At 60.8% G+C, this 112,745-nt stretch carries 119 protein-coding genes, 4 tRNA genes and 1 riboswitch (2 of these 124 only partly in view); of the genes, 36 read left to right on the top strand and 87 right to left on the bottom strand.

Going from position 1 to position 112,745, the window contains the following annotated elements; genetic code table 11:
* Positions 1-419 carry the 5' end (the start) of a porin gene (locus ACWHRL_RS01140; protein WP_447894891.1) on the bottom strand. It extends 583 nt beyond the left edge of the window, so 419 of the gene's 1,002 nt are visible here — the first part of the coding sequence; it begins with the start codon at positions 417-419; the stop codon falls past the left edge of the window.
* Positions 420-762: 343 nt separating this feature from the next.
* Between ACWHRL_RS01140 and ACWHRL_RS01135 the strand changes: the two genes are divergently transcribed.
* From ACWHRL_RS01135 to ACWHRL_RS01125, 3 genes are all read left to right on the top strand, one after another.
* A complete protein-coding gene (locus ACWHRL_RS01135) occupies positions 763-1,926 on the top strand; it encodes a glycosyltransferase family 4 protein (protein WP_447527465.1) in 1,164 nt (387 codons plus the stop codon).
* Positions 1,889-2,428, top strand: a complete 540-nt coding sequence (locus ACWHRL_RS01130) for a phosphatase PAP2 family protein (RefSeq protein ID WP_447527464.1) — start codon at positions 1,889-1,891, stop codon at positions 2,426-2,428. The genes ACWHRL_RS01135 and ACWHRL_RS01130 overlap by 38 nt, the downstream gene beginning before the upstream one ends.
* Before the next feature lie 109 nt (positions 2,429-2,537).
* Complete coding sequence (locus ACWHRL_RS01125) at positions 2,538-3,998, top strand: sodium/glutamate symporter (protein ID WP_447894890.1); 1,461 nt, start codon at positions 2,538-2,540, stop codon at positions 3,996-3,998.
* 134 nt (positions 3,999-4,132) lie between these two features.
* Here the strand turns inward: ACWHRL_RS01125 and ACWHRL_RS01120 are convergent, their stop codons facing one another.
* Entirely contained in the window at positions 4,133-4,264 is a 132-nt protein-coding gene (locus ACWHRL_RS01120) for a hypothetical protein (RefSeq protein WP_447527462.1), read from the bottom strand.
* 747 nt (positions 4,265-5,011) lie between these two features.
* Between ACWHRL_RS01120 and ACWHRL_RS01115 the strand changes: the two genes are divergently transcribed.
* Positions 5,012-5,143, top strand: coding sequence for an entericidin A/B family lipoprotein (locus ACWHRL_RS01115; protein ID WP_447527461.1), 132 nt, complete (start codon positions 5,012-5,014; stop codon positions 5,141-5,143).
* Positions 5,144-5,145: 2 nt separating this feature from the next.
* Positions 5,146-5,661: a YqiA/YcfP family alpha/beta fold hydrolase gene (locus ACWHRL_RS01110; RefSeq protein WP_447894889.1), complete on the top strand. Its 516-nt coding sequence runs from the start codon at positions 5,146-5,148 to the stop codon at positions 5,659-5,661.
* A gap of 23 nt (positions 5,662-5,684) precedes the next feature.
* Here ACWHRL_RS01110 and glnG read toward each other — a convergent pair whose 3' ends face one another.
* The 5 genes from glnG to ACWHRL_RS01085 form a co-directional block, all read right to left on the bottom strand.
* Positions 5,685-7,115, bottom strand: coding sequence for a nitrogen regulation protein NR(I) (glnG, locus tag ACWHRL_RS01105; RefSeq protein WP_447894888.1), 1,431 nt, complete (start codon positions 7,113-7,115; stop codon positions 5,685-5,687).
* A complete protein-coding gene (gene glnL, locus ACWHRL_RS01100) occupies positions 7,112-8,170 on the bottom strand; it encodes a nitrogen regulation protein NR(II) (protein ID WP_447894887.1) in 1,059 nt (352 codons plus the stop codon). The genes glnG and glnL overlap by 4 nt, the downstream gene beginning before the upstream one ends.
* 214 nt (positions 8,171-8,384) lie before the next feature.
* Entirely contained in the window at positions 8,385-8,969 is a 585-nt protein-coding gene (locus tag ACWHRL_RS01095) for a DUF4124 domain-containing protein (RefSeq protein WP_447894886.1), read from the bottom strand.
* Between the two features lie 26 nt (positions 8,970-8,995).
* Positions 8,996-10,402, bottom strand: coding sequence for a glutamate--ammonia ligase (glnA, locus tag ACWHRL_RS01090; protein WP_447894885.1), 1,407 nt, complete (start codon positions 10,400-10,402; stop codon positions 8,996-8,998).
* A 457-nt stretch (positions 10,403-10,859) separates the two neighbouring features.
* Positions 10,860-11,888 (bottom strand): acyltransferase family protein, encoded by a 1,029-nt coding sequence (locus ACWHRL_RS01085; protein ID WP_447894884.1) that lies wholly within the window; start codon positions 11,886-11,888, stop codon positions 10,860-10,862.
* A gap of 150 nt (positions 11,889-12,038) precedes the next feature.
* Between ACWHRL_RS01085 and ACWHRL_RS01080 the strand changes: the two genes are divergently transcribed.
* From ACWHRL_RS01080 to ACWHRL_RS01040, 9 genes are all read left to right on the top strand, one after another.
* On the top strand, positions 12,039-12,932 hold the full coding sequence (locus ACWHRL_RS01080; RefSeq protein WP_447894883.1) for an alpha/beta hydrolase: 894 nt from the start codon (positions 12,039-12,041) through the stop codon (positions 12,930-12,932).
* 62 nt (positions 12,933-12,994) lie between these two features.
* Positions 12,995-13,297, top strand: coding sequence for a hypothetical protein (locus tag ACWHRL_RS01075; RefSeq protein ID WP_447894882.1), 303 nt, complete (start codon positions 12,995-12,997; stop codon positions 13,295-13,297).
* 265 nt (positions 13,298-13,562) lie between these two features.
* The gene (locus tag ACWHRL_RS01070) at positions 13,563-14,216 is read left to right on the top strand and encodes a hypothetical protein (protein ID WP_447527447.1); all 654 of its coding nucleotides are present in this window, start codon (positions 13,563-13,565) and stop codon (positions 14,214-14,216) included.
* A 92-nt stretch (positions 14,217-14,308) separates the two neighbouring features.
* A complete protein-coding gene (locus ACWHRL_RS01065) occupies positions 14,309-16,021 on the top strand; it encodes an HD domain-containing phosphohydrolase (RefSeq protein WP_447894881.1) in 1,713 nt (570 codons plus the stop codon).
* 199 nt (positions 16,022-16,220) lie between these two features.
* Positions 16,221-16,370: a hypothetical protein gene (locus ACWHRL_RS01060; protein WP_447527445.1), complete on the top strand. Its 150-nt coding sequence runs from the start codon at positions 16,221-16,223 to the stop codon at positions 16,368-16,370.
* Positions 16,367-17,101, top strand: coding sequence for a metal ABC transporter ATP-binding protein (locus ACWHRL_RS01055; RefSeq protein ID WP_447894880.1), 735 nt, complete (start codon positions 16,367-16,369; stop codon positions 17,099-17,101). Before ACWHRL_RS01060 ends, ACWHRL_RS01055 begins: the two co-directional genes overlap by 4 nt.
* On the top strand, positions 17,085-17,987 hold the full coding sequence (locus tag ACWHRL_RS01050) for a metal ABC transporter permease (RefSeq protein ID WP_447894879.1): 903 nt from the start codon (positions 17,085-17,087) through the stop codon (positions 17,985-17,987). Before ACWHRL_RS01055 ends, ACWHRL_RS01050 begins: the two co-directional genes overlap by 17 nt.
* A 10-nt stretch (positions 17,988-17,997) precedes the next feature.
* Positions 17,998-19,098 carry a metal ABC transporter solute-binding protein, Zn/Mn family gene (locus ACWHRL_RS01045; protein ID WP_447894878.1) on the top strand — a complete coding sequence of 367 codons (1,101 nt, stop codon included), beginning with the start codon at positions 17,998-18,000 and terminating at the stop codon, positions 19,096-19,098.
* 166 nt (positions 19,099-19,264) lie between these two features.
* Positions 19,265-19,930 carry a cupin domain-containing protein gene (locus ACWHRL_RS01040; protein ID WP_447894877.1) on the top strand — a complete coding sequence of 222 codons (666 nt, stop codon included), beginning with the start codon at positions 19,265-19,267 and terminating at the stop codon, positions 19,928-19,930.
* Positions 19,931-19,934: 4 nt separating this feature from the next.
* Here the strand turns inward: ACWHRL_RS01040 and ACWHRL_RS01035 are convergent, their stop codons facing one another.
* Positions 19,935-20,303, bottom strand: coding sequence for a DUF6164 family protein (locus ACWHRL_RS01035; RefSeq protein WP_447894876.1), 369 nt, complete (start codon positions 20,301-20,303; stop codon positions 19,935-19,937).
* A 1-nt stretch (position 20,304) separates the two neighbouring features.
* Complete coding sequence (gene gloA, locus ACWHRL_RS01030) at positions 20,305-20,838, bottom strand: lactoylglutathione lyase (protein ID WP_447894875.1); 534 nt, start codon at positions 20,836-20,838, stop codon at positions 20,305-20,307.
* Positions 20,839-21,002: 164 nt separating this feature from the next.
* Between gloA and ACWHRL_RS01025 the strand changes: the two genes are divergently transcribed.
* The 4 genes from ACWHRL_RS01025 (at position 21,003) to ACWHRL_RS01010 (ending at position 23,170) form a co-directional block, all read left to right on the top strand.
* Positions 21,003-21,377: a DUF2237 family protein gene (locus ACWHRL_RS01025; RefSeq protein WP_447527438.1), complete on the top strand. Its 375-nt coding sequence runs from the start codon at positions 21,003-21,005 to the stop codon at positions 21,375-21,377.
* A gap of 44 nt (positions 21,378-21,421) precedes the next feature.
* Positions 21,422-21,514, top strand: a riboswitch (TPP riboswitch).
* A gap of 22 nt (positions 21,515-21,536) precedes the next feature.
* Positions 21,537-22,367, top strand: a complete 831-nt coding sequence (gene thiM / locus ACWHRL_RS01020; protein ID WP_447894874.1) for a hydroxyethylthiazole kinase — start codon at positions 21,537-21,539, stop codon at positions 22,365-22,367.
* Entirely contained in the window at positions 22,364-22,975 is a 612-nt protein-coding gene (thiE, locus tag ACWHRL_RS01015; RefSeq protein WP_447894873.1) for a thiamine phosphate synthase, read from the top strand. The genes thiM and thiE overlap by 4 nt, the downstream gene beginning before the upstream one ends.
* A gap of 45 nt (positions 22,976-23,020) precedes the next feature.
* A complete protein-coding gene (locus tag ACWHRL_RS01010; RefSeq protein WP_447894872.1) occupies positions 23,021-23,170 on the top strand; it encodes a hypothetical protein in 150 nt (49 codons plus the stop codon).
* A gap of 71 nt (positions 23,171-23,241) precedes the next feature.
* Here the strand turns inward: ACWHRL_RS01010 and ACWHRL_RS01005 are convergent, their stop codons facing one another.
* The 47 genes from ACWHRL_RS01005 to ACWHRL_RS00775 all read right to left on the bottom strand — a co-directional run bounded on the left by ACWHRL_RS01005 (position 23,242) and on the right by ACWHRL_RS00775 (position 58,170).
* Positions 23,242-24,570, bottom strand: coding sequence for a D-alanyl-D-alanine carboxypeptidase (locus tag ACWHRL_RS01005; protein WP_447896138.1), 1,329 nt, complete (start codon positions 24,568-24,570; stop codon positions 23,242-23,244).
* Positions 24,571-24,814: 244 nt separating this feature from the next.
* Positions 24,815-25,201 (bottom strand): 50S ribosomal protein L17, encoded by a 387-nt coding sequence (gene rplQ, locus ACWHRL_RS01000; RefSeq protein WP_447527434.1) that lies wholly within the window; start codon positions 25,199-25,201, stop codon positions 24,815-24,817.
* Positions 25,202-25,240: 39 nt separating this feature from the next.
* A complete protein-coding gene (locus tag ACWHRL_RS00995; RefSeq protein WP_252105880.1) occupies positions 25,241-26,236 on the bottom strand; it encodes a DNA-directed RNA polymerase subunit alpha in 996 nt (331 codons plus the stop codon).
* A gap of 123 nt (positions 26,237-26,359) precedes the next feature.
* Positions 26,360-26,980: a 30S ribosomal protein S4 gene (rpsD, locus tag ACWHRL_RS00990; protein WP_447894871.1), complete on the bottom strand. Its 621-nt coding sequence runs from the start codon at positions 26,978-26,980 to the stop codon at positions 26,360-26,362.
* Positions 26,981-26,992: 12 nt separating this feature from the next.
* Positions 26,993-27,379 (bottom strand): 30S ribosomal protein S11, encoded by a 387-nt coding sequence (gene rpsK, locus ACWHRL_RS00985; RefSeq protein ID WP_009099028.1) that lies wholly within the window; start codon positions 27,377-27,379, stop codon positions 26,993-26,995.
* A 56-nt stretch (positions 27,380-27,435) separates the two neighbouring features.
* Positions 27,436-27,792, bottom strand: coding sequence for a 30S ribosomal protein S13 (rpsM, locus tag ACWHRL_RS00980; RefSeq protein ID WP_447527432.1), 357 nt, complete (start codon positions 27,790-27,792; stop codon positions 27,436-27,438).
* Positions 27,793-27,914: 122 nt separating this feature from the next.
* Positions 27,915-28,028: a 50S ribosomal protein L36 gene (gene rpmJ / locus ACWHRL_RS00975; protein WP_031384759.1), complete on the bottom strand. Its 114-nt coding sequence runs from the start codon at positions 28,026-28,028 to the stop codon at positions 27,915-27,917.
* 94 nt (positions 28,029-28,122) lie between these two features.
* On the bottom strand, positions 28,123-29,454 hold the full coding sequence (secY, locus tag ACWHRL_RS00970; RefSeq protein ID WP_447527431.1) for a preprotein translocase subunit SecY: 1,332 nt from the start codon (positions 29,452-29,454) through the stop codon (positions 28,123-28,125).
* Positions 29,455-29,889, bottom strand: a complete 435-nt coding sequence (gene rplO, locus ACWHRL_RS00965) for a 50S ribosomal protein L15 (protein ID WP_447527430.1) — start codon at positions 29,887-29,889, stop codon at positions 29,455-29,457. It lies immediately after the preceding gene.
* Positions 29,890-29,892: 3 nt separating this feature from the next.
* Positions 29,893-30,075, bottom strand: coding sequence for a 50S ribosomal protein L30 (rpmD, locus tag ACWHRL_RS00960; protein ID WP_252105875.1), 183 nt, complete (start codon positions 30,073-30,075; stop codon positions 29,893-29,895).
* A 5-nt stretch (positions 30,076-30,080) separates the two neighbouring features.
* Complete coding sequence (rpsE, locus tag ACWHRL_RS00955) at positions 30,081-30,581, bottom strand: 30S ribosomal protein S5 (RefSeq protein WP_447527429.1); 501 nt, start codon at positions 30,579-30,581, stop codon at positions 30,081-30,083.
* A gap of 11 nt (positions 30,582-30,592) precedes the next feature.
* Positions 30,593-30,943 (bottom strand): 50S ribosomal protein L18, encoded by a 351-nt coding sequence (rplR, locus tag ACWHRL_RS00950; RefSeq protein WP_447527428.1) that lies wholly within the window; start codon positions 30,941-30,943, stop codon positions 30,593-30,595.
* Positions 30,944-30,952: 9 nt separating this feature from the next.
* Positions 30,953-31,483, bottom strand: coding sequence for a 50S ribosomal protein L6 (gene rplF, locus ACWHRL_RS00945; protein ID WP_447527427.1), 531 nt, complete (start codon positions 31,481-31,483; stop codon positions 30,953-30,955).
* Between the two features lie 9 nt (positions 31,484-31,492).
* The gene (gene rpsH / locus ACWHRL_RS00940) at positions 31,493-31,885 is read right to left on the bottom strand and encodes a 30S ribosomal protein S8 (RefSeq protein ID WP_447527426.1); all 393 of its coding nucleotides are present in this window, start codon (positions 31,883-31,885) and stop codon (positions 31,493-31,495) included.
* 32 nt (positions 31,886-31,917) lie between these two features.
* Positions 31,918-32,223, bottom strand: a complete 306-nt coding sequence (rpsN, locus tag ACWHRL_RS00935; RefSeq protein ID WP_447527425.1) for a 30S ribosomal protein S14 — start codon at positions 32,221-32,223, stop codon at positions 31,918-31,920.
* A gap of 10 nt (positions 32,224-32,233) precedes the next feature.
* A complete protein-coding gene (gene rplE / locus ACWHRL_RS00930; protein ID WP_447527424.1) occupies positions 32,234-32,773 on the bottom strand; it encodes a 50S ribosomal protein L5 in 540 nt (179 codons plus the stop codon).
* An 18-nt stretch (positions 32,774-32,791) separates the two neighbouring features.
* The gene (gene rplX, locus ACWHRL_RS00925) at positions 32,792-33,106 is read right to left on the bottom strand and encodes a 50S ribosomal protein L24 (protein WP_447527423.1); all 315 of its coding nucleotides are present in this window, start codon (positions 33,104-33,106) and stop codon (positions 32,792-32,794) included.
* Between the two features lie 14 nt (positions 33,107-33,120).
* Complete coding sequence (rplN, locus tag ACWHRL_RS00920) at positions 33,121-33,492, bottom strand: 50S ribosomal protein L14 (protein ID WP_252105868.1); 372 nt, start codon at positions 33,490-33,492, stop codon at positions 33,121-33,123.
* Between the two features lie 49 nt (positions 33,493-33,541).
* Positions 33,542-33,802, bottom strand: a complete 261-nt coding sequence (rpsQ, locus tag ACWHRL_RS00915; protein ID WP_027337515.1) for a 30S ribosomal protein S17 — start codon at positions 33,800-33,802, stop codon at positions 33,542-33,544.
* Between the two features lies 1 nt (position 33,803).
* Positions 33,804-33,995, bottom strand: coding sequence for a 50S ribosomal protein L29 (rpmC, locus tag ACWHRL_RS00910; RefSeq protein WP_007111999.1), 192 nt, complete (start codon positions 33,993-33,995; stop codon positions 33,804-33,806).
* Positions 33,995-34,408 (bottom strand): 50S ribosomal protein L16, encoded by a 414-nt coding sequence (gene rplP / locus ACWHRL_RS00905; protein ID WP_252105866.1) that lies wholly within the window; start codon positions 34,406-34,408, stop codon positions 33,995-33,997. Before rplP ends, rpmC begins: the two co-directional genes overlap by 1 nt.
* Positions 34,409-34,423: 15 nt before the next feature.
* Complete coding sequence (rpsC, locus tag ACWHRL_RS00900) at positions 34,424-35,128, bottom strand: 30S ribosomal protein S3 (RefSeq protein ID WP_252105865.1); 705 nt, start codon at positions 35,126-35,128, stop codon at positions 34,424-34,426.
* A gap of 11 nt (positions 35,129-35,139) precedes the next feature.
* Positions 35,140-35,472: a 50S ribosomal protein L22 gene (gene rplV, locus ACWHRL_RS00895; protein WP_009723900.1), complete on the bottom strand. Its 333-nt coding sequence runs from the start codon at positions 35,470-35,472 to the stop codon at positions 35,140-35,142.
* Positions 35,473-35,490: 18 nt separating this feature from the next.
* Positions 35,491-35,766: a 30S ribosomal protein S19 gene (gene rpsS / locus ACWHRL_RS00890; protein WP_072824351.1), complete on the bottom strand. Its 276-nt coding sequence runs from the start codon at positions 35,764-35,766 to the stop codon at positions 35,491-35,493.
* Between the two features lie 33 nt (positions 35,767-35,799).
* Entirely contained in the window at positions 35,800-36,630 is an 831-nt protein-coding gene (gene rplB, locus ACWHRL_RS00885; RefSeq protein WP_447527422.1) for a 50S ribosomal protein L2, read from the bottom strand.
* 17 nt (positions 36,631-36,647) lie between these two features.
* Positions 36,648-36,944, bottom strand: coding sequence for a 50S ribosomal protein L23 (gene rplW, locus ACWHRL_RS00880; RefSeq protein ID WP_447527421.1), 297 nt, complete (start codon positions 36,942-36,944; stop codon positions 36,648-36,650).
* The gene (gene rplD, locus ACWHRL_RS00875) at positions 36,941-37,546 is read right to left on the bottom strand and encodes a 50S ribosomal protein L4 (protein ID WP_447527420.1); all 606 of its coding nucleotides are present in this window, start codon (positions 37,544-37,546) and stop codon (positions 36,941-36,943) included. The genes rplW and rplD overlap by 4 nt, the downstream gene beginning before the upstream one ends.
* Positions 37,547-37,561: 15 nt before the next feature.
* A complete protein-coding gene (gene rplC, locus ACWHRL_RS00870) occupies positions 37,562-38,200 on the bottom strand; it encodes a 50S ribosomal protein L3 (RefSeq protein ID WP_447527419.1) in 639 nt (212 codons plus the stop codon).
* 147 nt (positions 38,201-38,347) lie between these two features.
* On the bottom strand, positions 38,348-38,659 hold the full coding sequence (gene rpsJ, locus ACWHRL_RS00865; RefSeq protein ID WP_009098983.1) for a 30S ribosomal protein S10: 312 nt from the start codon (positions 38,657-38,659) through the stop codon (positions 38,348-38,350).
* 158 nt (positions 38,660-38,817) lie between these two features.
* Positions 38,818-40,011, bottom strand: coding sequence for an elongation factor Tu (gene tuf, locus ACWHRL_RS00860; RefSeq protein ID WP_447527418.1), 1,194 nt, complete (start codon positions 40,009-40,011; stop codon positions 38,818-38,820).
* A gap of 29 nt (positions 40,012-40,040) precedes the next feature.
* Complete coding sequence (fusA, locus tag ACWHRL_RS00855; protein ID WP_447527417.1) at positions 40,041-42,164, bottom strand: elongation factor G; 2,124 nt, start codon at positions 42,162-42,164, stop codon at positions 40,041-40,043.
* Between the two features lie 160 nt (positions 42,165-42,324).
* The gene (gene rpsG / locus ACWHRL_RS00850) at positions 42,325-42,795 is read right to left on the bottom strand and encodes a 30S ribosomal protein S7 (RefSeq protein WP_447527416.1); all 471 of its coding nucleotides are present in this window, start codon (positions 42,793-42,795) and stop codon (positions 42,325-42,327) included.
* Positions 42,796-42,911: 116 nt separating this feature from the next.
* Complete coding sequence (gene rpsL / locus ACWHRL_RS00845; RefSeq protein ID WP_447527415.1) at positions 42,912-43,286, bottom strand: 30S ribosomal protein S12; 375 nt, start codon at positions 43,284-43,286, stop codon at positions 42,912-42,914.
* Between the two features lie 201 nt (positions 43,287-43,487).
* On the bottom strand, positions 43,488-47,702 hold the full coding sequence (gene rpoC / locus ACWHRL_RS00840) for a DNA-directed RNA polymerase subunit beta' (RefSeq protein WP_447894870.1): 4,215 nt from the start codon (positions 47,700-47,702) through the stop codon (positions 43,488-43,490).
* Positions 47,703-47,712: 10 nt separating this feature from the next.
* Positions 47,713-51,789, bottom strand: coding sequence for a DNA-directed RNA polymerase subunit beta (gene rpoB, locus ACWHRL_RS00835; RefSeq protein ID WP_447894869.1), 4,077 nt, complete (start codon positions 51,787-51,789; stop codon positions 47,713-47,715).
* Positions 51,790-52,119: 330 nt separating this feature from the next.
* Entirely contained in the window at positions 52,120-52,491 is a 372-nt protein-coding gene (gene rplL, locus ACWHRL_RS00830) for a 50S ribosomal protein L7/L12 (RefSeq protein ID WP_447527412.1), read from the bottom strand.
* A gap of 99 nt (positions 52,492-52,590) precedes the next feature.
* The gene (gene rplJ, locus ACWHRL_RS00825; RefSeq protein WP_447527411.1) at positions 52,591-53,094 is read right to left on the bottom strand and encodes a 50S ribosomal protein L10; all 504 of its coding nucleotides are present in this window, start codon (positions 53,092-53,094) and stop codon (positions 52,591-52,593) included.
* A 322-nt stretch (positions 53,095-53,416) separates the two neighbouring features.
* A complete protein-coding gene (gene rplA, locus ACWHRL_RS00820; protein ID WP_447527410.1) occupies positions 53,417-54,109 on the bottom strand; it encodes a 50S ribosomal protein L1 in 693 nt (230 codons plus the stop codon).
* Between the two features lie 2 nt (positions 54,110-54,111).
* A complete protein-coding gene (rplK, locus tag ACWHRL_RS00815) occupies positions 54,112-54,543 on the bottom strand; it encodes a 50S ribosomal protein L11 (RefSeq protein ID WP_447527409.1) in 432 nt (143 codons plus the stop codon).
* A 103-nt stretch (positions 54,544-54,646) separates the two neighbouring features.
* A complete protein-coding gene (gene nusG, locus ACWHRL_RS00810) occupies positions 54,647-55,180 on the bottom strand; it encodes a transcription termination/antitermination protein NusG (RefSeq protein ID WP_447527408.1) in 534 nt (177 codons plus the stop codon).
* 8 nt (positions 55,181-55,188) lie between these two features.
* Positions 55,189-55,572, bottom strand: a complete 384-nt coding sequence (gene secE, locus ACWHRL_RS00805) for a preprotein translocase subunit SecE (protein WP_447527407.1) — start codon at positions 55,570-55,572, stop codon at positions 55,189-55,191.
* Between the two features lie 73 nt (positions 55,573-55,645).
* Positions 55,646-55,721: transfer RNA gene (locus ACWHRL_RS00800), tRNA-Trp, on the bottom strand.
* A 148-nt stretch (positions 55,722-55,869) separates the two neighbouring features.
* Positions 55,870-55,944: transfer RNA gene (locus tag ACWHRL_RS00795), tRNA-Thr, on the bottom strand.
* Positions 55,945-55,966: 22 nt separating this feature from the next.
* A tRNA-Gly gene (locus ACWHRL_RS00790) sits at positions 55,967-56,040 on the bottom strand.
* A gap of 94 nt (positions 56,041-56,134) precedes the next feature.
* A tRNA-Tyr gene (locus ACWHRL_RS00785) sits at positions 56,135-56,218 on the bottom strand.
* Between the two features lie 132 nt (positions 56,219-56,350).
* Positions 56,351-57,190 (bottom strand): type III pantothenate kinase, encoded by an 840-nt coding sequence (locus ACWHRL_RS00780; RefSeq protein ID WP_447527406.1) that lies wholly within the window; start codon positions 57,188-57,190, stop codon positions 56,351-56,353.
* Positions 57,187-58,170 (bottom strand): biotin--[acetyl-CoA-carboxylase] ligase, encoded by a 984-nt coding sequence (locus ACWHRL_RS00775; RefSeq protein WP_447894868.1) that lies wholly within the window; start codon positions 58,168-58,170, stop codon positions 57,187-57,189. Before ACWHRL_RS00775 ends, ACWHRL_RS00780 begins: the two co-directional genes overlap by 4 nt.
* A gap of 163 nt (positions 58,171-58,333) precedes the next feature.
* On the opposite strand from ACWHRL_RS00775, the gene typA reads away from it, so the two are divergent.
* From typA to ACWHRL_RS00735, 8 genes are all read left to right on the top strand, one after another.
* The gene (gene typA / locus ACWHRL_RS00770; RefSeq protein ID WP_447527404.1) at positions 58,334-60,160 is read left to right on the top strand and encodes a translational GTPase TypA; all 1,827 of its coding nucleotides are present in this window, start codon (positions 58,334-58,336) and stop codon (positions 60,158-60,160) included.
* 309 nt (positions 60,161-60,469) lie between these two features.
* Complete coding sequence (locus tag ACWHRL_RS00765) at positions 60,470-61,240, top strand: ABC transporter ATP-binding protein (RefSeq protein WP_447527403.1); 771 nt, start codon at positions 60,470-60,472, stop codon at positions 61,238-61,240.
* A 47-nt stretch (positions 61,241-61,287) separates the two neighbouring features.
* Positions 61,288-62,025 carry an ABC transporter ATP-binding protein gene (locus ACWHRL_RS00760; protein ID WP_447894867.1) on the top strand — a complete coding sequence of 246 codons (738 nt, stop codon included), beginning with the start codon at positions 61,288-61,290 and terminating at the stop codon, positions 62,023-62,025.
* A gap of 16 nt (positions 62,026-62,041) precedes the next feature.
* A complete protein-coding gene (locus tag ACWHRL_RS00755; protein WP_447894866.1) occupies positions 62,042-63,046 on the top strand; it encodes a branched-chain amino acid ABC transporter permease in 1,005 nt (334 codons plus the stop codon).
* Entirely contained in the window at positions 63,046-64,356 is a 1,311-nt protein-coding gene (locus ACWHRL_RS00750) for a branched-chain amino acid ABC transporter permease (RefSeq protein ID WP_447527400.1), read from the top strand. The genes ACWHRL_RS00755 and ACWHRL_RS00750 overlap by 1 nt, the downstream gene beginning before the upstream one ends.
* A 161-nt stretch (positions 64,357-64,517) precedes the next feature.
* Complete coding sequence (locus ACWHRL_RS00745; RefSeq protein ID WP_447894865.1) at positions 64,518-65,381, top strand: heme/hemin ABC transporter substrate-binding protein; 864 nt, start codon at positions 64,518-64,520, stop codon at positions 65,379-65,381.
* Entirely contained in the window at positions 65,378-66,403 is a 1,026-nt protein-coding gene (locus ACWHRL_RS00740) for a FecCD family ABC transporter permease (protein WP_447894863.1), read from the top strand. Before ACWHRL_RS00745 ends, ACWHRL_RS00740 begins: the two co-directional genes overlap by 4 nt.
* Positions 66,403-67,161: an ATP-binding cassette domain-containing protein gene (locus tag ACWHRL_RS00735; protein ID WP_447894862.1), complete on the top strand. Its 759-nt coding sequence runs from the start codon at positions 66,403-66,405 to the stop codon at positions 67,159-67,161. The genes ACWHRL_RS00740 and ACWHRL_RS00735 overlap by 1 nt, the downstream gene beginning before the upstream one ends.
* 45 nt (positions 67,162-67,206) lie before the next feature.
* Here the strand turns inward: ACWHRL_RS00735 and ACWHRL_RS00730 are convergent, their stop codons facing one another.
* The 3 genes from ACWHRL_RS00730 to ACWHRL_RS00720 form a co-directional block, all read right to left on the bottom strand.
* A complete protein-coding gene (locus ACWHRL_RS00730; RefSeq protein WP_447894861.1) occupies positions 67,207-68,415 on the bottom strand; it encodes an ABC transporter substrate-binding protein in 1,209 nt (402 codons plus the stop codon).
* Positions 68,416-68,538: 123 nt separating this feature from the next.
* The gene (locus ACWHRL_RS00725) at positions 68,539-70,092 is read right to left on the bottom strand and encodes a phospholipase D family protein (protein WP_447527395.1); all 1,554 of its coding nucleotides are present in this window, start codon (positions 70,090-70,092) and stop codon (positions 68,539-68,541) included.
* Positions 70,085-70,336, bottom strand: coding sequence for a hypothetical protein (locus ACWHRL_RS00720; RefSeq protein ID WP_447527394.1), 252 nt, complete (start codon positions 70,334-70,336; stop codon positions 70,085-70,087). Before ACWHRL_RS00720 ends, ACWHRL_RS00725 begins: the two co-directional genes overlap by 8 nt.
* A 66-nt stretch (positions 70,337-70,402) precedes the next feature.
* Here ACWHRL_RS00720 and ACWHRL_RS00715 point away from each other — a divergent pair, with 66 nt between their 5' ends.
* Together ACWHRL_RS00715 and rapA are read left to right on the top strand one after the other, a co-directional pair.
* Positions 70,403-71,206, top strand: coding sequence for a prolipoprotein diacylglyceryl transferase family protein (locus tag ACWHRL_RS00715; protein WP_447894860.1), 804 nt, complete (start codon positions 70,403-70,405; stop codon positions 71,204-71,206).
* A gap of 106 nt (positions 71,207-71,312) precedes the next feature.
* On the top strand, positions 71,313-74,252 hold the full coding sequence (gene rapA / locus ACWHRL_RS00710; RefSeq protein WP_447894859.1) for an RNA polymerase-associated protein RapA: 2,940 nt from the start codon (positions 71,313-71,315) through the stop codon (positions 74,250-74,252).
* On the opposite strand, the gene ACWHRL_RS00705 is transcribed toward rapA, so the two are convergent.
* Positions 74,249-75,163 (bottom strand): TIGR01777 family oxidoreductase, encoded by a 915-nt coding sequence (locus tag ACWHRL_RS00705; RefSeq protein ID WP_447894858.1) that lies wholly within the window; start codon positions 75,161-75,163, stop codon positions 74,249-74,251. The two genes, rapA and ACWHRL_RS00705, sit on opposite strands and share 4 nt — an antisense overlap.
* Before the next feature lie 114 nt (positions 75,164-75,277).
* Between ACWHRL_RS00705 and ACWHRL_RS00700 the strand changes: the two genes are divergently transcribed.
* The 5 genes from ACWHRL_RS00700 to fabB all read left to right on the top strand — a co-directional run bounded on the left by ACWHRL_RS00700 (position 75,278) and on the right by fabB (position 80,876).
* Positions 75,278-76,363 (top strand): NAD(P)/FAD-dependent oxidoreductase, encoded by a 1,086-nt coding sequence (locus tag ACWHRL_RS00700; protein ID WP_447894857.1) that lies wholly within the window; start codon positions 75,278-75,280, stop codon positions 76,361-76,363.
* 173 nt (positions 76,364-76,536) lie between these two features.
* A complete protein-coding gene (locus ACWHRL_RS00695) occupies positions 76,537-77,457 on the top strand; it encodes a MerR family transcriptional regulator (RefSeq protein ID WP_447527389.1) in 921 nt (306 codons plus the stop codon).
* A 77-nt stretch (positions 77,458-77,534) separates the two neighbouring features.
* Positions 77,535-78,941 (top strand): deoxyribodipyrimidine photo-lyase, encoded by a 1,407-nt coding sequence (gene phrB, locus ACWHRL_RS00690; protein WP_447894856.1) that lies wholly within the window; start codon positions 77,535-77,537, stop codon positions 78,939-78,941.
* Positions 78,942-79,130: 189 nt separating this feature from the next.
* Complete coding sequence (gene fabA, locus ACWHRL_RS00685; RefSeq protein WP_447527387.1) at positions 79,131-79,646, top strand: 3-hydroxyacyl-[acyl-carrier-protein] dehydratase FabA; 516 nt, start codon at positions 79,131-79,133, stop codon at positions 79,644-79,646.
* A 12-nt stretch (positions 79,647-79,658) separates the two neighbouring features.
* Entirely contained in the window at positions 79,659-80,876 is a 1,218-nt protein-coding gene (gene fabB / locus ACWHRL_RS00680; protein WP_447527386.1) for a beta-ketoacyl-ACP synthase I, read from the top strand.
* 64 nt (positions 80,877-80,940) lie between these two features.
* On the opposite strand, the gene ACWHRL_RS00675 is transcribed toward fabB, so the two are convergent.
* From ACWHRL_RS00675 to ACWHRL_RS00660, 4 genes are all read right to left on the bottom strand, one after another.
* Positions 80,941-81,705 (bottom strand): lysophospholipid acyltransferase family protein, encoded by a 765-nt coding sequence (locus ACWHRL_RS00675; protein ID WP_447527385.1) that lies wholly within the window; start codon positions 81,703-81,705, stop codon positions 80,941-80,943.
* Complete coding sequence (locus ACWHRL_RS00670; protein ID WP_447894855.1) at positions 81,702-82,589, bottom strand: sugar nucleotide-binding protein; 888 nt, start codon at positions 82,587-82,589, stop codon at positions 81,702-81,704. Before ACWHRL_RS00670 ends, ACWHRL_RS00675 begins: the two co-directional genes overlap by 4 nt.
* Positions 82,590-82,644: 55 nt before the next feature.
* The gene (ssb, locus tag ACWHRL_RS00665) at positions 82,645-83,271 is read right to left on the bottom strand and encodes a single-stranded DNA-binding protein (RefSeq protein WP_447894854.1); all 627 of its coding nucleotides are present in this window, start codon (positions 83,269-83,271) and stop codon (positions 82,645-82,647) included.
* 156 nt (positions 83,272-83,427) lie between these two features.
* Entirely contained in the window at positions 83,428-84,807 is a 1,380-nt protein-coding gene (locus ACWHRL_RS00660; RefSeq protein ID WP_447527382.1) for an MFS transporter, read from the bottom strand.
* Positions 84,808-84,978: 171 nt separating this feature from the next.
* Here ACWHRL_RS00660 and uvrA point away from each other — a divergent pair, with 171 nt between their 5' ends.
* The 3 genes from uvrA to ACWHRL_RS00645 all read left to right on the top strand — a co-directional run bounded on the left by uvrA (position 84,979) and on the right by ACWHRL_RS00645 (position 89,257).
* A complete protein-coding gene (gene uvrA / locus ACWHRL_RS00655; RefSeq protein ID WP_447894853.1) occupies positions 84,979-87,807 on the top strand; it encodes an excinuclease ABC subunit UvrA in 2,829 nt (942 codons plus the stop codon).
* A 114-nt stretch (positions 87,808-87,921) separates the two neighbouring features.
* A complete protein-coding gene (locus ACWHRL_RS00650; protein ID WP_447894852.1) occupies positions 87,922-88,665 on the top strand; it encodes a Crp/Fnr family transcriptional regulator in 744 nt (247 codons plus the stop codon).
* A gap of 46 nt (positions 88,666-88,711) precedes the next feature.
* The gene (locus tag ACWHRL_RS00645) at positions 88,712-89,257 is read left to right on the top strand and encodes a hypothetical protein (RefSeq protein ID WP_447894851.1); all 546 of its coding nucleotides are present in this window, start codon (positions 88,712-88,714) and stop codon (positions 89,255-89,257) included.
* Here ACWHRL_RS00645 and ACWHRL_RS00640 read toward each other — a convergent pair.
* The 23 genes from ACWHRL_RS00640 to ACWHRL_RS00530 all read right to left on the bottom strand — a co-directional run.
* Complete coding sequence (locus ACWHRL_RS00640; RefSeq protein ID WP_447894850.1) at positions 89,254-89,922, bottom strand: OmpA/MotB family protein; 669 nt, start codon at positions 89,920-89,922, stop codon at positions 89,254-89,256. The genes ACWHRL_RS00645 and ACWHRL_RS00640 overlap by 4 nt on opposite strands.
* A gap of 4 nt (positions 89,923-89,926) precedes the next feature.
* The gene (locus ACWHRL_RS00635; RefSeq protein WP_447527377.1) at positions 89,927-90,742 is read right to left on the bottom strand and encodes a motility protein A; all 816 of its coding nucleotides are present in this window, start codon (positions 90,740-90,742) and stop codon (positions 89,927-89,929) included.
* A gap of 40 nt (positions 90,743-90,782) precedes the next feature.
* Entirely contained in the window at positions 90,783-91,481 is a 699-nt protein-coding gene (locus ACWHRL_RS00630) for an RNA polymerase sigma factor FliA (protein ID WP_447527376.1), read from the bottom strand.
* A 26-nt stretch (positions 91,482-91,507) separates the two neighbouring features.
* The gene (locus tag ACWHRL_RS00625; protein WP_447894849.1) at positions 91,508-91,930 is read right to left on the bottom strand and encodes a flagellar protein FlhE; all 423 of its coding nucleotides are present in this window, start codon (positions 91,928-91,930) and stop codon (positions 91,508-91,510) included.
* 6 nt (positions 91,931-91,936) lie between these two features.
* Entirely contained in the window at positions 91,937-92,458 is a 522-nt protein-coding gene (locus ACWHRL_RS00620) for a hypothetical protein (protein ID WP_447894848.1), read from the bottom strand.
* A complete protein-coding gene (gene flhF, locus ACWHRL_RS00615) occupies positions 92,455-94,647 on the bottom strand; it encodes a flagellar biosynthesis protein FlhF (RefSeq protein ID WP_447894847.1) in 2,193 nt (730 codons plus the stop codon). The genes ACWHRL_RS00620 and flhF overlap by 4 nt, the downstream gene beginning before the upstream one ends.
* A gap of 58 nt (positions 94,648-94,705) precedes the next feature.
* Positions 94,706-96,784 (bottom strand): flagellar biosynthesis protein FlhA, encoded by a 2,079-nt coding sequence (gene flhA, locus ACWHRL_RS00610; RefSeq protein WP_447527372.1) that lies wholly within the window; start codon positions 96,782-96,784, stop codon positions 94,706-94,708.
* Positions 96,781-97,947, bottom strand: coding sequence for a flagellar biosynthesis protein FlhB (gene flhB / locus ACWHRL_RS00605; protein ID WP_447894846.1), 1,167 nt, complete (start codon positions 97,945-97,947; stop codon positions 96,781-96,783). The genes flhA and flhB overlap by 4 nt, the downstream gene beginning before the upstream one ends.
* Before the next feature lie 115 nt (positions 97,948-98,062).
* Positions 98,063-98,758 (bottom strand): protein phosphatase CheZ, encoded by a 696-nt coding sequence (gene cheZ / locus ACWHRL_RS00600; protein WP_447527370.1) that lies wholly within the window; start codon positions 98,756-98,758, stop codon positions 98,063-98,065.
* A gap of 39 nt (positions 98,759-98,797) precedes the next feature.
* On the bottom strand, positions 98,798-99,187 hold the full coding sequence (gene cheY / locus ACWHRL_RS00595) for a chemotaxis response regulator CheY (RefSeq protein WP_074397932.1): 390 nt from the start codon (positions 99,185-99,187) through the stop codon (positions 98,798-98,800).
* Positions 99,188-99,245: 58 nt separating this feature from the next.
* Positions 99,246-100,958 carry a methyl-accepting chemotaxis protein gene (locus ACWHRL_RS00590; protein ID WP_447894845.1) on the bottom strand — a complete coding sequence of 571 codons (1,713 nt, stop codon included), beginning with the start codon at positions 100,956-100,958 and terminating at the stop codon, positions 99,246-99,248.
* A gap of 22 nt (positions 100,959-100,980) precedes the next feature.
* Entirely contained in the window at positions 100,981-102,039 is a 1,059-nt protein-coding gene (locus ACWHRL_RS00585) for a protein-glutamate methylesterase/protein-glutamine glutaminase (RefSeq protein WP_447527368.1), read from the bottom strand.
* Positions 102,040-102,096: 57 nt separating this feature from the next.
* Entirely contained in the window at positions 102,097-102,966 is an 870-nt protein-coding gene (locus tag ACWHRL_RS00580) for a CheR family methyltransferase (RefSeq protein WP_447527367.1), read from the bottom strand.
* Positions 102,963-105,155, bottom strand: coding sequence for a methyl-accepting chemotaxis protein (locus tag ACWHRL_RS00575; protein WP_447894844.1), 2,193 nt, complete (start codon positions 105,153-105,155; stop codon positions 102,963-102,965). Before ACWHRL_RS00575 ends, ACWHRL_RS00580 begins: the two co-directional genes overlap by 4 nt.
* An 84-nt stretch (positions 105,156-105,239) precedes the next feature.
* Positions 105,240-106,529, bottom strand: coding sequence for a methyl-accepting chemotaxis protein (locus ACWHRL_RS00570; RefSeq protein ID WP_447894843.1), 1,290 nt, complete (start codon positions 106,527-106,529; stop codon positions 105,240-105,242).
* A 116-nt stretch (positions 106,530-106,645) separates the two neighbouring features.
* Positions 106,646-107,146, bottom strand: coding sequence for a chemotaxis protein CheW (gene cheW / locus ACWHRL_RS00565; RefSeq protein WP_447527364.1), 501 nt, complete (start codon positions 107,144-107,146; stop codon positions 106,646-106,648).
* Entirely contained in the window at positions 107,143-109,221 is a 2,079-nt protein-coding gene (gene cheA, locus ACWHRL_RS00560; protein ID WP_447894842.1) for a chemotaxis protein CheA, read from the bottom strand. The genes cheW and cheA overlap by 4 nt, the downstream gene beginning before the upstream one ends.
* 44 nt (positions 109,222-109,265) lie before the next feature.
* A complete protein-coding gene (gene motB / locus ACWHRL_RS00555; protein ID WP_447527362.1) occupies positions 109,266-110,183 on the bottom strand; it encodes a flagellar motor protein MotB in 918 nt (305 codons plus the stop codon).
* Entirely contained in the window at positions 110,180-111,049 is an 870-nt protein-coding gene (motA, locus tag ACWHRL_RS00550) for a flagellar motor stator protein MotA (protein ID WP_447894841.1), read from the bottom strand. Before motA ends, motB begins: the two co-directional genes overlap by 4 nt.
* 223 nt (positions 111,050-111,272) lie before the next feature.
* A complete protein-coding gene (gene flhC, locus ACWHRL_RS00545) occupies positions 111,273-111,797 on the bottom strand; it encodes a flagellar transcriptional regulator FlhC (protein ID WP_447527360.1) in 525 nt (174 codons plus the stop codon).
* Positions 111,794-112,126, bottom strand: a complete 333-nt coding sequence (gene flhD / locus ACWHRL_RS00540; protein ID WP_447527359.1) for a flagellar transcriptional regulator FlhD — start codon at positions 112,124-112,126, stop codon at positions 111,794-111,796. The genes flhC and flhD overlap by 4 nt, the downstream gene beginning before the upstream one ends.
* A gap of 99 nt (positions 112,127-112,225) precedes the next feature.
* Positions 112,226-112,519, bottom strand: a complete 294-nt coding sequence (locus tag ACWHRL_RS00535) for an EscU/YscU/HrcU family type III secretion system export apparatus switch protein (RefSeq protein WP_447527358.1) — start codon at positions 112,517-112,519, stop codon at positions 112,226-112,228.
* Positions 112,519-112,745: the 3' portion of a flagellar hook-length control protein FliK gene (locus ACWHRL_RS00530; RefSeq protein ID WP_447894840.1), read on the bottom strand. The gene runs 1,366 nt beyond the window's last position; 227 of the gene's 1,593 nt are visible here — the last part of the coding sequence; the start codon falls outside the window, past its right edge; it ends in the stop codon at positions 112,519-112,521. The genes ACWHRL_RS00535 and ACWHRL_RS00530 overlap by 1 nt, the downstream gene beginning before the upstream one ends.

Genomic DNA, 112,745 nt, shown 5'->3' with positions numbered 1-112,745 from the left:
TAACCTTCGCCCACGTAGACGTCGAAAACCGCCATGACGTAGTCGTCGTAGAAGCTGTCGAAGTTACCCGCGGTAAACGTACCAAAGCGGCTGCTCTCGACACCGATGTAGCTTTTACGTAGTTCCTTGAAACCCGGGCGGCTGCGCTCGTCGCCGTTGAAGCGCCACTCCAGGCGGCCGAACGCGGCCAGGTCCGGCGCTATTTGCTGTTGTAGCTTGAAGCCCATGCGCGAGCTGAAATCGCGAAACTCGGCGCCGTTATTCACACCATCGTTAAGACCGCCCCCCTCGACCCCCATAGCGATCCGCCCGTAGACGTTGACGGCGGTGCCGTCTTCGTCATAAACGCTGGCCGCCTGTGCGCCCGCCGCTGTGAATACACTTGTGAGCGCCAGCGCCAGTACCGTTTTTTTAAACATGAACCATCCCATTGCAGTGAACAGCAGTCGTTGCTGCTTAATTTTTTAATAAGCGCGTGACATGAGCCCCCAGGCGGGTTCCCGGGCCACCACCAACCCCTTAGCGAAACAAACTCTAGAAGGTTTTTATTGCAGTAATCTTAAAGCCTGCCGCTGAAAGCGATAAAAATAAAATTATTCTAATATACAATCTTTTTACATATAAATTAAATATTTAGATGTTATGTAAAAAGATCCAAGACAGCCGCGGTCAGTGCTGTCATTAGTTGTTCACTCGCGTGACCCGGATTTGTCATGACGTTTTGCCACGCTTGGTGAAACGTTAAGGTAAGGAGCGAGGCACATGCGGCTTTGTATAGTGAGTGAGACCTGGGCGCCGGATATCAACGGAGTCGCCCATACGCTCAGCCGCCTCGCTCACGAGCTCAAACGCCAAGGCGTACATATCGATATCGTGCGCCCCAAACCTCGTGCGGGCGGCCATATCACGGCGTTTGGCGAGGAGCTGCAGGTTCATCGCCTGCCACTTCCCGGCTACGCCGAGGTGCAAGTAGGGCTTGCAAGCCCGGGCAAGCTTGCCCGTTTTTGGCAAAAGCACCCGCCGGACGTCATCTATTTGGCCACCCAGGGCCCGCTTGGGCTTGCCGCGCGCCGGGCGGCGCGTAGATTGGGGGTGGTTTGCGTGGCCGGCTGGCACACCAACTTCGATCACTACTGCCACGACTACGGCATGTCCTGGCTCAGCGCCGCTACGCTTCGCTATTTACGCCACTTTCATAACGGCTGCGCGCTCACGCTGGTGCCCACCCACGCTCAGGCCAGCACCCTGCGAAGCCAAGGCATTCGCGGCGTCAACGTTCTTTCGCGGGGAATCGACGCCGAGCACTTTTCGCCCGCGCACCGTGACCATACGCTGCGGGCGCAGTGGGGCGTCAACGAACATCAGGGCGTTGCGCTGTACGCGGGGAGGCTGGCGGCGGAAAAGAACCTTACGCTGCTGGTGGAAACCTTCCAGGCGATGCACGAAGTACGCCCGGACATGGCCCAGGTGATCGTAGGCGACGGCCCGGCCCGGGAGCAGCTTCAAAAAGCGCTGCCCCAGGCGCACTTTACCGGCTTTCTGGACCAGCCGGCGCTTGCACGCCACTACGCCAGCGCCGATATCTTCGTATTTCCGTCGCTTTCCGAAACCTGGGGTAACGTGATTACCGAGGCCATGGCAAGCGGCCTGGCGGTGGTCGCCTTTAACCACGCCGCCAGCGCCGAACTGATCCGCAGTGGTGATAACGGCGTCAGCATCGCCCCGGATGACCCGGCCGGCTTTCACCACGCCGCCGCCGAGCTTTGCCAGCACCCTGCCGACTACGCTCGGCTCGGGCGCACGGCCAGGCTTGGCGTGCTCGAACACAGTTGGACCGGCATTGCCACGCAGTTCAAGCGTTACCTACAAAAAGCCCAGGAGGCCCACCATGCGCTCTCGCCCACTTGTCGTATTCGATCGTCTTGATGTGTGGGAGTGGCGCTTTTGCCAGCGCGTCACTCGCCTGTCACTGAACCCGGCCTGGCGGGTCGTACTACAAACCGCCAGTAAACTGGGCGATTGGCCGGTTTGGGTACTGTTGATTGCCGCCCAGCCCTGGCTAACCCCGGACGGCAACCGGCGGGTGATGCAGTATAGCGCCATCGCCTTGATTGCACTTTGTGTATACCGGTTGATCAAAACCCGGCTTTGCCGGGAGCGGCCGTTTATCACCTACCTGGGCGGCGTGCACTGCGGCGAACCCGCCCGCGACCGCTACAGCTTTCCAAGCGGGCACACCATGCACGCGGTCATGTTCAGCGTGATGGTCGCCGCGCATACGCCCTGGCTTTTGGTGGTCGTGCTGCCGCTAAGCGCCTTAATCGCCCTTTCCCGGGTGGGCCTTGGCCTTCACTATGTAAGCGACGTACTGGCCGGCGCGGCGATTGGCTACGGCTTTGCGCTGCTGAGCCTTTATGTCATGCCGTAGCGCATTGCGTAGCGCTTTTATCCAAAAACCACTACGGTTAAATCACTCCTAACGTTTATGTATCTTGCAAACGTTGCCCCTCCAATGCCGATCATCAGGGAGTGATGACATGACCATGACCGTAGGTGAACTTTTCATTGCGCTGGTATTGATAGGCCTAGCGCTATTGTTAAGCAACGCCATCCGCTTGCTACTGCCCTGGCTTCGCCGCCTCTTTCTACCCAGCTCCGTCATCGCGGGGCTTTTGCTTTTGCTGTTGGGCCCGGACGTGATCGGGCGCTTCATGCCGACCCTATTCGAGGAAAGCCCGGGGCTTTTCCCCGGCTACGTGCAGGAGAGCTGGTCCTCGCTGCCCGGGCTTTTGATCAATGTGGTGTTCGCTGCACTGTTCATCGGTAAAACGATCCCAGGGCTTCGCACGATCTGGATGCGCGCAGGGCCTCAGGTGGTGGTGGGACAAACCATGGCCTGGGGGCAGTACGTGGTGGGGCTAACGCTTGCGCTGCTGGTGTTAGCGCCGGTGTTCGGCATGAACCCCATGGCCGGGGCGCTGATCGAAATCGGCTTCGAGGGCGGCCATGGTACGGCCGCCGGCATGGCCGACACCTTCGCCGACCTGGGCTTTGCCGAAGGCGCCGATTTAGCGCTGGGGCTTGCCACGGTGGGTATCGTCTCCGGTGTGCTGATCGGCACGGTGATGATCAATATTGCCGCCCGGCGCGGGGTGGTCACCCTGGGCCAGGAAGAGCAAGAAGAGACGCCGGACGAAACCATGCGCGATGACGAGCGCCCCTCGACGGAAGAGTTCAGCGAGTTCAAAAAGGACCTTAACCAGGAGGCCGGCACCACCGACCCGCTGAGCCTGCATATTGGCCTGGTCGGCATTGCCATCGTGCTCGGCTGGCTAATTCTCTCCGGGCTTCAATGGATCGAGCAGGTCACCTGGGCAAGCGGCGGCGGGCTCGAAATTCTTGCTCACGTACCGCTGTTCCCGATTGCGATGATCGGCGGCGTGATCGTACAGCTGATCATCATGCGCTTTGGCTGGGAGCGCCACGTGTCGACGCGCACCATGTCGCGCATTGCGGGCACCGCGCTGGACTTTACCATCGTGGCCGCACTCGCCACGCTTTCGCTCACCACGCTAAGCGAATACCTCGTGCCGTTTTTGCTGCTGGCGTTTGCGGGTATCGCCTGGGGGCTATTCGTTTTGATCGTGCTGGCCCCGCGTATCATCCCCGAGCACTGGTTCGAGCGTGGCATCGGCGACTTTGGCCAGTCCATGGGCGTGACGGTCACCGGGCTTTTGCTCATGCGCATGGCCGACCCTAAAAACGAGTCCGGTGCACTCGAAAGCTTTGGCTACAAGCAGCTGATGTTCGAGCCCATCGTAGGCGGCGGGCTCTTTACCGCTGCCGCCCTGCCCCTGATCGCCGAATTCGGCCCGCTCGCCATTCTCATCTTCACCGGGCTTTTGACCGCCGGTTGGCTGGCGTTCGGACTGCTTTATTTCGGCCGGATGGTGCCCGAGGGCGGCAAGGGCCGTTGGCAGGGTGAGTCCAACGAATGAAGCGCCGCTCTTAAAACGCCAACGCCCGCATAAGCGGGCGTTGGCGTTGGATGATGGATGTGAGAGTGAACGGTGTAATTAAAAAGGAGCCCCGGTACTGAATACGCTACCCGTCAGGGGCGCGGTCAACGCCTTTACTTGAGATCCGGGGGAATATCGTCGAGCTCTTCCGGCGTCATGAAGGACGTCTTGAACATCACGTAGACCCCCACCGCAGAAAAACCTAAAAACAGTATAAACATGACGAACATCAATGCCATTGCCATGACGCGTATCCCTGAGTAGACGGCTGTTACGTTGACGTTTTATAGCCGCTGAATTGGTTTATCCCTGAGGATAGACCAAAAAGGATCCACCATCTGTATAAAATTTCATACAGACGTTCGTAGGCTGCCTTTGACGTGGCAAATTAGGTATAAATATCAGTTAATTAATAATTTTTTATAGACGCAAAAAAGCCACCTCGCTTAAACGAAATGGCCAGTTTGCATCGCCGCCGCTCCTTAGCCTTGATGCCGACGCGATCCTGCGTCGGTGCGAGTGAGCAGGCTAGTGTCCATTAAAATCCATCTCCTGTTGGCTCCATGCCATCCTTACTACCTTGTAGCCTGCTCAAACCGTTTTAAGGGTTTAACTAACTTAACGCGGTGACTACTACCTATAACGTTGCACGGCACGGGCCAACATGCCTAAAAAACAATAAAAACCAATATTATCAATTAATTAAAAAACAAATAAAAGTCGGCCTGAGGTTTTGTCAGCGTAAAAAAGAGGTCAAATGTTGTATAAAAATGGCACATGCGACATTAACCAACCCGATGGCGGCCACGATGGCACAGCCTGACCTTGCCTGGGCCGGTCTCCCCGCTTAGCGGGGTAGCTCGGCAGCTATAAGGCGGGTAAATAGTGCTTACCAAAGTACGCATTGCTGGCTAAAGTAGTGTTGAGGCAGCCGATGCTAACGCGCTGCCAGGAAACGCCCCCGCTTCTATCCTTACGACAGGTATCCGCCAATGACACGCGCTCTTGCTATGGGTTTACTGCTGTTGATGACACTTTTATTGGTAAGCGGCTGCAACACGATTCGCGGCGCCGGGGAGGATATTGAACAGGGGGGCTCGGTCATTCAGGACGCAGCGGAGTAATTTTGAAAAAGGTGTACTTATCCCACGGTTTGGAAAGCGGCCCCGAGGCGCTGAAAGTGCAAGCGCTCAAGGGCGTGGTAGAACGTCATGAAGGTTATGAGCCGCTCGTGATGGATTACCGCAGCCAACCGAGCTTCAAGGCACGCCTCGAGCACCTGTTCGCCACTTTGCAAGCCCGAGGCGACGACCCCGCCCAGTGTATTCTGGCGGGGTCGAGCCTGGGCGGTTTTCTGAGCGCGGCGGTCAGCCAATGCTACCCGGTGCTGGGCTGTTTTTTACTGGCGCCGGCGCTTGGCATGGCAGAGTACCCGGAAACGACGGTTACGCTTCAGGCCCGGCACACGCATATCATTCACGGTTGGCAGGACGACGTGGTGCCTTTTGGCCCGGTCATCGAACACGCCCGCCGCCAACGGCTTGGGCTTCGCATGGTGGATGACGACCATCGCCTGCACGCAAGCCTCGAACTCATTCTGCGTGACTTCGAGCAGTTTCTAGCCCTTTGCCAAAGCGCCTGACGCGGCGCGGCTACTTCTGTTAGTTAGGCTTCATCCGCCAGCGCGGGCAGTAGCGTTTTTAGCTTGCGAGTCAGCGTATTGCGCCCCCAGCCCAAAAGCTCGGCGGCTTCGCCCTTACGCCCGCCGGTGTGCTTGAGCGCGGTTTCGATCAAAATCCGCTCGAAATCCGGCACCGCTTCTTCCAACAGGTGGGTGTGGCCTTCGGCCAGGGCGTGATCCGCCCAGCCGCGAAAGGCCGTGCGCCAATCGCTTTGGCCCCCGACGGACGAAGCGCTGATGGTACGCAGCTCCGGGGGCAAGTCCTCGATCAATATCTCCCGCCCGGACGCCATGACCGTTAGCCACCGGCAGATGTTTTCCAACTGGCGGACATTACCCGGCCAGGGGAGTTTGGTCAGGTGTGTCTCGGCGTCCGCTGTGAGCACCTTGATATCGGTCGAAAGCTCCTTGGCGGCCTCGGCCAGAAAGTGACGCGTAAGCCGCGGGATATCTTCCCGGCGCTCGGAGAGCCGTGGCAGGTGCACCCGGATCACGTTCAAGCGGTGGAACAAATCCTCGCGAAAGCGCCCTTCGTCCACCAAGGACTCAAGGTTCTGGTGGGTGGCGGCGATGATACGTACATCGACCTTCACCGAGGTATGCCCGCCCACCCGATAGAACTCGCCGTCGGCCAGTACGCGCAGCAAGCGGGTCTGCGTTTCCGCGGGCATGTCGCCGATCTCATCCAAAAAAAGCGTGCCGCCGTTGGCCTGCTCGAAACGGCCCTGGCGCTGCGCACCGGCGCCGGTAAAGGCGCCTTTTTCATGGCCAAACAGTTCGGACTCGATGAGATCCTTCGGAATCGCCGCCATGTTCAGCGCGATAAACGGGTGGCCGGCGCGAGGGCTGTGCTGATGAAGTGCCTGGGCAACGCGCTCCTTACCGGTACCGGACTCGCCGTTGATCAACACCGTAATGTGCGAGTGCGACAGCCGCCCGATGGCGCGAAACACCTCTTGCATGGCCGGCGCCTCGCCGATGATCTCGGCGTTGAGACCTTCCGGCACGCTGACCGGGCGCTGACGCTCGCGAGCGTGGGCGACCGCACGACGCACCAGCGCCAGCGCTTCGTCCACGTCGAAAGGCTTGGGCAGGTACTCGAAAGCCCCGCCCTGATAGGAGGCCACGGCGCTGTCCAAATCCGAGTGGGCGGTCATGACGATGACCGGTAGATCCGGATGCGCCTCGCGCACGCGCGAGAGCAAATCCAGCCCGTCGATCCCCGGCATGCGGATATCGGTGACCAGCACATCCGGCGGGTCGCTCAAGAGCCGGTCAAGGGCGGTATCGGCGCGCTCGATACACTCGACGTCAAGATCCGGCTGCGCCAGGGCGCGCTCCAGCACCCAACGGATAGCGCGGTCGTCATCGACGATGACCACCCGTGAAACATCGGTTTGTGTCGCCTCAGTCATGACGCGTCTCCGGTAATGTGATTGACCAACGGAATTAACAGACGAAATTCGGTACGTCCGGGGTGTGAGTCGCATTCGATCAATCCCTGATGTTGATGCAGAATCGACTGAGCAATGGAGAGCCCCAGGCCGCTGCCTTCGGCGCGCCCGGAGACCATGGGGTAAAAAAGCGTCGCGCGCAGGGCCTCGGGGATACCCGGGCCGTTATCGATCAGACCCACTTCGCTCACCAGCCGATGGCGCTCCGCGCCCAGGGTGAACTGGCGCTTGGCGCGGGTACGCAGAATCAGCTCCGGGGAGGGCGTCTCGGCTTCGCTCATGGCCTGGACGGCGTTGCGCGCCACGTTCAGCACCGCCTGTATCATTTGGGATTCGTCGCCGGAAAGATCCGGCAAGCTGGGGTCGTAATCCCGCGAAATGACCACATCGGGGTGCTCGGCGAGCAGCAGCGTGCGCACGCGCTCGAGCACCTTGTGAATATTGACCGGCGCGTGCCGGGTAATGTGATGAGGGCCGAGCATGGAGTCGACCAGGTCTTTTAGCCGGTCGACTTCTTGAACGATGATATGGGTATATTCACGAAGCGCCGGGTCGTCGAGGTCGCGCTCGAGAAGCTGGGCCGCGCCGCGAATACCGCCCAGCGGATTTTTCACCTCGTGGGCGAGGCCCCGGGCCAGCACCTTGATGGTTTCCTGGCGGGTGGTCAGCGCCTCCTCCCGGGAGATCTGCATTAGCCGGTCCCGCGGCTCCACTTCGAGTAGAAGCTCGCCAGGCGAAAGCGGCGTGACGGTGTAGTCCACGGTGAGTGGCTCGCCGTTGAGCGGGGTAATGCGCGCCTCGCGCTGGGTATAAGGGTGAAAGGCGTCGCGCGCCTTGGCCAATACATTATCGATACTTTCGCCACAGCCCAGCAGCGTATCCAGACTCATGCCCTTGACGCGGCTAATACTGACCGCCAGTAGCGCTTCGGCGGCCGGGTTCATCCAGCAGACGCGCAGTTCACCGTCCAGCAGCAGCACTGCAGTGGTGAGGTGTTCGAGTAAACGCTGATACATGGCGTGTCCTGAGGAGCCCCCTAAGAATTCGCGTGGCTTGATCATCGTGTGGTGCAATGTCTGTGTGATGTTTTAAGAGGAATTGCAAAAAGCGCGCCAATTGGGCGCTAGCGCTGTCATGCACGGCTTTAACGCATTAAGGCGGCGCAACGCGGCGTTTAATAGCGCAGCGCCGCCCGGTTAACGCCGCGCATTCGCACCATTTTAGTGCATATTAGCGCGGCGCGACGGTAATACTCACCGCGTCAGTGCGGTGCTGAACGCGCCCCTGGCTATCGAGCAGCTCGGCTTGAAGCCGGTGGTGCCCTTGCGGCAAGCCGGTCAACCAAAACGCGTCGCTGTGCAGCGCCGACTGGCTGACCTCGCCGTTCACCAGAAGCCTTATTTGATGGTCGTCGCGCAGGGCCGGCTCAACGTACACCTCGACCGGGGTCATGGCATCGCGAATCAGCGCCTCGGCCGAAGGGTTGGCGATCACAAACCGGTCGTAGGGCATGAAGGGCTGGCCGGGCCGGGCCCTTGTCGGGCTCGAAGACGGTGGCGGCGACGTCCGCTCGACCCCGGGCAGCGGCGCCAGCGTGATCGCCTCGCCGCCGCGCTCCGGGTTGTCGGTATAAGTGACCCGGCCGCTTTCATCCACCACGCGGTACACCGTTTGCGCCTGAAGCTTTCCCGCCGTCAGCGAAAGCCCCAACAGCAACGCCGCCAGGCGCGCGTACTTCGCCATGCCAATGACACGCATGCCCATGTTCTCCCCATAAAAAAACCCCGCCGAGGCGGGGTTTTGAGTCAGTAACACCTCAAGGGTGCCCCTAACGTTAGAGCTTAGCAGCTGTAGTACAGGTCGAACTCGACCGGGTGCGTTGCCATACGCATGCGCGTGACTTCTTCCATCTTGAGCTCGATGTAGGCGTCGATCATGTCGTCGGTGAACACACCGCCTTCGGTCAGGAAGGAGCGGTCAGCGTCGAGGGCTTCCAGCGCCTGGTCCAGGCTCGAGGCCACGGTCGGTACGGCCTTGCCTTCTTCCGGCGGCAGGTCGTACAGGTTCTTGTCCATGGCATCGCCAGGATGGATCTTGTTCTTGATGCCGTCGATACCCGCCATCAGCATGGCCGCGAACGCCAGGTAGGGGTTGGCGGTCGGGTCGGGGAAGCGCGTTTCGACACGCTTGCCTTTCGGGCTAGCCGTGTACGGAATACGGATCGACGCACTACGGTTACGCGCACTGTAGGCCAGCATGACCGGCGCTTCGAAACCCGGCACCAGACGCTTGTAGGAGTTGGTCGAAGCGTTGGTGAAGGCGTTCAGGGCACGGGCGTGCTTGATGATGCCGCCAATGTAGTAAAGCGCCATTTCGGAAAGGCCCGCGTACTCGTCGCCGGCGAACTGGTTGGCGCCATCTTTCCAGAACGACTGGTGAACGTGCATGCCGGAGCCGTTATCGCCGACCAGGGGCTTGGGCATGAAGGTCGCGGTTTTGCCGTAGGCGTGGGCCACGTTGTGGATCACGTACTTCATTTCCTGAACTTCGTCGGCCTTCTTCACCAGGGTGTTGAACTTGACGCCGATTTCGTTCTGACCGGCGTTCGCCACTTCGTGGTGATGCACTTCGACGCTCTGGCCGATCGCCTCAAGGGTGTTACACATTGCGCCACGAATGTCGTGGAAGCTGTCCACCGGCGGAACCGGGAAATAGCCGCCTTTCACACGCGGGCGGTGGCCCAGGTTGCCGCCTTCGATCTGGCTGTCGGTCGCCCAGGCGCCCTCTTCCGAGGAGATCTTGTACATGGAGCCCTGAATGTCGGTCTTCCAGTGTACTTCGTCGAAGATGAAGAACTCGGGTTCCGGGCCGAAAAACGCGGTGTCGCCAAGGCCGGTGGACTCGAGATAGGCTTCGGCACGCTTGGCGATGGAGCGCGGGTCGCGATCGTAACCCTGCATGGTGGCCGGCTCGATGATGTCGCAACGCAAAATCAGCGTGGCATCTTCGGTGAAGGGGTCGAGAAAGCCGGTGCCGTCTTCCGGGCGCAGAATCATGTCGGATTCGTTGATGCCCTTCCAGCCTTCGATGGAGGAGCCATCGAACATCTGACCGTTTTCAAAAAACTCTTCGTCCACGTCCCGTGCCGGTACGGTGACGTGCTGCTCTTTACCGCGCGTATCGGTGAAACGCAGGTCTACCCATTTGACTTCATTTTCTTCGATTAGCGCGAGCGTCTTGGCTGACATACTGTTCTCCGTCTCCGGTATGAGCGTGGCTTAAAGCGTGTACTGTTAAGCGATCTATTAAACGTATTGTTGAACAAAACCGTTGATACGCCGCGAGCGTATAGCACGCCTTTGTTGTGTATTCGCATTGGGGCGAGTTTCAAACCAGGCCCCGTGACCAGCGATTAAAATAAACCGACTATCGTTGTAGCACGCTGTGAGGCGTTTGCCTACGACGCCAGCCGTTGCCGTTTAATAAGCATGTAGCGTGCCAACTTTGCACCAATATGGCATGGTGACTTACCAAGCCTTTGTTTTAAAAATGATTTTCTCAACCCGAAAGCTGCCCTGATGTTGCGCGTCTAAATCAACGCCCCCGGGACGGGGCTCAGAAGCCACTTTTAAGCGCACCAAAATGGTTCATAAAAACCTTTATTGAACCAAATGCGTGCGCCAGCACGGAGTGATCGCCTCTTTGCTACACCTTCAAGCGCTTCCCAAAGAGCATGGTGGTCAACGTGGTGGTATTCGCGATCTTGTTCAGCCCGATAGAACCCACGACGCCCACGACGATCAACAGCAGCGCGTAAAGGAAAAGCGGCAGGGTTTCTACGCCGACCACCGTATCGACAATGGCAAAAAACATCGGGTGGGCGAGATAAATGCCGAAAGAGTAGCGGTTGATCGTGCGCATCCACGCAGGCGCGGGGCGCCCTTTCAGGTAGCGCATGGCGCAAAGCGTTGCCAACACGAACAGCGGGATCACCCACACCTCCTTGGAGGTGAACACCAGCCAGCCGGGGAGCGTTGCCAGTACGATCAGCGCCACCGCCCCGGCCAGCCAAACCGGGGAGGAGAACGCTTGCATCCAGCGCGGCGGGCGGGGTCTTGTCGCGCCTTGCGCTACCGGCTGGTAGTAGCGCACCAGCACCAGCGCCAAAAAGAACAGATACACCCAGCCAAGCGGGGCGACCCAAAGCAGATAGCCTGGCGGCGCCACCTCGAGCCAATAGGCCGTGCCCCAATACGCCATGCTGACCACGCAGCTCACCCAAAGCCCGGGCACCGGGTCGAACCGCCACAGCCGCCAGCGGGCAAACAACCAGTACGCCACGTAGAACTGCATGGCGATAATCAGAAAGTAGCCGTGCCAGCCCGCGTAGAGAAAGTACTCCCGGGCAACGCTTAAATACCCCACCGAGGTCCCGCCCATGTTCAGGCGCACCCACTCGGCGGTGGCGTAGATAAACCCATACGTTACGTAGGGCAGCATCACGTACTTGACGCGTTGCCATAAAAACCCCGGCGGCACTTGGCGGGCGTAGCGAAGCGCGAACACGAAAATGGAGATAAACAAAAAAACCGGCGTTCCCAACACCAGGGGGATACGCATCAAATCGGTGGTCAGAGTGTCCACGCGTTGATTGAGATGGTCCAGCCAATGAAACAGGAAAACCGCCGCGCATCCGTAGGCGCGCAGCCAATAAATCTCCTCGACCTTTTGCATCCAAGCCTCCTGCCTTGAGGCGCTGCTATGCTAATAGCGCAGCCAGCCCCGCTGGTCACATCCCTTTTGTCATGAACACTCGGAGGCAGTGTGCCCCTTCACCCTATTGCGGCTTGTCTTATGCGCTCAGCGCGTGCGCTCACTGTCGTTATGAGTACTTTTTTACTCAGTGCCCCGGCGCTGGCCGGCGAGGTCTCGCGCCACGCGTTCCCCTCCCCGGTGCTGGGTGATAACTACCCTTACACGCTCTACCTGCCCGACGGCTACCAAGTAGATGCCGCCGAGCCCTACCCGGTGGTCTACATGCTGCATGGCTCGTTCGGCAACGAACACGACTGGGTCAGCCGGGGGCAGCTGGCTCGAACTGTCGACCGTTTGATCGACGCCGGGCACCTCCCCCCGGCGGTGTTCGTCATGCCGGGCAGCCGCAGTTGGTGGGTCGATGGCTATAACGAGCCTGCTCGCCGCGCCTTTTTCGACGACCTGATGCCGCATATCGAAACCACCTACCGCGTAGGCACCACCCGCGCCAAGCGCGGTGTGGCCGGGCTCTCGGCCGGCGGGTACGGCGCGCTGAATTTCGCCCTCGAGCGGCCGGACCTGTTCGCCGCGGTAGCGGCACTTAGCCCGGCAAGCTACGTCCCCGCACCGCCGCGCAACTCCTCGGCGCACCGCCACCCGGCCTTTCTCGACGCCCAGGGCGAGTTCGATCAGGCGCTTTGGCAGCGGCTCAACTATCCGGCTCACCTGGAAGATTACCGCCTGGCGGTCGCGCCGGGCGCCAACAACGAACCCAGCGCCACGCCCCCGGTGCCCCTTTATATCAGCGCGGGCCGCCGCGATGAGTTCGACGCCGAATATCACGCCCGCCAGCTGCGCCAGGCAATCGAGCGCATTCAACCAGGCCAGGTACGCCTGGACCTTTACCCCGGCGGGCACACCTGGCGCGTATGGCGTGCCAGCCTACCCGCGGCGCTTACCTTCCTGTTTCAATACGTTGGCGCCGAGGAAACACCCGATAACGGCGAATGGGACGGCCAGTAGGCGAGGCCCATGACGACAAACTACACTAAGCTCATCACTCACTCGACAAAAGGATATTGAGGATGCATCAACACATCGAATGGGACGACCCCGGCAGCGCCAGCGTCGCGGCCTACTTCCAGGGCGACCCCAACCACACCCCGCCTTACCCCGGCGCCATTCTCTCCGCCCGCTACCAGCGCCGTATCGTACGCGTCAAAGTAGAAACCTACCGGGAAGAAGACGCCGTCAGCATCGGCACCGTGGCCGCCATCCTCGACGAACACGGCCACCGCCACAAAACCCAGGGCAAACTCAACATCGACGACATCGTACGCCTGCCGGATGACAAGCGCGCGATGGAGCGCTGGGAAGAAGAAAAGTAAGCCCCGCCTACGCTAATTCAGCGTGCGCCCCACCGCTTATGACGAAGTACCCCCAAGCGGTGGGGCCGAATCAACTGGCTCTTGGTTAAAGCCTTTTTACAGCACGGTGTGAAAGTTCGAGTACAAGGGCAGATAAGACTAGCCCTGAAACGCCACTGGCCCTCGCTATACTTAAGCCTAAAGCACCTTAATTAAACGCTCGTTTTTCTCGTTGCGTGCTACGCTTAGCGTGACTTTTTTACCACCCATAAACAGGTTCACGACCATGCGGCTACACCCTTGGCTCTGCGCGCTCGTATGCGCGTTCGCCCTTCCGGTTCACGCGCAATCCACCAATGACTGGGCGCAGTACGATGAGGTGTTCGAAAACGGTGCGCGCCAGGCCAACCTTTGGCAGTGGGGTTGGACGGGCGTCTACGCGACGAGCCTGGCGGTGAACGCCTACCAGTCGAGCGAGGCAAGCGACCGCGACGACCGGTATGACGCGCGCGTGGGCGCGGTGAAATCCGCCCTGGCGCTGGGCGGCATGTTGACGGACCGCCAGCCGCATCCGGCGGCCCTCGAGCGCTACGAGCGCTTGAAAGCCAGCGGTGAACTGAGCGGCGTGCAGGCGCTGGGCCTCGAGCTCGCCCAGGCCGAGCGGGCGCGGCGGGGCCTTGGCGCCCGGGTGAGTTCGCTGGTGGTCAACGGCTTGGCGGCAGGGGTGATCGCCGCCGACGGCCGCGGTGACGACGCGGCGATCAACTTCGCCTCGGGCATGCTGGTCAACGAGCTCCAAATTTGGACGCAACCGAATCAGGCTTCTTCGGCCATTAACCGCTTTCAACCTGCCCAAGTGTCGCTGGGCCCAATCACGCTCAAGGGTGAATACGCTTTGACGCTAGCCCCCCATCAGGTGGGCGCGACCTGGCGCTATTAAGCGTTAAGCTGAATTTGAATACGACGTGAAACAGGGGACAGCGCGGCCCATGAACACGGGCCGCGCCAAGCAAAAAGGGTCAAGAGAAACCCATGAGTACGGCTTTAAAACATAGTGTTGATAGTATCGAATTGGTGGACGCGCGCCATATCGCCAAAGTGCTTGCGAGCCTGGACGATAGCCGCCATGCATTGACGGTGACCCTCGATGGCCAACCACCGGATTACCCGGCGCACCTGGAAAACCTAAGTCTTGAAACCGGCGAGCTGGCCCTGGTCGTGACCGACGCGGGCAGCCTCGACCCCGCCACACTCGCACAGCGCGCGATAACGCTGAAAGCCGAAAACGATCAGATTCTGAGTTTTGATAACTTCAAGGTCCGCCAGGCTGAACGTTGTGGCGAGGCGCTGACGATTCGCGCCGCGCTCCCCCAACGCCTGACTACCGCCGCCCGGCGGGGGCAAGCGCGCATCAAATTGCGAAAGGATATGCCGGTGAACGTGGCGCTGTCGCTTTTTGCCAGCCAGCCGCCTATTACATCGAAACTACGCGATATTTCCGGTGGCGGGTGCCTTGTACAGTTGCCGCTCGGGAAGTGCGTCCCGCTGACCGAAGAGGCGGTGGTTCCCAGCGTCGTACTGACCTTTCCCAACGGCGAGCGCTTCACCTCCAGCGCTTCGGTACGCCATATTACGCCCATCGCCTATACCAACGAGGCGGCGATCGGACTCGCCTTCGAAGGCCTGGACCGCCCGCATCAGCAGGAGTTGATCCAGATCGTCTTCACCACCGAGCGGGAAATCGCCTGGCGAAGCGGGGAAGGTTCGCGCCTGGTGTCGCCGACCGAGCTCTATACCTCGCCGGACGCCAAAGCGCGTTCGCGGCGCCGGTCGAGCACCCGCCCTCAGCGCTCCTCCCGCGCCGTCTCGGTATTGCGCGAAATCACGCGCGACTTGCACCTTTTTCTACTGGCCTTACAAGGCGGCCAGCCGCTGCCGTTCGAACGACTGGAACGCAGCGCCAACAAGCTCATCAAGCTACACGGCAAAGGCCGCCAGGCATTTTTCTATAGCCTGACCTGCTTGCGGGACGAACCCGCCTGGATGCAGCACTCGGTGAACGTGGCCGGCAAGCTGGCCGACCTGATGCTGGCGGAGCCTACGCTGGCGGACGATACCCATCGGGCGGTCAGGGCGGCGCTGATCCATGATATGGGCAAGGCGATGCTGATCGACGAGGCGCTGCCGTCGCTTGAAAGCGATATGGACGAGCGACAGCGCCTACGCCTTCAGGCCCACGTCGATACGCTGTTAAGCGCGCTCGAGCAGGCGGGCTACCCGTGCGGGCCGCTGGAGCGCGAGGTGATCGGGGCGATCAACGAGCGCCTGGATGGCTCGGGCTACCCGCGGGGCCTCAAAGGTGACGCGATCTCGACGCTGGCACGCATGGCGGCGGTCATCGATGTGATCGATGCCATGACCCGCGTGCGCGGCGATCGCCCGCCGCTGGATATCGTCCAGGCGTACCGCTTTCTCTACAATCGTCCGGAGCGCTTCGATCAGCACTGGGTCACGCGCTACGTACAGCGCCATGGCTTCTACCCTTTGGGCAGCCTGGTCGCGTTCTCCCACGGCTATCTTGCCTGGGTGCTGGATCTCGACGAGCGGGGCCAGCCGAACCGTGTCCACGTCGTGCGCAATACGCACCGCGAGAAGGTCTTTTACGACGACGAGCTCGGCCGGGTGGATTTTGACCAGCTGGGCCGGCTTACCGGGCCGGCCCTGCCCCACCTCCACGACCTTTGAAACAACTTTAAAGGCCGCTGTCCAGTGCTCGCCCGCGCTCGTCGAATGTCAAAAAACAGCGCGGCTGGCGGCGCGGGAGTAAACCGGCATATTGGCGCGGTCATTGTCAAAGGCGGTGAAGCGGGTAAAATACTCGGCAATTTTTTGACACTCAAAAGTGTTATGTTATAACCTAATCGCTCTGCCGAGGAGAGAGACGTTGAGCCACCATCCACATCGCCATAATCGCGAAGGGCCTTGCCACTTTTCGCTGATGTCACTCTCGGCCACTCGCCGCCTGCTGTTGGTGGCGGTGCCTATCGCCGCCCTCTGGCTACTGGTGTTCTGGGCCGGCGGGTGGGGCCGATGAGCCATCGCGACCACACCAGGCTACAGCTGCACGACCTTCACCTGGCCCAGGGCCGGCGCATGGTGCTCGAACAGCTCACTGGTGATTTTCTACCCGGGGCGATTACCGCCCTGGTCGGCGCCAATGGCGCGGGCAAGAGCACGCTGATACAGGCCATGATGGGCGAGCTACGTCCGGTCTCGGGTAGCGTGAAGTGCACCGTGGCCCCGGAGCGCCGCGCCTGGCTGCCGCAACAGCTGGCGCTGGACTTGACCTTTCCCATGAGCGTGGAAGAGCTGGTCATGACCGGCACCTGGCCAAGCCACGGCGCGCTCAAAGGGTATTGTGCGGCGCACTACCGCAAGGGGCGCGACATCATGGCAAGGCTGGGTATTTCCCACCTGGCCCACCGCCCGCTTGGCGAGCTTTCCGGGGGGCAACGCCAGCGCGCGCTGATCGGGCGCACGCTGATGCAGGAAGCCGAGCTCTTACTGCTCGACGAGCCCTTTGCCAACGTGGATCGCGAAACGGTGGACATTCTGGTGACGATTCTGCGCCAGATGGCCGAGAACGGCGTCACGCTGATTATCGTGCTGCACGACATGGACCACCTGAAGCGCCTGGCCGACGAAGTACTGATACTCAACCACGGCCACGGCCGCTGGATCGCCCCGGAAGCGATCGCCGAACCGCATATGCCCGCTCAAAGCGTGCCGTTTAACGCAGGGGGTCTCCATGCTGGAACTGCTTAATGCCTGGCTGATCGCCCCGTTCGACTACGGTTTCATGCGCCGCGCGGTGGTCGGGGGCCTGGCGCTCTCCATCGCCGCACCGCCCTTGGGCGTGTTTCTGGTGCTGCGCGGCATGAGTTTGATCGGCGACGCCATGGCCCACGCCATCCTGCCCGGCGTAGCACTGGGCTTTCTGTTGGCCGGTTTTTCGCTGCCGATGATGAGCATCGGCGGCGTGCTGTTTGGGCTGATGGTGGCGCTGCTGGCCGGGGCGGTCTCGAAGATGGGCGGTCAGCGCGAAGACGCCGCCATGGCGAGCTTTTTCATCATCTCGCTGGCTGCCGGGGTCATGTTGATCTCGGTAGGCGGTAGCAGTGTGGACCTTACCCACGTGCTGTTCGGCTCGATTCTGGCGATCAACTCCACTGCGCTTTTACTCATTGCCGGTATCAGCACCCTCATTGTGCTCATCATGGCGTTCATCTTCCGCGCGCTGGTGGTCGAATGCCTCGACCCGCTGTTTCTACGCGGCCAAAGCCGACGCAACGGCTGGGTGCATAGCGTCTTTTTGGCGCTTCTGGTGCTCAACCTGACGGCGGGCTTCCAGACACTGGGCACCTTGATGGCCGTGGGCCTGATGATGCTGCCCGCCACCGCCGCGCGGTTTTGGAGCAAACGCCTGGAAGGGCTGATGGGCATTGCCGTGGTGCTGGCCATGATCGCCAGCACCGGGGGACTTTTGCTCTCTTATCATTTGGATATCCCCTCGGGGCCGAGCATCATCTTGCTGGCGGGGGTGGCGTATTTCTTCTCGGCGCTGTTTGGCCGCTACCACAGCCTGGCCGCCCGGTTACGCCGTAAAACGGCGCCGCTGGATGCGCCGCTCGAGCATTCTCATACGCATTAGGAGTTTCGTCATGTCGCTACGTTTTGCCCCGCTATTGGTGGGCGTATCTACCCTGCTCGCCCTACCTGCTGCCATGGCCGCTGAGCGCGTTCAGGTGGTCACCAGCTTCTCCATTCTGGCCGATATGGTCGAAAACGTAGGCGGCGAGCACGTCGAAGTGAACTCGCTGGTCGGCCCGGACGGCGACGCCCATGTCTACTCGCCGCGCCCGGGGGATGCGCGAGCGCTGGCCGAGGCGGACCTGGTGGTGTTCAACGGCTTGCTGTTCGAAGGCTGGATGGACCGGCTACTGGACTCCAGCGACTACCAGGGCCCGCTGGTCACGGCGACCGACGGTATCGAGGCGCTGGATTATCACCCCCACGATCACGGCCATGATCATGGACACGAGCATGATCATGGGCACGACCATAGTCACGATCATGACCACGATCATGACCACGGGCAGGAACACAGCCATGATCATGCGCACGAAAGCGAGCAGGCCCACGACCACGACCACATGCACGGCGATTCCGACCCGCACGCCTGGCAGGATATGGTCCAGGCTGAGATGTATGTCGCCAACATTCGCGATGGGCTGATCGAGGTGGACGAAGAGAACGCCGACGATTACCGCGCCAACGCCGAGCGCTATTTGGAAGAGATGGCCGAACTCGACCGCGAGATTCGCGCCTTGATCGAGGAGGTGCCCGCCTCGGCCACCGTGATCACCGGCCATGATTCGTTTGGCTACTTTTCCAGCGCCTACGGCGTGCGCTTTCTCTCGCCCTCGGGCCTCTCCACCGAGGTGGAGCCCAGCGGCGCCGGTATGGCCGCGCTGGTCGACGTGATCAACGATGAAGGCGTCCAGGCGCTGTTTCACGAGAACATGACCAATCCGGCGGTGATCGAGCAGCTCGCCGAGGAGACGGGCCTCGAGGTGGCCGGCACGCTTTACGCCGACGCCCTGGCCGCCGAGGGCGAGGCAAGCACGTATCTTGGCATGATGCGCCACAACGCCGAGCTTTTGCACGGCGCCCTGGCCGAGCCCGGCCATGATGATCACGATCATAGCCACGAGCACGAGCACGAGCACGAGCACAGCCATGATCACGAACATAGCCACTGATCGAATCGCTCTCGCGTCATTCAAAGCGCCCCTCGGGGCGCTTTTTTATGCACTCGACGCCCTGCCACGAGCCCTTCTCTCAACGCAGCCCTATCGTTTATGCGTTGCATTTTTGCCGCGGGATGAGGAGACTTAGCCTCTTTTCCTGGTGAACAAGAGTCAGCCCATGCGTTTAAACGCCGATTTTTCCCGGTTTGCCTGTGTGATGCCTGCTGAGTACGAGTGGGTGGATTCCCCCAGTGCCGGGGTTGAGCGGATGATGCTGGACCGCATCGGCGATGAGGTCGCCCGGGCAACGAGCCTTGTGCGCTATGCCCCGCACAGCCAGTTCGAGCGCCACGTACACGGCGGCGGCGAAGAGATTTTCGTGCTGGAAGGCGTGTTTGGCGACGAACACGGCCGCTACCCGGCGGGCAGCTACCTGCGCAACCCTATCGGGACCGGCCACACCCCGCAAATAGGCGAAGAGGGGGCGCTGATTCTGGTCAAGCTTCACCAGTTCGAGCACACCGACACGCTACGCGTTGCGATGCCCGCGCACCGCCTACCCTGGCAGCCCGACCAGCGCAAGGGCGTGCGCTATAAAATGCTGCACACCCACGGCCAGGAACGGGTAAGCCTCGAGCAGTGGGAAGCCGATGTGACCGTCAATTACCCGCAACTGAGCAAGGGGCTGGAGATATTCGTGCTGGAGGGTGTGCTTTGGGAAGGCGGCACCGAGTACCCGGCAGGCAGTTGGTGCCGCTATCCGTTTGGGTCACTGCCTACGCTCAAGGCGGGAAGCGACGGCGTGCGCCTGTACCTCAAGCGCGGGCATCTGTCCGCGGCGTAGCCCGCTAAAGGCCGCCAAGGCCCAGAAACGGCAACAGCGTCAGCAACACAATCAACGCCACCGCGACGAGGGTGAGCACCACCTGAAGCGGATGAGCCATAAAACGCCGCCATAGCGTCGGCGCCTCGCCCCGGGCCCTGGCCTGCTCGAAGGCGTGGCGCTCGCTTTGCTGGCGGCGCTGCTGGTACTCGGCAAGCGCCGTGTCGGCGGCCTCGCGCTGGCCTTCATCGCGCAGCCAGATCGCATCGACCCCCAACCGGAAAAAGCCCGCCTGGGTCTCGTAGACATCGAAGCCGCGCTCAAAGAGTAGCGCGCGCACCTCCGACGCCTCTTCATCGGTGACGTGGCGCAGCCGAAAAAGCAGATGCGCCACGCTAGTCGCCCTTCTCGGCCATCAAGTCCGCCTGGATGACCTCGATCCAGTAGCCGTCCGGGTCTTTCACGAAGATGACATCCTTCATTTTGCCCTGTTCGGCGCGCTTCACAAACGTTACCTCATTGACGTCGAACCAGGCCTGGGCGGCATTGAGATCCGGCACGCTAAAGCAGATATGACCAAAGCCCTGGGGCTCGGCGTTGCCGTCGTGATAGGCGAAATCTGCCTGCTCTTCGGTGCCCCAGTTGTGGGTCAGCTCCAAAAGGCCTTTTTGGCTGAACGTCCAGGCCGTGCGCTCCCGGGTATCTTCGGGAATCTGCTCGTCGTTTTCGACATTGGCCAGAAAGTAGAGCGAGAACTGCATCTCGTCGAAATCGAGCCGGCGCAGTACCTGCATGCCAAACACGCGCGAATAAAACGCCAGCGCCGTTTGTGGGTCTTTCACCCGCAGCATGGTGTGGTTGAGACGAAAACCTTGCGTGTTGGCCGGCGCGGGTACGACGCCGGGATGCTGCTCGCCTTGGAAACTCATGGAACACTCCTTATTTAACGCGAAACTTTGACGAAACCGAGACTTTGTACAAGGCTGTAGTCTAATTGATACAGGTGCAACGCACATTCAACGCCCGCTCGACATACAAACTTAACCATGAGGGCAGACTTTGGCTAATTCCAGCCCTGCTTTCAGGAGGCATCATGTCTCGTGACCGTAACGTTTTCGGTGAGCCTTTAACACCCTGCTGCCATAGCCCAAAAGCAGGTTTCTACCGCGACGGTTTTTGTCGCGTAGGTCCTAATGACATCGGCGTACACTCGGTGTGCGCCATTGTGACAGAAGAGTTTTTAGCGTTCTCCCAGGCGCAAGGCAATGACCTTGTTACACCGCGCCCGGAGTTCGGCTTTCCGGGCCTGGCGCCGGGCGACCGCTGGTGTCTTTGCGCCAAGCGCTGGCAGGAAGCCGCCGATGTCGGTTTGGCCCCGCCGGTCATTCTGTCCGGCACGCATGAGAAAACCCTCGACATCATCCCGCTGATCACCTTACAGCAGCACGCCATGGATGCCGTACACTAGATACACGCCATGGCTTTACAAGCCACCTTAGTATCCGGATAGTAGACCCACGACAGGGGCGCCCGGCAACGGGCTGAGACGTACCCTTTGAACCTGAACCGGATAGTACCGGCGTAGGGAGTCGTGGTGTTCTCACCACCTCCCGCCCGGGAGGACGCCATGACTCTACCCCCCCTTGGACGCTACCTGAGCGCGCTACATGATGCGACGCCGCTCGTACACTGCATGACCAATTTCGTGGCCATGAATTCGACCGCCAACCTCGTGCTGGCCATTGGCGCCTCGCCTGCCATGTTGCATGCCCAGGAAGAAGCGCCGGAGTTCACGGCGATCGCGGATGCGCTTTCGATCAATATCGGCACCATCTCCCCGCATTGGGCAGCGTCGATGATGGCCTGTGCCGAGGTAGCCAGGCGCCAAACAACGCCTTGGGTGCTGGACCCGGTCGCGGTGGGCGCCACGGCGTATCGCCAAAGGCTTTGTGAAGAGCTTTTGGCCCTCGAGCCCACGGTCATTCGCGCCAACGCCTCGGAAATATTGGCCCTTTGTGGGCTTGAAAGTCGCGGCCGCGGCGTGGACGCCGCCGCCAATGTCCAGCAGGCCGACGACGCTGCCATCGCGCTTGCCCAACGGCACGGCTGTGTCGTGGCCATGACCGGCGAGCAGGACTTCATCACCGATGGCACCCAACATGCCCGGGTCACCGGTGGCCACGCGCTGATGCCCCGCGTGACTACGCTAGGCTGCGGGCTTAGCGCCATCGTGGCCGGTTTCGTTGCCGCCACGCCCGAGGAACCCTTCAAAGCAAGCGTGGCCGCGCTTGCCGGCTTTGCACTAGCAGGCAGCCGGGCGGGGAAAAAAGCCAGCGGCCCGGGTAGCTTTCAGGTCGAGCTGTTGGATGCGCTCTATCAACTGACACCCGATACGCTATCGCGTCAGGGCCTTTGGGAGAACGTCGACCAGGCCAACAGCCAGGGAGCGCCCCGGTGAGCCTCGATCTTTCGCTTTATCTGGTGACCGACGCGACGCTCTGCAGTGCTTACGGGCTCGAAAAAACGGTCGAGGCTGCGGTGGCGGGTGGCGTCACCGTCGTGCAGCTTCGCGACAAGCACGCAAGCGATGCGACCATGATCGACCAGGCCAGACGCCTGAAAACACTGCTGGCGGGTAGCGGCGTGCCGCTGATCATCAACGACCGCCTCCATGTGGCACTCGAAAGCGATGCCGACGGGCTACACGTGGGCCAAAGCGACGCCGCGGTGCTCAGCGCCCGCCAGGCGCTAGGGCGTCATGCGTTACTCGGGCTTTCCATCAACACCCTGGCGGAGCTTCAAAACGCCCCGCTGGATACGCTGGACTACTTGGGGTTCGGCCCGGTGTTCGCCACCGTCAGCAAGCAGGACCACGCCAAGCCACTGGGCTTTGAAGGTCTTGCAACCCTCACCCAGGCGAGTCACCTGCCAAGCGTTGCCATCGGCGGGCTGAAGGCGGCGCACGCCCAGGCCGTGTTCGACGCGGGCGCCGACGGCCTGGCGGTGATCTCGGCCATTTGCGGCACGCCCGACCCCTACCAGGCCGCCCTGGCGTTCAAACGGTGAAGCACCAACTCGAGCATATCTGCGCCTTCGTGAAGGTGGCCGAGCTTGGCAGTCCCCGAGGTGCGGCGTCACCACCCCACGCCGGCACACTTTCTTCCGCTACTGGTGGCCATAGGGGCCGGATGCGATTCCCGCCAGCTTCACCACAGCGTCGAGTACGGCGTGTTGGCCATGAACGTGTACGCTTTCGGGTAGAGCTCTAAACAAAAAGCCCCGCTAACGCGCTGTTAGCGGGGCTTTTTTAGGCGCGACGCAAGCCTTTAACGTTAAAGGCTTGCGTTGACCACCATGCAGTCCATGCCCTGGGCGTGCAGCGTTTGGCAGGCGGCAATGGCGCGCGCTTCGTCGAGTGCGACGACGCGGGCGCGGAACACCGGCGTATGGCCCTCGACGGTATCGACCGCGGCGCGGCCCCCCACGTCATTGGGCAGGCGCTGAGCGGCCTGGCGGGCGAGCTGTTCGGCGTGGCTCGCCTGGCTAAACGCGCCCACCTGGATACCCCAACCGCCGTTGGCGCTGGCCACGGAAAGCGGATCGGCCATGGTTTGCTGCTGTTCTTCGATCAACGCTTGCAGCGGGTCGTGGTGCGTGACGGGTGCTGCGCGGGAGGGCTGGGGTGCGGGCGCCTGATTGGCGGCAGCGGCCGGTGCCCGCGCACTCGTATCCACATTGGCCAGAATAGGAGAAGGCGGCATGCTGGGCGGCGGCGTGGTGAGCGGCGCCGAGAGCCCAGGGAAGCTCATGAACTCGCGGGAGAAATTGGTATCGGCAAGCCAGGACGGGTTATCGCGAAGCCCGGCCCTGGCGAAGCTGCGATCGAGCAGGTCGGCCATGTGCTCATCCCGCGACGACGAGCTGAACCCGCCCATGACTACGGCGATCATGCGCCGGCCATCGTGCACCGCCGTGGTCGCCACGTTAAAGCCCGAGGCACGGATAAAACCGGTTTTCAGACCGTCGGCACCGGGGTAGTCGCGCACCAGGCGGTTGTGGCTGGTATGACGGGTCCCCTTGTAGCTGAACTCCTGTAGACCGAAGTAGTGATAGTACTGGGGAAAGTCCTGCATCACTCGGGTCGAGAGAATCAGCATGTCCCGGGCAGTGGTGATCTGGCCGTCGTCGGGCAGGCCCGAGGCGTTGCGGAAGGTAGTACTGTGCATGCCAAGCTCCCGCGCCTTGGCGGTCATCATATTTGCAAAGCGCTGTTCGCTGCCGCCCACCGCCTCGGCGACCACGACGGCCACGTCATTGGCCGAACGTACGGTCAGCGCGCGAATAGCGGTATCCAGCGGGATGCTGCTGCCCGCCGAGAGCCACAGCTTGGTGGCCGGCATGGCGGAGGCCTGGGCGGAGACCGCGAGCGGTTGGTCGAGGCGTAAATCGCCGTTTTCGACCGCCTCGAGGGCCATGTAAATGGTCATCATCTTGGTCAGCGAGGCGGGATAACGCGGCAAATCGGCATTTTCCGAGTAGAGCACTTCACCGTTTTCCAGATCGACCACGATGCCCGCATAGCGCGGGTTACCGTCGGCATGAGCAGTACTGCCCAGTACCAACACCGCCATGGCGACGGCGCACATTAGCCACCACCGCATGGCGGTGTTTGAAGTCACTCCCCTCGCTGCCATACCTGCCCCTTGCTACTCGCTTTAATTGATCTCAATGCCCGGGACTCACGGCCTTCGTCCCAAGCGCTCAGGTTAGCACGTACCCGATCACAGTAAACGTATTCTAAAGTGAGAAAAGGGTCTGTTTTAGTAGCACGCATAAAAAAACCGGCCCCCAGGGGGCCGGCTTTCACTCGACTTTCAAAAGCGGGCTTTCAAAAGCGGTGCGGTCTTACTCTTCCGCAGCGGCTTCTTCGACGGCCGGGCGGTCGACCAGTTCGACGTACGCCATGGGCGCGTTGTCGCCTGGACGGAAACCGCACTTGAGAATGCGGATGTAGCCACCGGGACGTTCGGCGTAACGCGGGCCCAGCTCGTTGAACAGTTTGCCGACGGCTTCTTTAGAGCGCGTGCGGGCAAATGCCAAACGGCGGTTCGCGACGCTGTCCTGCTTGGACAAGGTGATCAGCGGCTCGATAACGCGACGCAGTTCCTTGGCCTTGGGCAGGGTTGTCTTGATGACTTCGTGCTCGACCAGCGACACGGACATGTTTTTGAACATGGCCTGGCGGTGCGAGCTGTTACGGTTTAATTGACGACCACTCTTACGATGACGCATGGTTGTGATTCCTTACCAAACTGGGACTCAAGTCGACGCTTACGCGGAGGCCTTGTCGTCCTTCAAGCTCGCGGGTGGCCAGTTCTCCAGCCGCATGCCAAGGGAAAGACCGCGCGCTGCCAGGACATCCTTGATTTCGTTCAAGGACTTCTTGCCGAGGTTCGGGGTTTTCAACAGCTCCACTTCCGTGCGCTGGATCAAATCACCGATGTAATAAATATTCTCGGCTTTCAGGCAGTTCGCGCTGCGAACGGTCAACTCAAGATCGTCTACGGGGCGCAACAGGATCGGATCGATATGATCCTCTTCCTCTTCGACTTCCTGCTCTTTATCAGCTTCCAGGTCGACGAAGGCGGCCAGCTGCTCTTGCAGAATGGTCGCACTGCGGCGGATAGCCTCTTCCGGATCCAGAGTACCGTCGGTTTCCAGGTCGATAATCAGCTTATCGAGGTCGGTGCGCTGCTCGACACGAGCGGCTTCGACCGAGTAGGAAACGCGGCGGACAGGGCTGAAGGTGGCATCCAACTGCAGGCGGCCAATAGCACGCGTCTCTTCATCAGAGCCGCGGGCGTCAGCCGGTTCGTAGCCACGACCCAGCGCCACCTTAAGCTGAATTTTCAGCTCGGCACCTTCATTGACGTGTGCAATGACGTGGTCCGGGTTGACGATTTCGACGCTATGATCAAGCGCAATGTCGCCAGCGGTGACGACGGCTGGGCCCTGCTTGTTCAGCGAGAGCACCGCCTCATCGCGGCTGTGCATCTTGATCGCAACATCTTTCAAGTTCAGGAGGATTTCGATTACATCTTCCTGCACCCCTTCGAGGGCACTGTATTCGTGCTCGACACCGGCAATTTCAGCCTCTACCACGGCAGCGCCGGGCATGGATGAAAGCAGAATGCGACGCAGTGCATTCCCCAGGGTGTGGCCAAAGCCGCGCTCGAACGGTTCGAGAACGATCCTGGCATGATGTGCGCTGATTTCTTCGACCTTGATATCGCGAGGACGAAGAAACTCTGTCACTGAACGCTGCATATGAACACCTTTCAGGCTGCCAAACGGATACTGAGTACTCTAGAGCGTGTACTCAAGAGCATCCGGGCGGTGCGTAGGACGAACCGCCCGGGCTTCAAGAAGCATATTTGCCAAGCAAACGGCTTACTTGGAGTACAGCTCGACGATCAGGTTTTCGTTGATGTCGGCAGTCAGGTCACCGCGTTCAGGCAGAGCCTTGAAAGTGCCTTCCATCTTCTTGGCGTCGATGTCGATCCAAGCGATATCGCCACGGTTGGCCGAGATGGTCAACGCGAGTTGGATACGGGCCTGGTTCTTCGCCTTTTCGCGAACGGTGATCACGTCACCCGGCTTCACTTTGTAGGAAGCCACGTTAACGCTACGACCGTTGACGGCAATCGCCTTGTGGCTGACCAGCTGACGCGCTTCAGAGCGAGTCGAGCCAAAGCCCATGCGGTAGACGACGTTATCCAGTCGGGATTCGAGCAACTGCAACAATACTTCACCGGTCGCGCCTTTCAGGCGAGCGGCTTCTTTGTAGTAGTTACGGAACTGCTTTTCGAGTACGCCGTACATACGACGTACTTTCTGCTTCTCACGAAGCTGCAAGCCGTAGTCTGAAAGACGCTGACGACGCTGGCCGTGTACACCCGGAATCTGCTCGGATTTACACTTTTTCTCGAACGGAGTCACGCCACTCTTCAAGAAGAGGTCGGTGCCTTCACGACGAGACAGTTTGCACTTCGGTCCAATATAACGAGCCATGAATCTCTCTCCTTAAACGCGGCGTTTCTTAGGCGGACGGCAGCCATTATGGGGAATGGGCGTCGCGTCTACGATGCTTTGCACGCGGAAGCCGGCGGCGTTCAGTGCGCGCACGGCGGATTCACGGCCGGGGCCGGGGCCCTTGACCAGCACGTCTACGTTTTTCACACCATACTCGGCTGCAGCAGTCGCTGCACGTTCACTCGCTACTTGAGCTGCGAACGGGGTACTCTTACGAGAACCTCGAAAACCCGAACCACCGGCAGTTGCCCAAGAAAGCGCATTGCCCTGGCGGTCTGTGATCGTCACGATCGTGTTGTTAAAAGAGGCATGGATGTGCGCAACGGCGTCCACTACCTGCTTTTTAACCTTTTTACGGTTACTACGCGGGTTAGCCATGTTGATGTCTATTCCTGTCTTAACGCCGGTTCTGCCTTAGTTACAGAACCTGCGTATTATTTGCGGATCGGCTTACGCGGGCCCTTACGGGTACGCGCGTTAGTCTTGGTCCGCTGACCACGCAGCGGAAGACTACGACGATGACGCAGACCACGGTAGCAACCCAGGTCCATGAGACGCTTAATGTTAAGCGTGACATCACGGCGAAGGTCGCCTTCTACGGTGTACTTGCCAACTTCAGAACGCAGGGTATCGACTTCTTCAGCCGACAGGTCCTGGATCTTGGCAGTATGGACGATACCAGCGGCGTCACAGATGTGAGCGGCGCGGGTACGGCCAATCCCGAAGATATAGGTCAGCGAGATCGCCGCATGCTTGTTGTCCGGGATATTGACGCCTGCAATACGGGCCATCAGCTTACTCCGAAATTTGAGCGGCTTGCTCGTTTGTTCATCTTTAAAAGGCGCAACAGCATACCCCTTTTACTGCCCGAAGGCAAGGGGTATGCCACGCCCGCTTAAATACAGCGCGGGGTTTAGCCCTGACGCTGCTTGTGCCGCGGTTCGGTGCAAATGACGCGGACAGCGCCATTGCGACGAATGATTTTGCAGTTACGGCACATCTTCTTTACGGAAGCTCGAACTTTCATCGTTCTTTCTCCAAAAACGGCTCGCGGCACGTCCGGGGTGTTTGGCCAAGTGGTGTCGAAACACGCGCCTGGCCAAATGCCTGGGAGGCAGTGCTTAGCGCACTATGCCACCGCTACCGTAGCCTTTCAGGTTGGACTTCTTCATCACCGAGTCATATTGATGCGACATGAGATGCGACTGCACCTGAGCCATGAAGTCCATGATGACCACTACCACGATCAGAAGGGACGTGCCGCCAAAGAAGAACGGGACGTTCCAGGCAACGATCAGGAACTGGGGCATCAGGGAAACTGCAGTGATATACAGGGCACCGAACAGAGTGAGACGTGTCATCACCTTGTCGATATAGCGAGCGGTCTGCTCGCCGGGACGAATACCCGGCAGGAACGCACCTGACTTTTTCAGATTGTCAGCTACATCCTTGGGATTGAAGACCAGCGCTGTGTAAAAGAAGCAGAAGAATACCACTGCCGCCGCAAAAAGCAAGATGTAAAGCGGCTGGCCGGGGCCAAGCGCTTGCGATGCACGTTGCAGCCACTCCATTCCTTCACCGGCACCGACCCACTGCCCGATCGACGCCGGGAAGAGAAGGATGCTGGAGGCGAAAATAGCCGGAATGACACCGGCCATGTTCACTTTCAGGGGAAGGTAACTGCTTTGGCCCGCATACATCTTGTTGCCGACCTGGCGCCGTGGATAGTTCACCTTCAAGCGGCGTTGGCCACGTTCGATGAATACCACGAATGCCACGGTGGCGATCCCTAGCACTGACAGCGCTAACAGCGGAAGAACATTCCAGGCCCCTTCGTTGCGGGCAAGCTCGAAAGCCTGACCCACGGCGCTGGGTAGCCCGGCGACGATCCCGGCAAAGATCAACAACGAAATGCCGTTGCCGATACCCTTCTCGGTGATCTGCTCACCTAGCCACATCATAAACACCGCGCCGGAGACGAACGTCACCACGGCAGTGAAGTAGAAGCTAAAGTCAGCGCTGTAAGCGATGCCTTGGCTAGCCAGGCCCACGGACATGCCGGTGGCCTGGATAAACGCCAGTATCACCGTGCCGTAGCGGGTGTACTGACTGATCTTTCGGCGGCCGGACTCGCCCTCTTTCTTGAGTTGCTCAAGCTGAGGGGAGACCGCAGTCATGAGCTGCATGATGATCGACGCCGATATGTAGGGCATGATGCCCAAGGCGAGAACACTCATACGCTCCAGCGCACCACCCGAGAACATGTTGAACATGCCCAGGATGGTGCCCTGCTGCTCCCTAAACAAGGCAGCAAGCTGGTCAGGATTGATACCGGGAACGGGAATATGGGCACCGATACGGTACACCACGATGGCGAGGAGCACGAAGCGCAAACGCGCCCATAGTTCACTCAGACCGCTGCCCGTCGCCGGCATGTTTCCTGACTTGGCCATTTAGTCCTCTACCTTGCCGCCAGCGGCTGCGATCGCGTCACGGGCACCTTTGGTGACCTTGAGACCGCGAACGGTAACCGCTTTATTCAATTCGCCAGAAAGAATGATCTTCGCAAACTGCGTAGCATTCTTCAGCACATTGGCTTGCTTTAAGGTTTCGAGAGTGACTTCGTCACCCGCGACCTTGGAAAGCTCGGCCAGGCGTACTTCTTCAGAGACCAGCGACTTCGCCGACGTAAAGCCGAACTTCGGCAGACGGCGCTGCAGCGGCATCTGACCGCCTTCGAAACCAGGCTTGACGCGACCGCCACTGCGAGATTTCTGACCTTTGTGGCCACGGCCACCGGTCTTACCAAGACCGGAACCGATACCACGACCAACGCGCTTTTCAGCGTGTTTTGAGCCCGGAGCCGGGCTTAAGGTATTAAGTTTCATGGATTACTCTCCCTCAACGCGCACAAGGTAAGTTACCTTGTGGATCATGCCGCGTACGGCAGGGGTGTCTTCCAGTTCAACCGTATGACCGATGCGACGCAGGCCCAGACCTTTCATGGTCGCCTTATGCTTGGGCAAAACGCCGATGGTGCTGCGGACCTGGGTAACCTTGATCAAAGCTGCCATGGTGCTTACCCCGTAATCGCTTCGACAGACAGACCGCGCTTGGCGGCCACGTCGTCCGGTGATTGCATGGAGGAGAGACCTTTAACAGTCGCTCGCACCACGTTAACCGGGTTGGTGGAACCGTAGCACTTGGCCAGTACGTCGTGGACACCGGCGAGCTCCAGTACGGAGCGCATGGCGCCACCGGCGATGATGCCGGTACCTTCAGACGCCGGCTGCATGAATACCTTGGAAGCGCCGTGACGCGCTTTCACCGGGTACTGCAGCGTTTGGCCTGCAAGGTTTACCTTGACCATGTTGCGACGCGCCTGATCCATCGCTTTCTGGATCGCGACCGGCACTTCACGCGCCTTGCCACGACCAAAACCGACACGACCATTACCATCACCAACGACGGTCAGCGCGGTGAAGCCGAAAATACGACCACCCTTGACCACCTTGGCGACGCGGTTGACCTGCACGAGTTTTTCTTGCAGATCACCGCCTTGCTGTTCGTTCTTCGCCATCGTAAAACCCTTTAGAATTCCAGGCCGCCTTCACGAGCGGCGTCGGCCAGAGCCTTGACGCGACCGTGATACTTAAAGCCAGCACGATCGAAGGCCACCTGGGTGATGCCTGCTTCTTTAGCGCGCTCGGCAATCAAAGCGCCAACTTTGGAAGCGGCTTCTGAGTTGCCCGTCGCACCTTCGCGCAGTGCCTTGTCCAGCGTAGACGCGCTGGCCAGCACTTGGCCACCATCCGGCGAGATAATCTGCGCATAGATGTGACGCGGCGTACGGTTGACGCACAGGCGATACACGCCCAGCTCGCGGATCTTGGCGCGAGCGCGGCGGGCACGACGGAGACGAGATTCTTTCTTCGCGTTCATAACCCTGCCTTACTTCTTCTTGGCTTCTTTGCGACGCACCTGCTCGTCGGCGTACCGGACACCCTTGCCTTTATACGGCTCGGGGGGACGGAAGGCGCGGATCTCCGCGGCGCACTGACCAAGTGCCTGTTTGTCCGCGCTTTTCAGCACGATCACGGTGTTCTTCGGCGTTTCCGCTGAGACACCTTCAGGCAGTTGATAGTCGACCGGGTGCGAGAAGCCCAGTGAAAGATTGAGCGTCTGGCCTTTCGCTTGAGCGCGATAACCGACGCCAACAATTTCGAGGGTCTTCGTAAAGCCCTCGGATACGCCCGTCACCAGGTTCTGAACCAGGGCGCGGGTTGTACCGGCCATTGCCCAGCTCTTGGCATTTTCACTCGGGGCGAAGGTCAGCTGGCCATCTTCTTGACCGATCACCACGTCGCGGTGAAGGGGCATTGACAGCGTGCCCTGGCCGCCCTTGGCGGTCAGCTGGTCGTCGTTGATTTTGATGTCAACGCCGGCAGGCACTTTAACCGGATATTTCGCTATGCGGGACATTCCAGCCTCCTAGAATACGGTGCAGATGACTTCGCCACCGACGCCAGCCTGGCGCGCGGCACGATCGGTCATGACACCATTGGAGGTGGTGACAATCGCGATACCCAGACCATCGGCGACCTTGGGAAGATTGCTCTTGCCCTTGTATTGACGCAAAGACGGCTTGGAGACCCGCTGAATATGCTCAATAACCGGCTTGCCCTCAAAGTACTTGAGCGCCACGGTCAGCGTAGGCTTGACGCCTTCGGCAACCGAAAAGTCGGTAATATAGCCTTCTTCTTTTAGCACGCGGGCCACTTCCACTTTCAACCTGGAGGACGGCATGACTGCCGTCTCCTTGGTGGCCATCTGCGCATTGCGGATACGGGTAAACATATCCGCTAGAGTATCTTGCATGCTCATTTAATGTGCGCTCCTGATGATTCTACGTGGCGTTACCAGCTGGACTTCTTCAGACCAGGGACGTCGCCACGCATGGCGGCTTCACGCAGCTTGTTACGGCCGAGACCGAACTTGTTGTAAAAACCGTGCGGACGGCCGGTGATGCGGCAGCGGTTAGTCTGACGCACCGGGCTCGAGTCGCGCGGCAGTTGCTGCAGCTTCAGCGTTGCCTCGAAGCGCTCTTCCTCGGACGTGTTCACGTCCGAGATGATCTTCTTGAGCTCAGCGCGCTTGGCGGCATACTTCTCTACCAGCTGAGTGCGCTTAAGCTCACGTTCTACCATGCTCTTTTTAGCCATGATCCAACCCTTATTTCTTGAACGGGAAGTTCAGCGCCGCTAGTAGCGCGCGACCTTCCTCGTCGGTGTTGGCGGTAGTGGTGATGGTGACGTCCAACCCGCGGATACGATCGATTTTATCATACTCGATCTCCGGGAAGATGATCTGCTCACGCACACCCATGGAGTAGTTGCCACGACCGTCGAAGGACTTCGGGTTGAGACCACGGAAGTCACGCACGCGAGGAATCGCGATGTTCACCAAACGGTCCAAAAAGTCCCACATACGCTCGGCGCGCAGTGTCACTTTGATACCGATTGGCCAGCCTTCGCGCACCTTGAAGCCCGCGATGGACTTGCGTGCCTTGGTCACCAGCGGCTTTTGACCGGAGAGCTTCTCCAGATCACCGATGGCATTGTCGATCAACTTTTTATCGTTGACCGCGTCGCCGACACCCATGTTCAGCGTCACTTTCGTGATGCGTGGTATCTGCATTACGTTGGCGTAGCTAAACTGCTCTTTGAGCTGAGCCACTACCTCGTTTTGATAACGTTCTTTCAAGTTCGCCATTGTGCTACCCGACTCGCGTTAGGCGTCGATCTGCGTCTGCGTCGACTTGTAGATACGTACCTTGGTACCGTCTTCCTTAACCTGGAAGCCGACGCGATCCGCCTTACCGGTCTCCGAATTGAAGATGGCTACGTTGGACGCGTGAATCGGAGCCTCACGCTCGACGATACCGCCCTGATTTCCCGCCATGGGATTGGCTTTGGTGTGACGCTTGATCATATTCACACCGGACACCAGAAAGCGGTTTTCTAATACCCGCTTAACAGTGCCACGTTTGCCTTTATCCTTCCCGGCGATGACGATGACTTCATCGTCACGTTTGATCTTTTGCATATTCGCCTCGCTCCTTACAGCACTTCAGGCGCTAAGGAAATGATCTTCATAAACCGCTCATTACGCAGTTCACGAGTGACCGGACCGAAAATACGGGTGCCGATCGGCTGTTCGTTGGTGTTGTTCAACAAAACCGCCGCATTTCCATCGAAACGAATAAGCGACCCGTCGTTACGACGGACACCGCTGCGGGTGCGAACGACCACCGCCTTGAGGACCTGGCCTTTTTTGACCTTGCCCCGCGGGATAGCCTCTTTCACCGTTACCTTGATGACATCACCTACGCGAGCGTAGCGACGGTGTGAACCGCCTAGCACCTTGATGCATTGCACCCGGCGCGCTCCGCTGTTGTCGGCGACATCCAGCATTGTCTGAGTCTGAATCATCGGTTTTCTCCAAACCTAATCTGACTGCACTGGTTGGAAGACCAGGGGATCAACCCTTGGCCTGCTCGACCACCTCGACCAGCGTCCAGGCTTTCTTCTTGGAAAGCGGACGGCACTCCTGAATGGAAACCGTATCGCCTGCCTTTGCCTGGTTCGCCTCATCATGGGCGTGCAGCTTGGTGGAGCGCTTAACGTATTTTCCGTAGATCGGGTGGCGCTCACGACGCTCGATCATGACGACGATGGATTTCTCCATCTTGTCGCTCACCACCTTACCGGTGAGCGTACGTGCTTTTTTCTCTTCGGCCATCTCAATCACCTGCCTTCTCGTTGAGCAAAGTCTTCACACGGGCGATATCCCGACGGACCTGCTTGAGCAGATGAGTCTGGCTCAGTTGGCCAGTGGCCTTCTGCATGCGCAGGTTAAACTGCTCGCGGAGGAGCTCGAGGAGCTGCTCTTGGAGCTCTCCTGCGGACTTTTCACGAATTTCTTGAGCTTTCATCACATCACCGTCCGTTTTGCAAAGGTGGTGGACAAGGGCATCTTCTGTGCGGCCAGATCAAATGCTTCACGGGCCAGCTCTTCGGATACGCCTTCAATTTCGTACAGGACCCGACCCGGCTGGATCTGGGCTACCCAGTACTCAACAGACCCCTTACCTTTACCCATACGAACTTCGAGTGGCTTCTTGGAGATCGGCTTGTCCGGGAATACGCGGATCCAGATCTTACCGCCACGCTTGACGTGACGCGTGATCGCACGACGGCCGGCTTCGATCTGGCGCGCAGTGATGCGGCCGCGACCGGTAGCTTTCAGGCCATATTCCCCGAAGCTGATCTTGCTTCCGCGATGCGCGAGGCCACGGTTGCGGCCTTTCTGCATCTTACGGAATTTCATACGCTTGGGCTGTAACATCGACTCGCTCTCCCCTTATCTGGAACCTTTCTTCTTGGGCGCGTTGCCGGAAGGCTGTTGCTGCTTGGCCTTGGCACGTACTTCCTCGATACCGCCGAGGATTTCACCCTTGAAGATCCACACTTTGACGCCGATAACGCCATAGGTGGTGTGAGCCTCAAATGTGGCGTAATCGATATCAGCACGCAGGGTATGCAGCGGAACGCGACCTTCGCGGTACCATTCGGTACGTGCGATTTCGGCGCCGCCCAGACGACCTGACAGCTGAATCTTGATACCGCCAGCACCCAAACGCATGGCGTTCTGTACCGCGCGCTTCATCGCACGACGGAACATCACGCGACGCTCAAGCTGGCCGGCAACGTTCGCGGCGACGAGCTTGGCATCCAGTTCCGGCTTGCGAACTTCTTCGATGTTCACGTGAACCGGAACGCCCATCATCTCGGTAAGATCGCGACGCAGACGGTCGACATCTTCACCTTTTTTACCAATCACGATACCCGGACGGGCAGTGTGAATGGTGATGCGGGCATTGTTCGCAGGGCGCTCGATATGGATATGGCTAACGGAGGCGTTTTTAAGACGCTCTTCCAGAAAGCTGCGCACTGCGAGATCGTTATTGAGCTTATCGGCGTAAGCGCCGCGCTCGGCATACCAGACAGAAGCATGGTCTTTGACAATGCCCAGTCGAATGCCTATTGGATTGACTTTCTGACCCATCTGGTCGACTCCTACTTCTCGGCTACCTTGACGGTGATGTGGCAGGTGCGCTTCAAGATACGATCCGCACGGCCTTTGGCGCGCGGCTTGATACGCTTGAGCGTCATGCCCTCATCGACGCAGATGGTCGAGACACGCAGCTCGTCGATGTCCATGCCGTTGTTTTCTTCCGCATTCGCGATGGCGGACTGAAGCACTTTCTTAACCAGCTTGGCAGCCTTCTTCGGGGAGAAGGTCAGCAGGTCAATAGCTTCGGCAACCGGTTTACCGCGCACTTGGTCAGCCACCAAACGGGCCTTCTGTGCGGATAAAGCAGCGCCACTCAGCTTAGCTGTGACTTCCATCTCTCAATCCTCTCTGGCTTACCGTTTGGCTTTCTTATCCGCCGCATGCCCGCGATATGTGCGAGTAGCAGCGAATTCGCCAAGTTTATGACCCACCATTTCCTCGGAGACGTGCACCGGGACATGCTGGCGTCCGTTATGGACCGCGATGGTGAGACCTACCATGTTGGGCAGAATCATCGAACGACGCGACCAGGTCTTGATCGGTTTGCGATCGTTCTTTTCTACTGCCGTCTCGACCTTCTTCAAAAGATGAAGGTCGATAAATGGACCTTTCTTCAGTGAACGTGGCACAGCCGTTACCTCTTAATGTCTTGGCAATTTAGATCAACGCGTCTTGTTACGACGACGTACGATCAGCTTGTCGGTGCGCTTGTTCTTACGCGTCTTGTGACCCTTGGTCGGAATACCCCAAGGGGAAACCGGGTGACGACCACCGCTGGTGCGGCCTTCACCACCACCGTGCGGGTGGTCTACCGGGTTCATCGCGACACCGCGAACAGTCGGACGCACGCCTCTCCAGCGCTTCGCACCGGCCTTGCCAAGTTGACGCAGGCTGTGCTCGGAGTTGCTCACTTCGCCCAGGGTCGCGCGGCACTCGGCCAGGATCTTACGCATTTCGCCAGAGCGAAGACGCAAGGTGGCGTAGTTGCCTTCACGCGCAACCAGCTGTGCGCTAGTACCGGCACTGCGAGCAATCTGCGCGCCTTTACCCGGTTTCAGCTCGATACCGTGAACGGTAGAACCGAGCGGGATATTGCGCAGCGGCAAGGCATTGCCTTTCTTGATGGGCGCGTTAACACCGGATTCCAGCACGTCACCCGCGCTGACACCTTTCGGTGCGATGATGTAACGACGCTCGCCATCGGCATACTTCAGCAGCGCAATGTGCGCACTACGGTTCGGATCGTGCTCAAGACGCTCAACGGTGGCGGGAACGCCATCCTTGGTGCGTTTGAAATCGATCAAACGGTAGTGGTTACGGTGACCACCGCCCACGTGGCGGGTGGTGATGCGACCGTAGTTGTTACGGCCACCGGACTTGGACTGTTTTTCCAAAAGCGGCGCATAAGCGCGGCCCTTGTACAGCTGCTCACCAACGATCTTGACGACGTGGCGGCGACCGGCGGATGTGGGTTTGGTCTTGACGATTGCCATTATCCGTACTCCTGCCCTTATTCGGCGCCAGAGAAGTCTTCGAGCGTTTCGCCCGCAGCCAGGGTCACATACGCTTTGCGGTAACCCTTACGCAGGCCAACACCATGAGCAGTACGCTTGGTTTTCCCCTTGACATTCAAAACCTGAACACTACCGACTTTCTTGTCGAACAGCGCTTCAACGGCTTTTTTGATCTCGGGCTTGGTAGCATCAGATGCCACCTTGAAAACGTACTGGTTGCGCTCGGCGGCCGACGCGGCCTTTTCGGTCACGTGCGGTCCAAGCAGAACCTTGAATACGCGTTCCTGGTTCATGCCAGCTTCTCCTCGAATTTACGCAGGGCGGAGACGGTGATCAGGACCTTATCGAAGGCAACCAGGCTCACCGGATCAGCTGCCGCGACATCCACCACGCTCACGTGGGGAAGGTTACGCGCGGCTAAATAGAGCGTTTCGTCGATTTCATCGGTGACGATCAACACTTTTTCAAGGTTGAGCTCTTTTAGCTTGGCAGCGACCTGCTTGGTCTTGGGCGCGTCTACGCTGAACTCTTCAACCGCAACCAGACGTTCCTGGCGTACCAGCTCAGACAGGATGGAGCGCATCGCCGCACGGTACATCTTGCGGTTAACCTTCTGGGAGTGATCCTGCGGGCGTGCCGCGAAGGTTACGCCGCCACTGCGCCATAGCGGAGAGCGGATGGTGCCGGCACGTGCGCGACCGGTACCTTTCTGACGCCACGGCTTTTTACCACCGCCACGGACGTCGGAACGATTCTTTTGAGCGCGGGTGCCCTGACGGCCACCTGCCAAATAGGCAGTAACGACCTGATGGACCAGCGCTTCGTTGAATTCTTTGCCAAAAGTGGCGTCGGCTACTTCAACGGTACCCGTGCCTGCAGCAAGATTCAGATTCATTGGTAATTATCCCCTTCAGCCAGCTTTCACGGCGCTGCGAACGATGACGTCGCTACCGGTTGCACCCGGAACAGCACCCTTGATTAGCAGCAGGTTACGCTCGGCATCGACACGGACGATCTCAAGGCTCTGCACGGTGCAGCGGGCGTTACCCATCTGACCGGCCATCTTTTTGCCTTTAAATACGCGACCCGGGGTCTGACACATGCCGATAGAACCCGGCGCGCGGTGCGACAGGGAGTTACCATGGCTGTTGTCTTGGGTACGGAAATTCCAGCGCTTAACAGCACCCTGGAAGCCTTTACCCTTAGAGGTGCCGGTCACATCGATCATTTGACCAGCTTCGAAGAGGGATACGGTGAGTTCGCCACCCACTTCCGGAACGTCCTCACCTTCTGCAAGGCGGAATTCCATCAGTGAACGACCAGCCTCAACACCCGCCTTGGCAAACTGTCCAGCTTGCGCTTTGGTGAGGTGCTTGGCCTTGCGAGAGCCGGTGGTAATCTGAACCGCTGCGTAGCCGTCGGACTCGACGGTTTTTACGCGTGTAACACGGTTAGGATCCACTTCAATAACGGTTACGGGCACGGATGCGCCGTCTTCGGTAAAGACACGGGTCATCCCGGCCTTTTTACCGACTAAACCGATAGTCATACTCAGTCTCCTATAGTGTACGGGGCTATCACCCGCTATGGCTGCCCTTTCCAGAGCATTCCACTAGCACATTGTATGGCGCCATCCCGGCGCGGCGGCTGCTGATCAGTTAATCGATGATCGCTGGGCCGCAAGTGTCTAGTGTGATTAGTCGAGCTTGATTTGCACGTCGACGCCAGCGGCGAGGTCGAGCTTCATCAGCGCATCAACGGTTTTCTCGGTCGGCTCAACGATGTCGAGCACGCGCTTGTGCGTACGAATCTCATACTGATCACGCGCGTCTTTGTTGACGTGCGGTGAAATCAGAATGGTGTAGCGCTCGCGGTTGGTCGGCAGCGGGATCGGCCCACGGACCTGAGCACCAGTACGCTTAGCGGTTTCTACGATTTCCGCTGTGGACTGATCGATCAGGCGATGGTCGAACGCTTTCAACCGAATGCGAATCTTTTGGTTCTGCATTTGCCCTAAACTCCAATGGATGTCGACGGCGCGAGCCGTCTACCCACGCATTCAAAGGATGCGCATTATATGCACCTCAAGAGACAGTGTCAAACATTTGCTCTTGATGCGCAGAAAAGGGGGCTCCTTAGAGCCCCCTTCGTCATTCAGCTAAAAACTTACTGAACGATCTTGGCTACGACGCCGGCACCAACGGTACGGCCGCCTTCGCGAATCGCGAAGCGCAGGCCTTCTTCCATGGCGATCGGCGCAATCAGGGTAACAACCATCTGGATGTTGTCGCCCGGCATAACCATTTCAACGCCTTCCGGCAGTTCACAAGTACCGGTTACGTCGGTGGTACGGAAGTAGAACTGCGGACGGTAGCCCTTGAAGAACGGCGTGTGGCGGCCGCCTTCGTCTTTGGACAGTACGTAGACTTCGGCTTCGAAGACAGTGTGCGGCTTGATGGAGCCCGGCTTGGCCAGAACCTGGCCACGCTCGACGTCATCGCGCTTGGTACCACGCAGAAGCGCACCGACGTTCTCGCCTGCACGACCTTCGTCGAGCAGCTTACGGAACATCTCAACACCGGTAACGGTGGTTTTGGTGGTGTCTTTCATGCCGATGATTTCGACTTCTTCACCCGCTTTAACGAGACCACGCTCTACACGACCGGTAACAACGGTACCACGGCCAGAGATAGAGAATACGTCCTCGATCGGCATCAGGAACGGCTGATCGATCGCACGCTCCGGCTCCGGGATGTAGGCGTCAAGCGCTTTGATCAGCTCGGCAACAGCGGTCGTACCCATGCCGTTGTCGTCTTTACCTTCCAGCGCCATCAGCGCAGAACCGGTGATGATCGGCGTGTCGTCGCCCGGGAAGTCGTACTGGTCTAGAAGCTCGCGAACTTCCATTTCGACCAATTCGAGCAGCTCTGCGTCATCGACCATGTCCGCTTTGTTCAGGAACACGACGATGAACGGAACGCCAACCTGACGAGACAGCAGGATGTGCTCGCGGGTCTGCGGCATGGGGCCGTCAGCGGCGGAACATACCAGGATCGCGCCGTCCATCTGTGCCGCACCGGTGATCATGTTCTTGACGTAGTCGGCGTGTCCCGGGCAGTCGACGTGCGCGTAGTGGCGCACTTCGGACTGATACTCAACGTGAGACGTTGCGATGGTGATACCGCGCTCGCGCTCTTCAGGAGCGTTATCGATGGTATCGAACTCACGCCAGTCACCGCCGAAAACTTCAGCAGACACGCGCGTCAGGGCCGCTGTCAGAGTCGTTTTACCGTGGTCGACGTGACCGATGGTGCCGACGTTGATATGCGGTTTGGAACGTTCAAATTTTTCCTTAGCCACTGCTATAACCTCTTTACGTTAGCTAACGGTTAACCGTTTTGGTTGATGACGGCTTCAACGACGCTGTTGGGCGCCTCATCGTACTTCGCGAACTCCATGGAGTAGCTCGCACGGCCCTGGGTCTGAGAGCGTAGATCGGTTGCGTAACCGAACATCTCACCCAGCGGCACCGTTGCACGGATGATCTTACCGGAAGAGGAGTCATCCATGCCCTGCACCAAGCCGCGACGACGGTTCAGGTCGCCCATGACGTCACCCATAAAGTCTTCGGGGGTCACGACCTCGACCTTCATCACCGGCTCCAGCAGCACGGCCTTGGCCTTCCTGGCACCCTCTTTGATCGCCATGGAAGAAGCAATCTTGAACGCAGTCTCGTTAGAGTCCACGTCGTGGTAGGAGCCGTCGAACAGCGTAACCTTGACGTCGATCATCGGGTAGCCCGCGATGACACCATTTTTCAGCTGCTCGTAGGCACCCTTCTCAACCGCAGGGACGTACTCCTTCGGAACCACACCGCCCACGATTTCAGAGACGAATTTGAAGAAGATTTCATCATCGCCTTCGCCTTTCTCTTCAGCAGTCAGCGGCTCGATACGCAGGTAAACGTGACCGAACTGACCACGACCACCGGATTGGCGTACGAACTTGCCTTCCTGCTCGACGCTGCCGCGAATGGTTTCGCGGTAGGCGACCTGCGGCTTACCGATGTTGGCTTCTACCTTGAACTCGCGACGCATACGGTCAACAAGGATGTCCAGGTGAAGCTCGCCCATACCCGAAATGATGGTCTGGCCGGTTTCTTCGTCGGTCTGCACGCGGAAAGAGGGGTCTTCCTGGGCCAGCTTGCCCAGTGCCACACCCATTTTTTCCTGGTCCGGCTTGGATTTCGGCTCAACTGCTACCGAGATAACCGGTTCCGGGAATTCCATGCGCTCGAGCACGATCTTGTGGTCGATATCGCACAGAGTGTCACCCGTGGTGACGTCTTTCAGGCCGATACATGCCGCGATATCGCCGGCACGCACTTCCTTGATCTCTTCACGCGAGTTGGAGTGCATCTGTACGATACGGCCCACACGCTCTTTCTTCGACTTAACGGAGTTGAAGACACCGTCGCCAGAGTTCAGAACGCCCGAGTAAACGCGAATGAAGGTCAACGTACCAACGAAGGGGTCGGTGGCGATTTTGAACGCCAGCGCCGCGAACGGTTGATCATCGTCGGCTTCACGGGTCTCGATGGTGCCGTCTTTGTCGTCCAGCTCACCTTCGATCGGCTTGACTTCGGTGGGTGACGGCATGTATTCGATAACGCCGTCCAGCACCGCCTGTACGCCCTTGTTCTTGAACGCGGAACCACAGGTAACCAGCACGATCTCGTTGGCCAGCGTCCGCGCACGCAGACCCGCCTTGATCTCTTCGATGGACAGCTCGCCCTCTTCGAGGTACTTGTCCATCAGCTCTTCAGAGGCTTCAGCAGCAGACTCGACCATCTCTTCACGATACTTCTCGGCAGTCTCCTGGAGATCGGCCGGGATATCGACGAGGTCGTAGTTCATGCCCTTGTTTTCTTCGTCCCACAGAATCGCTTTCATCTGGATGAGATCGATGACGCCTTTGAAGTCTTCTTCCGTGCCCCAGTTGATCTGGATCGGCACGGCGTTGGCACCCAAACGCTCTTTGAGCTGATCGAGAACCATGAAGAAGTCAGCGCCGGTACGGTCCATCTTGTTGACGAAGACCATGCGCGGAACTTCATACTTGTTGGCTTGGCGCCATACGGTTTCCGTCTGCGGCTGAACGCCGGAGGAACCACACAGCACGACGACCGCACCATCGAGAACACGCAAGGAACGCTCGACTTCGATCGTGAAGTCAACGTGCCCGGGGGTGTCGATGATGTTGATGCGGTGCTCGTCGAACTGCTTGCTCATGCCCTGCCAGAAACAGGTCGTCGCAGCTGAGGTGATAGTGATACCACGCTCCTGCTCCTGCTCCATCCAGTCCATGGTCGCGGCACCGTCGTGCACTTCACCCACTTTGTGGGAGAGGCCGGTGTAGAACAGTACGCGCTCGGTTGTCGTGGTTTTACCCGCGTCAACGTGGGCTACGATACCGATATTGCGATAACGCTTTAGTGGAGTCTTGCGTGCCACGGTGAAACTCCCGTTAGTTGGCGATGCTCGTTAATAAAGCTGCGACTTTTTTTATGCCACCGCCGCCATCAGCGGATAGCGGCGGAGAGTTGCAGCGACGTCACACAGTGTGTGGCGCGCGCAACGGGGCATAAAAAACCCACACTTGGCAGCGCCGAGCTTAGAAACGATAGTGAGAGAAGGCTTTGTTGGCTTCAGCCATACGATGCACGTCTTCACGCTTCTTAACTGCAGAGCCTTTGCCTTCTGCGGCATCCAGCATTTCGCCTGCCAGGCGTTGAACCATCGTTTTCTCACCGCGGCGACGCGCAGCGTCTACCAGCCAGCGCATTGCGAGCGCCTGACGACGTGACGGGCGAACTTCGACCGGCACCTGATAGGTCGCACCACCTACGCGGCGCGACTTGACTTCGACCATCGGCTGGATGGCTTCCAGCGCCTTGTCGAAGATTTCCAGCGGCTCTTCATTACTACGCTCGGCAACCCTGTCCAACGCACCGTATACGATGCGCTCAGCTACGGACTTCTTGCCGCTGGTCATCAGGTGGTTCATGAACTTCGCCAGACGCTCACTTCCGAACTTCGGATCCGGCAGGATTTCGCGTTTGGCTACAACTCTTCTTCTAGGCATGATAAGCCCTCGTTTAAGGATCCTTCAGGTAAACCCGGGGCTTATAGTCGCCTTTCGGCGTCGCCCGACCTTACTCTTATCAGACCAGCAAATTCGTATTAAAGAGACCGCGAGTCTTAGGACTTCGGCTTCTTGGTACCGTACTTGGAACGACCCTGGCGACGATTCTGAACGCCAGAGGTATCAAGGGCGCCACGAACGGTGTGATAACGCACACCGGGCAAATCCTTAACACGACCGCCGCGGATCAGAACGACCGAGTGTTCCTGCAGGTTGTGACCTTCACCACCGATGTAGGAAGCGACTTCGTACCCGTTGGTCAGGCGCACACGGCAAACCTTACGCAGGGCCGAGTTCGGCTTCTTCGGGGTGGTGGTGTAAACGCGCGTACATACGCCGCGCTTTTGCGGACAAGCCTGAAGCGCGGGCACGTCACTTTTGGTGACGGGGCGCTTGCGCGGCTTGCGCACTAGCTGATTAATCGTTGCCATGGTGTTTAGCTGACTCCAATGGTTGCCTTGGCCTTTTTCGTGGTCGCGGGCGCACCCACCCCACTGTTAAAGGCTGCGCATTCTAATGGCTGGCCATGGGTTGCGTCAAGTCTTGCCGGCATTTTCGCCGGCAAGACCGCCGCCCAAAGGCCAGCCGCCTGGTACTTGGCTAACGCCATTCGATGCTGATCAAAGGCTTTCTTAAAGCTCGTCGTCAGTATCGAGAGCGGTTAGCTGTGCACCCAGCTCCTGTTCAACCTCGGTGGCCGAGGGATTGAACTGGCGCTCGACGTCTTCGCGCTTGCGACGACGCTCGGCGTGGTGGGTCAGACCGGTACCTGCCGGAATCAGACGCCCAACCACCACGTTTTCTTTCAAGCCGCGCAGGTAGTCGCGCTTGCCCGTTACCGCGGCTTCGGTGAGTACCCGCGTGGTTTCCTGGAACGAGGCCGCCGAAATGAACGACTCGGTCGCCAGGCTCGCCTTGGTGATACCCAGCAGCAGGCGGTTGCACTTGGCCGGGAACTTGCCCTCTTTCTCGAGGCGCTCGTTCTGCTCGAGCACGCGTACGAGCTCAGCCTGGTCACCGGTGATGAAGTCGGAATCACCCGAATCGGTGATCTCGACCTTACGCAGCATCTGACGCACGATTACTTCGATGTGCTTGTCGTTGATGCCTACGCCCTGCAAGCGGTAAACATCCTGTACTTCGGCCGTGATGTACTTGGCGAGTTCCGCCACACCCAGAAGACGCAGGATGTCGTGCGGATTGCTCGGGCCATCGGAGATGACTTCGCCCTTCTCGACGGTCTCGCCTTCGAATACCGCGATCTGACGCCATTTCGGAATCAGCGCTTCGAACGCATCGCCGGTTTCCGGGGTAATCGTCAGACGACGCTTGCCCTTGGTCTCTTTACCGAAGCTCACCACACCGCTGATTTCGGCAAGGATCGCGGACTCTTTCGGCTTACGCGCCTCGAACAAGTCAGCAACCCGCGGCAGACCACCGGTGATGTCCTTGTTACCCGACGCTTCGACCGGAATACGGGCCACGACCTCACCGACACCGATGCTCGCGCCGTCGTCGGCGGAGATGATCGAGTTACCCGGCAGCAGGTATTGAACCGGCGTATTGGAGCCGGAAACCGACACGTACTCGCCAGCGGCGTCCTGCAGCATGACCATCGGGCGCTTGTCGCGACCAGCCATCGGGCGTGCCGCGGACTCGATCACCTCGATAGAGGAAAGACCGGTCATTTCGTCGACGGAGCGGTGCATGGTGACACCCTCGTCGAGGTCGATGAACTGCGCCTTACCTTCTACTTCGGCCACGATCGGGTGGGTGTGCGGATCCCACTTGGCCACGGTAGCGCCGGCATCGACGACGTCGCCGTCGCGTACCGAAAGCTCGGCACCATAAGGCAGCTTGTAGTACTCACGCTCACGGCCGTGGTCGTCGGCGACGGCCAAGGCACTGGAGCGTGATACCACGACCAGCTTGCCGTCGGCGCGCTCGACGTGCTTGATGTTGTGCAGGCGTACCTTACCGCCGTGCTTGACCTGAACGCTGTCCACCGCAGATGAACGCGAGGCCGCGCCACCGATGTGGAAGGTACGCATGGTCAGCTGGGTACCCGGCTCACCGATGGACTGCGCGGCGATGACGCCGACGGACTCACCGATGTTGACCTGGTGTCCACGGGCCAAATCGCGACCGTAGCAGGACGAGCACACGCCATGGGGCGTATCACAGGTGATCGTCGAGCGAACCACGATCTCGTCGACCCCCATGGTGTCGAGTGCGGCACACCAGGACTCGTCGAGCAGGGTATTGCGCGCAATCAACACTTCCTCGGTGCTCGGGTCGATGACGTCGAGCGCCACGACGCGGCCGAGTACGCGCTGGGAAAGCGGTACGATGATGTCGCCACCCTCGATGATCGGGTGCAGCGTCAGACCGTTCTCGGTGCCACAGTCGGTCTCGGTGATGACCAGATCCTGGGCCACGTCTACCAAGCGGCGAGTTAGGTAACCGGAGTTGGCCGTTTTCAGGGCCGTATCCGCCAGACCTTTACGCGCGCCGTGGGTCGAGATGAAGTACTGAAGTACGTTCAGACCTTCACGGAAGTTGGCAACGATCGGCGTCTCGATGATCGAGCCATCCGGCTTGGCCATCAGACCCCGCATACCTGCGAGCTGACGAATCTGAGCCGCACTACCCCGGGCACCGGAGTCGGCCATGATGAAGACGCTGTTGAACGAGTCCTGCTCGACTTCGTTGCCATCACGGTCGATCACGGTCTCTTTCGAGATACCCGTCATCATCGCCTTGGCCACCTTATCGTTGGCCTTGGACCAGATATCGATGACCTTGTTGTACTTCTCGCCCGCGGTCACAAGACCCGAGGAGAACTGGTCTTCGATCTCTTTGACTTCGGCTTCCGCCGCGTCGACGATTTCGGTCTTGGCGTCCGGGATGACGAAGTCGTTGACGCCGATGGACGCACCGGACCAGGTCGCCAAACGGAAACCGGTATACATCAGCTGGTCAGCGAAGATGACCGTGGGCTTGAGCCCGGAGCGGCGGTACACCTCGTTGATCAGCCCGGAGATCGCCTTCTTCTTCATCGGCTTGTCGATGAGCTCGAAAGGCACGCCTTCGGGCAGAATGCGGTACAGAAGCGCCCGGCCGACGGTGGTGTCATAAATGGAGCGCTTGTCGCTACGCTCGCCGGTCTCTTCGTCGATCACGACCTCGTCGAGGCGAACCTTGACCCGGGCGTGCAGCGATACGGTTTGGGTACCGAAGGCGCGCTCGACCTCGTTGAGGCCAGAGAACACCATGCCCTCGCCTTTCGCGTTCACCTTCTCGCGGGTCATGTAGTAAAGACCCAGCACCACGTCCTGAGACGGCACGATGATCGGCTCGCCGTTGGCCGGCGACAGCACGTTGTTGGTGGCCATCATTAGCGCACGGGCTTCGAGCTGGGCTTCGAGCGTCAGCGGTACGTGAACCGCCATCTGGTCACCGTCGAAGTCGGCGTTGTAGGCGGCACACACCAGCGGGTGTAGCTGGATCGCCTTACCCTCGATCAGAAGCGGCTCGAACGCCTGGATACCCAGACGGTGAAGCGTCGGAGCACGGTTCAAGAGTACCGGGTGTTCGCGGATGACATCGGCCAGGATGTCCCACACTTCCGGAAGCTCGCGCTCGACCATCTTCTTCGCGGCCTTGATCGTTGAGGCAAAGCCCAGCGATTGAAGCTTGGAGTAGATGAACGGCTTGAACAGCTCGAGCGCCATTTTCTTCGGCAGACCACACTGGTGCAGGCGCAGCGTCGGACCCACGGTAATCACCGAACGGCCCGAGTAGTCGACACGCTTACCCAGCAAGTTCTGACGAAAACGCCCCTGCTTACCCTTGATCATGTCGGCCAGGGATTTCAGCGGGCGCTTGTTGGAGCCCGTGATCGCCCGACCGCGGCGGCCGTTGTCCAGCAGCGCATCGACCGCTTCCTGGAGCATCCGCTTCTCGTTGCGCACGATGATGTCCGGCGCGTTCAGATCGAGCAGACGCTTCAGGCGGTTGTTACGGTTGATCACACGACGATAAAGGTCGTTGAGATCCGAGGTCGCGAAACGGCCGCCGTCCAGCGGTACCAGCGGACGTAGATCCGGCGGTAGAACGGGCAGCACTTCCATGACCATCCACGCCGGCGCATTGCCGGAGTGGTAGAACGCTTCAAGCAGTTTCAAACGCTTGGAAAGCTTCTTGATCTTGGTTTCAGAGTTGGTCTGCGGAATCTCTTCGCGCAGCGTGTTGATCTCTTCTTCCAGATCGATGTCTTTGAGCAGTTCCTGCACCGCTTCGGCGCCCATACGGGCATCGAAGTCGTCGCCGAACTCTTCGAGCGCCTCGAAGTACTGCTCGTCGTTCAAGAGCTGACCACGCTCGAGGGTGGTCATGCCCGGGTCGATGACGACGAAGGATTCGAAGTACAGCACGCGCTCGATATCGCGCAGCGTCATGTCCAGGAACATGCCGATGCGTGACGGCAAGGATTTCAAAAACCAGATGTGCGCAACTGGGGATGCCAGCTCGATGTGGCCCATGCGCTCACGGCGCACGGCCGCCTTGGTCACTTCGACGCCGCACTTCTCACAGATGATGCCGCGGTGCTTCATGCGCTTGTACTTGCCGCACAGGCACTCGTAGTCCTTTACCGGGCCAAAGATCTTGGCACAGAACAGCCCGTCGCGCTCGGGCTTGAACGTCCGGTAGTTGATGGTCTCAGGCTTTTTCACCTCGCCAAACGACCAGGAGCGAATCATGTCCGGCGACGCAAGTGTTATCTTGATCGCGTCGAACTCTTCGGACTGAGACTGCGATTTGAGTACTTTCACCAAATCTTTCATTGGACAGCTCCTAGCTCTCTAACTCGATATCGATGCCCAGCGAGCGGATTTCCTTCACGAGTACGTTGAAGGACTCCGGCATGCCTGCCTGCATGGTGTGGTCGCCATCCACGATGTTCTTGTACATCTTGGTGCGGCCCTCGACGTCATCCGACTTGACGGTGAGCATCTCTTGTAGCGTGTACGCGGCGCCGTAAGCTTCCAGCGCCCACACTTCCATTTCACCAAAGCGCTGGCCACCGAACTGCGCTTTACCACCCAGCGGCTGCTGGGTCACCAGCGAGTACGAGCCGGTAGAACGTGCGTGCATCTTGTCGTCGACCAGGTGGTTCAGCTTCAGCATGTACATGTAGCCAACGGTCACCGGACGGTCAAACATGTCGCCGGTACGGCCGTCGTACAGCTTCATCTGGCCCGACTCCGGGATATCTGCAAGCTTCAGCAGATGCTTGATCTCGTGCTCCTTGGCACCGTCGAATACCGGCGTTGCCATCGGGACACCGCCCTTGAGGTTCTTCGCCAGCGCAATGACTTCTTCGTCACTGAGCGAGTCGATGTCCTCGAGACGGGTGCCCGGGGTGTTGTAGACCTGTCCCAGGAAGTCGCGAATCTCGGCAATCTGCTGGCCACGCGCGTCGCGCAGCATCGCGTCGATCTTCACACCCAGACCGCGTGCGGCCATACCCAGGTGGGTTTCAAGAATCTGACCCACGTTCATACGCGACGGTACACCGAGGGGGTTCAGCACCACGTCGACCGGCTCGCCCTTCTCGTCGAACGGCATGTCTTCGACCGGCATGATCGCGGAGATAACACCCTTGTTACCGTGACGGCCGGCCATTTTGTCGCCCGGCTGAATGCGGCGCTTCACGGCCATGTAGACCTTGACGATTTTCAGAACGCCCGGCGCCAGGTCGTCGCCTTGAGTGAGCTTGCGCTTCTTGTCTTCGAAACGCTCGTCCATCTCCTTGCGGCGGTTCTCGAGCTGCTCGTCGGCCTGGGCCAGCAGTTCGTTGAACGACTCGTCCTGCATGCGCAGCTTGAACCACTGCTGACGCGGAAGCTCTTCCAGGTACGCTTCGTCGAGCACGTCGCCTTTTTTCAGGTTCGGGCCGCCGTTGACCGCCTGGCCGTCCAGGGTACGCTTGAGACGCTCGAAGGTGGCGTCTTCGGCGATACGGTAAGTCTCCTGAAGATCCTTACGCACTTCGTCGAGCTGCATCTGCTCGATGGAGAGTGCGCGCGAGTCTTTTTCGACGCCGTCACGGGTGAAGACCTGCACGTCGATGACCGTACCCTTCATACCGGTCGGGGCACGCAGTGAGGTGTCCTTAACGTCGGACGCCTTCTCGCCGAAGATGGCACGTAGCAGCTTTTCCTCCGGCGTCAGCTGGGTTTCCCCTTTGGGCGTAACCTTACCGCACAGAATGTCACCCGGGCCGACTTCGGCACCGATGTAGACCACGCCGGCCTCGTCCAGCTTGCCAAGCGCCGATTCGCCGACGTTGGGAATGTCCGAGGTGATCTCTTCCGGGCCGAGCTTGGTGTCGCGGGACACACAGGTCAGCTCCTGGATGTGGATCGTGGTGAAACGGTCTTCCTGGACGGCCCGCTCGGAAAGCAGGATGGAGTCCTCGAAGTTGTAGCCGTTCCAGGGCATGAACGCGATGCGCATGTTCTGACCCAAGGCCAGATCACCCATGTCGACGGACGGGCCGTCGGCGAGAATGTCGCCGCGCGCTACGTCGTCGCCGGGGCGAACGATCGGGCGCTGGTTCATGCAGGTGTTCTGGTTGGAGCGCGTGTACTTGGTCAGGTTGTAGATATCAACGCCAGCTTCACCGCCGATGATTTCATCTTCGTTGACCCGTACTACGACACGACGTGCGTCGACGGAATCGATCACACCGCCACGACGCGCCACGGCGCAAACGCCGGAGTCACGCGCCACGAAGCGCTCCATACCGGTACCGACGAGCGGCTTGTCGGCGCGCAGTGTCGGAACGGCCTGACGCTGCATGTTCGCACCCATCAAGGCGCGGTTGGCGTCATCGTGCTCCAAAAAAGGAATCAGGGCCGCGGCCACCGATACGACCTGACGCGGAGAAACGTCCATCAAGGTCACCTGCTCGGGACGCATGAAGGTGGTTTCGCCACGGTGACGGACCTGTACCAGGTCATCACTAAGCTGACCGGCTTCGTTGACCGCCGCCGACGCCTGGGCGATAACGAAGTCGCCCTCTTCAATGGCCGACAGGTGAACGATGTCGTCGGTGACCTGGCCCGAGTTGACCTTACGGTACGGTGTCTCGAGGAAGCCGTAGCTGTTGGTATGGCTGTAGGTCGCCAGCGAGTTGATCAAACCGATGTTCGGGCCTTCCGGCGTTTCGATCGGGCACAGACGGCCGTAGTGCGTGGCGTGTACGTCACGTACTTCGAAACCGGCACGCTCACGGGTCAGACCACCCGGGCCGAGGGCGGACACACGACGCTTGTGCGTGACCTCGGAAAGCGGGTTGTTCTGGTCCATGAACTGGGAAAGCTGGCTCGAGCCAAAGAACTCTTTCACCGCCGCCGCGACCGGCTTGGCGTTGATCAGATCCTGGGGCATCAGGCCTTCGCTTTCCGCCATGGAAAGACGCTCTTTGACCGCGCGCTCGACGCGCACCAGACCGACACGGAACTGATTCTCGGCCATTTCGCCTACGCAGCGAATACGACGGTTACCCAGGTGGTCGATGTCGTCGACGTCGCCAAAGCCGTTACGAATGTTGATCAGCTCGCGCAGTACATCGAGGATATCGGTACGGTCCAGTACGCCAGCCCCGGTGTCGGCATCGCGACGCAGGCGGCGGTTGAACTTCATGCGGCCGACACCGGACAGATCGTAACGGTCTTCGGTGAAGAACAGGTTGTGGAACAGCGTCTCGGCGGCTTCCTTGGTAGGCGGCTCGCCGGGGCGCATCATGCGGTAGATCTCAACGAGCGCCTCGAGCTGCGAACCGGTGGTGTCGAGCTTCAAGGTATCGGAGATGAACGAACCGCAGTCCAGATCGTTGGTGTAGAGCGTTTCGACGTGCGTAATGCCGCCCTGCGCCATACGCTCGAGGACTTCTGGAGTGATTTCGCTGTTGCAGTTGACGATCAACTCGCCGGTCTTGGCATCGACCTGGTCTTTGGCCAGGGTCTTGCCATAGAGGTACTCCATCGGCACTTCCAGACGCTCGAGGCCGGCTTTTTCAAGCTGACGAATATGCTTCTGGGTGATCCGACGGCCCTCTTCGACGATGATCTCGCCGTTGCCGTCCTTGATGTCGAACGTAGCGGTGTCACCCCGCAGGCGCGACGGAACGAGCTCCACGGAGAAACCGGATTTCTCGATGTGAAACTTGCTGGTCTCGAAGAACTCGTCGAGGATCTCTTCGGTGCTCATGCCAAGCGCACGCATCAGTACCGAGGCCGGCAGCTTCCGACGACGGTCGATACGCACGAACACGTTGTCTTTCGGGTCGAACTCGAAGTCGAGCCAGGAGCCACGGTAAGGAATCACGCGCGCTGAATAGAGCAGCTTGCCCGACGAGTGGCTCTTGCCTTTATCGTGGTCGAAAAACACACCGGGTGAGCGGTGGAGCTGGGAGACGATTACCCGCTCGGTACCGTTGATGACGAAGGTACCGTTCTCGGTCATCAGGGGGATTTCCCCCATGTAGACTTCTTGCTCTTTGATATCTTTGATGGCTTTATTGGAAGAGTCGCGATCGTAAATGATCAAGCGAACCTTCACGCGCAGCGGCGCCGAGTAGGTAACACCGCGCAGCTGGCACTCTTTTACATCGAATGCCGGCGTGCCGAAACGGTAGCTGACATACTCGAGTGCGGCGTTGCCAGAAAAGCTCTCGATTGGAAACACGGACTTAAACGCCGCATTCAGACCGACCTCGTGACGCTCATCAGGCGAACGGTCCTGCTGGAGAAAGTCGTAGTAGGAATCAAGCTGGATCGCCAGCAAGTAAGGCACATCCATCACTTGGGGCAGTTTGCCGAAATCCTTGCGGATGCGTTTTTTCTCAGTATATGAGTAAGCCATCTGTATTCCCCAGCTTGTTCACCATGGGTGGCCGATGCGTGGTCATCTGCCCCGCGGGCGTTTCAGACGCAGACAGCAAGCTCCTAAATCGGTAGCTCGCCGTCAAAAATCTTGATAGATAACAGTGTTATCGGACGCTCATTAAGGTATAAAAACCTTGAATGCCGATACCAAACACCGGTCTTACTGTTGTTACTGCCCTCAGGCAGCCCTTCTGCATAACACGATGCATCCAATGATGCCAGTTACAACAGAAAAAGGCCGGCAGCGGGAGTTGCCCGCCGCCAGCCGTGGAAGCTTACGCTAAGCGTAAAGCCGCCGGCACAAGAATTACTTGAGCTCGACGGATGCGCCCGCTTCTTCCAGCTTGGTCTTCGCTGCTTCTGCATCGTCCTTGGACATGCCTTCTTTCAGCGTGGCCGGCGCGCCGTCAACGGCACCCTTGGCTTCTTTCAGGCCAAGACCGGTGATTTCACGAACGGCTTTGATGACGTTAACTTTCTTGTCACCAGCAGAGGTCAGAACCAGGTCGAATTCAGTCTGCTCTTCTTCAGCAGCTGCTTCGCCGCCGCCCGGGCCCGCGACAACGGCTGCCGCTGCGGATACGCCGAACTTCTCTTCCATTGCTTCGATCAGCTCAGCGACTTCCATTACGGACATGTCGGCTACAGCATTGATGATATCGTCTTTGGACAGTGCCATTGTTTCATTCCTAACTTTGCGGGAGTCTGTAGACTCAGGTTTCATTGCTCGGTTCAGGCAGTCAGGCCACAAGGCCTGAGATGCCGGCAGAGAAGTGCCTTAAGCGGCTTCTTCCTGCTTCTGGTCGCGCAGCGCGGCCAGAGTACGAACCAGCTTGCCAGCAGAGGCTTCTTTCATGACCGACATCAACTTGGCAATCGCCTCGTCGTAGGTCGGGAGGGTTGCCAGACGGTCAATGTCGGCAGCCGGGATCAGCTCACCTTCGTAGGCCAGCGCCTTGACTTCGAAGTTCTGCTCGGTCTTGGAAAACTCCTTGAACAAACGAGCGGCAGCGCCCGGATGATCGGTGGAGAAAGCCAACAGAGTCGGACCAACAAAGCTCTCGTTCAGGCACTCCCACTGAGTGCCCTCGAGGGCGCGGCGTGCCAGCGTGTTGCGCACAACACGAATCTGGACGCCATTCTCGCGCGCTTGCTTGCGCAGGTCGGTCATTTTGCCAACCGTTACGCCGCGAGAATCGGCAACTACGACGGAGAGTGCGTCCTTGGCCGCTTCACTCACCTCGGCAACAATCGCTTTCTTGCCTTCAAGTGCTAGTGGCACAGTGATCACTCCTTCGTGCCGGACCTCAAAGGTCCGGTGGTTACCATCTCTTTTAGGGCAAGGTGCACCCTAAAAGCCTTGGGGATGGTGCTCACCAGAAAAGCGTCGCTCAAAAAAGCATCAACCAACTGGCGGCCACACCATCTGCGCAGGCGCTCTTAAGCGATTAAGCCAGCCCGGAAAACCGAGGGTGGCACCTGCGGTCTTTGACGGTGCTCTGCCTGGCGTACCGGGCAGAGGACCGCAAAGTTCTTGCTTAACTCTTTCTTTACCATTCTTGCTTCATCGGGCACTTGGCCCGCCACCCACCGAACCGCTTCGTTTATACGTAGCTGGAATGGTCGATGGTGACACCCGGGCCCATGGTGGTGGACAGGGTCATTTTCTTCAAGTAAACACCTTTGGAGGTGCTCGGCTTGAGGCGCTTAAGGTCGGCGACCAGCGCTTCCAGGTTGCCCTGTACCGCGGAGGCGTCAAAATCGATTTTACCCAGCGTGGTGTGGATAATACCGTTTTTGTCGGTACGGAAACGTACCTGGCCGGCCTTGGCATTTTTAACGGCCGTGGCGACGTCCGGGGTCACGGTGCCGACTTTCGGGTTCGGCATCAGGCCACGCGGGCCAAGAATTTGACCGAGCTGACCGACAACGCGCATAGCGTCCGGCGAGGCGATGACGACGTCAAAGTCCATCACGCCTTTTTTGACCTGCTCGGCGAGCTCATCCATACCCACGATGTCGGCGCCGGCTTCTTTAGCGGCGTCGGCGTTGGCGCCCTGGGTGAAGACGGCTACGCGCACGTCTTTACCGGTACCGTTAGGCATAACGGTGGCACCACGAACGACCTGGTCGGATTTACGCGGATCAACACCCAGGTTGATCGCAACGTCGACGGACTCTTTGAACTTCACGGTAGAAAGCTCGGAGAGAAGCGCAACCGCTTCTTCCAGGGAGTACGCTTTTTTGGCGTCTACTTTTTCACGAATGATCTTCGCGCGCTTGGACAGTTTAGCCATGATCAGAGACCCTCCACGTTTAGGCCCATGCTACGAGCGCTACCAGCGATCGTGCGTACCGCGGCGTCAAGATCGGACGCGGTCATGTCCGGCTCTTTGGTTTTGGCGATCTCTTCAAGCTGCTCGCGCGTCACGGTGCCGACTTTTTGCTTGTTCGGCTCGCCGGAACCGGACTTGATGCCCGCTGCTTTTTTCAGCAGAACGGCGGCCGGCGGCGTTTTAGTGACGAACGTGAAACTACGGTCAGAGTAGACCGTAATCACGACCGGCGTCGGCAGACCAGGCTCGATGTCCTGGGTTTCTGCGTTGAACGCCTTACAGAATTCCATGATGTTCACGCCGTGCTGACCCAGCGCAGGGCCCACGGGGGGACTCGGATTGGCTTTACCTGCAGCGACCTGCAGTTTGATATAAGCCTGTACTTTCTTGGCCATGCTTATTACTCCAGTTGGGTGATAACGCCTTGCGGCTCCCCGGGGTTAGCAGGGCGCACCCTGCACGAAACGATTTAACGCTTTTGGCTTACTCTTTCTTTACTTACTCTTTCTCGACCTGGGAGAACTCGAGCTCCACAGGCGTGGCACGCCCGAAGATCAGCACGCTGACCTGCAGGCGGCTTTTTTCGTAGTTCACCTCTTCAACGACACCGTTGAAGTCGGCAAACGGGCCATCGGTGACGCGCACCGACTGACCGGGTTCGAACATTGTCTTGGGGCGCGGCTTATCGGTGCCGTCTTTGACGCGGTGCAAAATAGCGTCGGCTTCACGCGTGGTGATCGGCGCAGGCTTCTCTTTGGTTCCACCGATAAAGCCCATCACGCGGGGCGTTTCGTTCACCAGGTGCCAGGTTTCGTCGACCATTTCCATTTCGACCAGCACGTAGCCCGGGTAGAACTTGCGCTCGCTCTTACGGCGCTTGCCGTCGCGCATCTCGACCACTTCTTCCGTCGGCACCAGAATTTCGCCAAAGCGGTCTTCCATGCCGTACATTTTCACCCGCTCAAGGAGCGAGCGCATCACGTGCTTTTCAAAGCCGGAATAGGCGTGGACGACGTACCAACGTTTGGACATGCAAACTCCTAACCAATGACGCCGGACATTGCCCAGCCAAGAAGAGTGTCAATCAACCAGAGCATCAGACCGACGACCAGTACGGCCACCAGCACGATGGCGGTGGTCTGAATGGTTTCGGGCCGAGTTGGCCATACAACGCGCTGAATCTCTTTCTTAGCGCTTACCGCAAGCTCTACCAATGCGCGCCCCTTGGTGGTGGTCAACGCAATCAAGCCGGCCGCGGCGCACAAAAGCACCACGCCCAGCACACGATAGAGCAACGCGATATCAGCAAAATAGACATTACCGACGACTGCAACGACAAGCAGCGCCACGACCGCCGCCCACTTGAGCCCGTCATGACGCGACTGTTGCACCTCTGCGCCATGTTTTACGGAACTAGGCTTCATAAAAACGAGACTCCTCAGGGTGCAGCGAGCGATCTGGAATTCTGGATAAAAGACGTACCAACCTGGGGAAGGTTGGCAGGCCAGGAGGGACTCGAACCCCCAACCTGCGGTTTTGGAGACCGCTGCTCTGCCAATTGAGCCACTGGCCTGTATCAGGGTGTGCGTCGGCACACCTACGCTACAGCGGGCGCCATAATAGCCAAGAAACCACTATCTGACAACCCTTACACTTCGCCTACCGCATAAGCCGCGGCGACAAAGACAAAAAAAGCGAGCAATGCCCGCTTTTTCATAATATGGAGCTCATGGACGGAATTGAACCGTCGACCTCACCCTTACCAAGGGTGTGCTCTACCCCTGAGCTACATGAGCACAATCACAGCAAACGCTAAACTGGAGCGGGTGGCGGGAATCGAACCCGCACCATCAGCTTGGAAGGCTGAGGTTCTACCATTGAACTACACCCGCTTGACTATCAAAGAATCAAAAACCGGCAAGCTCAACCGTATACATGCCTTGCGGCTTTTAACCCCAGACAACGCAAAAGCCGTTGCCGTAAAACTGGTGGAGAGGGAAGGATTCGAACCTTCGAAGCTTTCGCGGCAGATTTACAGTCTGCTCCCTTTGGCCACTCGGGAACCTCTCCATCTTTGGCGGCACATTATGCCAGCCTCCAAAACAGTGTCAAGCCAGATATTTACTTAATGTATCATGGCTTTTCAGGATAACCTGTCGCGCTTTCACGCTGACCTGCTGCCTTGGAACGCGCTGCATTCTGTCAAAGCAGCATGGAAAATGCAAGCGCCGCGCGAATTTTTTCAAGCGCAACGGGCTCGGGCACCCTCGGCGCACCGGCCATTTTACCGGCGCGCTCAGCGAAGGTCAGCGGAAAGCTCGCCTCCAGCCCGCCGTACACCATGTCTGGCCACACTGCGTGAGGGACCCGCACCCCGCGCGATACCACCCGAGCATCGCCGCCGGTGAGCAGCATCGGAAGCGCCACGCCCTGCTGGTCGCACACCTCGCTATAAATACGATTGATCGCACTGACCGCTGCCATGTAGATACCGTGATTCACCGCATCCACCGTGCGCCGGCCAGGCTCCAGCAGCGCATCGGCTTCGCTGTCCGGGTCGATGGCCACGTTGCGCGTGCCCAGTTTCAGGCTCTCTTTCATCAGGCGAAGACCCGGCACGATGAAGCCCCCTAAATGCACGCCGCCGGGCAGCACGAAGTCGATGGTGATGGCGCTGCCGCAATCCACCACGCAGCAGCCCCCGGCCAGCTGGTAGCCGGCCAGTGCGCCCATCCAACGATCTACCCCGAGCCTGCTCGGCTCCTCATAGCCATTGACCACGCCCAGCGACTCCGGCAACGACCGGGCGACATGGACCTGGCGCACCTGGCGGCGCAGCAGTTTGACGGTATCGCCCAGCACCGCCGCCCGCGCCACGCTCGAAATACGTACCGCCTCGACGACGTCGAGATCCGGTATGTCCGCCCCGGGGCGCCACTCCTCGCGGGTCCATACCGCCCCGCGGGAGCGTATTTCGCTGCTGGCCGCATCTTTTAGGCGCCACTTGGAGAGCGTATTGCCAATATCCAGATCTAAAATCATAAGCGCCTGCGTACGCTGATCTCACCGCCGGACAAACGCCGCGGCTGGCCGTCTTCGGTGACCCAAAGGTTGCCGCTCTCGTCTACATCCCCGGCCACCGCTTCGCTTTCGCCCGCGCCCTGGAGCACGCGAACGCTCAAGCCCGCGTAGGCGTGGCGCGCGTTCCAGGCATCGCGCCACACCCCAAAGCCACTCTCTTCGAACTCGGCCAGCATGGCCAAAAGCCCGGCGATCACCTCGGCGGCCAACTGGTTGCGCGAAAGGCCCGGCTTTTCGTCGAAAAGCGCTGCCACCGGCTGGCCGATGCTCTCGCGAAGGCTTTCGGGCAGCGACAAATTCATGCCCATGCCGATCACGGCCTCGCAGGGGCCAGCGGCGTCGCCGGTCACCTCGATCAAAATACCCGCCAGTTTGCCCAGCTCGCGGCCCTGCTCGGCCAACAGGATATCGTTGGGCCACTTGAGTTTAGGCGCCACGCCATGGCGCTCGAGCACCTGGCAGACGACCACCCCCACCGCCAGGCTCAGCCCTTCGAGCGAGGCCACCCCGGCTTCGAAGCGCCAGCCCAGCGACATCATCAAACTCTGCCCCCAGGGCGTGGACCACACGCGACCGCGGCGACCGCGCCCGGCGGTTTGCAGCTCGACCAGGCACACCTCGCCGTGGCCGGCGCCCTGATCGAAGCGCGCGCGCAAGTACTCGTTACTCGAGGGGAGCTGGTCTTCGACGAACAGCCGCGCCAGCAAGTGGCGCGCCTCGGCGGGTAGCTTTGCCACCACTTGCTGGCCTTCCAGCGGCTCCAGCGGGTGGGCCAATCGGTACCCGCGCCCTTTCACGGCGACGAGTTCCACCCCCATGGCCTCCAGCTTTTTAAGCTGTTTCCACACCGCGGCGCGGGAAACGCCCAGCGCCTCGCCGAGCGCTTCACCGGAATGGACCTCGCCATCGCTTAACAAACGCATCAGGTTACCGATGGTCATGTCCTTGCCCCAGTTGGGAAAACGCCTATCTTACCGGAAGCGCCATAGCGGCGAAAACTGCCGCCTTTGGGTTATTGACTTGACCCTTTATTTAAGACAGCGCTGGTAGTAAGGCCTACCCAGACCCTATAATGCCGCCCTATTTTTCCAGCAGGATCGCGTCGTGATCGAGAATCTTCGTAACATTGCCATTATCGCCCACGTTGACCACGGTAAGACTACCCTGGTCGATAAACTCCTGAGCCAGTCTGGCACCCTCGACCGCAAGGCCGAAGGCCAGGAGCGCATCATGGACTCCAACGACCAGGAGAAGGAGCGCGGCATCACCATCCTGGCCAAGAACACCGCTATTCGGTGGCAGGATGGTGAGGGCAAGGACTACCACATCAACATCGTGGACACCCCCGGACACGCCGATTTCGGTGGCGAGGTCGAGCGCGTAATGTCGATGGTCGACTCGGTACTGCTGTTGGTCGACGCCGTCGACGGCCCGATGCCGCAAACCCGCTTCGTGACCCAGAAAGCCTTCGCCCAGGGTCTGAAGCCGATCGTCGTGGTCAACAAGATCGACCGCCCCGGCGCGCGTCCTGATTGGGTCATCGACCAGATTTTCGATCTGTTCGACAACCTGGGCGCTTCCGACGAGCAGCTCGACTTCCCGATCATCTACTGCTCCGCGCTCAACGGCATTGCGGGCATGGAGCCGGACGCCCTCGAAGAGAACATGGACCCCATGTTCAAATCGATCGTCAACATCGTCGAGCCGCCCAAGGTCGAACTCGACGGCCCCTTCCAGATGCAGATCTCGGCGCTGGACTACAACAGCTACGTTGGCGTTATCGGCCTTGGCCGCATCAAGCGCGGCAGCGTGAAGCCTGGCCAGCAGATCAGCGTCATCACCAAGGAAGGCAATACCCGTAAGGGTAAGATTGGCCAGGTAATGACCCACCTGGGCCTGGATCGCGTTCAGACCGACGAAGCCACCGCCGGCGACATCGTCTGCATCACCGGCATCGAAGACCTGGCGATCTCCGATACGCTTTGTGACTCGAGCGCCGTCGAGGCACTGCCGGCGCTGACCGTCGACGAGCCGACCGTCTCCATGACCTTCCAGGTCAACGACTCGCCCTTCGCCGGTAAAGACGGCAAGTACGTCACCAGCCGTAACATCCGCGATCGCCTCGACCAGGAGCTGATTCACAACGTGGCGCTGCGGGTCGAGCAGGGCGAAACGCCGGAGAAGTTCAAGGTGTCTGGGCGCGGCGAGCTGCACTTGTCGGTGCTGATCGAGTCCATGCGTCGTGAAGGTTTCGAGCTGGCCGTGGGCCGCCCGGAAGTCATCATCAAGGAGATCGACGGCGAGAAGCAGGAGCCCTACGAAGAAGTCATCATCGACTGCGAAGAGCAGCACCAGGGCGCGATCATGGAAGAGCTCGGCTACCGCAAGGGCGAGCTTTCCAACATGAACCCGGATGGCAAGGGCCGTGTACGCCTGGACTTCATCATTCCGGCGCGCGGCTTGATCGGCTTCCGTGGTCAGTTTTTGACGCTGACCTCGGGCACCGGCATTCTGACCAGCCGTTTCGATCACTACGGCCCGCTCAAGCCGGATGCCTCGATCGAGCGCCGCAACGGCGTGCTGGTCTCCATGGTCGGCGGTAAGGCGCTCTCCTACGCGCTTTACACCCTGCAGGAGCGCGGCAAGCTGATCATCGACCACGCCACCGAAGTGTACGAAGGCATGCTGATCGGCATCAACAACCGGGCCAACGACATGGTCGTCAACCCGACCAAGGGCAAGAAGCTCGATAACATGCGCTCCACCGGTAACGACGAGAACATCGTGCTGACGCCGCCGATCAAGTTCACCCTGGAGCAGGCGATCGAATTCCTCGACTCCGACGAGCTGGTGGAAGTGACGCCGTCGCACATCCGTCTGCGCAAGAAGCACCTGACCGAGAACGAGCGTAAGCGCGCCGGCAAGAAATAAGCCCGCCGCCCGCCATCGAAAGCCCGCCACTGCGCGGGCTTTTTTGTGCGCGCAGATTCGCGCACTAGCATGTCTGCCGGGCGGCTTCGCTTGACCGGGTTAACGCAGCCTAAACGCAAAGGGGCTGGAAAGCGGGGCGAATCTATCGCAGAGTAGACCTCGAAGCGCGCCACGAGAACGCGTGCACACTACAATTCATACAGCCGTTTGGTTCGCGATGCGACGCGGCGCCCGGACAGGGACCCTCCTTCACATGAGCCGTTGTCAAAGTGTATCGGGGGCGCTTGCCTTGCCAGGCATGAGGACACCATGACCCCCATTATCGAAGTACAAAACGTCAATAAAGCCTTCGGTGGGCTCCACGTCATCAACGATTGCTCGATTCACGTCGAGAAAGGCTCGATTACCGGCATGATCGGCCCCAATGGGGCAGGTAAATCGACGCTTTTCAACCTGATCGCGGGCTCGCTGATCCCGGATAGCGGCCGCATTCTGCTCGAAGGCGAGGAGATCACCCGGCTTTCCGCCGACGCGCGCTTTCATAAGGGGCTTTTGCGTACCTTTCAGATCGCTCACGAATTCAGCCAGATGAGCGCGCTGGAAAACCTGATGATGGTGCCGCCGAATCAGGCCGGAGAAAGCCTTTTCAACACCTGGTTCAAGCCTTCGCTCGTGCGCGAGCAAGAGGCCGAGGTCCGCCGCCGGGCGCTGGAGGTGATCGATTTCGTTGGCCTGCACCACGTGCGCAACGAACTGGCGGGCAATCTTTCCGGCGGGCAGAAAAAGCTTTTGGAGCTGGGTCGCACCATGATGACCGATGCCAAAGTGGTGCTGCTGGACGAGATCGCCGCCGGCGTCAACCGCACGCTGCTGGGCGAGCTGATGGGCAACATCGAGCGATTGAACCGGGAAATGGGCTACACCTTTTTGGTCATCGAGCACGACATGGACATGATCGCAAGACTCTGCGACCCGGTCATCGTGCTCGCCCAGGGCAGCGTCATGGTGGAAGGCTCCATCGAAGAAATTCAGAACAATCCCGAGGTGATCGAGGCCTATTTCGGCACCGACGCCGCGTAAAAACACGCCTCGTACAACAACCACTACTACGTCGAGACACGTTGACCATGTCGATTGATGCGTCACCCAACGCTGCGCCGACGCCGCTACTGCGCGCCCGCGACGTGCACGGCGGCTACGGCAGCATGAACATTCTGAACGGGGTCGAAATGACCCTTCACGCCGATGAAATCGGCGTGATCGTCGGCCCCAACGGGGCGGGCAAGTCCACCATGCTCAAAGCGGTATTCGGCCTTTTGAACGTCAACCAGGGCGACATTTTGCTCAACGGCGAGCCGATCCAGAACCTGCCCCCGAACCAGCTGGTCAAGCGCGGCATGGGCTTCGTCCCCCAGGAGAACAACGTCTTCCCGAGCCTCTCGGTGAAAGAGAATCTGGAGATGGGCGCGTACTTGAAACCGCACAACGTCAAACGCATGCTCGAACAGGTGTATGAGTTCTTCCCGCCGCTCAAGGACAAGCGCCGCCAGCCCGCCGGCGAGCTCTCCGGCGGGCAACGCCAGATGGTCGCCATGGGCCGCGCTTTGATGGCCGAACCCACGCTCTTGTTGCTCGACGAGCCCACCGCCGGGCTCTCGCCGCTTTACATGAACGAGATCTTCGACCGGGTGAAAAAGATCAACGCCGCCGGCGTGGGTATTCTCATGGTCGAGCAGAACGCCAGGCAAGCGTTGGCGATTGCCGACAAGGGTTTCGTGCTGGCCGCCGGCCAGAACCGTTTTACCGATACGGGTGCGGCGCTGCTCGCTGACCCGGATGTCGCCAAAAGCTTTTTGGGCGGCTAGCCCGGGGGAGAACGCTGTGAACGAACTGGTCTTTTTTATCAACAACGTGGTGATCGCCGGCAGCGTCACCGGCTCGATCTACGCCATCGGTGCGATCGGCGTGACGCTGATTTTCAGCATCATGCGCTTTGCCCACTTCGCCCACGCGGACATGATGACCTTCGGCGCTTTCATGGTACTGCTGCTGACCACCGCCTTTCCGGCCCTCGGGCCGAGCATCGGCGTGCCCACGGCGCTGATCATGCTGCCGCTGGCAATGATACTGACCGCCCTGCTCGCCGTGGGTATCGACAAGGCCTTCTACAAGCCGCTGCGCGCTCATGGCGTCAAGCCCATCGTCATGGTGATCGGCTCACTCGGCGTCACGCTGATGCTGCAGGGCCTGATTCGCCTGTTTGCCGGCACCAGCGGCCAGAGCCTTTACGTCGACGACCGCAAGGAAATCTTTCGCCTCGCCCTGCCCTTCGAGGGCGCCCGCGCGCCGATCGTGGTCACCGAGCCACAGCTCTATCTGTTCGTGATCACGATCGTGGCGGTGGTCGCGCTGGCGGTGTTTTTGAACCGCTCGCGCCTGGGCAAGGCGATGCGCGCCATGTCGGACAACCCGGAGCTCGCCCAGGCCTCGGGCATCAATACCAACACCATCGTGGCGGTCACTTGGGTGATTGCCGGGGGCCTGGCGGCGATTGCCGGTACGCTTTTATCGCTGGACGTCACCTTCAAGCCGGACTTGAGCTTCTTTTTGCTGCTGCCGATTTTCGCCGCGGCGATCGTCGGCGGGGTGGGCCACCCCTACGGGGCGATCGCCGGCGGCTTCGTGGTCGGCTTTGCCGAAACCCTGGCGGTGTTCAACTGGAACGTGCTGCTGCGCCCATTCCGGGACAGTTTGCCGGACTGGCTGGAGCTTCCCTCGAACCTGGCGTTCGTGGGCACCGAGTACAAGATCGTGGTGCCGTTTTTCATTCTGCTGGCCATTCTGGTATGGCGCCCGACGGGGCTGTTCAAGGGTAAGGTGATCTGATGAACGAACGAAACGCATCCTACACGCCCAAAGACGCCACCGTGACGCGCCGCTTCCCGGTGCGCGAGCTGGTGCTCTTCGCCGGGCTGCTCGTTGCCGTGCTGGGCGTTTACGCCATGATGGGCGCCGCCTACAGCACGCGCATGCTGGTCGAGGCGGCCTGCTACGCCATTCTGGCGCTGGGCCTGACCATCCAGTGGGGCTACGCCGGGCAGTTCAACGCCGGCGTCATGGGCTTCGTGGCCCTCGGCGGCTTCTGTGCGATGCTCTTCAGCGTGCCGGTCAACGACGCCTTCTGGGGCACGGAACTCCCCATCGAGCTCGGCCGCGTACTGCTTTACGCCCTGGCCGCCATTTTGGTGGTCGTTGGGGCGAGCAAGCTCGACCGCCTGGGCGTCCCCAAACGGCTGCGCACGATCATTGCGGTGGTGTTAGCGGTGGTGCTTTATATGGTGGTGATCAGCCTGTTGCGCGAGGTGACCGGTGAGATTCAAAACCGCGCGGGCTTCGTCGGCGGCTTTGGTCTCCCGCCCTGGGTCGGCTGGATCGTTGGCGGCTTACTTGCCGGCGGCGTAGGCTACTTCATCGGCCATATCTGCCTGGGGCTTCGAAGCGACTACCTGGCGATCGCCACCCTCGGCATCGCCGAGATCATCAAGGCGTTTTTGAAAAACTCCGACTGGCTGACCCGCGGCACCGCCACGGTGTCGCCGCTGCCCTGGCCCACCCCGGGCCCGGCAGAGCTCGGCTTTACATTATCGCGGGCGATCTATCTGTCGCTGACCGCGGTGATCATCGCGGCGATCTTCTTTTTGCTGCACCGCGCCTACCACGCCCCCTGGGGGCGAATGATCCGCGCGATTCGCGACAACGAAGTCTCCTCGGCGGCGATGGGCAAGGATATCAACAAGCGCCGGCTGGAGATTTTCGTACTGGGTTGCATCCTGATGGGCCTGGGCGGCGGCGTGCTGGGCACCTTCAACAGCCTCTTCGACCCCCAGGGGTATCTGCCGCTCAACCACACCTTTTTGGTGCTGGTGATGGTGATCCTCGGCGGGCCGGGCAACAACCTGGGCACGATCTTCGGCGCCGTGGCGGTGTACATCATCTGGATCATGTCCGAGCCATTGGCGCTTTTCATCATGCAGCTGGTGGTAAGCCTAGGCGAAGGCGCGGGTTGGGAGCTACCCAGCAATATGGATAGCCGCGCGCTGCAGGCCAGGGTGCTGGTGATCGGCATGCTGATCACCCTGGTGCTGCGCTTTGCCCCCAAGGGGCTGTTGCCGGAGAGCATCAAGACCCACGGCTAGCGCCTGCCCCGTTCATGGGCGCTCGCAAGTCTGGCTGACGCTTTCAAGCGATGATGCTACGCTCGCGCTTGAGGCCCCATGGCGGGTCGATAGACCGCGTGTCCGATAACGACAAAGGATTTGCGCGGCCGATCCATTCAACGTGGCAGGACGGGAGTGGCATGAAAATAGTGGCAACATGGGTTCTGGGCCTGGCGACGGCGTTGGTCGGTTTTTCCGCTGCCGCCGATGAGCGCTGGGTCGTGCTGGGGGGCGACGTTGCCGAAACCCTGGCGCAGGTAGCGCCCGCGCTTGAGGTGGTGGCCCGGGACGACACCGTCGTCTACCCGGCGTCGATGGCAGCCCTTCCCTCGGTGGGTTATCTGCGCAGACTCTCCGCCGAGAGCCTGCTTTCGGTCAAACCGACCCACGTGATCGCCAACGAGCATGCCGGGCCCCAACAGACGCTCGAGCAACTCACTCAGGCCGGGGTCGAGATCATGCTGATCGACGCCCCGGACACCCTGGCCTCGATCAAAAACAAGGTGCGCGACATAGCCCGCCACACAGGCCAGGTGGAGGCCGGACAAGCGCTTGCCGACCAAATCGATGAAGAGCTTAACCGGCTGGCCGAGCAACCCACCCTGCCCGCTACCCGGGCGATGTTCATTTTGCACCACAGCGGCATGACGCCCCGGGCGGCAGGCAACGCCACCGCCGCGCATACCGCCCTTGAAGCCATTGGCGCCGACAACGCGTTTGCCGCCATGCAGGGCTATCAAAGTGTCGGGGCCGAGGCGCTGGTGCGTGAAGCGCCGGATATCGTCGTCATGTCCGCCCGCGGCCTCGAAGCGCTGGGCGGCGAAGCCGCGCTTTGGCAGCTTCCCGGCATGGCGCTGACCCCGGCAGGCCAGGCCGAGCGGCTGGTGGTGATCGACGACCAGGCGCTGCTCGGTTTTGGCCCGCGCGCGCCGGCACACCTGCTGGCGCTTCATCAGGCCGTTGCCGAGGCCATGAACCGCGAGGCCGCGCAAGCAGCGCCATGACCCACCCTGTGCGCTTGTTTCACCGCCCGCTGCTCGAGCGCCGCGGGCGGGTGCTTTGGGGCCTTGGCCTGGCGCTTTTAGTCGCGCTTGGCTGGGCGGGGGCCTCCGGGGCGCTGGGTATTTCGCCCTGGCGGCTTTTAACCGGCCAGGCGGACGCCTTCGATACCCACGTATGGTGGCAGCTTCGCTTGCCGCGCCTTTTGTTAGGCGTAGCGGTCGGGGCCATGCTCGCCGGCAGCGGCGCCGCCATGCAGGGGCTTTTTCGCAACCCTTTGGCCGACCCGACGCTTTTGGGGCTTGCCAGCGGCGCGGGGCTTTTCGTGGCGCTTTGGATCGTGCTGTTCCAGGGCAGCGCCAGCGCCAGCCTGTATGGCCAGTTTCTAGCCGGTTTCCTCGGGGCGCTCTGCGTCTGCCTGCTGGTCTTCGCGATCGCCAAACGCCAGGGCGGGGGCAGCGCCGCGGTCATGACGCTGCTGCTGGCGGGGCTTGCGATCAACACCCTGGCCGGCGCCGGCGGCGGCATTCTGGCGTTCATCGCAAGCGACGAGCAGCTTCGCCAGCTGAGCCTTTGGGGCATGGGGACGCTAACCAATGCGCTTTGGCGCACCACCGCGCTGGCCCTGGTCGTGGTGAGTCTTGCCCTTTTCATGCTACTGCGAAGCGCGGCGGCGCTCGATCTTCTTCAGCTCGGCGAAACCACCGCTCACGCCGCCGGCCTCGACGCGGCACGCTTGAAACGCCACATTATCGTGGCTACCTCGCTCGGCGTCGGGCTCTGCGTGGCGCTAACCGGGGTGATCGGCTTTTTGGGGCTATTGGTGCCCCACTGCCTGCGTTTGGGGCTCGGCCCCAACCACCGCCTGCTGCTGCCCGCCTCGATGCTGGGCGGCGCGCTGCTGCTGGTCGTGGCCGATACGCTGGCGCGAACGCTGGCCCCGCCGGCGGAGATCCCCGTTGGGCTTTTAACGAGCCTGCTGGGCGGGCCCTACTTTCTCTTTCTGCTGCTGCGCCGAGGCCACTGATGCTCACGCTCCATCAGGCCGGGTTGACCACGACCCCGGCCCTTGCGCCGCTCACCGATACCCTCGTTCCCGGTGAACTGGTGGCCGTGGTCGGCCCGAACGGCGCAGGCAAGAGTACGCTTTTAAAGCTTTTGTCCGGGTTTCGCCTTTGCGAGCAAGGGTCGGTCACGCTGGACGGTATCGCGCTCGAGCGCTGGTCGATCACCCGGTTGGCCCGCCGACGCGCCATGGTGGCACAACAAGAGCTCCCGGCATTCGACTGGCCCGTGGCGGAGCTCGTTGCCCTGGGCAGCGCCCCCTCTTCGGCACTTTTAGCCACGCTGCTGGAGGATATGGATCTATCAACACTCGCCAGGCGTAGCGTGCTGTCGCTTTCCGGCGGCGAGCGCCAGCGGGTAATGATCGCCCGGGGCGCGTGCCAACTGCTATCAAAGCTCCCCACCGACGCCTCAACCGGGGCGGTTTTACTGCTGGACGAACCCACCAGCGCGCTGGATATCGGCCATCAACAGCGGCTGATGCGCAGGCTACGCAGCTGGGCGGCGGACTATCATTTGGCGGTGGTGTGCGTGCTGCACGATCTGAAGCTGGCCACGATCTTTGCCGATCGGGTATGGCTCATGCACGAAGGAGAGCGGATCGCCTCGGGAAGCCCGCAGGACGTGCTCGACCCCGAAACGGTCGCGAGGGTGTACGAAGCGGATTTAAACGTCGAGCGCCGCCCGGGGGCGGCGCCTTCCTGGACCCTGGCGCGCTAGTGAAAAAGCACGCCAGGCAGGTTTTGGGATACGTGGTTCAGCGGCTTATAAATCGAGCTGGCCTTTAGTGACGAAGCGGCCGTCTTCGACGGCCATTTCGACCACCACGCCGGGTACGTCGCCATTGTCATCGAACTCGTGGGAGCCGGAGGCGCCTTCGTAGTTGATCTCGGTACCGGCGGCGATCAGCTCGACCGCCTTCTCCCACTCGCCGGGCAGAATGACCTCGCCGGGTTCGCTTGCCACGCTGCGCAGTGCATCCGCCAGGCCTTCGCGCTCGGCGCTGCCGTTTTGCTCGATGGCCAGCGCCAGCAGGAAGGCGGCGTCATACGCTTGGGCTGCGAACACGGCGCTGGGGTCGAAACCGGCATCAACAGCGGCACTATTGAAAAGCTCGGTACCGGGCAGGTCCGGGCTACCCGGGCGGGTGGCGATCATGCCGTCGAGCACGTCGGCGCCAATCGCCTCGACCAGGCTATCACCCACCATGCCGTCGGCGCCCACGTATTGGGTGAACATGCCGCTCTCATAAGCCTGGCGCAGTACGGTCTGGCCGGAGGTGTCGGCGTAGGCGAGTACCACCAGGGTGTCGGCGCCGCCGACGGAGAGCGAACCCAGCTCCGAGCGGTAGTCGGCGCGGTTGTCTTCGTGGGCCAGGCTTTCGGCGATTTCGCCGCCGCCGTCTTCGAAGGCCGTAGTGAAGGCATCCGCCAGCCCCTGGCCGTAGTCGTTGTTCACGAAGGTGACGGCCACGTAATCGAGGCCCTTGTCCAAAAGCAGCTTGGCGAGCATTTCGCCCTGGAAAGCGTCCGAGGGTACGGTGCGAAACACCAGGCCATTGTCGTCAAGCTCGGTGACCGCCGGGGCGGTCGAGGCGGGAGAGACCATCACCACCCCCCCGGGAATGGCGGCGTTGTTGGCTGCGGCGATGGTGGCGCCTGTACACAGCGCGCCGACGATAGCGGTGACGTTTTCGGAGTTCACCATACGGTCGGCGGCGTTGGAGGCCGCCGAGGCGTCAGAACAGGTGGTATCGCCGGACGGCATGGAAAGGGTTTCACCGCCTAGAATGCCGCCCTGCTCGTTGACCTGGGCCACGGCCAGCTGCGCGCCTTCGAAGATGGGCGGTGTCAGACTTTCGATGCCGCCGGTAAAGCCCCCCAGAAAGCCGATTTTGACCTCGGCCTGGGCCGTGGCGGTCAGGGCCAGAGAAGACGCCGCAATAGCGGCCACGAGTGTGCGTTTATTGATCATATTATTCGTCGCTCCCGGTGTGTGAGACGCCCCGGCTTACGCCAGTGCTTCTTTAATCTGAAACCGAAGCCGGGAAAACACAAGTGGCTTTATCCAACGCTCCTTAAAGCAGCCGGGGCCGACTTACAGCAAAGGGGCCAGGTTGAAGGTCTGGCTAAACCAGGCGTTCAGGTGGCGCCAGTGGCTGCCAGGCTCTTCGTCCACGCGGCGCATCTCGCTTTCGTGCTCGTACTCCCAGCCCGGCGCGCCCTGGTCGTCGAGGGTGACGCGGTAGCTAATGGCGGGCTCGCGGCCCACCTCGATCAGCTCCTCGAAGGCCGTCAAAAGCCCCTCGCTCTGCGCCAAAACGCCCACTTCGGTATTCCAAAGCACCGAACGCGGGTCGACGTTGAACGAGCCGATAAACACCTGGTCGTCAAAACGCAGCGCCTTGATATGCAGCGCCGAGGCCGAGGCGCCGGGCACGCGCATGTCCTCGACCTCCTCGTCGGCGCTCGTCTCTTGCTCCGGGCGCAGCTCGTATAGGCGAATGCCGCTTTCCAGCAGTGCCGGACGCCAGGGCGTATAGGCGCCGTGGACCACCGCCGCATCGGTGGACTCCAGGGAATTGGTGATAATATCGACCTCCACGCCCTCGCCGGCCAGCGCCACGAGCCGCTCGACGCTCGCCTCGGTGGGGACGAAGTAGGCCGAGACCAGCACCAGCCGCTCGCGGGTTTGGGTGTGCTGTAAAAGCTCGCCCAAAAGCGTCTGGCGCCAGGGCGGCGCGCCGTCGTGTTCGACTTTGGCCGGTGCATCCCACATTGCCCGCCCCTCGCCCCAGTAGAGGGTCTGCCAGGGCGGCGATTCGCTTGGCAGGGCGCGCAGGTCGGCGATGTAGTCGGCATCGGCGTTTTCATCGAGCCAAGCCCTGAGCTCTTGGGCCAGCGCCTGCCAGGCGCCCTCCTTTGCCGAGTGGTAGCGCGCGATCGGCTGGGCGAGTGCGTAATTCCAGTAATCGTCGAAACTTTGCGAGAGTGCCGGTACGACCTGGCCGATGGTGACCAGGTCCAGATCGGCGAAGTTGAGCGCATCGTTGGCATCGAAATACTCGTCGCCCAGGTTGCGCCCACCCGCGATCGCCACGCTGTTATCGGCAATCCAGAGCTTGTTGTGCATGCGCCGGTGCTGTTGGGTCGGGTTGGTGAACGAGGCCAACACCCGGGTGGCCAGGTGGCCGCGGCCAAACGCCACCGGGTTGAACACGCGCACCTCGATATTGGGGTGGCTTGAAAGCGCCGACAGCCGGTCGCCCTGGCCAATCGCCCCCATATCATCGAGGATCAAACGCACGCGGACACCGCGCTCGGCGGCGGCCAGCAGCTCATCCATCACCAGCCGCGTCGTCTGGCCATCGCCGAACAGATAGGTCTGTATATCGAGCGAGCGCTCGGCCTGGTGGATCAGTTCCACGCGCACTTCAAACGCCTCCTGGCCGTTGGCAAGCAGCGAAAAACCGTCCGGCTCGCCCTGGCCCGCCAAGGCCTCGGCGGCTTGCTCGCCAAGCCAGGTCCCACGCGCCTGGTCCAGCGGCAGGGCGGTGCGCGTCTCCCGCGGTACGTCGCTATCGACACAGCCGGCAAGCGCGACCAGGGCCACGAAAAAAAGCGCGGCGAGCCCCCGCCGAGGGCTATTCATCGTCGAATCCGGCCTCACTCAGCCGCGCCCGGCGCGCATCCGCCTGTTTACGCTGGCGATTGCCTCGGTAGAGCCTGGCCAGCGCAATCGACAAAGCCGCGGCCAGCATGACGCCCAGCACCACGCCCTGCCAGGGGCGGGCGGCGTTTCCCATCACGGTTTCCAGGCCAATGATCAGGGTAAGGCCCAGCGCCTGGGACCCAATCGCCAGCGCGCGAAGCACATCAACGCGGGACTGGTACATAGACATCTCCGTAAAAACCAACGTGCATGATATGGTGGACCAGTGTAACTGCTTAACGAGAAAACGATGAACGCGATTGCCCTTGGACCGCTACTAATTTCGCTGCCGCGGCTTTACGCGCTGGGCTGTGCGCTGGCCCTGCTGCTGGCCAGCCGCTTTTTGCTGTCGCTGCCGGCCCGCGATAAAAGCCGCTGGTTCAACGGCCTGGTGCTTGCCTGGCTGGTGGGCGCGCGCCTGAGCTACGTGGCGCTCAACTTTTCGAGCTTCGCCGGCGAGCCGCTGGAAGCCCTCAAGGTCTGGCAGCCAGGCTATCATCCGCTGGGCGGCTTCATGGCCGGGCTTTTGTGGTGCGGCTGGTATCTGCGCGACAATCTCAAGGCGATGGCCAAGACCATGATTTTGTTCGCCCTGGCCTCGGCCATCTGGCTGGTGGTGATAATGGTATCCGCCCCGCAAGGTAGCTTCGCCGTCGCTGAACTGCCCGAGGTGACCCTCGAGGATATCGACGGCAACCCGCGCTACCTGCCCGACCTTATTGATAGCGGCGACCGGGTCATCGTCAACCTCTGGGCGACCTGGTGCCCGCCGTGCCTGCGTGAAATGCCGCTTTTGCAAGAGGCCGACGCGCGCGAGGGCATCAGCGTAGTGATCGTCAACCAGGGCGAAGATTTACTGCCCGTGGTGCGCTATTTGGACGAGCAGTCGCTCACCTTTGACAACGCCCTGCGCGACCCGAGCCAGACGCTGATGGCGCGCTTTGAAGCTCCAGGACTTCCGACCACCTTACTGTTCGACTCGAACGGGCGCACCGAGGATATCCACGTCGGCGAACTGACCCGCGCCCAGCTCGAGCAGTGGCTGGATAATTAAACGACGCACCGCTTAATCCTTCCCGGCCTTTGCGTTAGAATCCCTCGCCCTGTCGCCGCCTGCCCGCCAGGCGGCACGCCCCGTTTTATGAACTTCTTGAGGCACCATGAGCGATTTTACACCCGGCCAGCGCTTTATTAGCGACGGAGAAGCCGAGCTTGGGCTAGGCACCGTACTAAACTGCGACGCCCGCAGCGTTACCATTTTGTTCAGTGCCAGTCAGGAAACCCGCACCTACAACACCCGTCAGGCCCCCTTGACCCGCGTGGTGTTCGGCAGCGGCGACAGCGTAACCTCCGCCGACGGCTGGCAGATCACGGTGGATGAAAGCACCCTCCACCAGGGCCTGATCACCTACCACGGCCTGGACAAGAACGGTACGCCCCAGTCGCTTCCCGAGACCAAGCTTGCCGACACCATGCAGTTCAATCAGGCCCGGGATCGGCTGCTGACCGGCCAGGTGGACCGCAACGACTGGTTCGATCTGCGCTTTCGCACGCTGCACCACTACCAGCGTATCGAGCAGCACGAGGCCCTGGGCTTTAGCGGCCCGCGCATCGACTTGATCCCTCACCAGCTGTTTATTGCCGATGAAGTGGCGCGGCGTCACGCCCCGCGCGTCATGCTCGCCGACGAAGTGGGCCTGGGGAAAACCATCGAGGCCGGGCTGATTCTGCACCGCCTGTTGATGAACGGCCGGGTGGCGCGCGCGCTGATCCTGGTGCCCGACAGCCTCACCCACCAGTGGCTGGTCGAACTGCTGCGCCGCTTCTCGTTAAACGTTTCGCTGCTCGACGAGAGCCAAAGCCTGGCCCACGGCGACGAAAACCCCTTCGATAGCGCTCAGTTGATTCTGGCAAGCCAGGGGTGGCTGTTCGCCAACCGCGAGCGCCAGGCCCAGGCACTGGCGAGCCAGTTCGACCTGCTCATCGTCGACGAGGCCCACCACCTGGAGTGGCACGCCGACGGTGAAAGCGGCCCGGGCTACCAGTGCGTCGAGCAGCTCGCCGGTCAAATCGCCGGACTGTTGCTGCTGACCGCCACGCCGGAGCAGATGGGGCTGGAAAGCCACTTCGCCCGCCTGCGCCTTTTGGACCCGGAGCGCTACCAGGAGATCGAGCGCTTCAAGGAGGAAGAGGGCCACTACGCTGAGGTGGCAGGCGCCATCGAAGCCCTCGACGACCTGCCCGAAAGCCGCGAACAGGTGGCACGCGTGGCAAGCGACTCGGACAGCCAGGCGCTGCTGGCAACCCTTTGTGAAGCGGGTGCAAGCGATGAAGCGAAGGCGAACGCCAAAGCGCAGCTGACCAATGCCCTGCTCGACCGCCACGGCACCGGCCGGGTGATGTTTCGCAACAGCCGCCGCCACGTGGGGGGCTTCCCCGAGCGCCGCCTGCACCAGAGCGCGCTGGAGCTGCCCTCGGCGTATCGGCGTACGCTGCGCCGCATCGAGCGCGACGAAGACTACTTCGACGAGCTACTGATCGAAACCGGCATGGATCATCCGGACGTGGTGATCTACCCCGACGCCACGTACCGCGCGCTCTCCGAGGACCCGCTGAACAGCGAACCCTGGTGGCAGATCGACCCGCGGGTGAACTGGCTGCTGGAAAAGCTCGCCGATACCGGTGAAGAAGGCCTGGCCGGCGACAAGGTGCTGGTGATCGCCCACCACCGGGAAACCGCAGAAGGCCTTTCCGAGGCGCTTCGCGTGCTGGGCGGCTACCAGGCGCCGGTGTTCCACGAAGACCTGTCACTGATCGAGCGCGACCGCGCTGCGGCGGCGTTTGCCGACGAAGAGGAAGGCTGCCAGGTGCTGGTGTGCTCGGAGATCGGCTCGGAAGGGCGCAATTTCCAGTTCTGCCGTCATCTCGTCATGTTCGACATGCCCCAGCATCCGGACCAGCTGGAGCAGCGTATCGGCCGCCTCGACCGGATCGGCCAGCAGCACGCCATCGAGCTGCACGTGCCGACCTTTAGCGCCTCGCCGGGTGAGCGGCTGGTACGTTGGTACCACGAGGGTATGAGCGCCTTTAGCGCCCCCCACGGGGTGGGCAGCGAGCTCTTCGACGCCTTTGGCGACGCCCTGGCGGATGCGCTACTCGACGACGAGGCGCTGACGGAGATCATCGACGAGACCCGCACGCTGTTTAACGAGAAACTGGCCGAGCGCGAAGCCGGGCGCAACCGGTTGCTGGAGCTCAACGCCTGCCGCCCCGCCCGGGCCGAGCAAGTCATCGAGGCGGTGCGCGAGCTGGATGACGACACCGCCCTGCCCCGCTACGTCGAGCGGGCGCTGGACGTGTTCGGCGTCGACAGCCAGGAAATCGGCAAGGGCCTGCTCTACTTGAAGCCCGGCTCGCACATGATCGACGGCCTGCCGGGACTGGTGAAGGGCGAAGAGGGCTTTTCGGCCACCTACCGGCGGGACCTGGCGCTGGCCCGGGACGACGTGCATCGCCTCTCTTGGGAGCACCCGCTGGTGCGCGAGATGATGGGCCGGGTGCTGGATGGCACCATGGGCAACACGGCGCTGGCGCTTCTGCGCCACCCGGCGATTCCCAGCGGCCGGCTGATGGCGGAGCTGGTGTTCTGCACCCATTGCCCGGCGCCCAGGTCGCTGCACCTGAACCGCTTTTTACCCCCCACGGCCGTGCGCGTTTTGATGGACGAGTCCGGCGCCAACCTGACCGCCAGCATCTCGTTTACCGGCCTTTCCAAAAACGTTCAGAAAGTGAACAAATCGATGGCGCGGGATTTGATCAAAAGCCGTCACGACGAACTGCGCGTGCTGGTCACTCGAGGGGAAAGCGAAGCCGAGAAGTCGCTGCCAGCGCTTTTGGAGACAGCGCGGGAGCGCATGCGCGAACAGATCGACGGCGAGCTGAACCGCTTAAGCGCGCTGGCCAGCAATAACCCGGCGGTGCGCGATGAGGAACTCGAGGCTATCAAGGGCGAGCGTCAGGCGCTGGAAGAGGCGATCGACGCCACCCGCCTGCGCTTGGACGCCGTGCGGGTGGTGATCACCGTCGACCCTAACGCCTAACGCGTTTTGGCAAGGATATCGTCCAGAGCTTTATCGAGGGTCGGGTAGCCGAAATTGAACCCGGCCTCGTGCAGACGTTCGGGGCGCATATCCGCGCCGGTCAACAGTAGCCGCGACATCTCACCAAGCCCCGCTTTCAAAACGAAAGCGGGTACCGGGAACATCGCCGGACGATGGAGGTGGCGCGCCAGAGTTTTGGTAAAGGTTTCGTTGGTCACCGGGTGCGGCGCGCCACCATTGAACGGCCCTTCGAGGCCGGGCTTGTTGATCAGGTAGATGATCGCCTCGACCAGATCCTCGCGGTGCACCCAAGGCATGAACTGCTGGCCGTCGCCAAAGCGCCCGCCCAAGCCCATTTTAAAGGGGGGCAACATCTTGGCCAGGGTACCGCCGCCGGCTTCCAGCACCAGCCCGATGCGTACGATGGCCAAGCGCACGCCGAGCGCCTTGACCGGTTCGGCGGCGGCTTCCCACTGTACACAAAGCCGGTGGGCAAACTCTTCGTGGGGCGGGGTTTGCTCGTCCACCTTCTTCTGGCCCTGGTCGCCGTAATAGCCCATGGCCGAGCCGCTGACCATGACCCCGGGCAGTGGCTTGCCCGCCTTCTCCAGTGCCTTGCAGAACTCGACCAGCGCCGTAGTCGTTTCGACCCGGGAGCTAATCAGGCGCTTTTTCTGGGTATCGCTCCAGCGCTTACCGGCGATGGATTCGCCGGCCAGGTTCACGATCGCTTCCGGCGGCGTATCGATGAACGCCATGGCGCTTTCGCCGGTCGTGCATTCCCGTGGCAGTACGCGAGCCGCCTTGGAGGGTGAGCGCGATACCACATCGACCTGATGACCGCCGCCGATCAGCTTTTCACAAAGCCGCTTGCCGACAAAGCCGGTACCGCCGGTAACAAGAATCCGCATCGAGAACCTCCTCTACGTTGAAAACGTGGCGTGGCACCGCGCTATAATTACACAAATGCTATACGATAGTGCTACGATAAGTATATTAACTTTAACGTATTCTCGCGAGGATTTATGCCTGAAAACCCTCTTGCGGGCTCACGCCCCGAGAGTGTCGCCGTTATCGGTGCCGGTATCGCCGGGCTCGCCTGTGCCCAGGCACTGGCCGAGCAGGGTATTGGCGCCACCCTGTTCGATAAGGCCCGCGGCCCCGGCGGGCGCATGGCCAGCAAGCGCCGCCCCACCGCCACCCTCGACCTGGGCGCGCAAAGCTTCACCGTTCGCGACCCGCGATTTTCAAAGCTCATCGATACCCTTCTCGAAAACGGCGCCGTTGCGCCGTGGCCAGGCGCCCACTACCGCGTGGATGAAAGTGGCTGGCAGGCGCTCGTCGATGACCAGCCGCGTTATATCGGCGCGCCGCGCATGAGCGCGATGACCCGCGAGCTTCACCACCGGCTGAGGGCTTTCACTCACGTTCACACCCACTTCGAGACGCGCATTACCGCGCTGGAGAAGGGCCCGGGCGCCACTGCTGGCTGGCGGCTACGCGACCATAACGACAACCTGCTGGGTCCGTTCGACACGGTGGTCATCAGCGCTCCTCCTCCCCAGGCCGCAGCGCTGATCGGCGAGTGGGATGCAGCGCTTACCGGCGCTTGCCAGGCGCGCCCCCAGCGCGGCTGCTGGGCGGGTTACGTGGTGTTCGAAACCGCGCTGCCCGTCATGGAAGGCATCGACGACTGGGACAGCCTTCACGCCCGCCATCCGGTGCTGCGGCTGGCCTCGCGTCATCACACCAGGCCCGGCCGAGAAAGCCAGCCCGAAAGCCTTAGCCTGCTCGCCCAGCTCGACTGGAGCGATGACAACCTCGAGCTTTCACCCAGGCAAGCCGCCTGCGCGCTGTACGCCGCGTTTCGCTCGCTGCTACCCAAAGACATGACGATGCCGCCGATTCGGGAGCTTTGGGCGCACCGCTGGCGCTACGCTCAGGCAGCAGCGCCCTCGAACGTTTCATACTTATACAGCCACCAGGGGCTTGCCCTTTGCGGCGAAAGCTTTCGTGGCAGCCGCGTCGAGGATGCCTGGCTGTCCGGATTTGAGCTTGCAAATGCTTTGATAGCGCTACCAAATAGTTACCCAAATCAAACGACTGTGTAAGAAAAAGATCACCAAGGTTGTACCCGGCGCCAAAAAGTTGTACAAATTAGCCTACCTAAAAAGGCTTTAGAGTTTCACCAGACGGCCAACAGACGCTATTGCGCTGTGCGCCGCCGCCATTTATGACAGATCCCTGTGGCAAGCGCGGCAGGCAACCAAGAGGCAAGGCGCCCATGAACACCAAGGCGACCCATCCACCCGATACCCCGCTCTACCCCATTCGGGAGGTTTCCCGGTTAACGGGTGTCAACTCGGTCACCCTGCGCGCCTGGGAGCGTCGTTACGGTCTTATCTGCCCTCAGCGCACGCCCAAGGGGCATCGCCTTTATGCCCAGGACGACATTATCCGCATCGAGCGGATTTTACAGTGGCTCAACCGCGGCGTACCGGTTAGCCAAGTGGCAGATCTGCTCGATCAGCCGGAAACCATCGAAGCGCCGGTTCCGGACGCCGGCGACTGGGCCAGCCAGCGCCAGCAGCTTTTAGCGACCATCGAGGCGATCGACCTGCCCAAGCTCGAGTCGCTCTACCAGCAGAGCCTGGCGCTTTATCCTCTGAGCACGGCGGTCAACGAACTTTGGCAGCCGGCGATCTCCACCCTCGAGGCCAAGTGGGCGATCGAGCCCGACGACCTGGTGCGCCGCTCGCTGGAAGCCTTCTTGAGAAGCCAAGTGGGTATTCGCCTGCACTATGCCAACCAGGCGACCCGCGGCCCGCTGATTTTGCTCAACGCCATGCCTGACGATCCGGGCCCGCTCTGGGTACTGTTGACCGCGTTGATGGCAAGCGAGCAGGGCTACCGCGTACAGTTACTCGACCATTCACTGGCGCTGACCGATCTGCCCCAGGCGGTGTCGCGACTGCACTGCTCCATGGTGCTGCTGACCAGTGGCCAGCGCGAAAGCGACGACTTCATCCGCCGGGCGCTGCCCGAAGCTGCCACCTCGCTCAATGTACCCTTGGGCGTCTGCGGGGAGGTCGCCCGCCAGCGCGATGGCGACCTGCGCGACAGCGACGTCCACGTACTCGGTGATGATCTACCCCAGGCTATTGCCCGGCTGCGCCCGCTGCTGCGCGAATCCGGCATCCTTTAACACCTCACGTTTTCACGCCGTCCCCATAGCGCCGAGCCCTTCTTTGCTCGGCGTTGTGGCACTCCAGGGAGGGAGTCATGGCGCTTCAGCTTGTCTGGTTTCGTACCGACCTTCGCACCTTCGATCACGCCGCTTTGGCCGCCGCCGCCGAGAAAGGCCCCGTGGTCGCGGTGTTTCTCCGCAGCGTCGAGCAGTGGCAATCCCATGGCCACGGCGCCAACAAGATCGATTTCTGGCACCGCACGGTTCGGGCGCTGAAAGCGTCGCTCAACGAGCTCAACATCCCCCTTCTGCACCGGGATATCGGCCATTATGAGGCCGCCGCCGACACGCTTTTGGAGATCGCCCGCGAGCACGATATAAAGCAGCTCCACTTCAACTATCAGTACCCGGTCAACGAGTACCAACGCGACGAACAGGTGCTCAAAGCGTTCAAGGACGCAGGCATTGTCGCTCACGGCTATCACGACGCCGTGGCCTACGCGCCGGGCACGCTTTTGACCGGCAAGCACGAGTACTACAGCGTATTCACGCCCTTCGCCAAGGCCTGGCACAAGAACCTCAAGGATTCACAGCTTCACGTTCTCGACGCGCCCCCCAAGCAGCAGGCGCTCTCTATCGGCAATAGCGCCATCCCGGCGCTGCCCGAATTCGCCCAGGCGCCGGTCAATCAAGATGCCTGGCCCGCTGGTGAAGACGCCGCCGGCGACCGTTTGGCCCACTTTCTGCAAAAGCGCGCCAAACGCTACAACGACCAGCGCGACTTCCCTGGCGTGGCGGGCACCAGCGAGCTCTCCCCCTACCTGGCCCTGGGCGTGCTGTCGTACCGCCAGTGTATGCAGGCGGTGATGAGCCACAACGGCGGCCACTTAAGCGATGGCGACAAGGGCTTGACGACCTGGGTCAACGAGCTGGTATGGCGCGAGTTTTATCAGCACGTGGTGGTGGGCTTTCCCTACGTTGCCCGCCGTGAGCCGTTCCAGCAGCACACCAAAAAGCTTGAGTGGCGCAACGACGACGATGGCTTCCAGGCGTGGTGTGAAGGACGCACCGGCTACCCGCTGGTGGACGCCGCCATGCACCAACTGGTGACGACCGGCTGGATGCACAACCGGCTGCGTATGGTCACCGCCATGTTTTTGAGCAAGCACCTGCTGATCGATTGGCGCCGCGGTGAGGACTTTTTTCTCACCCACCTGATCGACGGCGAGTTCTGCTCCAACAACGGCGGCTGGCAGTGGGCGGCCTCCACCGGCACCGACGCCGCGCCCTACTTTCGTATCTTCAACCCCACCACTCAATCGGAGCGCTTCGACCCCCAGGGCGACTTCATCGCCCACTGGCTGCCAGCGCTTGCCGAACTGCCCGCCAAGGCGCGCCATGCCCCGCCCCGCGACATGCTGACGAAGCTCGATTATCCCGAACCCATCGTCGACCATAAGGCAGCCCGCCAACGAGCGCTCGAGGCGTTCAAGGCGCTTTAAAAGCACTTAAAAAAGCGCCGCTTGAGGTGAGCCAAATCAACGATAGATCGACGATGGCGTGCATTCAGCGGTTTCCGGAAGTAGACTAGGCGTGGCCTTGCCAGCCGTTTGTTGTACTTGACCCAAGCGTTAGTCGGGGGTCGAATGCCACAGGCGGCCAACGTCCACCTTGATATTCGGAACGATTCAGTGACCAAGCAACACTCCTTTGATCGCGAAGAACTGCTGGCCTGCTCCCGCGGCGAGCTTTTCGGCCCCGGTAACGCACAGCTTCCGGCGCCCAACATGCTGATGCTGGACCGCATCACGCACATCCACGAAGAAGGCGGTGAGCATGGTAAGGGCGAACTGATCGCCGAGCTCGATATCACGCCGGATTTGTGGTTTTTCGACTGCCACTTTCCGGGCGACCCGGTGATGCCGGGCTGTCTGGGGCTTGACGCCATGTGGCAGTTGGTGGGCTTTCACTTGGGTTGGCTTGGCCACCCCGGGCGCGGGCGCGCTTTGGGCTGCGGCGAAGTGAAATTCAGCGGCCAAATCCTGCCCGATGCCAAGACAGTCACCTACCGCATCAATATCAAGCGGGTCATCACGCGCCGGCTGATTCTCGGCATTGCCGATGGCACGGTGGCCGTCGACGGACGCGACATCTATCAGGCTAATGACTTACGCGTTGGCCTATTCACCTCCACTGCGAATTTTTAACAGGAGGCTTCCATGCGACGAGTGGTAGTCACCGGCCTTGGCATCGTATCTTGCCTAGGCAATGACCAGCACCAGGTCCTGGACGCGCTGAAAAACGGGCGTAGCGGCATTCGCTTTAAAGAGGAGTATGCCGAGCGCGGTTTTAGAAGCCACGTGGCCGGCAGCATCCATATCGATCTCGAAGCACTGGTCGATCGTAAGCTTCTACGCTTCATGGGCGATGCGGCGGCCTACGCCTACGTCTCCATGGCCCAGGCCATCGAGGATGCGGGGCTCGCGCCGGAGCAGGTGTCCAACGAGCGTACCGGCCTGATCGCCGGCTCCGGCGGTGCCTCCAGCGCCAACCAGGTCGAAGCCGCTGACGTCATGCGCGAAAAAGGCCTGCGCCGCGTGGGGCCCTACCGGGTTACGCGTACCATGGGCAGCACCGTCTCGGCCTGCCTGGCGACGCCCTTTCAAATCAAGGGCGTGAACTACTCGATCTCTTCGGCCTGTGCGACCTCGGCACACTGCATCGGCAGCGCCATGGAGCAGATCCAGCTGGGTAAGCAGGATGTGGTCTTTGCCGGCGGCGGTGAAGAGGAGCACTGGACGCTTTCGTGTCTGTTCGACGCGATGGGCGCGCTCTCGACCCACTACAACGATTCGCCGGAAACCGCCTCACGGCCTTATGATCAGACCCGCGACGGCTTCGTCATCGCCGGCGGCGGCGGTATGGTCGTGCTCGAAGAGCTCGAGCACGCCAAGGCCCGCGGCGCAAAAATCTACGGCGAAGTCGTGGGTTACGGCGCCACCTCCGATGGCCACGACATGGTCGCCCCCTCCGGCGAGGGTGCCACGCGCTGCATGCGTCAGGCCATGGCGACCGTGGATGGCGATATCGACTACATCAACACCCACGGCACTTCGACGCCGGTGGGCGATGTGGCGGAGCTGAAAGCGATCCGCGAAGTGTTCGGCGATACCACCCCGGCGATGAGCTCGACCAAGTCGCTGACCGGGCACTCCCTGGGCGCCACCGGCGTGCAGGAAGCGATCTACTCGCTCTTGATGATGCAGCACGGCTTCGTGGCCGCCTCGGCCAACGTCAGCCAGCTCGACGAAAAGGCCGACGGCTTCGACATCGTGACGAGCCGCCGCGACGACGTCGCCATAGAGCGGGCGCTCTCCAATAGCTTCGGCTTTGGCGGCACCAACGCCTGCCTGGTCTTCCAGCGCTACGCTGACTAGATAGGCCACGACAGGCAATCACAAAAACGGCGCCCAAGGGCGCCGTTTTTGTCTGTATAAAGCGTTACCGAGCCGGGGGCGCGGAACTCATGGCCACCGGCTCGTCCCCTCGGGGCACGTCGGAAATCTCGACGAGCGTGGTTTCGATCCAGCGTTCGACCTCGGCGAGTACTTCATCCGGCGTGCGCCCCTCGGTCGGGATCGGCGCGCCGATGCGTACCCGCAATACGCCGGGCTGCTTGACCCAATGGCGCCCGGGCCAGCGCTCGCCGGCGTTGTGCGCCACCGGCAGTACCGGCACACCGGCGCGGCACGCAACGACCGTACCGCTTTTGTTGTAGCGCTTGCGGTTTCCCGGGTCGACCCGGGTGCCTTCGGGAAAGATCAGCACCGAAAGCCCGGTTTGCAGCCGCGCCACGCCCTGGGTCAGCACTTGTTTCATCGCCCGGGCGGGCCGGGAGCGATCGAGGCCGATCGGGCGCAAAAGGCGAAGTCCCCAGCCGAAAATCGGAATGCGCAGAAGCTCCTGCTTGAGCACGGTGCAAACCGGCGGCTTCATCACCTGCAAAAAAACCGTCTCCCACTCGCACTGGTGGTTGGCCTGGATCACGCAGGGCCCGTCGGGGATCTGCTCGCGGCCCTGGATGTCGTAGCGCACGTTGCAGGCCAGCCGGAACCAGAAAATCAAAAAGTAGTTATACAGGTTCAACAACCGGTAGCGCCCAGCCAGCGGCAGAAAAGGCGCCAGCGGCAGAAACAGTACGCCGCACAGCAGCATGGCCGAAAAATAGCCCAGGTAGAACACCAGGCTACGCAGGGCATTGATCAAGCCGACTCTCCTTGTTCCGGGCGGTTCTGGTCGCGGGTCAAACACCATGCGTCCAGCATACGCCCTACTTCCAACCGCCAGGGCTTTTGATGAACGCCAAACACGTCCAGCACGCGGCGGCAATTGAGCACCCGCCGGAGCTTGGCATCGTGGTGATGGTTCAACGCCTCGACCGCGCCAAGCGTTACCGTTTCGCCGCGCCCTTCCAGGTGGGTCGCCAACTGCGTGCGCACCGTGGAGATAAACGTAAAGGTGCTGACCGGCTCGATCCCCGCCAGGTGATAGGCGCCCCAGGCATTGGCGCCGCACTTCTGCTGGGCCAGCATGCCAATCAGCGCCATGGCGGCCGCGTCCGCCGAAGTCGGACAGCAAATCACATCCTCAGCGGCGCGCACGCTCTGGCCTGCTACCAGGCGCTCGATGATATCGCTCAGCCAGGCATCGCCCCCGTCGAGCGCGAAAAGCGGCCCCAGGCGCACGATCAAATGACGATGATGCTCACCGCGAATGCGGTCTCCCGTGGCCACCAGCCGGCGCAGGCTCTCATCCCGCGGGGCGGGCACCACGTGCTCGTCGATGGGAATCTCGAAGCCCTCTTCGTAGAGCTGGTCCGAGACGCACCACACGAGCGCGATATCGTTGGCCTTGCACGCCTCCATGCAGGCCTCGACCGCATCGGCGTGGGCCTTCACATCCGCTGGGGGCATGACCTGAGGGTGCGCCAGGGGCGGAATGATCACCGCGTGCGGCGCAATCGCTTCGAGCTCGGCCGCGTCGAGGCGCATTTCCTGCTCGATGACCAGCTCGGTGTCTGCACGACGGCTGGCCTCCCGGGCCAGCGCCAGGCTCAAACAGTGCCCGGCATCCAGTATCAAAAGCTTCAAGGCCGACGACCTCCTGTCTCGCGATGCCGGTCACACACCCCCGGCAAATGCGTGATTAAAACGGAATTTCGTCGTCGAAATCGTCGAAATTACCCGGGTCCGGAGCGCCGTAACGGCTGTTTTGGTCGTTATTGGGCGCGCCCTGGCCACCCTGGTTGGGCGGGTTGTTCTGGCCATTACCGTACTGGTTGCCCGGGGCCTGATTGTTCTGCGGCGGCGGGTTGTTTTGATAACCGGCATTTTGCGCCGGGGCGTTCTGGGGCGCGTTATTTTGCGGGGCGCCGTTTTGCGGGGCGTTGTTTTGATAATTCTGCTGCGGGGCGCCGCCGCCCTGGAAGTCGCCGCCACGGCTATCCAGCATCTGCATGTCGTTGGCGACCACTTCGGTGCTGAAGCGATCCTGGCCGTTCTGATCCTGCCATTTGCGCGTCTGCAGGCGGCCTTCGACGTACACCTTGGAGCCCTTTTTCAAGTACTGCTGGGCGATCTCGGCGGTCTTGTTGAACAGCACGATACGGTGCCACTCGGTGCGCTCCTGGCGCTGGCCGCTCTGGCGGTCGGTCCAGGTGTCCGAGGTGGCCAGGTTCAGGTTCGCCACCGCCGTACCCGAGGGGGTAAAACGGACTTCCGGATCCTGACCCAGGTTGCCGATCAGGATAACTTTGTTAATACCGCGCGCCATAGCTCGCTCCTTTTAAATAAGATCCGTTCAAATAGAGGCCGTTCTCAAATAAGGGCCGCTCAATCGTACTGTCGAATCGGTCAGGGTAGTGTCGCCGCCAGCGGTTAGGGTATCACCGATTGCGCCGACACGAATTCACTGTTTGTAGCAGCCGGATCAGGGGTTGTCCGGCAAAATCAACTTCTCCAATGCGCTCCGGTCGAGCGCATTGCGGTTCACTTTCAAATACAACAACCGCTCTTCGGGCACCACCATGACGTCTTCCACACCGACCACTTCCGCCAGGCGCTGCATCAAAAGATCCAGCGTGTCCGGATGCGTGTCGTCGAGGGCGACGATTTCGCTCGAAAGCGGCGGCGGTGTCGGCAGCCCCCACATGACCAGCCACCAGCCAAGGCCAAGCAGCGCACAGCCGATGAACACCGCGTCCAGCCCCCAAGTGCTCGACAGCACCCCACCCAGGGTACCGCCCAAAAAAGCGCCCAAAAACTGGCTGGTGGAGTACACGCCCATGGCGGTGCCCTTGGCACCCGCCGGGGCCAGCTTGCTCAACATCGAGGGCAGCGTGGCCTCTAACAAATTGAAGCCGGTAAAGAAGACGAACAGCCCAACGAAAAGCCCCTTGCCGTGAGACGCCGGCAAGGCGAGCGCGGCCAGGCTCAGCGCGATGGCCGTGATCGCGAGCAGACACACCGTTTTGATCCGCTGGCGCTTCTCCGCCAGGATCATCAGCGGCACCATGGCAACGAAAGACAGCGCCATGATCGAAAGATACACCACCCCGTGGTACTCCATCGCCACTCCGGCACCGATCAGCCGAAAGGGGACCGCCACGAAAATCGCCATCAAAATCAGGTGCAGCGAGAAGATCGAGGCGTTCAAACGCCACAGGTCCGCCCGCGCCGCCACGCTTTTGAACTGCGCCCGGTCCATGCCCACATCCTTGTGGCGCACCCGGCGCGGGGCCGGCGGTACCCAGCGCCACAAAACGAATAGCCCGACGAAAGTGAGCAGCGCGGTGACCCAGAAAATGCCCGAAAGCCCCGCCCAGCCGGCAAGCCAGGGGCCGAGCACCATGGCGACGGCGAAAGAGACGCCAATGGAAAGCCCGATGGTGGCCATGGCGGCGGTACGTACCTGCTCGCGGGTTTGATCGGCCAGCAGCGCCATGATCGCAGCGGCCACCGCGCCGGCGCCCTGCAGAGCGCGACCGGCAATGATCCCACCGATGGAGTCGGCCATGGCCGCAACGACGCTGCCCAAGGCAAACATTAAAAGCCCCAGGGCGATGATACGCTTGCGCCCGAAGCGGTCCGAGAGCAAACCAAAAGGAATCTGCAGCGTGGCCTGGGTCAGCCCGTAAACGCCCAGCGCGACACCGATCAGTAGCGGCGTGGCGCCGCTTAGTGTGTCGGCGTAGAGCGCAAGCACCGGCAGCACCATGAAAAGTCCCAGCATACGGGACGCATAAAGCCCCGCCAGCCCACTGATTGCGCGGCGCTCAGAGGCCAGCAGCAGTGTGGAAAGGTTGCGCATAGTGCCCTTTTAAACGGTCGGAGGCGGGTGAAAGCCCAGAAAAGCCGTCCATTCTAGCGCTTTGTCCAGGCGCTGGAAACGCTCGCCTTGCGACAAAGCGTCTCTGCCGCTTTGCCGTAATGGGACCGGCAAACGTATAATCACGCTTTTGCCACGCGATTCGAGGTGTTGATGGACAGCATTCTGGTCAGAGGTGCACGCACTCACAACCTCAAGCAGATCGATGTGGAGCTGCCGCGCAATAAGCTGATTGTGATTACGGGCCTTTCGGGGTCGGGCAAATCGTCGCTGGCGTTCGACACGCTGTACGCCGAAGGGCAGCGGCGCTACGTAGAGTCGCTCTCTACCTACGCGCGTCAGTTTCTTTCCATGATGGAAAAGCCCGATGTGGATCATATCGAAGGGCTTTCGCCGGCGATCTCCATCGAGCAGAAATCGACCTCCCACAACCCTCGCTCGACGGTCGGCACGATTACCGAGATCTACGATTACCTGCGCCTGCTGTTCGCCCGCGCCGGTACGCCGCGTTGCCCGGAACACGGCGAAGACCTGGAAGCCCAGACCATCTCGCAGATGGTCGACCAGGCCATGAATCTGGAGGAAGGCACCCGGCTGATGCTGCTCGCCCCGGTAGTCAAGGGCCGCAAGGGCGAGCACCTGCAGCTTCTGGCCGAGCTTCGCGCCCAGGGCTTCGTGCGCGTGTTGATCGACGGCCAGGTGCTGGAGCTTGACGACATCGCCCCGCTCGACAAACGCAAGAAGCACGACATCAGCGTCGTGGTAGACCGCTTCAAGGTGCGCGACGATATCGCCCAGCGGCTGGCGGAGTCCTTCGAGACGGCGCTGAATTTGGCCGACGGTACGGCGATGATCCATTTCATGGATAGCGAGCGTGAGGACATGGCGTTCTCCTCGCGCTTTGCGTGTCCGGTGTGCGGCTACTCGCTCGCCGAGCTCGAGCCGCGGATGTTCTCGTTCAACAACCCCGCCGGCGCCTGCCCCACCTGCGACGGCCTGGGGATCCAGCAGTACTTCGACCCGGAAAAGCTGATTAGCCACGACGAGCTATCCTTGGCCGAAGGGGTGATCAAGGGCTGGGACCGGCGCAACATCTACTACTTCACCCAGCTCCAGGCGCTGGCCAAGCACTATGATTTCGAGCTCGAAACGCCCTGGAACGCGCTCTCGAAGCACCAGCGTGATGTAATTCTCAACGGTAGCGGCAACGAGTCCGTGCCGTTTAGCTACGTCAGCGACCGCGGCCGCAAGGTGACCCGCGAACACGCCTTCGAGGGCGTGCTGCCCAACATGCAGCGCCGCTACCGCGAAACCGAGTCCAACATGGTGCGCGACGACCTGGCCAAGTACATCGCCATGAAGCCCTGTACCTCGTGCAACGGTACGCGCCTGCGCCGCGAGTCACGCCACGTCTTCGTCGACGATCACAATATCGCCGACATCGTACGCACGCCGATTGGCGAGGCCTGGGATTATTTTGCCAACTTGGCGCTGCCCGGGCGCAAGGGCGAAATCGCCGAGAAGATCGTCAACGAGATCCACTCGCGGCTCGAGTTTTTGGTCAACGTGGGCCTCGATTACCTGAATCTCGAGCGCAGCGCCGATACGCTCTCCGGCGGTGAAGCCCAGCGGATTCGCTTGGCGAGCCAAATCGGCGCGGGGCTTGTCGGCGTGATGTACATTCTCGATGAACCCTCCATCGGCCTTCATCAGCGCGACAACGACCGGCTGCTGAAAACCCTGGAACGGCTGCGCGATTTAGGCAACACGGTGATCGTGGTCGAGCACGACGAGGACGCCATTCGCGCCGCCGATCACGTGCTGGACATCGGCCCCGGCGCCGGGGTCCACGGCGGCGAAATCGTCGCCCAGGGCACGCCGCAAGACATCATGGACAACAAGGACTCGCTGACCGGCCAGTACCTGTGCGGCACCCGCGAAATCGCGATACCGCCCTACCGCATTCCCGGCAACCCGGAAAAGCAGCTGGTGCTACGCGGGGCAACCGGCAACAACCTGCAAAACGTGACGCTGACACTGCCGCTGGGGCTTTTCATCGCCATTACCGGGGTGTCCGGATCGGGCAAGTCGACGTTGATCAACGGCACGCTGATGCCGATCGCCGCCCGGGATTTGAACCGCGCCTCGACGCTGACCCCAGCGCCCTATGCAGCCATCGAAGGGCTCGATCAGCTCGACAAGGTCATCGATATCGACCAGAGCCCGATCGGGCGCACGCCGCGCTCCAACCCGGCTACCTACACCGGGATCTTTACGCCGATTCGCGAATTGTTCGCCGGCACCCAGGAGGCGCGCTCGCGGGGCTACAAGCCCGGCCGATTCAGCTTCAACGTCAAGGGCGGGCGCTGCGAGGCGTGCCAGGGCGAGGGCATGATCAAGGTAGAAATGCACTTTCTGCCGGATATCTACGTACCCTGCGACGTGTGCAAGGGGAAGCGCTACAATCGCGAAACCCTGGATATTCACTACAAGGGCAAGAACATTCACGACGTGCTGGAGATGACCGTCGAAGAAGGGCTCGAGTTTTTCAGCCCCGTACCGGCCATTGCGCGGCGCCTGCAGACGCTTTTGGACGTCGGCCTCTCCTATATTCGCCTGGGGCAAAGCGCGACCACGCTCTCCGGCGGCGAGGCCCAGCGGGTCAAGCTCGCCCGCGAGCTTGCCAAGCGCGACACCGGCCAGACGCTCTATATTCTCGATGAGCCCACCACCGGGCTACACTTCGAGGATATTCGCCAGCTTCTGACGGTGCTTCATCGCCTGCGCGACCACGGCAATACCATCGTGGTCATCGAGCACAACCTGGATGTGATCAAAACCGCGGACTGGGTCGTCGATCTCGGCCCGGAAGGCGGCTCCGGCGGCGGGCGCATCATTGGCGAAGGCACGCCGGAACAGCTTGTGAAGAAAAAAGGCTCCCATACCGGCGAGTTTTTGGGACCGCTTTTAAAAAAGAAATAGTCAGAGTACTACTCGCACGTCAAAGGCCGGCGTTAAGCTGGCCTTTGAGGGTCGGTTAAACCCATGGCCACCAGCTAGTCGAGCGTATGCTACTCAAAAGAGGAGAAACCGATCATGGGGCAGGAAAAAAGCTGTATTGTCCGCCATTTCAATCACTTCTATTCGCTGTCAGAAGAGGAAGAGAAGCTGCTCGACTCGCTGGAAGAGAGCCCGATGGATCAAAAGGCGGGCTCGCTTCTATGGGAAATGAAAGACCCGGCGAACGAATTCTGCACGCTGCGTAGCGGCTGGGCGTACTCCTATCGCCACCTGGAAAACGGCGACCGGCATATTTTGGAAGTGTTCCTGCCCGGCGATATCATCGGCCTGCGCGAGTTCGCCTTCTCGAAGCGCCTGGAAAACGTGCGCTTTATCACCGACAGCGTGGTGTGCCGCTTTCCCCACAAGCGAATGATCGATCTTTTCAATGATTCGCTGCCATTGACCTCGGTGATGTTCGCCATCAGCAGCCGCCAGCAGGCGCTTTTGACCGAGCGGCTGGTCAATTTGGCACGGCGCACTGCGCGCCAGAAAATGGCTCACTTTCTACATGAAATGTACGTTCGCCTGAGCCAGACCAACACAGGTCTTACCGGCCAGTTCCGTCTGCCGCTCTCCCAGGAGCAGTTGGCCGACGTACTCGGCCTTAGCCCGGTGCACGTCAGCCGAACCTTCACGGCGCTCAGCGAGGATGGCCTGGTGTATCGTGACCGTCACCACGTCAATATTCCCAACATGGCGGCGCTGGCCGCGGAAGGCGAGTTCGACGATTGCTACTTAAACGACAGCGTAAGGCCCCTGCTCGGCCAGTCCGATTGATCCGGCTACGCCTTTTTAACCTGCTCAACGTTTGGCCTTTTACATCATGACCACTCGCTTACTTGCTTCTTTCGCGCTGGGCGCGGCCGGGCTTTCGTTTTTCAGTGCGGCGCTGGCCGAGCGCTACCCGGTGAGCCAGGACGCCGCTTTTGACGCCTGGCAAGCCGTGACCCTCGAGGCCCAGGACAAGCGCCATTTCCGCGCCGTCGAGACGCAAAGCTACTCGGACGCCACGCTGAGCGTGAACGCCACCGAAGGCATCTGCCACCTGCCCTGGCTCGAGATGCGCGTCACCCTGGAACAGACGCAAACCGAAAGCCGCGCGGTGAACCTGGTACCGGCCCGGCTGCGCGTCGACCAGGCGCCGCTGATCGACACCATGGCGGAGTTTATCGTCGAGGAGGGGGATGACGGCTTCTATAGCCACTTCTACCTGGGCGAGCTCGATGCGCTGCTCGGTCAAATGAGCGACGGCGAGCAGCTTTATATCGGTTTCGATCAGGGCGACGAACCGCCCTGGACCATGACGTTCAGTTTGGCGGGCGCCGGCGAGGCGATTCGCGAAACGCAGCGCCGCTGCGCCAGCGCCTAACGCGAGGCCGGCGCCTGGGCGTTCGGCGGCCGGCGCAGTACGAACTCGACGCGCCGGTTGGCGGCGCGCCCGCTTACGGAGTCGTTCGCCTCGAGCGGGCGCGTATCGGCGTAGCCAACGGCGCGCAGGCGTTCCCGCGCCACGCCTTCCTCTTCCAGATGGCGCACCACGGCAATCGCCCGCCCCGTCGAAAGCTCCCAGTTGGAGGCAAACGAGGCGGTGGCGATCGGCACGTTGTCGGTGTGCCCCTCCACTGATATCTCACCGTCGAAGGTGTCGATGACCTCGCCAAGGCTTTCCAGCACCTCTTCGCCTTGAGCGGTCAGCCGCGCCGCGCCGCTATCGAACAGCAGGCTATCGTCGATGCGCAGGGTAATGCCTTCGCGCCCCTCGGAGACGCTCACGCCTTGAATATCGAGGCCGTCCATCGCCGGGCTCAGCCCACTGTAGAGCGGTTGAAGTCCCGAAGAGAGCGGCTGAATACCCGAGGTCGTGGGTGTGCCGGCGGCTTCGTCGCCGGTGCCCGCCGGGGTGAGCGCCAACAGCAGCACGAACAGCGTGATCAACAACGTCAATACGTCCAGGTAGCTGGTCAGCCACCCATCTTCACTGTCGCCATCCCCGGTGAATGGCGATTCCAGTGCGTGGCGGGCTTCGCGGTTCATCGCCCTACCCCTTGGCAGGCGCGTCGTTCTCGGCGCGCGGCTTCACGTTGGCATCACGAATCTCGTCGTTGTAGTTGGCCACGAAGGAGTTCAACGTCTCTTCGATGAACGACGGCAAGCGGCGCTTGGTGATCAGCGAGATGCCCTCGAGCACCATGTTCATGGTGATCAAGCGCTCCTCGGTGCGCCGCTCGAGTTTCACCGCCACCGGTTTGAAGACCAGGTTGGCAAGCAAGATACCGTAGAAGGTCGTGAGCAGCGCCACCGCCATGCGTGGGCCGATCACCTCCAGATCACCGGCGTCCATGACCTCCAGCATATTCACCAGCCCCACGAGGGTGCCGATCATGCCGAAGGCCGGGGCGTAGGTCGCCATGGTGCGAAAGATCTGCGCCTCGGCGTGCTCGCGCGCCTTGAGCCGGGCGATACGCCAGCGCAGCATGTCGAAAATTTCATCTTCCTTGGTGTTGGCGATCACCAGCTGAATGCCGGTGCGCAGAAACGGGTTGCGCGTGTGTTCGAGCTCGCGCTCCACCGCCCGTACGTCGCCCTTGAACCAGAGCCGCGACATGGACACCAGCTCGTTGATATCGTCGCGCACGTAGGTGTTCTCGCGGCGAAATACCAGCCCCACCAGGCGTACCACCCGCAGTACCTCCTTGAGCGGGTAGCTGATGAAGGTCGCCGCCAGGGTGCCGGTCACCACGATGGCAAGCCCGGGCAAGTTGAGAAAGCTCTCCGGGGATTCCGCGGTGAAAAACAGCACGCTAACCAGTAGCAGAATACTGGCAAATATACCGATCAAGGTAGAGGGGTTCATCGACGGCTCCTCGCCGGTTGGGTTTAACGGTTAAAATGCGTCAATCTGGCTCGTGCAGCCGCGCGCGCAGACGGCTAATCGCCTGGCTGTGCAGCTGTGAAACACGCGATTCGGTCACCCCCAGTACTGCGCCCACCTCTTTCAGGTTGAGCTCCTCCTGGTAGTAAAGCGCCATCAAAAGCTTTTCCCGCTCGGGCAGCGCTTCGATCGCCGCGATCAGAGTTTCGCGCTGCTGACCATCCAAAAGCTCCTCAAAAGGCGCATTCAGCGCCTCCTGAGCGGGTTCCCCGCCCTCTTCCAGAAGCTCCTCGAAGGGCAGCAGGTGGCCGCTGTTGGCGTCGTTGAGCAGTTGGTGATACTCGCCGAGCGGCATGTCCAGATGCCGGGCGATCTCGCCCTCCTCCGGCGCCCGACCCAGGTTCTGTTCGAGATGGCGGACCGCCTCGTCCATGGCCCGGGCCGAACGCCGCACGCTGCGCGGCAGCCAATCCCGGGTGCGCAGCTCATCGACCATTGCCCCGCGAATCCGCTGGCTGGCAAAGGTGGCAAAGCTCGCCCCCTGGGAGGCGTCAAAGCGCCCGAGCGCCTCCAATAGGCCGACCATGCCGGCCTGAATCAGATCATCGAGTTCGATGCTCGCCGGCAGGCGGACCTGCAGCGCCAGCGCCTGGCGGCGCACCAGCGGCATGTGCTGAGTGACCATTTCGCTGTGTTGAATTCTGCCTTGTGCTGTATACATCCTCGTGCCTCGTGGCTATACACTCGTCACTGGTAGTTCACAATCACGTGAAGCCCTTTTACCCGCATCGGCCGCTGCCCGCGCCCCAACGCGAAGCGAAACGCCAGCGGCGCATCGGCGGAAAGCCCGGCAAACCCGGTTTCGCTTCCGCGCTGGCCGCTTAGCTCGACGCAGCGCTCGGGGTGGCAAAGCCAAGCATGCAGCGCGGCGCCGAACGGTGCCTCATACCGCCAGTGAACGCCTTCGATACGCCCCTGGGCGATCTCCGCTACCGGCGGCGGCGCCAAAACCTGACTGCTGACCGCCCGGTCGCTCATGGCCACCATCATACCGGTGACCTCCTTACTCCAGCTGCCTGTGCCCGCCTGAGCGGTCACTGTCAGGCTCGCCCCCATCGCCATTAGTAGCGCGACGCCTTGAAGACTCTTTTTCAGAAAACGCTTTTTCATTGTGGCCTACCGCGCTAGTAGCAGCAGTTCGATATTCAGATAATTCGCCGCCGCCTTCTGCAAATTGTCTAAAAGCCCTTCGCGGGGCAAGCCGGGCTCGTGCAGCGCCAGTAGCTGGCGGGGCCCCTGGTTGTCGTTGAGCTGGCGCAGCGTGCGATACATGCTCGCGAAGGCGTCCGCGTCGCTGCGCACCCAAAGCGCCCAGCGTGAATAGCGCTCGCAAAGCGCCTCCATCGGCTCGCTGGCATCCACCGGGACGACCTCCCAGCTTTCCGGGGTCGCCGCCCAGCGCCGGCCAAGTTCGGCCCACTCGCCCAGGCGCTCTTTGACCGGGGCGACGCTTTTCGTCGGTAGCCCCACCACTGCCAGCGGCGTCTTGACCACCGGCGTGGCGGCGTCGCTTGCCGGCGGGGTTGCTTGGGTGTCCACCTCGGGCTCGGCGTGCTCGCTCACAGCCTGCTGCGCGCGCTCTTCGTTGCGCAGGCTCGCCCACTGGCGCAGCCCCGATGCCTGGTCGCCGCCGCTCATGCCAGGGCCTCGCGGCTGACGCTACCCAGTTGGCGGATGGCGTCCCGGGTCATCAACATATGCATCAGCGCGTCGAGTAGCGCGGTATCGCGGCGCTTGCGAGATGTTTTGGAAAGGCGCATCACGTCCTGGCGCAGCGTTTGCGCGGCCTCGTCCTGGGCGTTGTCCAGGTGCGTGGCGGCCGCGGCGGCACCACTGGCCATCAAAAGGCGCAGTTGGGCGCTGACCTCGCCGCCATCGGCTTCCTTGAGCGCGCGCCAGGCTCGCTTGGTCAATATAGCCGCGCCTTCGCTTTGCAGCTGAGTGACCAGCAGCGATAGCACTTCGGCCCCCAGCCGCGCCGGGGTGAGCCAGTAGCGTTTGGCCACGCGCTTGGCGCTTTCCGGGTCGCGCAGCTCGCCGTACCAGGCGAGAAAATGCCGCCCGGCCTGGTCGGTGACCTCGGCGTGGGCATTCCATAGCTGTAGCGGCTGGCCGCGAAAGCGTACGTCGACTCGATGCGAGAGTTCGCTTTCGCCAAACAGGGTCGTCAACGCGTAGCGCTCGCCCTGCCAGTATATCCGCTGAGCGCCGGTCGCCTGGCTGACCCAGGTCAAACGCTCGCTTTCCAGCGCGTCCAGGGTCTCGCCCTCGGCAAGGGTCGGCAGCAGATGGACCGCCGCCTGGCGCTGGGCGTCGATACGAGCCTGCCAGCCGGCGGGCTGGCGGTGCTGTAAAAGCGTTAGCGCACAAAGCTGGCCGTCGGCATCGAGGCTCAGATCCGGCATCGACCACTCCATGCCACGCTCGTTGCGCCGCGGTGACCAGACGATGCCCAACGCATTCTGCTCGCAAGCCTGGTCAGCAAGTGCCGCCAGGCGCTGGTCGTGCAGTACGCCAGGCAGCGCGCCGATATCCCATACCGCTTCGAGCAGCGCAAACCCGGCCACCCGCTCACGCAGCTGCGCGAGCAGCAGACTCAGCCGGCGCCCCTGGCCCAGCACGTCCTGGGACCAGCGCGGTGCCAGCGGCGCGTTCGGCCACGGCGGGCGGTCCGGCGCGGCGTCGGTATGGCCTGCCAGCGCCTGCTCGACCAGCGCGGCCGGGTCGGCCAGCGCCATATCCTCGGGCACCTGCTGGCCGTTGGAGGAGAACAGCACGCGCAGCCCAAAGCGCATGACGATATCCAGAAGCGGCGCCAAACGCCCCGCTTCGTCCTGTTTGGTAATAATACACTCGTCGAGCTCGGCGCCCGCCGCCCGCGCAGCCTGGCGGTAGCGAAGCACCACCTCTTCCAGGGTTTCGGGTTGGCTGGCGGCGTTGAGCACCAGCACCAGGCGCACCCGGGATTCGCCGCCCTGGAGCTGGCCGATCTGCTCGATGACACGCTGATCACGCTGGCTCATGCCCACGGTGTCGATGATCACCCACTGCTTGCCGCCTAACCGCCCCAGCAGGTTGTCGATGGGCTGCTCGTGATCGAGGGCGTACATCGGCGTATCGAGCAGGCGCGCATAAATGCGTAGCTGTTCGTGGGCGCCGATCCGGAAGCTATCGGTGGTGACCAGCGCGACCGGCCGGGTGCCGTGGCGCATGACAAAGCGCGCGGCAAGCTTGGCGGTGGTGGTGGTCTTGCCAACGCCGGTGGGCCCCACCAGCGCCACGATACCGGTTTGGTCGAAAAAGTCCGCCTCGCTCTGAAGCACGGAAAGCCGCGCTATCAGTTGGCGGTGCAGCCAGCCGAGCAGCCGCTCATCCTGAAGCTCCAGCGCGCTGAGGGAGTCGGGCAGTGCCGCGCCGATCTCTTCGGCAAGCTCGCTGCCAAAGCCCGCGCGGGTCAAAAGCGTGGTCACCGTGGCACCGCCGGTGGGCGGCGCACCCTTGGCATCGCCGGTTTGCGATCGGGCCAACAGGGCACGCATGTCCTGCATTTCGCGCAGCAGACGCTCGCTGACTTCCTCGAACGGGTGCGCGGGGCTCGCCTGGGCCGGCGCGGGCTGGGCGGCCAGGAGTGTTGGCGCGCTTTCATCCATGCCCACCGCTTCGAGCGGCGTGGCCTGCTCGAGCGCGGCCTCTTCGGCCATGGCCAAAATCTCGACGCCCGTGTCCGTGCGCCGATTGGCGACGATCAGCGCCTCGTCGCCCAGCGCCTGGCGCACCTGGCGCATGACATCCCGGCTGTTAGCGCCGACAAAGCGTTTTACGCTCATGGGTTAACCTCCAGGTTTTCCAAAGCGGGGTTCTGCAAAGCGCCCAACGCAGCACACATCACCGGCCACCTACCAGCGTGGTGATTTTAAGCGTACGGTCGTCGGGAATTTCCGCTTGAGACATGACGACCAAATGGCGCAGCCGGCGGCGCAAGAAGCGCGCCACAATAGCGCGAAGCGAGTGCTGCACCACCAGTACCGGCGGCTCGCCGCTGGCCTCCTGGCGCTCCAGCGCCTGCTGCGCCTGGTTCATCAGCGTGTCGGCAAGCCCGGGCTCCATCGCACCGTTGCCGTTCATCGCTTGAATCAGGACCTGTTCGAGCTGGGCATCGAGGCCGATCACGTTCAGCGTCTCCTGGCCTGCAAACCACTGCTGGGTAATCGCCCGGCCAAGGCCGATGCGCACCAGCGCCGTCAACTCACCCGGGTCTTTCTGCTGGCCGGCGTGCTCGGCCAGCGTATCCAAAATGGTACGTATATCGCGAATCGAGACGTCCTCTTCGAGCAGATTTTGTAAAATCCGCTGAAGCACGGTCAGCGTAATCGCCTTGGGCACGACCTCTTCCACCAGGGATTTCTGATCGTCGCCCAGCTTGTCGAGCAGCTTCTGCACTTCCTGGCGGCCCAGCATCTCCGGCGAATGGCGGTGCAGCAGGTGGTTCAAGTGGGTGGCGATCACGGTACTGGCGTCTACTACCGTGTAGCCAAAGACCTGGGCGTGCTCGCGCTGGTTGGCATCGATCCACACCGCTGGCAGACCGAATGCCGGGTCCTGGGTGGGCGTGCCGGAAAGCTCGCCGGTGACCTGGCCCGGGTCGATCGCCAGCCATTTGCCCGGCTGGGCGTCGGCCCGGCCGATCTCCGCGCCCTTTAGCGAGAGCACGTAGGTGTTCGAGGAGAGCTCCAGGTTGTCGCGGATATGCACCACCGGCGGCAGAAAGCCGACGTCCTGGGCAAACTTCTTGCGCACGCTTTTAATGCGCGCCAAAAGCTCGCCTTTCTGGCGCGAATCCACCAGCGGAATCAGCCGGTGGCCCACTTCGAGCCCCAGGGTATCCACCAGTTGCACGTCCTCCCAGCTCGCCTCCGGGGTTTCCTGCACCGCTGGTGGGGCCTCCTTGAGATCCTCGGTGACCAGCGCTTTCTCCTGCATACGCGTCAAAAGCCAGGCAAGCCCGCCGAGCATCCCGGTAAAGATCAGAAAGACCAGGTTGGGCATGCCCGGCACCATGCCTAAAAGCCCCATCACCGCCGCGGCCAGAATCATCACCTGGGGGTTGACGAAAAGCTGGCTGATCATCTGCTGGCCCACGTCCTGCTCGGTGTTGACGCGAGACACGGTGACACCGGCGGCGGTGGAGATCACCAACGCCGGAATCTGGGCGACCAGGCCGTCGCCGATGGTAAGCAGTGTGTAGGTGCGCGCGGCGTCGCCAAAGCCCATGCCATGCTGCATCATACCGATCAACAGCCCGCCGATGACGTTGACCACCATGATGACCAGACCCGCCATGGCGTCGCCGCGCACGAACTTGCTGGCGCCGTCCATGGAGCCGTAGAAATCGGCTTCCTGGGCGACTTCCGAGCGGCGTTTTTTGGCATCCTCTTCACCGATCAAACCGGCGTTCAAATCGGCGTCGATCGCCATCTGCTTGCCGGGCATGGCGTCCAAGGTGAAGCGCGCGCCGACCTCGGCGATGCGCCCGGCACCCTTGGTGATGACCATGAAGTTGATGATGACCAGAATCAAAAACACCACCATACCGACCGCGAAGTTACCGCCGACCAAAAAGGTACCGAACGCTTCGATGACCTTTCCCGCCGAGGCACCGCCCTGATGACCCTCCATGAGGACCACGCGAGTCGAGGCGACGTTGAGCGACAACCGCAACAGCGTGGTGAACAGAAGCACCGCCGGAAAAGCGGCGAAGTCCAGCGGCTTCGAGGCAAACATGCTGACCAGCAGCACCATGATGGCCAGCGCGATGTTGAAGGTGAACAGCATATCCAGCGCGAACGGCGGCAGTGGCAGGATCATCATGCCAAGGATCATGAGGATCAGAAGCGGGCCGGCCAACAGCTTCATGGGCACACTGCCAAACGGGTTGCGCTGGCTGATTAATTGGCCAATGTTCATGAACGTGCCTCGCTAGCCCCGGGGCCACGGTTGGGATGCGTCATTTCGTCGGGAACCGGTAAATGTTCAGGGGTCGGGGGCGTTTCGCCCCCTTCTTGCGCCACGCTTTTCAAACGGTACGCCCAGGCCATGACCTCGGCCACGGCGGTGTAGAGTTCTGCCGGTACTTCGCCATCCAGATCCACGTGATGATAAAGCGCCCGAGCCAGCGGCGCGGCTTCAAGACGTGGCACCTTCGCTTCAAACGCCAGCTCGCGAATGCGCGCGGCCACCGCGTCGGCGCCTTTCGCCACGACGCGCGGCGCGCCCATCTTGCCTTCTTGGTAGGAAAGCGCCACCGCGTAGTGCGTCGGGTTGGTGATGATCACGTCGGCCTCGGGCACTTTACTCATCATGCGCCCTCGGGCCATGGCCTGCTGCTGCTGACGGATACGCCCTTTGACGTGCGGGTCGCCCTCGGACTCCTTGTGCTCGCGCTTGATCTCTTCCTGGCTCATGCGCAGCTTTTTGGCGTTACTCCAGAGCTGAAAGGGCACGTCGATCAAAATCACCACGACCAGCGATAAGATCGCCAGCGCCGCCGCCAATGCCGCCATGTTCAGGGCATCCGCCAGCGCCTGTTGAATCGGCTGGTCGGGCAGGCCCAAAAACCGGTCGATATTAACGTAGATGAACGCGCCGGAGATGCTGCCGACCAGGACCGATTTGGCGATCGCCTTGGCAAGTTCGATGAGCGCCTGACTCGAGAAGATGCGCTTGACGCCACTGATCGGATTGAGTTTAGAGAACTTCGGCTTCATGGCTTTGGCGGATACCAGCCAGCCGCCCAGCAGGGCCGGCGCGACCATCGCGACGACGCCGAGCAGCACGAAAAGCGGTATCAGCGAAATCAGCGTCCGCCGGCCCAGATCGAGCGCGGTGGTCAGCATGGGCATGGTATCGAAAGCCTGTCGGCGGTCGAACAAAAACGCCCGCTCCATGACCATGCCGAGCTGATCGTAAAGCATCTGCCCCATGCTCCAGAGCCCTATGACACCGGCCAGGAGCAACAGGAAGGTCGTGAGCTCGCGCGAGCGGGGGACCTGGCCCTCCTCCCGAGCTTTCTCTTTTCGTCGAGGCGTGGCCTCTTCGGTCTTTTCCTGATCGCTATCGTTGTCTGCCATCGACCATCCGGCTCATCAAAAACCGCGCACCAAAAGTCAGCCGCCCCGAAGGGCGGCTGAACAAGATACCTAGTGTGCCAGATGAGACGCGGGACAATGTCTTAATAACGCGGCATTAAAAGCCTAATTCGTCCAATAAGTCGTCCACCTGATCCTGGCCGGTGACGATATCCGGCGCGGATTCGTTGATCTGCGGGCCGTTGAGCAGCTCTTCCTTGCGCCGGGCAGTGTCGTTTTCCCACTGATCCTGAGCCTTGCGCTGCATGGTTTCCCGCGCCTCGGCGCCGGGCACGCTATCGATCAACACCTGCACCAATTGGTGTTCGATTTCGCGGATCACGTCCATCATCTTCTTGATGACCTGGCCGGTGAGATCCTGGAAATCCTGCGCCATCATGATGTCCATCAGCTCTTTATTGGTCGCGGCGGTGATCTCGGGCACGTTGTGAAGATAGGCGCGCGTCTCTTTGACCAGGTCTTTCGCCTCATCCAGCTCCTGGGGCGCTTCGAACCAGGCGTCCCAGCGCTTGTCGAGCGCGGTAGCGCGGTCGGCCAGATCATCCTGCAGCGGCTGCGCACGGTCGATCGCGTTAAGCGCCTTATCCGCGGCCTGCTCGGTCATGGTGGCAACGTAGTGCAGCCGGTCGCGCGCATCGGGAATCGCTTCCGCCGCTTTTTCGATCTCCTTGTCGAGACCCAGCTCGCGCATGTTGTCGCGCAGCATGCGGGTTAGCTTGCCGATCCGGTGTATCAACTCTTCTGCGGCTTCGTCGGGCAATTGGTTAGTGCCTGACTCCTCATTCTGACTCATGGTGCTCTCCTCGCGAGCCAGGCGCGGGCCTGGCTCACTTTATTTACCCATTTTTTCAAAGATTTTATTGAGTTTTTCTTCGAGGGTGGCGGCGGTAAACGGCTTGACCACATAGCCATTAGCACCGGCTTGAGCCGCGGCGATGATATTTTCCTTTTTCGCCTCGGCGGTCACCATCAGGACCGGCAGTTCTTTCAGGGCATCGTCCTGGCGAATCTCCTTGAGCATTTCGAGACCGTCCAGGTTGGGCATGTTCCAGTCGGACACAACAAACTCGAAATTGCCTGCCCGCAGCTTGTTAAGCGCGTCCTGGCCGTCCTCGGCCTCATCGACGTTGGTAAAGCCAAGCTCTTTTAACAGGCTGCGTACGATGCGGCGCATGGTCGGAAAATCATCCACGACCAAAAAGCTCATGTTTTTATCGGCCATTGCTCTTTCTCCACGTATATGGCGTTAAGTGCCCCTGCGCTGTGTCAGGGGCGTTGAATTAAAAGGATTCCCACTCTTCGACCGCGCTTTCACGCTTGCCGGTTTTTTCCGCCCGCGGCGCACTTTGCTTCGCCGGAGACGCCAAAGCGGGTTTACGAGCGGCCTGCTGGCCCGCAGCGTTAGAGCCGGGAGCCGACGCGCGACTTTGCTGGCCTTCCAGCACTTTAAAGACCGCGACCGCCTGCTCGAGCCGACTGGCCTGGTCCTCGAGCGATGCCGCTGCCGCTGCCGCCTGCTGGACCAGGGCCGCGTTTTGCTGGGTGACTTCGTCCATCTGCCCTACGGCGTGGCTGACCTGTTCGATGCCGTCGCTCTGCTCCTGGGAAGCTGCGGAGATCTCGTCCATGATGTCGGCGACCCGACGAACGGCGCTGACCACGTCGGTCATGGTGGCTCCAGCCTGCTCGACCAGGGTCGAGCCGCTGGCGATCTGTTTGACCGAGTCATCGATCAGCGTTTTGATCTCTTTGGCCGCGTCGGCGCTGCGGCTGGCGAGATTGCGCACCTCGCCGGCCACGACGGCGAAACCGCGGCCCTGCTCACCGGCTCTTGCGGCCTCGACCGAGGCGTTCAGCGCCAGTATGTTGGTTTGAAAGGCGATCGAGTCGATGACGCTGGTGATATCCGCCACTTTTTGCGAGCTTTGCGAAATCCCGTGCATGGTCTGCACGACCTGGTCGACGACCTGGCCGCCCTGCTCGGCGGTGGACGATGCCTCACCGGCGAGCCCGCTTGCCTGACGGGCGTTATCCGCGTTCTGTTTTACGGTCGCGGTCATCTGCTCCATGCTTGCCGCGGTCTCCTCAATGGACGCGGCCTGCTGCTCGGTCCGCGAGGAAAGCTCGGTATTGCCTTGGGCGATTTCCCGCGTGCCGTGGTGAATCGAGCCGCTGCCTTCGCGCACCCGGCCAACCAGTCGGATGAGACTCTCCTGCATGGTTCCCATTGCCGCGAACAGCTGGCCAATTTCGTTATTGCTCGCCTTGGGCAGCGGTTCGGTCAAATCGGCGTCGGCAATCTTGTTGAGACGGCGCACGGCCTCGTTGAGCGGCGTCGTTACGACTCGGCGTAGACCCACGTAAACCATCACGGCCAACAAAAGCGTAATGATCACGGCGCCAACGTAGAGCATGTTGAACAGCGCGCGCTGCTCCTGAATATCGTCATGGATGCCATCCACCCGGGAGAAGCCATAGCGGGTAAACGTGGTCATGCTCTCGGTAAAGCTGAAAAGCGGCGCTTTCAGCTGATCGCGCAGTTGATCGAAGGCTGATGTATCCCCGGCGACCAGGCTTGCGTGCTGCTGTTTGACCATTGGCAAGATCTGCTGGTAATCAGCGATCATGGAGGCAGCAAGCTCTTCGCCTTGAGGCTTACGTGGGGTTGCAATGAAGTGATCGAAGCGTACCTCGGCGCGCTCGATACGGTCTGTCGCGGTAGCGAGTGCATCGACCGCCAGATCGCCTTGGTCGGTCGAAATGTAGTTGGCAGCCCTCTCGAGCTCGATCATGGCCTGATTGAGCAGCGAATCGCCGCGGTTGAGCTCATTGAGCTGGTCACGGCTGATCGTCGTTAGCGTGCTTACATTACGTTCCGTCGAGCGATCGGTCATGACGTTGAGCGCAATCAGCGCCAAAATCAGTACGATAAAGCTACCCAGTGCCGCCACGACCGTTGCGTGAATACTCAGATTACGCCCGATACGTCCCATGTCCCTTACCCCTCGTTTAAGTTTATACCCGCTGCGCGCGGCCAGACGCGGCGACGAGCGCCATCAAGCGCGCAGGAATATCGTCCAGCGCCAGGGTCTCCCCGGCGCCACCTACCGCAATGGCTTCCCGCGGCATACCGAAGACCACGCACGTCTGTTCGTTTTGGGCAATCGTCGGTGCGCCGGCCTGGCGCATCTCCAAAAGCCCGGCGGCGCCGTCCTTGCCCATGCCCGTCAGGATGACGCCGATAGCGTTTTTCCCGGCGTGTTTGGACGCGGAGTGAAACAGTACGTCCACCGACGGGCGGTGGCGGTTGACCGGGTCGCCATCGTGCAGGCGCACCACGTAGTTGGCGCCGCTTCGCGCAAGCTCCAGGTGCTGACCGCCAGGCGCGATATAAGCATGACCGGGCAGTACTCGCTCGCCTTCCGACGCCTCCTTGACGGTGATTCGGCAAAGCCGGTCGAGGCGCTCGGCGAAGGAGTGGGTAAAGCCGCCGGGCATATGCTGGGTAATCAAAATAGCGGGGGCATTGGCCGGTAGCGGCTCGAGCACGCTGCGAATCGCTTCGGTACCGCCGGTCGAGGCGCCGATGATGATCAGCTTTTCGCTGGTGACCAGTGGCGCTTTCAGCGCCGTGGGCGCCGCGGCCGGTTTACGCGCCTGGCGGGGGCGTGAGCGGGCCGCGGCGCGAATTTTCTCGGCGATTTCGTTGGCGTACTCCATCATGCCGCTGCGTACCCCAAGGCTTGGCTTGGCGACGAAATCCAGCGCCCCGAGTTCCAGCGCGCGCAGCGTGATCTCCGAGCCGCTTTGGGTCAACGACGACACCATCAGCACCGGCATCGGACGCAGGCGCATGAGCCGGTCCAGGAAATCCAGACCGTCCATACGCGGCATCTCGACGTCCAGCGTCAGCACATCCGGGTTATGCTGCTTGATCAAATCCCGGGCGACCAGCGGGTCGGGCGCGGTGGCGACCACTTCCATATCCGGTTGCTCGTTGATGATCGTGGTTAGCAAATCGCGAATCAGCGCCGAGTCATCCACGCATAGCACTTTGATTTTGGCAGTACTCAAAGCCCGCCTCCTGTTATTGAACTCACCGGTAGAAACCTCCTGAAGGGTACGCCGCTGTCACTTTGCACGGGTGTAGACCGTCTGCCCACGCAGCTTGAAGGCGTCGCTGATATAGGAAAAATTCTCCGAATGCCCGGCAAACAACAGCCCGTCTTCTTTAAGCAAGGGGGCAAAGCGTTGCAAAATGGTTGCCTGGGTCTCTTTGTTGAAATAGATCATGACGTTGCGACAGAAAATGGCGTCAAAAGGGCCCTGAACAGGCCACTTGGGCGCCAGCAAGTTCAGGGGCAAAAACTCCACCAGCGCCGATACTTCAGGCCGCACGCGAGCAAGTCCGATATGGTTGCCCGTGCCCTTTTGGAAGAAACGTTTGACCCGCGCCTCGTCGAGCTTGCGCACCTGCTCCTGGGGGTAGATCCCCGCCCGGGCCCGGGCCAAGGCGTCGGTATCGATATCCGTGGCGACGATCTTGGCGTTGGAGGCCTTGGCGCCCAGCACTTCCAAAAGCGTCATCGCAAGCGAGTAAGGCTCCTCGCCCGTCGAGGCGGCGGAACACCAGATCGTGATCGGCCCGGCCTTGTCCTTGATATGCTCGGCGAGCAGGGGGAAGTGGTGTGCTTCGCGGAAAAAGGCGGTCAGGTTAGTGGTCAGCGCATTGGTAAACGCCTCCCACTCTTTGGCGTCGGGCTGGCGCTCTAGTCGCGAAAGGTAGTCGGTAAAGCGGGTCATGCCGTGATGACGTAGCCGCCTTGCCAGACGGCTATAAACCATCTCTCGCTTGTGTTCGGCCAGCACGATCCCGGCGCGCTGATAAATCAGCTCGCGGATACGCAAGAAGTCAGCGTCGGTCAGTACAAGATCACGCTCGATCTGACCTCCCGTCGTCCATTGACCGGTATCTGCCGACCCATCACGTGGTTCGTTCAAAATGCTTGCCACTCCTCTGCAACCGCGGATTGCCGTTTGATAGGCACAGAAGCCGACGGGGTAGTTGTTGATGTATCGCTGGAAGACATCGCGGATGCATCTTTTAGGGCATTATGGGGTGTTCTGGGTGGCGAAAACCCGCTGGCGGTGGCCGCCCTCGGCGCCTCACTCTCCAGCCTGAACGCCTCGACCGACAGCGCCAGCAGCGTCGTTTGACGCTCGAGCGATACCGCGGCCTGGGCCGTTTCCTGCACACGCGCGGCGTTTTGCTGTGTCGCCTGATCCATTTCAGCCACCGACTGATTCACTTCGCTAATACCGGCACTCTGCTCTTCGGACGCCGAAGAGATTTCGTGCATGATGTTCGTGACGCTGCGCGCCGTTTCCGCTACGTCGCCGATCGCCGTCTCCGCGCGCTCGACAAGCCCGGCCCCGGCGGCGACATCCTGACGCGAGCCATCGATCAGCGTGCGAATTTCCTGGGCGGCGGAGGCCGAGCGTCCGGCCAGGTTGCGCACCTCTTCGGCGACGACGGCAAAGCCGCGGCCATGCTCGCCGGCCCGGGCCGCTTCGACCGATGCATTCAGCGCCAGTATGTTGGTCTGAAACGCAATCGAGTCGATGGCGTTGATGATATCGGCCATTTGCTGGGAACTTTGCGTAATCCGCTGCATGTTGCTGACCAGTTGGTTCATCAAATCACCGGTTTCACTCACCCGCTCAGCATTGTTATCGGCCAAACGGCGCGCCTGTTGAGCGTTTTCACTATTTTGGCGAACGGTCGTGGTCATCTCTTCCATGCTGGAGGCGGTTTGCTGAAGCGATGCCGCCTGCTGTTCGGTACGCGCAGAGAGCTCTTCGTTGCCGCTGGCAATATTTTGAGCCGCCGGTGTCACGACACCGATCCCCTCTTTGACATCGCCAATGATACTGCCAAGGCTTTTACGCATGGTATTGAGCGAGCCCATTAGATGCCCGATCTCGTCCTGGCGGCGCTCGGGAACACGCGCCGCCAGGTTGCCGCCGGCAATTTGAAGCGTAAACCGCGAGGCGTCTTTTAGCGGTCTCAAGATGGAGCGCAGAAGCACCGTGCCGAGCAGAATCAGTGCCAGCAGACCAACCCCGAGCACGCCCGCCTGGGTGGCCAGCATTGCCGTTTGCGCCTGCTCCGCGTCAGCGGCCATCGCCTCGGCTGCACGCTGTTCCTGGGCAATTAGCTCGTTGACCATCAGCGATAGCGCGCGACCTTCGCTATTCATGGCGCTGGTGACATCGTCGATTCCGGTCAGCACGTCCAGCGCATCTTCGGCCTGAAGCATCCGGGCAGCGCCGCCCATGTTATCGGCAAAAAACCCTTGAAGGCGTTCGTCAAAGGCGTCGGCAAGCTCGGTGGCATTGGTGTCGCTTGCGTAAAACACCTGCCAGGTGGCGCCGATTTCTTCGATGTCCTGCTCGATCTCCGCGCCGATCTCGAAACGCTGATCGATGAGCTCCATACGCCCGCGTTCGACCAACTGTTGACGGGCCTGGGCAATACCCTGATCGATCTGCTGAAGGCGAATGACATCGCGCAAGCCATCCTGATTGAGCCGCTGAAGGCGCTCGCCGGAGGCGTCGATGCCGTAAAGCCCGATACCGCCGCTGGCGAGCAGCAGCACTCCGCCGACCACGATCATTCCCACCAGTTTGGCGCGAATGGTGTCCGGGCGCAGCCGCTTGATACGTGCCACCACACCTCGGCGGCGGATACGCCCTTTATCGAGATACACGCCCCTGGCCCGCCCTTCGCGTATAGCCGCGTAAATGCGTTCCGCGTAGGCAATGGCCTCGCGGCTTGCCTGCACCCGTACCGAGGTATAGCCCACCACCTCGTCGTTTTCGATGATCGGTGTAACGCTCGCCTCTACCCAGTAGTGATCGCCGCTTTTGCAGCGGTTTTTAACCAGCCCACGCCAGGTCTCGGAGGATCGTGCGGTCTGCCACAGGTTTTCGAAGGCCGCCGGCGGCATATCCGGGTGGCGAATGATATTGTGCGCCGCGCCAATCAGCTCTTCGCGGTTGAAGCCGCTAATCTCGATGAAGGCCGGATTGGCGTACGTAATACGCCCGTCGAGATCCGTCCGCGAGACAAGAAAGTCGTCCCCATTAAGCTCCACTTCCCGCTGGGTAACTGGCTGATTATTGCGCATGGCATTGCCTTGTTTTTTTGGTATTAGTAACGTCGATGCTCTTTCAAGCCCTGATGAGGAGCCTGCTTATGCAGGACAAGTGGCCTAAAAGGCTTCCCACTCTTCAACGGCCTGACCGCGCGGGGCGGGCGCCGGGCTTGCAAGGCTTGCCGGGGCCGGGCGCGCCAGCGGTGCGGGGGCCGGGGCCGGCGCTTTTTGCGCGCGATCGACGACCTTGAAACGCTCGACTGCCTCCCTCAGGCGCGCTGCGTCGCTTTCGAGCTCATTGGCACGCCCGGCTGCCTGCTGCACCAGCCTGGCGTTCTGCTGTACGACGTCGTCCATCTGGGTAACGGCCTGATTCACCTGGCTGATACCGTTGCTCTGTTCTTCCGAAGCCGAGGCGATTTCATCCATGATGTCGCTGACCCGCTGAACCGCGCTGACCAGGCCTTGCATGGTCTCGCCGGCCTGATTTACCCGGTCGGTGCCGCTGTCCACCTTGGTGAGCGAGGCATCGATGAGCGCGCGGATCTCTTTAGAGGCGTTGGCGCTGCGGCTGGCCAGATTACGCACCTCTTGCGCCACCACCGCAAAACCACGGCCGTGCTCGCCGGCCCGCGCGGCTTCCACCGAGGCGTTGAGCGCCAGAATATTGGTCTGAAAGGCGATGGTGTCGATCACCGTGATGATGTCGGCCACCTTGTGTGAGCTGGAGCTGATCTCCTGCATGGTCTCGACGATACGACTGACTTCGTCACCGCTTTGGCGCGCGGTGAGCGTGGCGTCGCCGGCCAGGGTGCTTGCCTGACGCGCGTTGTCCGCATTGTGGTTCACCGTCGAGGCGAGCTCCTCCATGCTGGAGGCGGTCTCTTCGAGCGACGAGGCCTGCTGCTCGGTACGCGATGACAAGTCGTTATTGCTGCTGGCGATACTCTGGGCGCGCTCGAAGATGGACGTGCCGCTTTGGCGAACCACCCCAACGGTTTCCGATAGCGAGGTTTGCATGTCCGCCATGGCGATATAGAGCCGGCCGATTTCGTTATTCCCCGGCGCGCTGATCTGCTGGTTCAAGTCACCTTCGGCCATACGTTCGAAATACCCCACCAGGCGGCTGAGCGGGCGCAGTACGTTGACGGTGACGCCCCATACCACGACCGCCACGGTAAGCGCGGTCACGACCAGCACCGCGATCAGTGTCCAGCGGACAATACCGGCAAAGTCAGCGAAGAGCTGCTGTTGGACCGCGATATCGCTCGTTGACCGTAGGATGGCACCGCTCTCCTGAAGTGCGTAAAGCCCTGTCGCGCAGGCGGCGATGACAAGCAAGGAGAAGGTAACCAAAACCAGTGCCCAGCTAAGCCGGACGGTCATGTTGTTCATCAACTGATGCATTAGCGATATCCCTTTTCAACGCCTGCGGCTCTGGTCCTGCCAGCGCTCTTTATGCCAAAGTCTTTTAAGTCGATCTTTTAAAAGGGCTCTTCGCGCCCGGCTTCTTAAAAGCGGGATTACGCTTGCTGGGTACTGTCGACAAGCGCCATCTCTTCGCTGGTTAAAAGCTTGTCGATATCCACCAGCACCAGCATGCGGTCTTCGAGGCTGCCCAGTCCGCTCAAGAAATCCGAAGAGAGCGTGACGCCGAACTCCGGTGCAGGTTTGATCTGGTCCGGCGTTAGGGTCATGACGTCCGATACGCCGTCCACCACGATACCGACGACGCGCTCGGCGACGTTGACCACGATCACCACGGTCTGGCCACCGTACTCGACGTTTTCGAGATGGAACTTGATGCGCAGATCGACGATCGGCACGATCACGCCGCGCAGGTTGGTGACTCCTTTGATGAACTCAGGAGCGTTGGCAATACGGGTTACGTTTTCGTAGCCGCGAATTTCCTGAACCTTGAGGATATCGATGGCGTACTCTTCTTCGCCCAGTGAGAACACCAGAAATTCGCTGTTGTCCGCTTCCGCGGCGGCCAGCACCGCGTCACTATTTGAATGACTCATGACAGCTCGGTCTCCTTGTCATACGAGAATTGGGGGTGGTGGTGAACGTTTTTGCCCGCTTCTTTTTTATGGCGGCTTAAGCGGTGTAGGCCGGTAATATCCAGAATCAGCGCCACGCTGCCATCGCCCAGGATCGTAGCGGCGGAGACACCGGGCACCTTGCGGTAGTTGTCTTCCAGATTCTTTACGACCACCTGCTGCTGTCCCACCAGCTCGTCGACCAGCAGCGCATAGCGCCGGCCTTCGCCCTGTACGATCACAGCGATACTCTTGGTCGGGTCGGTGATGGCGTCCGTCACGTCCAGCGCTTCATGAATCGCGATCACCGGCAGATACTCGTCGCGTACCTTGAGCACTACGTCGTCGCCGGCCATGGCGTACATGTCGCCGCTGGAAGGCTGAAGCGACTCGAGCACCGTGGATAGCGGTAGAATGAAGGTTTCGCTACCCACCTTGATAGACATACCGTCCAGAATGGCAAGCGTCAGCGGCAGCACGATACGCGTGTTGGTACCCTCGCCGAGTTTGGATTGAATCTCGACGCGCCCACCCATTTTCTGGATGTTCCGCTTGACCACGTCCATGCCGACGCCGCGCCCGGAGACGTCGGTGACCTCGGCGGCGGTGGAGAAGCCGGGGGCAAAAATGAGCTGAAAGACCTCTTCGTCGGTCATGGTGTCCGAGACGTTCAGCCCATTCTCGCGGGCCTTGGCGAGCAAGCGGTCACGGTCCATGCCGGCGCCGTCGTCCTTGACCTCGATGAGAATATTGCCGCCCTGATGGCGGGCAGCCAGGGTCAGCTTGCCTTGACGGGGCTTGCCCAGCGCCTCGCGCACCTCGGGCATTTCGATGCCGTGGTCGAGACTGTTACGCACCAGGTGGGTCAGCGGGTCGGTGATCCGCTCCACCAGACTCTTGTCGAGCTCGGTGGACTTGCCTTCGGTAATCAGCTCGATCTCTTTACCCAGCTTGCCGGCGGTATCGCGCACCACGCGGGGGAAGCGGCTGAACACGAACTCCATGGGAATCATGCGGATCGACATGACCGATTCCTGCAGATCCCGGGCGTTACGCTGGAGAAGGCTCATGCCGTTTTGGAGCGACCCGTTGCCTATCGACTGATCGTTTAAATCGCTCACCGTCTGATCGAGCATCGACTGGGTGATGATCAGCTCGCCCACCAGGTTGATGATTTGGTCGACCTTGTCCACGGACACGCGAATCGAGCTCGATTCGGGCGCGGCTTTCTTGGCCGCTGCCTTGTCGGCTTTTGGGGCTGCGGCCGGGGCGTTCGCACTTTTTTGCGGCGGCGCGGGTTTTTCTGCCTGGGGCGCTGGCGCAGCAGGCTCGGGGGCCGAGGCCTTTGCGGGCGCGCTGGGCGCCGCCACGGCGCTTATTTCGATCTGGTCGGGCTCGATGATAAAACACATCACCGCTTCGATATCGTCGGCACTCGTGCTTGCGCTCATCACGACTTCAAAGCGCTTTTCGTCGCCGGACTGCTGCACGATGTCGCCCAGCTGTCCAAGCTCCTCTACCAGCAGCGCACGGTCTTTATCGCTTACGTTCAAAAGGGCCACGACCAGCTGACTTTCTTGCGCTGGCGCCGCTTCGCTTTCGCCGGTTGCCGGCGCCGGCTCCTTGGGCGAGGCTTCGCTGGGCGTTATGGCCACTTCCAGTGGCTCGCCCATCTCTTCCAGGGCGATTTGCTGAAGCACATGGCAGATGCGCTCAAACGCCTGCTGGTCGGGTTCTTCCTCGCTGCGATAGGCATCGAGCTGTTCGTGCATGATGTCTTTGGCCTCTAAAAACGTATCAACGAGGTCGGGGCGTAGAACGAGTTCTCCCTTTCGCGCGTGATCCAACAGGTTTTCCAGGATATGCGTGGTTTTTTGCAACACGCTAAACCCAAATGTTCCCGCGCCGCCTTTGATGGAGTGAGCGGCGCGAAAAATGGCATTCAGCTGCTCGCTATCCGGATTATCGACATCCAGCTCCAGCAAGTGCTGCTCCATATCCGCAAGCAGTTCTTCGGCTTCTTCAAAAAAGGTGTCAAAAAAATCCGCTATATCCATGCACTGCTCCACATTAGTGTCATAGTTGTTATGACAAGCCTCGCTTACTGCGCTATATCGGCTTGCGGAAGGTTTTCTAAAGCCTCTTCCATACTATTTTCATCCGAAACCGAATCCCCTGGGCCCAAAACACCGGGGTTGCGGATGGCTTCGGCGATCTCCGGAAGCAGTACGACAAGTTCGATACGCCGGTTGCGCGGATCTATTGCCGTCGTCTCGGGTAGCAGCACCCGGTCGGCAAAGCCCGACACGCGAAGCAGCTGGTCGGGGTCGAGGCCGCCGGCCACCAGCTCGCGGCGCGAGGCGTTGGCGCGGTCGTTGGAAAGCTCCCAATTGCTGTAGCCCCGGTAGCCGCCGGCATAGGGCACGCTATCGGTATGCCCACTAATGCTCAGGTCGTTGGGCAGCTCGTTTAAAAGCGGCGCCATCGTGCGTAGCAGGCTGCGCATGTAGGAGGCGACCTGGTCACTGCCCAGCTCGAACATCGGGCGCTGATCGGTATCCAGAAGCTGAATGCGTAGGCCTTCCCGGGTCAGGTCAAAGCGCATCTGGGAGCGCAACTGACGAAGCTCCGGGTCCTGATTGATCGCGCGCTCGATACGCTCCTGAAGGTCGTTGAAAAAGCGCCGCTCCTCAAGACTTGGCCGGGTATGCTGCATGACGTCGATACGCGCACGCTCGCCGTCGGTATGCGTCGGGTCGGGGCCACCGCCGGGGATCACCCGAGTGCTGCCCGAGCGGTCACCGCCGGTCACCGCGGTGACCAGCGGGGCACTGAAGTACTCGGCCACGCCCTGGCGCTGCTCGTCACTTGCCACGCTCAAGATCCAGAGCACGAGAAAAAGTGCCATCAGCGCGGTCATGAAGTCTGCCAATGCGATTTTCCACGCGCCGCCGTGATGGGCGTGGACCACTTTTTTGCGCCGGATGACGATCGGGCGCTTGTCGCCCCCCTTACTCATGCATTACCGCCCTTTTTCGCATCGCGCACATACTCCTCGAGTTCGCTAAACGTTGGCCGCTCCTCGGTGTGCAGCGCTTTACGGCCAAACTCGACCGCCAGCTGCGGGGCGTAACCGTGCAGGCTCGCCAAAAGCGTCACGCGAATGCACTGAAGCATTTTCTCGGCCTCTTTCGCTTGACGGTCGGCGTAGCTGGATACCGGGCTGATAAAGCCGTAGCCCATCAAAATACCCAAAAAGGTGCCGACCAGGGCGTGGGCGATCATTTCACCCATCTCATCGGGGCTGGCATCGGCATAGGTCAGCGCTTTCACCACCCCCATGACCGCCGCCACGATGCCGAACGCCGGCATCGCATCCCCCACCTTGCTGATCGCATCGATCGGTATATGAAGCTCCTGCTCAAAGACCTCGATTTCGTGGAGCATCAGTTCATCGATTTCCATGGGCTCCATGCCGCCGCTGACCATCAGGCGCAGGTAGTCGGTCAAGAAATTCATGATATGCGGGTCGGAAAGCACCGTGGGGTGTTCCTGGAAAAGCTCGCTCTCCTGGGGGTTGTCGATATCACGTTCGATACCCAGCATGCCTTCGCGGCGCACCTTGGAAAGGATTTTGAACTGCAGCGCCATCAGCTCCATATAGAGCGCTTTATTGTACTTTTTGGAGCGCTTAAGCTTAGGCAGTACCTTGAAAGTCGCCTTGATGGCCTTGCCGTTATTGGACGCAATAAACGCGCCCACGCCAGCCCCCCCGATAATCAATAACTCGAGGGGCTGATAAATCGGTCCAAGGCTTCCCCCCGCCAAGACATACCCGCCAAACACCGACAGCAGTACTACCAAATAACCTAAGAGAATCAGCACACGTACGTTCCTTGCGATGACAGTGAGACATCAGAGGAGTCTGCGTCATCGGTTGTGATGATGAACGTGGACGCTCCCCGCCTATTTGACGCTTAGGCCTATCATACCAGGGCACTTGCAATTCTTAATGATAAAGTACCGCTACCTTTCCCCCCTATCTCAGGATTAAACACGAACTTAATGTGAGTTAGGAGGTAATAAAAGGCGTAGAAGGGAGGCTATGTTATGCCTGAGGCTTGCGGGTCTTGCCCGCGCGGGAAGGGGGCTGGCAGATGCCGCATACGTAGTCGCGGGTAGGGCTGTGCGCGTGCGCGACGAAGCGGCCCAGGCAGCGGGTGCAGGAGGTAAGCTGTAAAAGATCGCTCTCGAAAAAACGCACCAGCGTCCAGGCGCGGGTCAAGCCCAGCACCGGGTCGACGTTTTCAAGGGTCACCTGCTCTTCATAGAGCCGGTATGCCTTGACGAAGGCATCGATACGCTCACAAGGCGTGTTTTTTCTGAGACTGCCATAAATATTATAAAAAAGTGACGAGTGAACGTTGGGTAACCAGGTCACGAACCAGTCCGTTGAAAAGGGCAACATTCCCTTGGGCGGAGAAACCCCACGGACCTCTTTATAGAGCTTGATAAGCCGGGTACGGCTAAGCTCGGTTTCCGTCTCCAATACCTGCAACCGTGCACCCAGCTCGATAAGCTCAATGGCTAGCTGAACCTGGCGCATTTCGTCGACCAAGCTTTTTTGAGTCACTCGGCCTCCCCTTTGGGCAGCGAATCAAACGGTTCGCCGGCCATCAAGAGTGAGGCGTGCAGGCCTGAAAGCCCTTGGTCTCTCGGGTTCTCCATCACCTGACGTAGTTGCTTGGCGCTTATGTCGCTAAACCGGCACACCAACTGATTGGTGCGTGCCAGCCTGGAAAGCTGACGGGCGTTCAGGGACACGAGCAGGTCAGCGAGCTCGCCATCCACTTTTAAGCGCAGCATTGCCGCATGGCGGTCTTCATTTAAAAGACGCTGGGCCAGCAGCAAATACGCGAGATTAATTTCCTGGATTTCATCGAAGAAGCTTGTTTGACTCATAATGTTCCATCGAACGTCGAGGCGTTAATCAACCACTGCACTGACGCCAAAATGATTGTTGTTCCCTACCATCATGGTTGCACACAACGTCAGTATTGGCTACTTGCGCCTTTCAACATGAGTCTCTTCTTCTCCAGAGAGCTCGAATACCCATACGAGCAACTCCGCTACCACCTGATATAGGCTAGCAGGAATTTCCGTGTCCAGATTGAGCTGCATCAAAAGTGCTACGAGTTCCGGCGCATCGTGAACATAGATACCCTGGCGCTCCGCCTCCGCCATGATGCGCTCGGCAAGCTCGCCATAGCCCTTGGCCACGACCCGGGGAGCCTGCTCCCCTTCGTGGTAGGCCAGTGCCACGGCCTGGCGGCGGCGCTCGGTCGAGGAATCCATCAGGTCTCATCCCGTGTCTGCTTTAGATTGACGCGCACTTTTTGAAAGTCCAGCGCGCCAAGGCGCTCCTCCAGCCGACCAATCGAGGGTGCGAGGCGCGCGTAAGTCTCCTCATCGAAGGTATCCATCGACACCTCGAGCACGGAGCGGAAAAGTGAAAGCGTCACGTTGAATGCGCCCACGTTGGGTACTTCGAGCTGCATCTGCGAGCGCCACTCCTGTTCGG

This window comes from Vreelandella sp. GE22 (assembly GCF_968212445.1).
This window is presented reverse-complemented; position numbering and strand designations above follow the sequence as displayed.

Bases quoted from the DNA above. Each gene is read 5' to 3' on its own strand.
- ACWHRL_RS01135 (WP_447527465.1), top strand. From the start codon at position 763: ATGCGGCTTTGTATAGTGAGTGAGACCTGGGCGCCGGATATCAACGGA.
- ACWHRL_RS01130 (WP_447527464.1), top strand. From the start codon at position 1,889: ATGCGCTCTCGCCCACTTGTCGTATTCGATCGTCTTGATGTGTGGGAG.
- ACWHRL_RS01125 (WP_447894890.1), top strand. From the start codon at position 2,538: ATGACCATGACCGTAGGTGAACTTTTCATTGCGCTGGTATTGATAGGC.
- ACWHRL_RS01120 (WP_447527462.1), bottom strand. From the start codon at position 4,264: ATGGCAATGGCATTGATGTTCGTCATGTTTATACTGTTTTTAGGTTTT.
- ACWHRL_RS01115 (WP_447527461.1), top strand. From the start codon at position 5,012: ATGACACGCGCTCTTGCTATGGGTTTACTGCTGTTGATGACACTTTTA.
- glnG (WP_447894888.1), bottom strand. From the start codon at position 7,115: ATGACTGAGGCGACACAAACCGATGTTTCACGGGTGGTCATCGTCGAT.
- glnL (WP_447894887.1), bottom strand. From the start codon at position 8,170: ATGTATCAGCGTTTACTCGAACACCTCACCACTGCAGTGCTGCTGCTG.
- glnA (WP_447894885.1), bottom strand. From the start codon at position 10,402: ATGTCAGCCAAGACGCTCGCGCTAATCGAAGAAAATGAAGTCAAATGG.
- ACWHRL_RS01085 (WP_447894884.1), bottom strand. From the start codon at position 11,888: ATGCAAAAGGTCGAGGAGATTTATTGGCTGCGCGCCTACGGATGCGCG.
- ACWHRL_RS01080 (WP_447894883.1), top strand. From the start codon at position 12,039: ATGAGTACTTTTTTACTCAGTGCCCCGGCGCTGGCCGGCGAGGTCTCG.
- ACWHRL_RS01075 (WP_447894882.1), top strand. From the start codon at position 12,995: ATGCATCAACACATCGAATGGGACGACCCCGGCAGCGCCAGCGTCGCG.
- ACWHRL_RS01070 (WP_447527447.1), top strand. From the start codon at position 13,563: ATGCGGCTACACCCTTGGCTCTGCGCGCTCGTATGCGCGTTCGCCCTT.
- ACWHRL_RS01065 (WP_447894881.1), top strand. From the start codon at position 14,309: ATGAGTACGGCTTTAAAACATAGTGTTGATAGTATCGAATTGGTGGAC.
- ACWHRL_RS01055 (WP_447894880.1), top strand. From the start codon at position 16,367: ATGAGCCATCGCGACCACACCAGGCTACAGCTGCACGACCTTCACCTG.
- ACWHRL_RS01050 (WP_447894879.1), top strand. From the start codon at position 17,085: ATGCTGGAACTGCTTAATGCCTGGCTGATCGCCCCGTTCGACTACGGT.
- ACWHRL_RS01045 (WP_447894878.1), top strand. From the start codon at position 17,998: ATGTCGCTACGTTTTGCCCCGCTATTGGTGGGCGTATCTACCCTGCTC.
- ACWHRL_RS01040 (WP_447894877.1), top strand. From the start codon at position 19,265: ATGCGTTTAAACGCCGATTTTTCCCGGTTTGCCTGTGTGATGCCTGCT.
- gloA (WP_447894875.1), bottom strand. From the start codon at position 20,838: ATGAGTTTCCAAGGCGAGCAGCATCCCGGCGTCGTACCCGCGCCGGCC.
- ACWHRL_RS01025 (WP_447527438.1), top strand. From the start codon at position 21,003: ATGTCTCGTGACCGTAACGTTTTCGGTGAGCCTTTAACACCCTGCTGC.
- thiM (WP_447894874.1), top strand. From the start codon at position 21,537: ATGACTCTACCCCCCCTTGGACGCTACCTGAGCGCGCTACATGATGCG.
- ACWHRL_RS01005 (WP_447896138.1), bottom strand. From the start codon at position 24,570: ATGCGGTGGTGGCTAATGTGCGCCGTCGCCATGGCGGTGTTGGTACTG.
- rplQ (WP_447527434.1), bottom strand. From the start codon at position 25,201: ATGCGTCATCGTAAGAGTGGTCGTCAATTAAACCGTAACAGCTCGCAC.
- ACWHRL_RS00995 (WP_252105880.1), bottom strand. From the start codon at position 26,236: ATGCAGCGTTCAGTGACAGAGTTTCTTCGTCCTCGCGATATCAAGGTC.
- rpsD (WP_447894871.1), bottom strand. From the start codon at position 26,980: ATGGCTCGTTATATTGGACCGAAGTGCAAACTGTCTCGTCGTGAAGGC.
- rpsK (WP_009099028.1), bottom strand. From the start codon at position 27,379: ATGGCTAACCCGCGTAGTAACCGTAAAAAGGTTAAAAAGCAGGTAGTG.
- rpsM (WP_447527432.1), bottom strand. From the start codon at position 27,792: ATGGCCCGTATTGCAGGCGTCAATATCCCGGACAACAAGCATGCGGCG.
- rpmJ (WP_031384759.1), bottom strand. From the start codon at position 28,028: ATGAAAGTTCGAGCTTCCGTAAAGAAGATGTGCCGTAACTGCAAAATC.
- secY (WP_447527431.1), bottom strand. From the start codon at position 29,454: ATGGCCAAGTCAGGAAACATGCCGGCGACGGGCAGCGGTCTGAGTGAA.
- rplO (WP_447527430.1), bottom strand. From the start codon at position 29,889: ATGAAACTTAATACCTTAAGCCCGGCTCCGGGCTCAAAACACGCTGAA.
- rpmD (WP_252105875.1), bottom strand. From the start codon at position 30,075: ATGGCAGCTTTGATCAAGGTTACCCAGGTCCGCAGCACCATCGGCGTT.
- rpsE (WP_447527429.1), bottom strand. From the start codon at position 30,581: ATGGCGAAGAACGAACAGCAAGGCGGTGATCTGCAAGAAAAACTCGTG.
- rplR (WP_447527428.1), bottom strand. From the start codon at position 30,943: ATGAACGCGAAGAAAGAATCTCGTCTCCGTCGTGCCCGCCGCGCTCGC.
- rplF (WP_447527427.1), bottom strand. From the start codon at position 31,483: ATGTCCCGCATAGCGAAATATCCGGTTAAAGTGCCTGCCGGCGTTGAC.
- rpsH (WP_447527426.1), bottom strand. From the start codon at position 31,885: ATGAGCATGCAAGATACTCTAGCGGATATGTTTACCCGTATCCGCAAT.
- rpsN (WP_447527425.1), bottom strand. From the start codon at position 32,223: ATGGCTAAAAAGAGCATGGTAGAACGTGAGCTTAAGCGCACTCAGCTG.
- rplE (WP_447527424.1), bottom strand. From the start codon at position 32,773: ATGGCGAACTTGAAAGAACGTTATCAAAACGAGGTAGTGGCTCAGCTC.
- rplX (WP_447527423.1), bottom strand. From the start codon at position 33,106: ATGCAAAAGATCAAACGTGACGATGAAGTCATCGTCATCGCCGGGAAG.
- rplN (WP_252105868.1), bottom strand. From the start codon at position 33,492: ATGATTCAGACTCAGACAATGCTGGATGTCGCCGACAACAGCGGAGCG.
- rpsQ (WP_027337515.1), bottom strand. From the start codon at position 33,802: ATGGCCGAAGAGAAAAAAGCACGTACGCTCACCGGTAAGGTGGTGAGC.
- rpmC (WP_007111999.1), bottom strand. From the start codon at position 33,995: ATGAAAGCTCAAGAAATTCGTGAAAAGTCCGCAGGAGAGCTCCAAGAG.
- rplP (WP_252105866.1), bottom strand. From the start codon at position 34,408: ATGTTACAGCCCAAGCGTATGAAATTCCGTAAGATGCAGAAAGGCCGC.
- rpsC (WP_252105865.1), bottom strand. From the start codon at position 35,128: ATGGGTCAGAAAGTCAATCCAATAGGCATTCGACTGGGCATTGTCAAA.
- rplV (WP_009723900.1), bottom strand. From the start codon at position 35,472: ATGGAAGTCACAGCTAAGCTGAGTGGCGCTGCTTTATCCGCACAGAAG.
- rplB (WP_447527422.1), bottom strand. From the start codon at position 36,630: ATGGCAATCGTCAAGACCAAACCCACATCCGCCGGTCGCCGCCACGTC.
- rplW (WP_447527421.1), bottom strand. From the start codon at position 36,944: ATGAACCAGGAACGCGTATTCAAGGTTCTGCTTGGACCGCACGTGACC.
- rplD (WP_447527420.1), bottom strand. From the start codon at position 37,546: ATGAATCTGAATCTTGCTGCAGGCACGGGTACCGTTGAAGTAGCCGAC.
- rplC (WP_447527419.1), bottom strand. From the start codon at position 38,200: ATGACTATCGGTTTAGTCGGTAAAAAGGCCGGGATGACCCGTGTCTTT.
- rpsJ (WP_009098983.1), bottom strand. From the start codon at position 38,659: ATGCAGAACCAAAAGATTCGCATTCGGTTGAAAGCGTTCGACCATCGC.
- rpsG (WP_447527416.1), bottom strand. From the start codon at position 42,795: ATGCCTAGAAGAAGAGTTGTAGCCAAACGCGAAATCCTGCCGGATCCG.
- rpsL (WP_447527415.1), bottom strand. From the start codon at position 43,286: ATGGCAACGATTAATCAGCTAGTGCGCAAGCCGCGCAAGCGCCCCGTC.
- rpoC (WP_447894870.1), bottom strand. From the start codon at position 47,702: ATGAAAGATTTGGTGAAAGTACTCAAATCGCAGTCTCAGTCCGAAGAG.
- rpoB (WP_447894869.1), bottom strand. From the start codon at position 51,789: ATGGCTTACTCATATACTGAGAAAAAACGCATCCGCAAGGATTTCGGC.
- rplL (WP_447527412.1), bottom strand. From the start codon at position 52,491: ATGGCACTGTCCAAAGACGATATCATCAATGCTGTAGCCGACATGTCC.
- rplA (WP_447527410.1), bottom strand. From the start codon at position 54,109: ATGGCTAAACTGTCCAAGCGCGCGAAGATCATTCGTGAAAAAGTAGAC.
- rplK (WP_447527409.1), bottom strand. From the start codon at position 54,543: ATGGCCAAGAAAGTACAGGCTTATATCAAACTGCAGGTCGCTGCAGGT.
- nusG (WP_447527408.1), bottom strand. From the start codon at position 55,180: ATGTCCAAACGTTGGTACGTCGTCCACGCCTATTCCGGCTTTGAAAAG.
- secE (WP_447527407.1), bottom strand. From the start codon at position 55,572: ATGAAGCCTAGTTCCGTAAAACATGGCGCAGAGGTGCAACAGTCGCGT.
- ACWHRL_RS00780 (WP_447527406.1), bottom strand. From the start codon at position 57,190: ATGATTTTAGATCTGGATATTGGCAATACGCTCTCCAAGTGGCGCCTA.
- ACWHRL_RS00775 (WP_447894868.1), bottom strand. From the start codon at position 58,170: ATGACCATCGGTAACCTGATGCGTTTGTTAAGCGATGGCGAGGTCCAT.
- ACWHRL_RS00765 (WP_447527403.1), top strand. From the start codon at position 60,470: ATGACCCCCATTATCGAAGTACAAAACGTCAATAAAGCCTTCGGTGGG.
- ACWHRL_RS00760 (WP_447894867.1), top strand. From the start codon at position 61,288: ATGTCGATTGATGCGTCACCCAACGCTGCGCCGACGCCGCTACTGCGC.
- ACWHRL_RS00750 (WP_447527400.1), top strand. From the start codon at position 63,046: ATGAACGAACGAAACGCATCCTACACGCCCAAAGACGCCACCGTGACG.
- ACWHRL_RS00745 (WP_447894865.1), top strand. From the start codon at position 64,518: ATGAAAATAGTGGCAACATGGGTTCTGGGCCTGGCGACGGCGTTGGTC.
- ACWHRL_RS00740 (WP_447894863.1), top strand. From the start codon at position 65,378: ATGACCCACCCTGTGCGCTTGTTTCACCGCCCGCTGCTCGAGCGCCGC.
- ACWHRL_RS00735 (WP_447894862.1), top strand. From the start codon at position 66,403: ATGCTCACGCTCCATCAGGCCGGGTTGACCACGACCCCGGCCCTTGCG.
- ACWHRL_RS00730 (WP_447894861.1), bottom strand. From the start codon at position 68,415: ATGATCAATAAACGCACACTCGTGGCCGCTATTGCGGCGTCTTCTCTG.
- ACWHRL_RS00725 (WP_447527395.1), bottom strand. From the start codon at position 70,092: ATGAATAGCCCTCGGCGGGGGCTCGCCGCGCTTTTTTTCGTGGCCCTG.
- ACWHRL_RS00720 (WP_447527394.1), bottom strand. From the start codon at position 70,336: ATGTACCAGTCCCGCGTTGATGTGCTTCGCGCGCTGGCGATTGGGTCC.
- ACWHRL_RS00715 (WP_447894860.1), top strand. From the start codon at position 70,403: ATGAACGCGATTGCCCTTGGACCGCTACTAATTTCGCTGCCGCGGCTT.
- rapA (WP_447894859.1), top strand. From the start codon at position 71,313: ATGAGCGATTTTACACCCGGCCAGCGCTTTATTAGCGACGGAGAAGCC.
- ACWHRL_RS00705 (WP_447894858.1), bottom strand. From the start codon at position 75,163: ATGCGGATTCTTGTTACCGGCGGTACCGGCTTTGTCGGCAAGCGGCTT.
- ACWHRL_RS00700 (WP_447894857.1), top strand. From the start codon at position 75,278: ATGCCTGAAAACCCTCTTGCGGGCTCACGCCCCGAGAGTGTCGCCGTT.
- ACWHRL_RS00695 (WP_447527389.1), top strand. From the start codon at position 76,537: ATGAACACCAAGGCGACCCATCCACCCGATACCCCGCTCTACCCCATT.
- phrB (WP_447894856.1), top strand. From the start codon at position 77,535: ATGGCGCTTCAGCTTGTCTGGTTTCGTACCGACCTTCGCACCTTCGAT.
- fabB (WP_447527386.1), top strand. From the start codon at position 79,659: ATGCGACGAGTGGTAGTCACCGGCCTTGGCATCGTATCTTGCCTAGGC.
- ssb (WP_447894854.1), bottom strand. From the start codon at position 83,271: ATGGCGCGCGGTATTAACAAAGTTATCCTGATCGGCAACCTGGGTCAG.
- ACWHRL_RS00660 (WP_447527382.1), bottom strand. From the start codon at position 84,807: ATGCGCAACCTTTCCACACTGCTGCTGGCCTCTGAGCGCCGCGCAATC.
- uvrA (WP_447894853.1), top strand. From the start codon at position 84,979: ATGGACAGCATTCTGGTCAGAGGTGCACGCACTCACAACCTCAAGCAG.
- ACWHRL_RS00650 (WP_447894852.1), top strand. From the start codon at position 87,922: ATGGGGCAGGAAAAAAGCTGTATTGTCCGCCATTTCAATCACTTCTAT.
- ACWHRL_RS00645 (WP_447894851.1), top strand. From the start codon at position 88,712: ATGACCACTCGCTTACTTGCTTCTTTCGCGCTGGGCGCGGCCGGGCTT.
- ACWHRL_RS00640 (WP_447894850.1), bottom strand. From the start codon at position 89,922: ATGAACCGCGAAGCCCGCCACGCACTGGAATCGCCATTCACCGGGGAT.
- ACWHRL_RS00635 (WP_447527377.1), bottom strand. From the start codon at position 90,742: ATGAACCCCTCTACCTTGATCGGTATATTTGCCAGTATTCTGCTACTG.
- ACWHRL_RS00630 (WP_447527376.1), bottom strand. From the start codon at position 91,481: ATGTATACAGCACAAGGCAGAATTCAACACAGCGAAATGGTCACTCAG.
- ACWHRL_RS00625 (WP_447894849.1), bottom strand. From the start codon at position 91,930: ATGAAAAAGCGTTTTCTGAAAAAGAGTCTTCAAGGCGTCGCGCTACTA.
- ACWHRL_RS00620 (WP_447894848.1), bottom strand. From the start codon at position 92,458: ATGAGCGGCGGCGACCAGGCATCGGGGCTGCGCCAGTGGGCGAGCCTG.
- flhF (WP_447894847.1), bottom strand. From the start codon at position 94,647: ATGAGCGTAAAACGCTTTGTCGGCGCTAACAGCCGGGATGTCATGCGC.
- flhA (WP_447527372.1), bottom strand. From the start codon at position 96,784: ATGAACATTGGCCAATTAATCAGCCAGCGCAACCCGTTTGGCAGTGTG.
- flhB (WP_447894846.1), bottom strand. From the start codon at position 97,947: ATGGCAGACAACGATAGCGATCAGGAAAAGACCGAAGAGGCCACGCCT.
- cheZ (WP_447527370.1), bottom strand. From the start codon at position 98,758: ATGAGTCAGAATGAGGAGTCAGGCACTAACCAATTGCCCGACGAAGCC.
- cheY (WP_074397932.1), bottom strand. From the start codon at position 99,187: ATGGCCGATAAAAACATGAGCTTTTTGGTCGTGGATGATTTTCCGACC.
- ACWHRL_RS00590 (WP_447894845.1), bottom strand. From the start codon at position 100,958: ATGGGACGTATCGGGCGTAATCTGAGTATTCACGCAACGGTCGTGGCG.
- ACWHRL_RS00575 (WP_447894844.1), bottom strand. From the start codon at position 105,155: ATGCGCAATAATCAGCCAGTTACCCAGCGGGAAGTGGAGCTTAATGGG.
- ACWHRL_RS00570 (WP_447894843.1), bottom strand. From the start codon at position 106,529: ATGCATCAGTTGATGAACAACATGACCGTCCGGCTTAGCTGGGCACTG.
- cheW (WP_447527364.1), bottom strand. From the start codon at position 107,146: ATGAGTCATTCAAATAGTGACGCGGTGCTGGCCGCCGCGGAAGCGGAC.
- cheA (WP_447894842.1), bottom strand. From the start codon at position 109,221: ATGGATATAGCGGATTTTTTTGACACCTTTTTTGAAGAAGCCGAAGAA.
- motB (WP_447527362.1), bottom strand. From the start codon at position 110,183: ATGAGTAAGGGGGGCGACAAGCGCCCGATCGTCATCCGGCGCAAAAAA.
- flhD (WP_447527359.1), bottom strand. From the start codon at position 112,126: ATGAGTCAAACAAGCTTCTTCGATGAAATCCAGGAAATTAATCTCGCG.
- ACWHRL_RS00535 (WP_447527358.1), bottom strand. From the start codon at position 112,519: ATGGATTCCTCGACCGAGCGCCGCCGCCAGGCCGTGGCACTGGCCTAC.